The organism is Serratia sp. CoH_134_PS_4 (assembly GCF_058190535.1).
In genome coordinates, this window is the sequence record NZ_JBXWKI010000003.1 from 170,411 (window position 1) to 285,753 (window position 115,343).

77 protein-coding genes, 1 tRNA gene and 3 pseudogenes (2 of these 81 running past the window's edge) are annotated in these 115,343 nt (G+C 52.1%); 40 read left to right on the plus strand and 41 right to left on the minus strand.

Annotated elements, in window-relative coordinates:
* Positions 1–327: the 5' end (the start) of an arginine deiminase gene (arcA, locus tag AC2FCQ_RS07795; protein ID WP_209634502.1), read on the minus strand. The gene continues 894 nt to the left of window position 1, outside the view; 327 of the gene's 1,221 nt are visible here — the first part of the coding sequence; its start codon is at positions 325–327; its stop codon lies beyond the left edge, outside the window.
* Positions 328–929: 602 nt separating this feature from the next.
* Positions 930–1,949, minus strand: a complete 1,020-nt coding sequence (gene argF / locus AC2FCQ_RS07800) for an ornithine carbamoyltransferase (protein WP_209634503.1) — start codon at positions 1,947–1,949, stop codon at positions 930–932.
* A 163-nt stretch (positions 1,950–2,112) separates the two neighbouring features.
* On the opposite strand from argF, the gene rraB reads away from it, so the two are divergent.
* On the plus strand, positions 2,113–2,541 hold the full coding sequence (gene rraB / locus AC2FCQ_RS07805) for a ribonuclease E inhibitor RraB (protein ID WP_209634505.1): 429 nt from the start codon (positions 2,113–2,115) through the stop codon (positions 2,539–2,541).
* A gap of 55 nt (positions 2,542–2,596) precedes the next feature.
* A complete protein-coding gene (gene miaE, locus AC2FCQ_RS07810; protein WP_209634507.1) occupies positions 2,597–3,361 on the plus strand; it encodes a tRNA isopentenyl-2-thiomethyl-A-37 hydroxylase MiaE in 765 nt (254 codons plus the stop codon).
* 24 nt (positions 3,362–3,385) lie between these two features.
* On the opposite strand, the gene AC2FCQ_RS07815 is transcribed toward miaE, so the two are convergent.
* Positions 3,386–4,993 (minus strand): GMC family oxidoreductase, encoded by a 1,608-nt coding sequence (locus AC2FCQ_RS07815; RefSeq protein ID WP_490307989.1) that lies wholly within the window; start codon positions 4,991–4,993, stop codon positions 3,386–3,388.
* Positions 4,994–5,345: 352 nt separating this feature from the next.
* Between AC2FCQ_RS07815 and AC2FCQ_RS07820 the strand changes: the two genes are divergently transcribed.
* The gene (locus AC2FCQ_RS07820) at positions 5,346–6,350 is read left to right on the plus strand and encodes an acyltransferase family protein (RefSeq protein ID WP_490307990.1); all 1,005 of its coding nucleotides are present in this window, start codon (positions 5,346–5,348) and stop codon (positions 6,348–6,350) included.
* 47 nt (positions 6,351–6,397) lie between these two features.
* On the opposite strand, the gene AC2FCQ_RS07825 is transcribed toward AC2FCQ_RS07820, so the two are convergent.
* The 4 genes from AC2FCQ_RS07825 to pepA form a co-directional block, all read right to left on the minus strand.
* Positions 6,398–6,901 (minus strand): GNAT family N-acetyltransferase, encoded by a 504-nt coding sequence (locus AC2FCQ_RS07825; RefSeq protein WP_265556199.1) that lies wholly within the window; start codon positions 6,899–6,901, stop codon positions 6,398–6,400.
* 316 nt (positions 6,902–7,217) lie between these two features.
* Positions 7,218–10,094, minus strand: a complete 2,877-nt coding sequence (locus AC2FCQ_RS07830; RefSeq protein ID WP_265556197.1) for a valine--tRNA ligase — start codon at positions 10,092–10,094, stop codon at positions 7,218–7,220.
* Between the two features lie 13 nt (positions 10,095–10,107).
* Complete coding sequence (locus AC2FCQ_RS07835) at positions 10,108–10,560, minus strand: DNA polymerase III subunit chi (protein ID WP_209635274.1); 453 nt, start codon at positions 10,558–10,560, stop codon at positions 10,108–10,110.
* A gap of 195 nt (positions 10,561–10,755) precedes the next feature.
* The gene (gene pepA / locus AC2FCQ_RS07840; RefSeq protein ID WP_037424420.1) at positions 10,756–12,267 is read right to left on the minus strand and encodes a leucyl aminopeptidase; all 1,512 of its coding nucleotides are present in this window, start codon (positions 12,265–12,267) and stop codon (positions 10,756–10,758) included.
* Between the two features lie 280 nt (positions 12,268–12,547).
* Here pepA and lptF point away from each other — a divergent pair, with 280 nt between their 5' ends.
* From lptF to AC2FCQ_RS07860, 4 genes and pseudogenes are all read left to right on the plus strand, one after another.
* Complete coding sequence (gene lptF, locus AC2FCQ_RS07845) at positions 12,548–13,642, plus strand: LPS export ABC transporter permease LptF (protein WP_209634519.1); 1,095 nt, start codon at positions 12,548–12,550, stop codon at positions 13,640–13,642.
* Entirely contained in the window at positions 13,642–14,712 is a 1,071-nt protein-coding gene (gene lptG / locus AC2FCQ_RS07850; RefSeq protein ID WP_209634521.1) for an LPS export ABC transporter permease LptG, read from the plus strand. The genes lptF and lptG overlap by 1 nt, the downstream gene beginning before the upstream one ends.
* 390 nt (positions 14,713–15,102) lie before the next feature.
* Positions 15,103–15,187, plus strand: a tRNA-Leu gene (locus AC2FCQ_RS07855).
* A gap of 204 nt (positions 15,188–15,391) precedes the next feature.
* Positions 15,392–16,654, plus strand: a pseudogene (locus tag AC2FCQ_RS07860) (tyrosine-type recombinase/integrase).
* A gap of 90 nt (positions 16,655–16,744) precedes the next feature.
* On the opposite strand, the gene zorE reads toward AC2FCQ_RS07860, so the two are convergent.
* The 3 genes from zorE to zorA2 are packed head-to-tail and all read right to left on the minus strand — an operon-like array spanning position 16,745 to position 20,208.
* Positions 16,745–17,836, minus strand: a complete 1,092-nt coding sequence (zorE, locus tag AC2FCQ_RS07865; protein WP_209634528.1) for a type II Zorya anti-phage system protein ZorE — start codon at positions 17,834–17,836, stop codon at positions 16,745–16,747.
* A 5-nt stretch (positions 17,837–17,841) separates the two neighbouring features.
* Positions 17,842–18,549 (minus strand): type II Zorya anti-phage system protein ZorB2, encoded by a 708-nt coding sequence (gene zorB2, locus AC2FCQ_RS07870; protein ID WP_209634530.1) that lies wholly within the window; start codon positions 18,547–18,549, stop codon positions 17,842–17,844.
* Between the two features lie 6 nt (positions 18,550–18,555).
* Complete coding sequence (gene zorA2, locus AC2FCQ_RS07875; RefSeq protein WP_209634532.1) at positions 18,556–20,208, minus strand: type II Zorya anti-phage system protein ZorA2; 1,653 nt, start codon at positions 20,206–20,208, stop codon at positions 18,556–18,558.
* Between the two features lie 227 nt (positions 20,209–20,435).
* Here zorA2 and AC2FCQ_RS07880 point away from each other — a divergent pair.
* The 10 genes and pseudogenes from AC2FCQ_RS07880 to AC2FCQ_RS07925 all read left to right on the plus strand — a co-directional run bounded on the left by AC2FCQ_RS07880 (position 20,436) and on the right by AC2FCQ_RS07925 (position 53,779).
* Positions 20,436–21,358, plus strand: a pseudogene (locus tag AC2FCQ_RS07880) (IS5 family transposase).
* Positions 21,359–21,487: 129 nt separating this feature from the next.
* Positions 21,488–24,847 (plus strand): STY4851/ECs_5259 family protein, encoded by a 3,360-nt coding sequence (locus tag AC2FCQ_RS07885; RefSeq protein ID WP_490307991.1) that lies wholly within the window; start codon positions 21,488–21,490, stop codon positions 24,845–24,847.
* Complete coding sequence (locus AC2FCQ_RS07890) at positions 24,847–31,176, plus strand: DEAD/DEAH box helicase (protein ID WP_490307992.1); 6,330 nt, start codon at positions 24,847–24,849, stop codon at positions 31,174–31,176. The genes AC2FCQ_RS07885 and AC2FCQ_RS07890 overlap by 1 nt, the downstream gene beginning before the upstream one ends.
* A 223-nt stretch (positions 31,177–31,399) precedes the next feature.
* Positions 31,400–34,264, plus strand: a complete 2,865-nt coding sequence (locus AC2FCQ_RS07895) for a DEAD/DEAH box helicase (protein WP_490307993.1) — start codon at positions 31,400–31,402, stop codon at positions 34,262–34,264.
* 2 nt (positions 34,265–34,266) lie between these two features.
* Entirely contained in the window at positions 34,267–39,198 is a 4,932-nt protein-coding gene (locus AC2FCQ_RS07900; protein WP_490307994.1) for a DNA methyltransferase family protein, read from the plus strand.
* On the plus strand, positions 39,198–45,545 hold the full coding sequence (locus AC2FCQ_RS07905) for a DEAD/DEAH box helicase (RefSeq protein ID WP_490307995.1): 6,348 nt from the start codon (positions 39,198–39,200) through the stop codon (positions 45,543–45,545). The genes AC2FCQ_RS07900 and AC2FCQ_RS07905 overlap by 1 nt, the downstream gene beginning before the upstream one ends.
* Entirely contained in the window at positions 45,542–47,665 is a 2,124-nt protein-coding gene (locus AC2FCQ_RS07910; RefSeq protein WP_490307996.1) for a UvrD-helicase domain-containing protein, read from the plus strand. Before AC2FCQ_RS07905 ends, AC2FCQ_RS07910 begins: the two co-directional genes overlap by 4 nt.
* Positions 47,666–47,845: 180 nt before the next feature.
* Positions 47,846–49,234, plus strand: a complete 1,389-nt coding sequence (locus tag AC2FCQ_RS07915) for a hypothetical protein (RefSeq protein ID WP_209634551.1) — start codon at positions 47,846–47,848, stop codon at positions 49,232–49,234.
* Positions 49,231–51,132: a phospholipase D-like domain-containing protein gene (locus AC2FCQ_RS07920; protein ID WP_209634554.1), complete on the plus strand. Its 1,902-nt coding sequence runs from the start codon at positions 49,231–49,233 to the stop codon at positions 51,130–51,132. Before AC2FCQ_RS07915 ends, AC2FCQ_RS07920 begins: the two co-directional genes overlap by 4 nt.
* Positions 51,122–53,779 (plus strand): DEAD/DEAH box helicase, encoded by a 2,658-nt coding sequence (locus tag AC2FCQ_RS07925; protein ID WP_209634557.1) that lies wholly within the window; start codon positions 51,122–51,124, stop codon positions 53,777–53,779. Before AC2FCQ_RS07920 ends, AC2FCQ_RS07925 begins: the two co-directional genes overlap by 11 nt.
* A gap of 149 nt (positions 53,780–53,928) precedes the next feature.
* Here the strand turns inward: AC2FCQ_RS07925 and AC2FCQ_RS07930 are convergent.
* The 5 genes and pseudogenes from AC2FCQ_RS07930 to AC2FCQ_RS07950 all read right to left on the minus strand — a co-directional run bounded on the left by AC2FCQ_RS07930 (position 53,929) and on the right by AC2FCQ_RS07950 (position 60,838).
* Positions 53,929–56,447, minus strand: a pseudogene (locus AC2FCQ_RS07930) (hypothetical protein).
* Positions 56,448–56,486: 39 nt separating this feature from the next.
* Positions 56,487–57,938, minus strand: coding sequence for a hypothetical protein (locus AC2FCQ_RS07935; RefSeq protein ID WP_490307997.1), 1,452 nt, complete (start codon positions 57,936–57,938; stop codon positions 56,487–56,489).
* Positions 57,938–58,783, minus strand: coding sequence for a hypothetical protein (locus tag AC2FCQ_RS07940; protein ID WP_050946000.1), 846 nt, complete (start codon positions 58,781–58,783; stop codon positions 57,938–57,940). The genes AC2FCQ_RS07935 and AC2FCQ_RS07940 overlap by 1 nt, the downstream gene beginning before the upstream one ends.
* 3 nt (positions 58,784–58,786) lie before the next feature.
* Positions 58,787–59,695, minus strand: a complete 909-nt coding sequence (locus AC2FCQ_RS07945) for a helix-turn-helix transcriptional regulator (protein WP_209634677.1) — start codon at positions 59,693–59,695, stop codon at positions 58,787–58,789.
* A gap of 171 nt (positions 59,696–59,866) precedes the next feature.
* Complete coding sequence (locus tag AC2FCQ_RS07950; RefSeq protein WP_209634679.1) at positions 59,867–60,838, minus strand: phosphoethanolamine transferase; 972 nt, start codon at positions 60,836–60,838, stop codon at positions 59,867–59,869.
* Positions 60,839–61,170: 332 nt separating this feature from the next.
* On the opposite strand from AC2FCQ_RS07950, the gene AC2FCQ_RS07955 reads away from it, so the two are divergent.
* The gene (locus AC2FCQ_RS07955; protein WP_012005022.1) at positions 61,171–61,806 is read left to right on the plus strand and encodes a carbonic anhydrase; all 636 of its coding nucleotides are present in this window, start codon (positions 61,171–61,173) and stop codon (positions 61,804–61,806) included.
* A 224-nt stretch (positions 61,807–62,030) separates the two neighbouring features.
* Here AC2FCQ_RS07955 and AC2FCQ_RS07960 read toward each other — a convergent pair whose 3' ends face one another.
* The 4 genes from AC2FCQ_RS07960 to ascF form a co-directional block, all read right to left on the minus strand.
* The gene (locus tag AC2FCQ_RS07960) at positions 62,031–63,149 is read right to left on the minus strand and encodes an HNH endonuclease (protein WP_209634682.1); all 1,119 of its coding nucleotides are present in this window, start codon (positions 63,147–63,149) and stop codon (positions 62,031–62,033) included.
* A gap of 254 nt (positions 63,150–63,403) precedes the next feature.
* Positions 63,404–63,736, minus strand: a complete 333-nt coding sequence (locus AC2FCQ_RS07965; protein ID WP_245209815.1) for a hypothetical protein — start codon at positions 63,734–63,736, stop codon at positions 63,404–63,406.
* A 345-nt stretch (positions 63,737–64,081) separates the two neighbouring features.
* Complete coding sequence (locus AC2FCQ_RS07970) at positions 64,082–65,512, minus strand: 6-phospho-beta-glucosidase (protein WP_490307998.1); 1,431 nt, start codon at positions 65,510–65,512, stop codon at positions 64,082–64,084.
* A gap of 223 nt (positions 65,513–65,735) precedes the next feature.
* Positions 65,736–67,181, minus strand: a complete 1,446-nt coding sequence (gene ascF / locus AC2FCQ_RS07975) for a PTS cellobiose/arbutin/salicin transporter subunit IIBC (protein ID WP_490307999.1) — start codon at positions 67,179–67,181, stop codon at positions 65,736–65,738.
* Positions 67,182–67,466: 285 nt separating this feature from the next.
* Between ascF and AC2FCQ_RS07980 the strand changes: the two genes are divergently transcribed.
* Positions 67,467–68,489, plus strand: a complete 1,023-nt coding sequence (locus tag AC2FCQ_RS07980) for a LacI family DNA-binding transcriptional regulator (RefSeq protein ID WP_490308000.1) — start codon at positions 67,467–67,469, stop codon at positions 68,487–68,489.
* A 50-nt stretch (positions 68,490–68,539) separates the two neighbouring features.
* Here the strand turns inward: AC2FCQ_RS07980 and yjiA are convergent, their stop codons facing one another.
* From yjiA to AC2FCQ_RS08035, 11 genes are all read right to left on the minus strand, one after another.
* On the minus strand, positions 68,540–69,502 hold the full coding sequence (yjiA, locus tag AC2FCQ_RS07985; RefSeq protein WP_490308001.1) for a GTPase: 963 nt from the start codon (positions 69,500–69,502) through the stop codon (positions 68,540–68,542).
* Positions 69,503–69,517: 15 nt separating this feature from the next.
* Positions 69,518–69,721, minus strand: coding sequence for a YbdD/YjiX family protein (locus AC2FCQ_RS07990; RefSeq protein WP_004953088.1), 204 nt, complete (start codon positions 69,719–69,721; stop codon positions 69,518–69,520).
* 265 nt (positions 69,722–69,986) lie between these two features.
* The gene (locus tag AC2FCQ_RS07995; RefSeq protein ID WP_490308002.1) at positions 69,987–72,167 is read right to left on the minus strand and encodes a carbon starvation CstA family protein; all 2,181 of its coding nucleotides are present in this window, start codon (positions 72,165–72,167) and stop codon (positions 69,987–69,989) included.
* Positions 72,168–72,547: 380 nt separating this feature from the next.
* Entirely contained in the window at positions 72,548–73,432 is an 885-nt protein-coding gene (locus tag AC2FCQ_RS08000; RefSeq protein WP_490308003.1) for a LysR family transcriptional regulator, read from the minus strand.
* Positions 73,433–73,491: 59 nt separating this feature from the next.
* On the minus strand, positions 73,492–74,184 hold the full coding sequence (locus AC2FCQ_RS08005; protein ID WP_209634702.1) for an MgtC/SapB family protein: 693 nt from the start codon (positions 74,182–74,184) through the stop codon (positions 73,492–73,494).
* A 113-nt stretch (positions 74,185–74,297) separates the two neighbouring features.
* Positions 74,298–75,080, minus strand: a complete 783-nt coding sequence (locus AC2FCQ_RS08010) for an ABC transporter ATP-binding protein (RefSeq protein ID WP_490308004.1) — start codon at positions 75,078–75,080, stop codon at positions 74,298–74,300.
* A gap of 676 nt (positions 75,081–75,756) precedes the next feature.
* Positions 75,757–76,548 carry an ABC transporter ATP-binding protein gene (locus AC2FCQ_RS08015; protein ID WP_490308005.1) on the minus strand — a complete coding sequence of 264 codons (792 nt, stop codon included), beginning with the start codon at positions 76,546–76,548 and terminating at the stop codon, positions 75,757–75,759.
* Positions 76,549–76,559: 11 nt separating this feature from the next.
* Complete coding sequence (locus tag AC2FCQ_RS08020) at positions 76,560–78,281, minus strand: ABC transporter permease (RefSeq protein WP_490308006.1); 1,722 nt, start codon at positions 78,279–78,281, stop codon at positions 76,560–76,562.
* 530 nt (positions 78,282–78,811) lie between these two features.
* Positions 78,812–79,522: a trehalose-6-phosphate synthase gene (locus AC2FCQ_RS08025; RefSeq protein ID WP_209634729.1), complete on the minus strand. Its 711-nt coding sequence runs from the start codon at positions 79,520–79,522 to the stop codon at positions 78,812–78,814.
* A gap of 14 nt (positions 79,523–79,536) precedes the next feature.
* Complete coding sequence (locus AC2FCQ_RS08030) at positions 79,537–80,076, minus strand: GNAT family N-acetyltransferase (protein WP_490308007.1); 540 nt, start codon at positions 80,074–80,076, stop codon at positions 79,537–79,539.
* 91 nt (positions 80,077–80,167) lie between these two features.
* Positions 80,168–81,547, minus strand: coding sequence for a glutamine synthetase family protein (locus AC2FCQ_RS08035; protein ID WP_490308008.1), 1,380 nt, complete (start codon positions 81,545–81,547; stop codon positions 80,168–80,170).
* Positions 81,548–81,805: 258 nt separating this feature from the next.
* Between AC2FCQ_RS08035 and AC2FCQ_RS08040 the strand changes: the two genes are divergently transcribed.
* The 3 genes from AC2FCQ_RS08040 to AC2FCQ_RS08050 all read left to right on the plus strand — a co-directional run bounded on the left by AC2FCQ_RS08040 (position 81,806) and on the right by AC2FCQ_RS08050 (position 82,875).
* Complete coding sequence (locus tag AC2FCQ_RS08040) at positions 81,806–82,120, plus strand: hypothetical protein (protein ID WP_490308009.1); 315 nt, start codon at positions 81,806–81,808, stop codon at positions 82,118–82,120.
* Positions 82,121–82,221: 101 nt separating this feature from the next.
* Positions 82,222–82,572: a type II toxin-antitoxin system RelE/ParE family toxin gene (locus tag AC2FCQ_RS08045; RefSeq protein ID WP_404760365.1), complete on the plus strand. Its 351-nt coding sequence runs from the start codon at positions 82,222–82,224 to the stop codon at positions 82,570–82,572.
* Positions 82,573–82,575: 3 nt separating this feature from the next.
* Complete coding sequence (locus AC2FCQ_RS08050) at positions 82,576–82,875, plus strand: helix-turn-helix domain-containing protein (RefSeq protein ID WP_490308010.1); 300 nt, start codon at positions 82,576–82,578, stop codon at positions 82,873–82,875.
* A gap of 34 nt (positions 82,876–82,909) precedes the next feature.
* On the opposite strand, the gene yncE is transcribed toward AC2FCQ_RS08050, so the two are convergent.
* Positions 82,910–83,986, minus strand: coding sequence for a 7-bladed beta-propeller protein YncE (gene yncE / locus AC2FCQ_RS08055; protein WP_490308011.1), 1,077 nt, complete (start codon positions 83,984–83,986; stop codon positions 82,910–82,912).
* Positions 83,987–84,252: 266 nt separating this feature from the next.
* On the minus strand, positions 84,253–85,071 hold the full coding sequence (locus AC2FCQ_RS08060; protein ID WP_265555849.1) for an AraC family transcriptional regulator: 819 nt from the start codon (positions 85,069–85,071) through the stop codon (positions 84,253–84,255).
* A 116-nt stretch (positions 85,072–85,187) separates the two neighbouring features.
* Here AC2FCQ_RS08060 and AC2FCQ_RS08065 point away from each other — a divergent pair, with 116 nt between their 5' ends.
* From AC2FCQ_RS08065 to AC2FCQ_RS08100, 8 genes are all read left to right on the plus strand, one after another.
* Entirely contained in the window at positions 85,188–85,574 is a 387-nt protein-coding gene (locus AC2FCQ_RS08065) for a hypothetical protein (protein WP_209634747.1), read from the plus strand.
* 17 nt (positions 85,575–85,591) lie between these two features.
* Positions 85,592–86,470 carry a helix-turn-helix domain-containing protein gene (locus tag AC2FCQ_RS08070; RefSeq protein WP_209634749.1) on the plus strand — a complete coding sequence of 293 codons (879 nt, stop codon included), beginning with the start codon at positions 85,592–85,594 and terminating at the stop codon, positions 86,468–86,470.
* A gap of 297 nt (positions 86,471–86,767) precedes the next feature.
* Complete coding sequence (locus tag AC2FCQ_RS08075; RefSeq protein WP_209634751.1) at positions 86,768–87,688, plus strand: L,D-transpeptidase family protein; 921 nt, start codon at positions 86,768–86,770, stop codon at positions 87,686–87,688.
* Positions 87,689–88,020: 332 nt separating this feature from the next.
* Positions 88,021–88,428: an ExbD/TolR family protein gene (locus AC2FCQ_RS08080; protein ID WP_209634754.1), complete on the plus strand. Its 408-nt coding sequence runs from the start codon at positions 88,021–88,023 to the stop codon at positions 88,426–88,428.
* A 1-nt stretch (position 88,429) separates the two neighbouring features.
* Positions 88,430–89,170: a TonB N-terminal domain-containing protein gene (locus tag AC2FCQ_RS08085; protein ID WP_490308012.1), complete on the plus strand. Its 741-nt coding sequence runs from the start codon at positions 88,430–88,432 to the stop codon at positions 89,168–89,170.
* A gap of 39 nt (positions 89,171–89,209) precedes the next feature.
* Complete coding sequence (locus AC2FCQ_RS08090) at positions 89,210–91,456, plus strand: TonB-dependent receptor family protein (protein ID WP_209634759.1); 2,247 nt, start codon at positions 89,210–89,212, stop codon at positions 91,454–91,456.
* Positions 91,457–91,533: 77 nt separating this feature from the next.
* Positions 91,534–92,184 carry a MotA/TolQ/ExbB proton channel family protein gene (locus tag AC2FCQ_RS08095; protein ID WP_209634762.1) on the plus strand — a complete coding sequence of 217 codons (651 nt, stop codon included), beginning with the start codon at positions 91,534–91,536 and terminating at the stop codon, positions 92,182–92,184.
* Positions 92,177–93,427: a phospholipase D-like domain-containing protein gene (locus tag AC2FCQ_RS08100; RefSeq protein WP_490308013.1), complete on the plus strand. Its 1,251-nt coding sequence runs from the start codon at positions 92,177–92,179 to the stop codon at positions 93,425–93,427. Before AC2FCQ_RS08095 ends, AC2FCQ_RS08100 begins: the two co-directional genes overlap by 8 nt.
* Positions 93,428–93,529: 102 nt before the next feature.
* On the opposite strand, the gene AC2FCQ_RS08105 is transcribed toward AC2FCQ_RS08100, so the two are convergent.
* The 4 genes from AC2FCQ_RS08105 to aptA all read right to left on the minus strand — a co-directional run bounded on the left by AC2FCQ_RS08105 (position 93,530) and on the right by aptA (position 99,044).
* On the minus strand, positions 93,530–94,639 hold the full coding sequence (locus AC2FCQ_RS08105) for a DmpA family aminopeptidase (protein WP_490308014.1): 1,110 nt from the start codon (positions 94,637–94,639) through the stop codon (positions 93,530–93,532).
* A gap of 2 nt (positions 94,640–94,641) precedes the next feature.
* On the minus strand, positions 94,642–96,018 hold the full coding sequence (locus AC2FCQ_RS08110; protein ID WP_490308015.1) for an APC family permease: 1,377 nt from the start codon (positions 96,016–96,018) through the stop codon (positions 94,642–94,644).
* 164 nt (positions 96,019–96,182) lie between these two features.
* Positions 96,183–97,691, minus strand: a complete 1,509-nt coding sequence (locus AC2FCQ_RS08115) for a CoA-acylating methylmalonate-semialdehyde dehydrogenase (RefSeq protein ID WP_490308016.1) — start codon at positions 97,689–97,691, stop codon at positions 96,183–96,185.
* Positions 97,692–97,703: 12 nt separating this feature from the next.
* The gene (gene aptA / locus AC2FCQ_RS08120; RefSeq protein ID WP_490308017.1) at positions 97,704–99,044 is read right to left on the minus strand and encodes an omega-aminotransferase AptA; all 1,341 of its coding nucleotides are present in this window, start codon (positions 99,042–99,044) and stop codon (positions 97,704–97,706) included.
* A 133-nt stretch (positions 99,045–99,177) separates the two neighbouring features.
* Here aptA and AC2FCQ_RS08125 point away from each other — a divergent pair, with 133 nt between their 5' ends.
* A complete protein-coding gene (locus AC2FCQ_RS08125; RefSeq protein ID WP_209634781.1) occupies positions 99,178–100,107 on the plus strand; it encodes a LysR family transcriptional regulator in 930 nt (309 codons plus the stop codon).
* 133 nt (positions 100,108–100,240) lie between these two features.
* Here AC2FCQ_RS08125 and AC2FCQ_RS08130 read toward each other — a convergent pair whose 3' ends face one another.
* The gene (locus tag AC2FCQ_RS08130) at positions 100,241–101,368 is read right to left on the minus strand and encodes an iron-containing alcohol dehydrogenase (protein ID WP_490308018.1); all 1,128 of its coding nucleotides are present in this window, start codon (positions 101,366–101,368) and stop codon (positions 100,241–100,243) included.
* Between the two features lie 265 nt (positions 101,369–101,633).
* Between AC2FCQ_RS08130 and AC2FCQ_RS08135 the strand changes: the two genes are divergently transcribed.
* The 3 genes from AC2FCQ_RS08135 to AC2FCQ_RS08145 all read left to right on the plus strand — a co-directional run bounded on the left by AC2FCQ_RS08135 (position 101,634) and on the right by AC2FCQ_RS08145 (position 104,182).
* On the plus strand, positions 101,634–102,392 hold the full coding sequence (locus tag AC2FCQ_RS08135; protein ID WP_265555841.1) for a helix-turn-helix transcriptional regulator: 759 nt from the start codon (positions 101,634–101,636) through the stop codon (positions 102,390–102,392).
* Between the two features lie 101 nt (positions 102,393–102,493).
* Positions 102,494–103,795 carry an NAD(P)/FAD-dependent oxidoreductase gene (locus AC2FCQ_RS08140; protein ID WP_209634791.1) on the plus strand — a complete coding sequence of 434 codons (1,302 nt, stop codon included), beginning with the start codon at positions 102,494–102,496 and terminating at the stop codon, positions 103,793–103,795.
* Between the two features lie 21 nt (positions 103,796–103,816).
* The gene (locus tag AC2FCQ_RS08145) at positions 103,817–104,182 is read left to right on the plus strand and encodes a cupin domain-containing protein (protein WP_209634794.1); all 366 of its coding nucleotides are present in this window, start codon (positions 103,817–103,819) and stop codon (positions 104,180–104,182) included.
* A gap of 41 nt (positions 104,183–104,223) precedes the next feature.
* Here AC2FCQ_RS08145 and AC2FCQ_RS08150 read toward each other — a convergent pair whose 3' ends face one another.
* From AC2FCQ_RS08150 to AC2FCQ_RS08165, 4 genes are all read right to left on the minus strand, one after another.
* Positions 104,224–105,030, minus strand: a complete 807-nt coding sequence (locus AC2FCQ_RS08150) for an alpha/beta hydrolase (RefSeq protein WP_490308019.1) — start codon at positions 105,028–105,030, stop codon at positions 104,224–104,226.
* A 98-nt stretch (positions 105,031–105,128) separates the two neighbouring features.
* Positions 105,129–106,241, minus strand: coding sequence for a class II histone deacetylase (locus AC2FCQ_RS08155; protein ID WP_490308020.1), 1,113 nt, complete (start codon positions 106,239–106,241; stop codon positions 105,129–105,131).
* A gap of 13 nt (positions 106,242–106,254) precedes the next feature.
* On the minus strand, positions 106,255–107,427 hold the full coding sequence (locus AC2FCQ_RS08160; RefSeq protein WP_490308021.1) for an MFS transporter: 1,173 nt from the start codon (positions 107,425–107,427) through the stop codon (positions 106,255–106,257).
* A 145-nt stretch (positions 107,428–107,572) separates the two neighbouring features.
* Positions 107,573–108,220: a LuxR family transcriptional regulator gene (locus AC2FCQ_RS08165; protein WP_209634805.1), complete on the minus strand. Its 648-nt coding sequence runs from the start codon at positions 108,218–108,220 to the stop codon at positions 107,573–107,575.
* Between the two features lie 567 nt (positions 108,221–108,787).
* On the opposite strand from AC2FCQ_RS08165, the gene AC2FCQ_RS08170 reads away from it, so the two are divergent.
* From AC2FCQ_RS08170 to AC2FCQ_RS08195, 6 genes are all read left to right on the plus strand, one after another.
* Positions 108,788–110,500: an arylsulfatase gene (locus tag AC2FCQ_RS08170; RefSeq protein WP_209635289.1), complete on the plus strand. Its 1,713-nt coding sequence runs from the start codon at positions 108,788–108,790 to the stop codon at positions 110,498–110,500.
* Positions 110,497–111,681: an anaerobic sulfatase maturase gene (locus tag AC2FCQ_RS08175; RefSeq protein ID WP_490308022.1), complete on the plus strand. Its 1,185-nt coding sequence runs from the start codon at positions 110,497–110,499 to the stop codon at positions 111,679–111,681. Before AC2FCQ_RS08170 ends, AC2FCQ_RS08175 begins: the two co-directional genes overlap by 4 nt.
* Before the next feature lie 132 nt (positions 111,682–111,813).
* Positions 111,814–113,307: an APC family permease gene (locus AC2FCQ_RS08180; protein WP_490308023.1), complete on the plus strand. Its 1,494-nt coding sequence runs from the start codon at positions 111,814–111,816 to the stop codon at positions 113,305–113,307.
* Positions 113,282–113,869, plus strand: coding sequence for a DUF3156 family protein (locus tag AC2FCQ_RS08185; RefSeq protein ID WP_490308024.1), 588 nt, complete (start codon positions 113,282–113,284; stop codon positions 113,867–113,869). Before AC2FCQ_RS08180 ends, AC2FCQ_RS08185 begins: the two co-directional genes overlap by 26 nt.
* Complete coding sequence (locus AC2FCQ_RS08190) at positions 113,862–114,644, plus strand: SDR family NAD(P)-dependent oxidoreductase (RefSeq protein ID WP_209634816.1); 783 nt, start codon at positions 113,862–113,864, stop codon at positions 114,642–114,644. Before AC2FCQ_RS08185 ends, AC2FCQ_RS08190 begins: the two co-directional genes overlap by 8 nt.
* Positions 114,645–114,654: 10 nt before the next feature.
* Positions 114,655–115,343: the 5' portion of a MoaF C-terminal domain-containing protein gene (locus AC2FCQ_RS08195; protein WP_490308025.1), read on the plus strand. Its footprint extends 109 nt past the window's final position; the window shows 689 of its 798 coding nt (coding positions 1–689); its start codon is at positions 114,655–114,657; the stop codon falls past the right edge of the window.

A 115,343-nucleotide genomic window follows, 5' to 3' on the forward strand; every position in this document is an offset into this window, starting at 1 on the left:
ATCGCCCAGCCAGCCGCGAATATCGGCGGCAAGCGACGGCCCCAGGCGGAAGTCAGAGACCTGCGCCGACAGCAACCACTGCTTGGCGGCGGGAATGCTCATGGTTTCGGTCAGCAGATCGGTCAGCAGTAAGACCTCAACATTCTGTGCACGTAATGTTTGCGCAAATATATCGTGTTCCGCGCCAGCGCGTTCGACGGACAATACGTCGTCGAATAATAACTCCTGACAGTTTGATGGGGTTAATCGCTTTAAACTTAAATTAGGTCGGTGAAGCATAACGCTGCGCAGTTGGCCTATTTCAGAACCTACATAATTCTTATCCATGTCATTTCCTATTATCAGATTTAGGTAACATCGAACAAAACGAAATAAAGAGTTATTTCATTTATTGAGAATGGGTGCCGTTCCGTTGCCGCTGATAATAAACATTGCCTTAGGTTGTTTTGTGATAAATGTCACATTGAGAAGGCGAAGTGAATGAAAAGGATTATCAATTGATTAACGTCATTGTTTTATTGGAAATTTCATTTACCAAAATGCATTAATACCCATTTGTCGCGTTAATTATCCATGGGGAAGTCAGGGTGCCTTAGAGGCGACTTGCTTAATATGTTGTAATTATTGAATTTTATCTTCCGACTGGCGTAGTTATGCATTTTCAGGTTATTAATATTCTGATGCGGGCACATTATTTTGAATTTTTATTCCTGTCGGTAAAAGAGGATGGTTTTTTATTTTGTGATGCGGGTGGCTTCTATTTTATTCCAAGAGAATAAACAAAGCATTAGTGGAGGGCATTGGCTTAATGAGGGCGATATTATGTACGTCAGGTGCATAAAAATCTGCGATACCCCCAGAGAGGGCGGAATAGTTAATCGGTTGGGCGTGGGGTGACGAGAAAGCCACCCCACTGATGAGGGTAATGGTTAAAACGTTTCGCTTAAGGTGGCGACCATCACCGCTTTGATGGTGTGCAGACGGTTCTCGGCCTGATCGAACACCACGCTGTGCGCTGATTCGAAGACTTCATCGGTGACTTCCATGCCGCCGTGCAGCCCGTATTGTTCTGCCATCTGTTTGCCGAGGGTGGTTTGGTCGTCGTGAAATGCCGGCAGACAGTGCAGGAATTTGACGTGCGGGTTGCCGGTCAGTTTCACCATCGCCATGTTGACCTGATACGGCTTGAGCAGTGCGATACGTTCCTGCCAGGTTTCTTTCGGCTCACCCATCGACACCCATACGTCGGTATAAAGGAAATCCGCGTCTTTAACCCCTTCGGCGATGTCTTCAGTCAGGGTGATCTTGGCACCGGTCTTTTGCGCTAACGCCTGGCACTCTGCCACCAGGTCGGCCTGTGGCCAACAGGCCTTTGGTGCCACCAGGCGCAGATCCATGCCCGCCAATGCTGCAGCTTCCAGCAGGGTATTGCCCATATTGTTGCGGGTATCGCCCAGGTAGGCGAACTTCACCTCATTGAGTGATTTGCCCGGCAGGTGTTCTTGCACCGTGAGCAGATCCGCCAATAGCTGAGTGGGGTGGAACTCATTGGTCAGCCCGTTCCACACCGGTACGCCGGCATGATTCGCCAGGGTTTCCACCAGGTGCTGACCGTAACCGCGGTATTGAATACCGTCGTACATGCGGCCCAGCACGCGGGCGGTGTCTTTCATCGATTCTTTGTGGCCGATCTGGCTGCCGCTGGGGCCGAGATAGGTGACCTGAGCGCCCTGATCGAAAGCGGCAACTTCGAAAGAGCATCGTGTGCGGGTCGAGTCTTTTTCGAAGATGAGCGCGATGTTTTTACCCTGCAAGTGGCGAGTTTCCTTGCCTTGCTTTTTGGCCTGCTTCAAGTCGGCCGACAGCTGCAACAGCATCTGCAGTTCCGCCGGGGTGAAATCCATTAACCTCAGGAAGTGACGTTTGTAGAACGGGTTTATGCTACTCATTGCCGTATATCCTTATCGCTTAAATTGAATTTAAATTCAATTTATATGTATGAATATTCAATTTCAACCCCGAGATAGAAATCTTTCACGTTTATCGTGGAAGCAATGCCAGCGGTGTGTGAAAATAGAAGGAATACAGGCCATTTGACTTGAGGATATAGGCATGGCAAACCGCGAACAGCTAGAAGAACAACGTGAAGAGACCCGCCTGATCATCGAAGAACTGCTGGAAGACGGCAGTGATCCAGAGGCGCTCTACACTATCGAACACCACCTTTCTGCTGAAAAGTTTGAAGTGCTGGAGAAAGCCGCTGTCGAAGCCTTCAAACTGGGCTACGAAGTGACCGACGCCGAAGAGCTGGAAGTGGAAGACGGTACCCTGGTGATGTGCTGTGACGTGATCAGCGAAATCGGCCTGAACGCCGAACTGATCGACACTCAGGTAGAACAACTGGTGGCGCTGGCAGCACGTTGCGGCGTTAACTACGACGGTTGGGGCACCTACTTTGAAGATCCCAACGGCGAAGAAGGCGACGACGACGAAGAAGAAGGTGACTTCATCGACGAAGACGACGACGGTAAACGCCACTAATCAATTCTGCTCTGGGGGCCGGTATGTGCCAGCCCCTCTTTCTTCGTTGAAGCCTATGAAATACCAATCCCTGTTAGCCCCCATTTTACACTTCCTGCATTGCGAAACCCCGGACGCCTGGATTGATGCCGCACGCCGCCCGGAAAACCTGCCGCTGCTGCTGACTGACCATATGGTGTGTGAGCTGAAAGCGGCGCAGACCGGCATGTGGTTGATCCGCCGCTACGTGGCTGACAAGGAGAGCGGCGACGCGCTGTTGGCATTGCTCAGGCCTTATGAGGCGTTTCTGCATGAGGCGCAGGGCGTGCCGGAAGCCTTGTTCCAGCAGAATAACTTCACCCGTAAGATCCTGCCAAAAAACGGATCGGCCTATGGCCAGGATCTGGCGGACAAGATGGTGTTGTTGATCAAAGAAGAGTTACACCACTTCTCACAGGTGTTGGAGATCATGCTGGCGCGGCAGATCCCGTACAAGAAGATCACCGCCAGCCGCTATGCCAAAGGCATGATCCGTGAGATCCGGACCCACGATCCTGCTACGCTGATCGACAAACTGATTTGTGGTGCATATATCGAAGCGCGTTCCTGCGAGCGTTTTGCCCGGCTGGCACCGCATCTGGACGACGAATTAAACCGCTTCTATGTTTCGCTGCTGCGCTCCGAGGCGCGCCACTATCAGGATTACCTGACGTTGGCCGAGCAAATTGCCGGTGGCGATATCAGTGAACGGGTTGCTCACTTTGGCCGTATTGAAGCCGAGCTGATCCAAACGCCGGACAGCGAATTCCGTTTCCACAGCGGCGTACCGGCCATCGCCTGATAACCGGGCCGCCGTGATGGGTTTTTATTCCGGTGCGCCCAGCAGTAAATCCACCGCTTTTTCTGCCAACATAATGGTCGGTGCATTGGTATTGCCGCTGGTCACCTGCGGCATTACCGAACAGTCGATCACGCGCAGTCGTTCAAAACCATGTACCCGCAGGTGTAAATCAGTTACCGAATCCTGCGGGGATTGCCCCATGCGGCAGCTGCCCACCGGGTGGTACACCGTTTTGCAGAAGTTGCGCACAAACTCTTCCAACTGTCTTTCGTCGTTCAACCACGCCGGCTGCGGCATCAGCAGATCTTTGATCAGCGGCTTGAGGGCTGCCGTTTGCAGGAAACTCAGGCCAAATTTCACTGCGCGCACGCTGCCGGCCAGGTCTTCCGGGTGCCCGAGGTAGTTGGCATGCAGCTTCACCGGATCGCGCGGGTCGCGGCTGCGCAGCAGAACTTCGCCGCGTGCTTTGGGTTGCAGGTAGCCGACTTTCAGCGTGAAGCCGTGGATATTGGGCAGCGGCTCGCCGGGCACGTCGTCCCAGCTGTCGAGCATCGGCAAAAAGTGGATCTGCACGTCCGGTCGGCCGTCGCCCTGGCTGTCGGTGAAGGCTGCGCCTTCCAGCACGTTGGAGCTCAGGACGCCGCTGCGGAAGGCCAGCCATTCGGTGCCGTGGCGCAACGCTTGCAGGCCGCGATCGGCGCCGTACAGGCTGATGGGGTCGCGGGTACTGACGTTGATCGACATGTGCAGGTGATCGTGGAAGTTCTTGCCCACCGGCAGATCCGCGCGCGGTTCGATGCCCAACTGCTGCAGATGTTCGCGTGGCCCAATGCCGGACAGCATCAGGATCTTCGGCGATCCGACTGCGCCAGCGCTGAGGATCACTTCTTTCGTCGCATGCGCGGTGACTTCTGCGCCGCCATTTTGGCTATACACCACCCCGGTGGCGACGTTGTTGTCGAACACCACGCGGTGTACCAGCGCATTGAGCTTCACGACCAAGCGTTGCTCGTTGCGTACCGCTTTCAAGTAGGTACGTGCTGTGCTGGCGCGTTCGCCGTTGTGGGTGGTGGTTTGGTAGAAGCCGACGCCGTGCTGGCTGTCGCCGTTGAAATCGTTGCGATAGGGCAGGTCCAGCTCTTGGCCCGCGCGGATAAACGCCATGCTGAGCGGGTGACGGTAGCGGTTCTCGCTGACCGGCAGCAGCCCTCCGCCCCCGTGATAGGCATCGGACAGGCTTTCGTTGGCCTCGGCGCGTTTAAAGTAGGGCAATACGTCTTGGTATCCCCAGCCAACGCAGCCGTAGTGTTCGACCCATTCGTCATAATCTTGCCGCTGACCGCGGATGTAGATCATGCCGTTGACCGAACTGCTGCCGCCCAACACTTTGCCCTGGGCGATTTGCATACGCCGGTTGTTGGCATGTGGCTCCGGTTCGGTCTCATACGGCCAGCTCTTTTTGGCGATAATCTTCGCGACGCCAGCCGGCATCTTGATGAATAAATTATTGTCGTCGCCACCGGCCTCCAGCAGTAGCACCCGCGCTTGAGTACGGCGGATTAACTGTGCTGCCAGTACGCAGCCGGCAGAACCAGCGCCGACAATGATGTAATCAAAAGCGTTTTCCGACATGACTGCTCCCTGTGCGATTGCGGCATTAGCCTGTTCTGGCAGAGTAGCGCAAGCGGGCGGCAGGTCAATTTGCAATCGTTAATTTGTTAATGAATATCACATAAAATGTTTTTAACATTAATCATCTTACTGATTTATATGGGTAATAAATAAATTACTTATATTAATAATTTTGTTGGTTTACCGGATAACGCGATGCGCGTGGGAAAAAATACGCTGTTATAAATATTCGGTGCATTGTTTCTAAACGGAATATTAAATATGAGACTTATCCGATTAGGAAAGAGGATGCCAGCGCAAAAATGCTGCTATATGATGAATCACTCTATGGTTGGATAAGATATTAAGAAATATGGACATTTCGATTAATAAGTCTAATTATTTAAAAGGGATTGCCATCATTTTGATGTTGGTCCATCACTTGTTTGCCTACCCTCTCCGAATTAGCCCGGATATCCCCGTCTATCATATTGTTAACAGTGTCGACATTGAGATGTATCTTGGCCTGTTCGGTAAGATTTGCGTGTCGATGTTCCTGTTTTTATCCGGTTACGGATTCTCGCTTAAAAAAGAAGTCACGTTTAAATATAGTTGGGGAAAGCTGAAAAACTTATATATCAGCTACTGGATAGTGTTTTTTATCTTTGTGCCGATTGGCCTTTTTTTCTTTCCTGGCGAAAGATATTCCCACTCACTGTCGCTGTTTTTCGAAAACCTGATTGGCTTAAAATCCACGTATAACAGCGAGTGGTGGTTCTTCAAACTTTACGTTTTGTATGTGCTTTCTCTGCCGCTGTTGTCGCGGCTAAATACCTACCCGCTATTGGGGCTGCTGGTACTGGCGGCGGTGTGCGGCAAGGGGCTGCAATATGTCGCCTGGGCACCGGAGGTGTTAATCGAATATTGTACCTGGCTGTTGCCTTTCGGCTTTGGCATGGTGTTTGGCCGCAGCAAGCAGATGCCGGCGAACTCGTGGCTGGCGAAGCTGGTTTTCACCCTGAGCCGCACCCATCCGCTGATCCTGCTGATGGTGACGGTGGCGGTGTTTATCGTTGCCCATAATCCAGGGCTGCTGTTGGTGACGCCATTGTTTATTATCGCGCTGATGAACACCACAGACGGCCTGGGCAGCACGGTGAACCGGGTCGTGGGCGAGCTGGGCAAGCATTCGATGTACATGTGGCTGACCCACAGCTTCTACTGCTATTACTTCGCCCAAAAGCTGATTTTTGCGCCGCGCTATACGCCGCTGATTTTGCTGTTGTTGATTGTGGTGTCGTACCTGACGAGTGTGGTACTCAGCCGTATTGAAGTGGCAGTGAAGGGCAGGAAGACGCAGAGGGTGGGAGCCCAGTAGGGGCGCTGCATGCTGCGCCCGTGATTACCACGGGCGCAGAAGCAACACTATAGCGTCTTCAGCATGGTGACTTCGCAGTCGACGTGACCGGTCGTGCCCATGGCGTGGTCAATGTGCTCAAAGCCCAGATGCTCGTACAGGCCAATGGCCTGCGTCAGGCTGGCGGTGGTTTCTAAATAACAACAGCGGAAGCCCTGTTGACGGGCGAACTCCAGTGCTTGCAGCGCCAGGCGTTTTGCCAGGCCCTGGCCGCGTAACAGCGGCAGGAAATACATTTTCTGTAATTCGCAAATATCGTCTTCACCGCCTTGCAGTGGCGCAACACCGCCGCCGCCGGCAATCCGGCCATCGACTTCTATCACCCAATACGCGCTGCGTGGCAGGCTGTAGAGCTGATATAAGACGTCCAGATTGGGATCGGAAACGGTATAGCCTTTGTCCGCTGTCAGACCGTGCTCGGCGGAGACTTCGCGAATGACATTAGCAATAGCGGCATTGTCGTCAGCCGTTATTGGGCGCACCAGAAGACGTACTGGGGTTGCTGTTGTCATGTTTACACTCGCCATTAAAGGGAACCACATTCGTTTTTATCGCAACACAAAACGCGCTGGGGTTATTTTCCAGCGGCGTCCATGCAGCATTAATATACCCGTCATCTTTCAAGTTGCAGCGTTGTTACCTGCACTCGCTCACCCCAGTTACTTACTCGAGTAAGCGCCTGGGGATGAGCGAGCTGGGCGCCTAGCTGCAACTTGAAAGCTATAGGGTAAAACTTGTAATAACATCTTAAGCGGGCCGGATGCAATGGCGATAAAAAAACAGCGGGGAAATCCCCGCTGTTTTCAGCTGTTGCAGCGAACCGACAGATTACAGCGCGGCGATAGTCGCCTGCTGTTCCTGCAGCTTCACTTTGCCTTCTTTGCAGGCGGCCAGACGTTCGCGTTCTTTGGCGACGACGGCTTCTGGCGCACGTGCCACAAAGCCTTCATTAGACAGCTTGCCTTCGATTGACGCGATTTCTGCATCCAGCTTGCCCATCTCTTTCGACAGACGCGCAATCTCGGCGTCTTTATCGATAAAGCCCGCCATTGGAATCAACAGCTCGGCACCGTCAACCAACTTGGTGACGGATAACGGACCTTTGTCACCGGCAGGCAGCAGAGTGATAGACGACAGACGCGCCAGGCGCTCGATAAAGCTCTGGTTTTCCTGCACGCGGCGCTGCGCGTCGGCGTTGCAGTTGCGCAGCAGCACGTCCAGCATTTTACTCGGCGCAATGTTCATCTCGGCACGGATATTACGTACCGCGGTGATCGCCTGCTTGATCCACTCCAGGTCGTTCAACGCCTGTGCGTCTTCCAACGCGGCGTCGTACTCTGGGAAGGGTTGCAGCATGATGGTGTCTGCTGTTTCGCCGGTCAGGGTCTTCACGCGCTGCCAGATGGTTTCGGTAATGAACGGGATCACCGGGTGTGCCAGGCGCAACAGGGCTTCCAGCACGGTGATCAGCGTGTGGCGGGTGCCGCGTTGTTCCGCTTCGCTGCCGTTGCTGACAACCGGTTTGGTCAGCTCCAGGTACCAGTCACAGAACTGGTTCCAGGTGAATTCGTACAGGATGTTGGCGGCCAGGTCGAAGCGGTAAGTGTCCAGCGCTTCGCGGTATGCCTTCACCGTGCGGTTGAATTCGGCCAGGATCCAGCGGTCCGCCAGCGACAGCACTTTCTCGCCACCGTTGAAACCACAGTCTTGGCCTTCTGCGTTCATCAGCACAAAGCGGCTGGCGTTCCACAGCTTGTTACAGAAGTTGCGGTAGCCTTCCAGGCGCTTCATGTCCCAGTTAATGTCACGGCCGGTTGAAGCCAGTGCCGCCAGGGTGAAGCGCAGGGCGTCAGTGCCGTGCGGTTCGATCCCGTTCGGGAACTGCTTTTCAGTGCGCTTACGGATTTTTTCCGCCAGCTGCGGCTGCATCATGTTACCGGTACGTTTTTCCAGCAGGTCTTCCAGCGAGATACCGTCAACCATGTCCAGCGGGTCGATCACGTTACCTTTCGACTTGGACATTTTCTGCCCTTCGTCGTCGCGGATCAGGCCGGTCATGTAGACCGTCTTGAACGGAACCTGCGGCTTGCCGTTTTCGTCCTTCATGAAGTGCATGGTCAGCATGATCATGCGCGCAATCCAGAAGAAGATGATGTCGAAGCCGCTGACCATCACGCTGGTTGGGTGGAAGGTTTTCAGCGCGTCGGTTTGCTCTGGCCAGCCCAGGGTGGAGAAGGTCCACAGGCCGGAAGAGAACCAGGTGTCCAGCACGTCTTCGTCCTGGTTCAGCACCACGTCAGGGCCCAGGTTGTTCTCGCTGCGCACTTCTTCTTCGCTGCGGCCAACGTAGACTTTGCCGTTCACGTCGTACCAGGCTGGGATACGGTGACCCCACCACAGCTGACGAGAGATACACCAGTCCTGAATGTCGCGCATCCAGCTGAAGTACATGTTTTCGTATTGCTTAGGCACGAACTGGATCTCGCCTTGCTCAACCGCTTCAACCGCGACTTTCGCCAGCGGGGCGGTACGCACGTACCATTGGTCGGTCAGCATGGGTTCGATCACCACGCCGCCGCGGTCGCCGTAAGGCACCGTCAGGTCGTGCGGTTTGATCTCATCCAGTAAACCAAGCTCTTCAAAGGCGGCTACCACGGCTTTACGCGCAGCGAAGCGCTCCAGGCCACGGAACTGGGCCGGGATTTCGTTGCAGTAATCGGTGCAGATTTCGCCGAGGGTATTAAACACTTCTGCTTCCTGACGGATATCGCCGTCGAAAGTCAGGATGTTGATCATTGTCAGGCCGTGACGCTTACCGACTTCGTAGTCGTTAAAGTCATGCGCCGGGGTGATCTTCACGCAGCCGGTGCCTTTTTCCATATCGGCATGTTCGTCACCGACGATGCGGATGCGGCGGCCAACCAGCGGCAGAATAACCTCTTTGCCGATCAAATCTTTGTAGCGCGGATCTTCCGGGTTTACGGCCACGCCGGTATCACCGAGCACGGTTTCCGGACGGGTGGTGGCGACCACCAGGTAATCTTTACCTTCGGCGGTTTTGGCGCCGTCGGCCAGCGGGTAGCGCAGGTGCCACATGGAGCCTTTGGATTCGCGGTTTTCCACTTCCAGATCGGAGATGGCGGTGCGCAGTTTCGGATCCCAGTTCACCAGGCGTTTGCCACGGTAGATCAGATCTTCTTTGTGCAGGCGAACAAACACTTCGCGAACGGCGTTGGACAGGCCTTCGTCCATGGTGAAGCGCTCGCGTTCCCAGTCCACGGAGTTGCCCAGACGACGCATCTGACGGGTAATGGTGCCGCCGGATTCTGCTTTCCACTGCCAGATTTTGTCGATGAACGCGTCGCGGCCATAGTCATGGCGAGTTTTGTTTTCTTCTGCGGCGATCTTGCGCTCAACCACCATCTGGGTGGCGATACCGGCATGGTCGGTACCTGCCTGCCACAGGGTGTTTTTACCCTGCATGCGTTGGTAGCGGATCATGGTGTCCATGATGGTCTGCTGGAATGCGTGGCCCATGTGCAGGCTGCCGGTGACGTTCGGCGGCGGGATCATGATGCAGAAGCTTTCCTGGCTGGTATCACCATTTGGCTTGAAGTAACCCTGGTTTTCCCAGTGATCGTACAGCTTCTGTTCGATCTCTTTCGGGTCGTATGCGGTATCGAGATGACTGTTTGTCTTTTCCATTTTATATCGTTGTTCAGTGAGTTGGCGGCGTGGCCGTGGTCAAATGGAAGCCGACGCTGCGATAAGCTTTATATCGGTCGCGCGCCAACTGTTTCAGGGTGTCTTCGTAAGGGACGAAGTCTACCACTTCATGGAAAGCAGTAGCAAAATCTGCAAACTGCGGCAGCAGGGCGATCAGCAGATCGCGCGGCGAGTTACCGCGTTTACCGGGCCAGCATAGCTCGACCGGCGCACCGTAGTGCGGGCCTTCACCGGCCAGATTGTGTGGCACAAATTGGTGCGGATCGCGCTGCCACAGCGCTTCGTCCAACCGTTGGGCTTGTTCCTGGCTTTCGCAGGCGATCAACACCCGCTTGCCGGAGCGCCAACGTTCAGCGGCAACGGCGCAGGCCACGGCCTCATGCGCGCTGAGCGCACCTGCGGGTTCCGCGTGTTCGAGTAAATAAAACGTCGCCTGCTTGCTCATGAGTTCATTGCCGTTAGAAAAAATTAGGGGCGCAACTTGTGCGCCCTTCGCTTTGTTACCGTGATTATATACCCAATAGGTTTCAAGTTGCAGCCAGGCGGCAAGTTCGTTCATCCTCAGGAACTGACATACAGTCAGTGACTGGGGGGAACAAACGCAGCCAACAACGCTGCGGCTTGAAAGATGAAGGGTATTTTAATCGTCGCCGTTCAGGCCTGCACGGTTGAGTAAGAACTGTGACAGCAGCGCGACCGGACGACCGGTAGCCCCTTTGGCCTTGCCGGAACGCCATGCGGTGCCGGCGATATCCAGGTGCGCCCAGCTGTACTTGCGGGTAAAGCGCGACAGGAAGCAGGCTGCGGTGATAGCCCCGCCCGGACGGCCACCAATGTTCGCCATATCGGCAAAGTTGGAGTCCAGTTGCTCGTAGTACTCGTCGGACATCGGCAAGCGCCACGCGCGGTCGCCGGCCTGTTCGGACGCGCCGATCAGTTCGTGCGCCAGCGGGTTATGGTTCGACATCAGGCCCGTGATGTGGTGGCCCAGCGCGATCACGCAGGCACCGGTCAGGGTGGCAACGTCAATCACCAGCTCTGGGTCGAAACGCTCGACGTAGGTCAGGGTGTCGCACAGCACCAGGCGGCCTTCGGCGTCGGTGTTCAGCACCTCGACGGTCTGGCCGGACATGGTGGTCAGCACGTCGCCCGGACGATAAGCGCTGCCGCCCGGCATGTTTTCACAGCCGGCCAACACGCCGATCACGTTCAGCGGCAGGTTCAGTTCCGCCACCACACGCATCACGCCGTACACGGTGGCTGCGCCACACATGTCGTACTTCATCTCGTCCATGCCATCGGCAGGTTTGATCGAGATGCCGCCGGCATCGAAGGTCAACCCTTTACCCACCAGCACGATCGGCTTAGCGTCCGGGTTCGGATTGCCCTTATATTCCATCACCGACATCAATGACTCGTTGCGCGAACCTGCGCCAACCGCCAGATAGGCGTTCATCCCCAGCTCTTTCATCTGCTGTTCGCCGATGACGCGGGTGGTGATGTTGGTGCTGAACGCGTCCGCCAGTTGGCGAGCCTGCGAAGCCAGATAACCGGCGTTACAGATGTTCGGCGGCATATTGCCGAGATCTTTCGCGGCTTTGATGCCGGAAGACACCGCCAGACCGTGCTGGATCGCACGTTCACCGCTGGTGAGTTCACGACGGGTCGGCACGTTGAACACCATTTTACGCAGTGGACGACGTGGCTCCACTTTGTTGCTTTTCAGCTGATCGAAGGTGTAGAGCGTTTCTTTAGCGGTTTCTACCGCCTGACGCACCTTCCAGTAAGTGTTACGGCCTTTCACGTGCAGCTCGGTCAGGAAGCAGACCGCTTCCATGGAGCCGGTATCGTTAAGGGTATTGATGGTTTTTTGAATCACCTGTTTGTATTGGCGTTCATCGAGCTCGCGCTCTTTGCCACAGCCAATCAACAGGATGCGTTCGGAGAGAATGTTAGGTACATGGTGCAGCAGTAACGTCTGCCCGACTTTACCTTCCAGTTCGCCACGGCGCAGCAAAGCGCTGATATAACCATCACTGATTTTGTCGAGTTGTTCTGCGATAGGGGACAAGCGGCGCGGTTCGAAAACGCCGACTACAATACAGGCACTGCGCTGTTTTTCCGGGCTACCGCTTTTTACACTGAACTCCATGCACTCTCCTGAATCTTAAAGACAAAGGCGGACGCTACGGCTAGAATGACGCACTCCGTAACGATCTCCGGCCGTCGAGTTAACTAACTATGTTAACCTGAACGGCGTAAATTGCTCTGTTTTGGCGACTATAAGTAAGTTCCTATAGGACACCCAAATGCTAGATGTTGTAATACTATTTTAGCTGTGTCTGTTGCCATATGATGAGAATAAATGGCGGATTAGCGATGAAACTATCGATTTTCCTGCAAAAAGACAAGTTTTCACAGGCGTAATAAGCGTGATCATCATAAGATATCTGGTACGGGAAACGCTAAAGAGCCAAATCGCAATCTTGTTCATCCTGCTTCTGATCTTCTTTTGTCAGAACTTAGTCAGGGTGTTAGGCGATGCGGTGGACGGCGATGTCCCGACAAATTTAGTTCTTTCTTTGCTCGCATTGGGTGTGCCGAAGATGGCGCAGCTAATCCTGCCATTAAGCCTGTTTCTTGGCTTATTGATGACGCTTGGGCGGCTGTATACCGATAGCGAAATCACCGTGATGCATGCCTGCGGGCTGGGTAAACGTACCCTGATCATCGCGGCAATGGTGCTGGCACTCTTCACCTCCGTGATTGCGGCGGCCAACGTGTTCTGGGTTGGGCCCTGGGCCTCGCGCTATCAGGACGTAGTGGTGTCCGAAGCCAAAGCTAACCCGAGCATTGCCGGGCTGGCAGAAGGGCAGTTCAAGACGTCCCAAGACGGTAACGCGGTGCTGTTTATCGGCAACGTTAAAGGCAGCACCTTCAACAATGTGTTCCTGGCGCAACTGCGGCCGAACGGCAACCAACGCCCATCCGTGGTGGTGGCTGAACACGGCCAGATCAACCAGTTGAAGGACGGATCGCAGGTGGTGACGCTGGATAAAGGCACCCGCTTTGAAGGCACCGCGATGCTGCGTGACTTCCGCATTACCGATTTCAACGACTATAAGGCGGTGGTCGGCCACCGTGCGGTCGCCGTGGACGGTAACCAGGCCGAACAGATGTCGATGAAGACGCTGCTGGAGTCTGACGATCCGGACGCACGCGCCGAGTTCCATTGGCGCCTGACGCTGGTGGTGTCTGTGGTGCTGATGGCCTTGCTGGTCGTGCCGCTCAGCGTGGTGAACCCACGACAGGGCCGCGTGCTGAGCATGCTGCCGGCGATCCTGCTGTATTTGATATTCTTCCTGCTGCAGACTTCGCTGCGTTCTAACGCCGGTAAAGGCAAGCTGGACCCGATGCTGTGGCTTTGGCTGGTCAACGCCGTGTACTTTGCGATCGCGCTGGCGCTGAACCTGTGGGATACCGTGCCGATGCGTAAGCTGCGTGCACGCCTGAGAGGAGCGGCCTGATGTTTGGTGTTTTAGACCGGTATATCGGTAAGACGATTTTCAACACCATCATCATGACGCTGTTCATGCTGGTGTCGCTTTCCGGCATCATCAAGTTTGTCGATCAGCTGCGCAGAGTGGGCCAGGGTGACTATACGGCGCTGGGCGCCGGGATGTTTACCCTGCTCAGCGTGCCGAAGGACATCGAGATCTTCTTCCCGATGGCGGCCTTGCTGGGCGCACTGCTTGGGCTGGGGCAACTGGCGACGCGCAGTGAACTGGTGGTGATGCAGGCATCTGGTTTTACCCGCATGCAGATTGCCGGTTCGGTGATGAAAACCGCGATCCCCCTGGTGCTGTTGACCATGGCGATTGGCGAGTGGGTTGCCCCGCAGGGCGACCAGATGGCGCGTAACTACCGTGCGCAGCAGATGTACGGCGGTTCGCTGCTTTCCACCAAGAGCGGCCTGTGGGCGAAGGACGGCAACGACTTTATCTACATCGAACGCGTAGCGGGCGAGAAAGAGCTTTCCGGCGTGAACATCTACCACTTCAACGACCAGCGCAGGCTGGAGACGGTGCGCTATGCCGCCACCGCCAGTTTTGAAGACGGCGTGTGGAAGCTTTCGCAGGTGGATACGTCCGACCTGACCAACGAAAAGCAGGTTACCGGCACCCAAACGCTGACCGGCGAATGGAAAACCAACCTGACCCCGGACAAACTGGGCGTGGTGGCGCTGGACCCAACATCGCTTTCTATCAGTGGCCTGCACAACTATGTGAAGTACCTGAAACAGAGCGGCCAGGAAGCCAACCGCTACCAGCTGAACATGTGGAGCAAGGTGTTCTCGCCGCTTTCCGTTGCGGTGATGATGCTAATGGCACTGTCGTTCATCTTCGGGCCGCTGCGCAGCGTACCGATGGGCGTGCGCGTGGTGACCGGTATCAGCTTCGGCTTCTTGTTCTACGTGCTGGACCAGATATTCGGCCCGCTGAGCTTGGTATACAACATGCCGCCGGTACTGGGCGCGCTGCTGCCAAGCATGCTGTTCTTGTTGATCAGCGTGTATATGCTGCTAAAACGCAAGTAGCGACGCGACAGACGATGTAAAAAGGCGTGGCCATGCGGTTACGCCTTTTTTGTTTCTGGTGCTTCTTGGACGCGCTGCTGCTGATATCGCTACGCACAGGTGCAAATTATCGTCGATGTCATCCGTAGGGGCGCAGCACGCTGCGCCCGTGCTGTTATCGCAGGTATTACCAATGTCATTTGTAGGGGCGCTGCACGCTGCGCCCGTGCTGTTTACCGCAGGTATCGCCGATATTATTCGTAGAGACACTGCTTATTTCGCCCACAAAACGGGCTTAATATAAGCATGTCGGCGTTTTTTTCAGCACTTAACTCATTGAACAACGGATAAGTGTTGCGTGCGGATCGCTGAAAGGTATAATGCACACGTTTTCCGCATACTACTTGCAGTGCCGAAGTGGCGAAATCGGTAGACGCAGTTGATTCAAAATCAACCGTAGAGATACGTGCCGGTTCGAGTCCGGCCTTCGGCACCATTAGTACAGCGCGAACAAGAAGCCACCGAAAGGTGGTTTTTTTGTGCCTGCGATTCAGTATGGATTTCCCCTTCCCACTAAATTAACTCTCTCAAGGTTAACCGACTTCAACGTACATCTACCAACAGATGTTGGTACAGATGTTGGTACAGATGATGGTATTTCCGGTTCGATAGTGCTTGTACCAACAGGGAGGGGATAAGCATGGCTCTAACAGATATCAAAGTCAGAACAGCCAAGCCAACGGATAAACAATACAAGCTGACCGATGGCAACGGTATGCATCTTCTCGTCCACCCCAATGGTTCAAGATACTGGCGTCTGCAGTACCGCTTCGGCGGGAAGCAAAAGATGCTGGCTTTAGGCGTATATCCTGATGTGTCTCTTGCAGATGCCAGAGCGCGTCGTGATGATGCTCGGAAGCTTTTGGCAAACGGCATCGATCCGGGAGACAAAAAGAAAAATGATAAGGTTGAATAGGAAGAAGCGCGTACTTTTGAGCAGATTGCTGTCGAGTGGCATGTCACAAATAAAAAGTGGTCGGAAGAACATAGCCGACGTGTGCTGAAAATCCTGGAGGACAATCTCTTTCCTGTCATTGGCAAACGTAATATTGCCGAACTAAAAACGCGATACCTGTTAGCCCCTATTAAAGCTGTAGAACTTTCGGGGAGGCTAGAAGTGGCCTCCCGGCTACAACAGCGAACTACTGCAATTATGCGTTATGCCATTCAGAGCGGTTCGCTTGACTACAATCCCGCGCAGGAGATGGTCGGTGCCGTTGCTTCATGTAACCGACAGCATCGACCGGCGCTAGAGTTGAAGCGTACTCCCGAACTGCTTCAGCGCATTGGCAGCTATACAGGCAGGACACTGACTCGCCTTGCTGTTGAGCTAACTCTCTTGGTCTTTATCCGCTCAAGTGAACTGCGTTTTGCTCGTTGGTCCGAGATCGATTTTGAAACACCTATGTGGACGATTCCAGCCGAGCGAGAAGCTATCGAAGGGGTAAAGCATTCACAGCGTGGCTCAAAAATGCGTACACCTCATCTGGTGCCACTTTCCCGACAGGTATTAAATATTCTGGAGCAGATAAAGACGTTCAGCGGTGATCATGAACTGATCTTTATTGGCGATCATAACCCTCGTAAACCTATGAGTGAAAACACGGTTAACAAATCTTTACGGGTGATGGGATATGACACACAGGTAGAAGTCTGCGGCCACGGTTTCAGGACCATGGCGTGTAGTTCGTTGATTGAATCGGGATTGTGGTCGAGGGATGCAGTGGAACGGCAAATGAGCCATATGGAGCGTAACTCTGTGCGAGCGGCTTATATCCATAAGGCTGAGCATTTGGATGAGCGTAGGTTGATGCTGCAGTGGTGGGCTGATTTTCTCGATGCAAATCGGAAAAGCGTTATCTCGCCTTTTGACTATGCGAAGATTAAAAACTCCCTGTCATAAAGAAAGAGTGCATCGATAAAACTTACTTTGCACAAAAGAAAACTATGGAGACCTGAGTGGATATCAGGTCTCTTTCAAATTTTTACCGAATTAAAATATAACCCCAGATTGTATCTGTTTAACGAGTTCACCAACTGTGAATATTTCCCAACCTTCTACTTGTATTTCGGTTAAATTCACTGCAATTTTTAATGTGGGCCATGCTGCTTCTACAGTTGCAATAATCTCATGTGCAGAGTTCTGTAAGTCTAATCCTGGTACCGGAGGTTGATATCCTTTGTGCTGCATAATGTTAATATCACCGTGAACAGATGGATCAGTTAGCTCATAAATATCTTTCCAAGAATCACCCTTTAATAACCCCTGCTGAGATCGCAAGCGTTGAATAATTGCCATTTCAGCTTGAGTGACAAATATTCCTTCGTGGAGAGGTTGCTTGCGATGGCAATCCTTGCAAAGAACATGCAAGTTTTCTGCTGAATTATCGTATTTAACACCATTTTTATGATGAACATCGCAGAGCTGGCGTGAGGATATTAAATTAACTCCGCAATCATTACATTTATAAGCTGCCTGTTCACGAACAGAACGAGAAATATCTTTCCAATTATCTACATAACCACTGTTTGCTTTATCATGAATACCTTTTGGCATATGACGGAAGCAAGTACTGTAGTGAGAGAAGAAGTTATTCAATGAGAACGATTTAAATACTACTCTTTTTTGTAGTTTATCAATACTACCTTTGTAATTAAGGCGCTCAAGGCAATTCATGCAAACTCTTAAGTCAGCATCTTGACTGCGGCCTAAACCGTCATCAATTTCAAATAAACCGTCAACACGGTTTGTTGCATGGTAGCGCTCAAAACGATTTTTCTGTCGCATTTCGTCAAGTGTTCGACACCAAGCAATATGAAAACGTTTCCCTTTCTCACCATCTTCAATCGCCGCATCATAGCGCCCGGTATGATCACGGATATATAAAAGGACTTGACGACCCTGGTAGGAAATTAAGCCACTGCCAGGGTCAAGGTCGGCAATACTGACTTCTTTACCAGCAGATAATTCAATATCAATTGGGTCGAAGACAACAGGTGCTTCAGCAAGGGAAAATTTAGCACCAGAAGGAAGCATTTTTTTTCCTAACGCAATCAACTCAGAAAAATCAATAGTTAACTTCATTCTGACTATTCCTGAATAATACGACGAATTTGCAATTCTGCATTTGTAATAACTTTAAACGTAACCCGCCGTGAGCGATTTGGATCTTCTTTTTCTGCTGCATCAAGAATTGGATGTGAAGATGAGTATCCCACTGCAGCAAATTTACTTTTTACCCATTTTTGATGAGTTTCTGATTCTTTTAAACTGTATACGTATTGTAAAACTGCGCGAGTTCTTCCTTGAGATAATTCCATATTATTAAAATAGGCCACATCTTGGTTAGCAGCGCCCGTCCAGTCAGTACTGGTATGCCCTTCTATACGTACTTCAGTGATATGTTGCTTATACTTGTCTAACACTCTCAAATAACGAGGAAAGAAATCGTTAAGAATTTCTTTAAACTTTGGTTTTAATTCTGAACTACCCAATCCAAAAAGAACATCTGGTGATTTAAATCTTACTTCAAGAGTTTGTTTATCGATTTCAGCATCCCAGGAAGGTAGATCTTTTGAAAACTCGATTTCCAAAGCATTATAAAGCTGTTGCTGTGCCTGTTCGTAGGCAACAGCAACTTCTTTTATTTTTTCTTTTTCAATACGAACATAATGCATATAAGCAATAGAAATAAACATAAACACCATCATCAGACCTGCCATCAGGTCTGACATGGAAACCCAGTGTTCATTATCCTGGGTGCTTTTTGGGGCTTGCTTACCAATAATCTTATCCATTAATTGTTACCCACGATTCTGTCTAGAGTTAATTAATGGTTGTAATTGGCCAAGAACACTTTGATATTCTTTTATCAATTGATCATAGTTTGTGACAAAACCTTTGCTAATTGCCAGTAGCGCATTACCTAGCGACTGCATTTCCCTATTCATTTCACGCTCAGTAGCTTGTTCAAAAGCATGTAGCTGTTCATTAATGGAACTACCAAAACGCTCCACTGATTCTTTGACCTGTGAATTTAAACCTGCACTTGCTTTGTCAAATGTTGACTGGATGGTTCCAAACATATTATCTGCATTATTAGATAACTGTTGATTAAACTTATCACCGGTTTTACTGAAGAGGTCAATAACACTGGCTGTGTTTTGTTCCATATTACGGTGAAGATCTTTAGAATGTGATTCAAGAGACTTCAAGAACTCATCACCACTCTGTTTCATTTCAGTAATGGTTTCACTCAATGTTGATGTTAAAGTCTCAGAAGAGTTGCTTACATCATGTGCCATTGATGCAAATGCTTGCTGAGTCTGAGTAACCGACTGTCTGAAACCTTCTGAACCTTCATCCAGAGCAATGCGCATGGCATTTGCATTGGTAAGTAGTTCCTCTCCTGTTTGCCCCAGGGAGGTGCTGACACTCAAAGCGCCCGCTTTAAGCAATTCACCTACTTCATCCAGTTTTTCATGGATAGCCGGAATCGCATCGGTTGCTTTATCACGTAATAAAACAAAAGCATCAAGGTGCAGAGATAACTCGCTTATTTGATGTTGGTTAACCTGCAAAACATCGCGTAATTCAGCCATTGCAAGTGGTATCTCTTTGCACTCCTCCCAGATACCAGCAACTGCACCACGAGTTTCAACTAATGACTCGACACTTTGTTGGTACTGTGCGCCCATTTGTTCGACTTGGGTTTTATAGTTCTCCTGCCAATCGACAAGTTTTTTTACCGAAGCATCAAGTGCTTTAAAGTTCTCACCGAATTGCTCCGTCAAATTATTATTAAAATCAATAATAACTTGTCTCAGTGCATCAATTATTTGTTCAGTCGCACCCTTAGCCATTAAATCTGCAAATTGTTGAAGTTGCTCCCATAGTTTATTACTAAATTCGTTATGATGAGATAGTTGGGTGCGAGATGTATCATTTATTTCATTTCGTAATAATTTTATCTGTGCAACCAACGAACCCTCTTCGCTACCACTCATTCCCGATACTAACTTTTCCAAAAATTGGTTTTGCTCTTTCAGTTCATGGTGAATATGATCTGGAGTGATAAGCTCTGGTTCATTAACTGCCGATTTATTTCTTTTATTCGCAAAGAAAAATGCATCAAGTGCATTAAATGCAATAGCGAAAAACATTCCGACAATACTTGTGATGAATGCAGTTTTTAATCCACCAAGTAGTACTGGGATGCTAGTATCAATACTTTCCGTATTAAAATTTAGTAGCCCAATAATTATGCCGATAAAGGTGCCTAATATACCCAATGCTCCCATTAATGTTGGAGCATACTCCCTAAACTTGCTATGTATATTTTTATAATCACACCACCAGGCAAAGGCGAAAATTAAAATAACGGCCCAAATAAAAATATTAGTAACAAGCATTGAATCAACAGAGTGAAACAAATGTTCAAAAAGCTGGGCTAACATGACGATTCCTGTGTTACGTAATTGTAATTTTTAAGCTTAGCGGCAGGCACAATGGAAAAAATCTTTCAAAGTGCTGCGGACAAACCTGATTTTTGTGATCATTGTAGCAAAAATAATCTAATAATAAATGACATCAATCAGTCGTGAAGGGGCTTTGTTGAATAAATCGAACTTTTGGCCGTAGTCAGGATCAGATCACCACATTCCCGATCATGTAGCGGTATCACGTGGCAAAACAAACGTTCAAAATCATCAACTGGGCTGACTACAACAAGGCGCTCGTCAAACGGGGCTCACTGACATTCTGGCTTGATGAGTCGGCTATCCAGGCCTGGTATGACGAGCCAGACACGTCTTCACGTGGTCGTCCGCAACGTTATTCTGAGCTCGCTATTTCTACCGTACTGATGCTCAAACGCGTTTTTCGCCTCACGCTACGCGCCGCGCAGGGATTTATTGACTCCATTTTACCCTGATGAAGCTCCCGCTCAGGTGCCCGGATTACTCCTGCGTCAGCAGACGGGCTAAATCCGTCAATATTCCGTTCAAAACCCCCACGCGCGGCGAAACAGCCCATCTTGTTATCGACTCCACCGGATTAAAAGTCTTCGGTGAGGGCGAATGGAAGGTGAAAAAACACGGCCAGGAAAAACGCCGCGTGTGGCGTAAACTGCACCTGGCGGTGGACGCCGGAACGCATGAGGTTATCTGCGCTGACCTTTCCCTGAACAATGTGACGGATGCAGAGGCATTCCCGGGCCTGATCCGTCAGACGCACAGGAAAATCAGGGTCGCCTGCGCCGACGGGGCTTATGACACAAAAAGGTGCTACAACGAGCTGAGGCGCAAGAAAATTAAGGCATTAATCCCGCCGCGGACGAGGGCCGGTTACTGGCCGGCGGAGTATGCCGACAGAAATCAGGCGGTGGCCAGGCAGAGGATTACCGGGAGCAATGCTTACTGGAAATGGCACACGGCTTATAACCGGCGGTCGGTGGCTGAAACGGCAATGTACCGGGTCAAACAGCTGTTTGGTGGGCATCTGACGCTGCGGGATTATGATGCGCAGGTTGGAGAAGCTATGGCCATGATCCGTGCCTTGAACAAAATGACGCGCGCAGGGATGCCAGAAAGCGTGCGGATTGCCTGATGAGGTCAGTGACGGGAGGCGCTTTTATCTAAATCCGAATTATTCAACAAAGCCTCTTGAAGGTGGTTATCCATTGAGCTTTTCATTCATGGTAGTAATGTGTGAAGAAATCTGATTCCGTACAAAAGGATGCTTGTGAAGACGTTAACTAATCCCCTTCTGCTGTGGCTTAAAGAATTTCTCAAAAAACGTAAGCTGGCACTAACAGATGGTAGAGCTCTCTATGCCTATCGATGTGACGATGTCGAATTCGCTAAACTGGCTCAGACTCTTAGCAGTCATATCCCTCGGACCTATCCCAAAACGGTCTTTATTTCTTACAGCGATGCTTTGTTCTGTCTTTATGCAGCCGAATTTATTCGTCGGAATCACACTGCTGGCCATCCCAAATGGGATGCTATTTTACAGTCCATAAACTGGCAAATTCCATATCAGCATCGCCAGAAGCTTGTCAGTGAAGGTATACGCTACTGGAAAAGAGAAGTGAGGAGTCTGGGGCAAGCTTCAGGCTACTTACATACACTGGCCTGCGAAGGTGGATTGCCAGTGCGTATGATAGAAAACGAGAGTGGTTATTTAATAAACTACTTTAGGCGGATTTATCAGGGGTTGAGAGGGTCACAAGGTAATGTCTCAGCAGTTAAGATTGCGGAAGACTTGAGTGACACTATTCCTGGTACAATGCAAAACGAGCTTGTCTATGAAGTAGCGGGTGAATTTTGTTGGACGCTTTCTAAACTTCTTAACGAAAGTGGTCATCAGGGGGGAGATCCTATTGCCTCACTACGCAAGACATTGCCAAACTGGCATCACCAACTACCTCTCGTTCTCCTGGAAGAAAATGCAGCAGAAATAGTTAGGCGTTTACTTTCACAAACATCAGAAACCCGAGTCGCTTCTGGCATCTTAGTAGAAAGAATGTGGATCGATGTCGATGACAGTTGGTTCTGTGATGCGCGATTCCGTTTTCCTGGGATGCTACGTAATGAACAGCTTAAAGCCTTATTTGAATGTGAAATACAACAAGATCAATCGCGACTGATTATTTCCGCACAATGGATAAATGGTGGGGCACGTCTGGCAATGCTAAGCCGTCATGAACACCAAGATTGGCGGGTTGAATTGTTGCCAGCTGCGACACAAAAAATCTCAGGCATGGAAGCGTTGGGAGAAATATCATTAATGTTGTTTGATGGGCCAGCGCTCATAGGCAAAGGCATCCCGAAAGGAGGATACGAACTGGCAGAAGATCTCCCTTGGGTTTTTGAAGCTATGAACGAGAGCGAGTCACAGCTGAAATTATTCGGAATGGGTTCTGTTAGTTCTGTGCAAGCCGCTCTATTTATCTCATTGCCAGCAAATAGCAATCTGGATATCAGTGGTGAGGGAGACTTCGATATTCCACGACTTTTGACGAATAGTGCACGTAGTCTCACGAAAGTCAGTGGTGTTTTTAGCGTTATTTTGCAAGATGGTGCCATCTGTACTATTCGTACTCGGCAGATATCTGATTCATCCACTGAATATTTTATTAAACCATCAGAGGTCGATCTTGTTAAGTCGGATTATCCTGTTCATCGAGCCTGGCCTAAAATTGCCTGGAAAAAAGACCTTCAGCATGGGATTGTTCCCGAGCCGGAACTTTATTGGCGTTCAATACGTTCAGGGAATATGACATGGTCCTCAGTCTCAACTTCAATACCTAAAGGGCAAATTGAAGTACGGCATGTGGTTAATAATGAAGTGTTATTCAGTGGTCGGATGGTTGTTCTACCAGCAGATTTTGATATTAAAATTGTTCCCGACTCAGCCCAAAAAGGAATTATTACTCTTTCCGGGATTGCTGAAACGCGGGTAGAACGTTACATAAATAATGAAAATTATTTATTAAAAACTGACTATCTGGCTCAAGAGTGCATAGTTCCTTTCGATGGTAGTGTTTCCAAAAATATCACAATGGACCTGCGTGTTACCTGGCGGGATGGTTGTAACCTTAAGCTATTATTACCCTCTCCAGTGGCCGGTGGTCGATTTGTTAATCAAGAAGGTGAGACATTTTCTGAAGGTATTGCATCAGTAGACCATTTACATGGGGTGAGTGCTGATTTACTTACAATATCCCCAGCAGGGAAAGGTTTTCTAAACGTTGAGTTAAAAGATGAGAATCCACTTTCTAAAGATCTTCATTTTTTATCTATGGATATTCCATTATTTACTGGGCGAAATGAAAACTTACAACAAATTTCTCTATATGAGAAATATAATCTCTTAAAATCACTTCTAGCGTGCTCATGGGCGAAATATAGCTCATTACATCTTGATTTCTACGCTGAAAAATTAGGAAAAGTCGGTTCAACGCTAAACATAAAACGATATGATGGTAAGTTTATTGAACGAGATGATCGTCTACATATTGATGTTCAGGACGCAATTAGCTTTCCACAAGATCGAGCTAGTGAAATAATTGTACAAGCAGTTTCACTTACAGATCCTGCTTCATGCGTTATGACCTTACCGAAAGATGCATTAGGTTATGATTTTTCGTCAAAGAGTGATAGCAGTGGACCTTGGTTAATAATTGGCAAGCTAGATAACTATATTCGGGTTGAACCATTATTAAGATGGAGCGATATATTACCCGTACACGATGAATTGTTAATAAAATCACTTTGTGAGCCGGAGCAGTCAAAACGTAAGAGTGAGATAAACTCACTGCTCTCCGAAGTAAAAAACAATCCATTACAGCAGTCTGCTTATTCAATAGTCGAGTATTTAAAAAAATATAAAAGCTCTGATGACTTACCTCTGCATGTGCACGATTTGTTTAATAAACTATCCAAGGACCCACTGGCTTTAATTCAGCTCTTAATCACATCCTGTTTGTCTGGTGATAGTGAGCTTATTTACGACATGCAAAATGAATTGCCATTCTCATGGGGTTGGATTCCATTCGAACATTGGAGAAAATCTTTTCATGATTGTTATGTTTCTCTTGCAACTCAATTTGGTGATGAAGCGCTGGCGTTAAATGTATTACAGCCATTTGTTGTATTTATTAGTAATAGAGCAGCGATTGACCGTCGATTCGCAGCGATTGCCAATATGCTTCAAATGAATTTTAAATTATCACAATCAGCCTGTGTCGGAATTACATCTGTTGATCGTGAGCAGTTTAATGAAGCAAAACAGATGCTGTTACGTACTCCGGATAGTTTTGGCCGTGTTGGAACCTTTACCAAGGAACAATGGTTAACTGCTATCTCGCCTGACCTGAAATCTATATTTAAAAAGTTTTGGATCGAAGACAGTTACCAACAAAAATTTGAGAAACTATTTAATTTGATGTTGGTCGCCGCGTTGTTATCTCATAAAGATAATAATGTAATGCACCAGCTTTCTTCACTATTCGAAATACACTATCAACAAGCCCCGCAACAGTTGGGGATCATTTATCAGTATTATTTTGAGCAAGCAGGAGTTTGTCATTGATGAAAGTCCAGCAACTACATTATGCGCCGCTTTTAAATCAACTTCATCAGCGTGCAGTGCGTTCGGTGGTGAGCCAACTGGCATTGCGTAGCAAATCGCTGACTGAGTATCTGGAATCTCAGTACTTCAGAGCACCAGGGCTACAAGGTTCTCTGCTTGCCGATCCCGTATTTGAAAGTACTTTTGGTTGGATGCCTGCCAGTGAAACAATGGATGGGCTTCGAGACAAGCTCATATCTAACCATTTGGTTAATGCACTCAGTCATGCACCAGTGCCCTTTTCCCACCAGCTAACAGCCTGGCGTACTATTCTTGAAGATAAACAGTCCTTATTAGTGAGCAGTGGTACTGGGTCAGGAAAAACAGAATGTTTCATGGTCCCTGTACTGGAAGATCTGATTCGTCAGCAAGAGGCTCATAGGCAGCCACTGATAGGTACTCAGGCTATTTTTTTGTATCCTCTTAATGCCCTAATCAACAGCCAACAGGAACGGTTACGTGACTGGACCAAAGGGTTTAAAGGAAAAATTCGTTTTGCGCTTTATAACGGTGAAACGAAACACACGAAATATGAGGTTCAGGAAGAGCAGAAAAAAGTTCCAGAACAAGCTTTGAGTAGAGAGGAAATATACGAGTCCCCACCTTCTATTATGGTAACGAATACCACCATGCTGGAATATATGCTTATTCGACGTAAAGATGCTCCTATCGTTGATAAATCACAGGGGATGTTGAAATATATCGTTCTTGATGAGGCGCATAGCTATATTGGTTCCCAGGCGGCAGAGCTGGCATTATTACTGCGCCGTGTCATGCAGGCCTTTAATGTCGGTCCAGGGACTGATAATCCTGTTCAGGTCATTGCAACATCGGCCACGATTGGTGAAGATTCAGTCGAGGGCAATCAAGAATTGGCAAAATTTGTCGCTGATTTGGCCGGTGTGACTGAGCGGAATGTAAAAGTAGTACGTGGTTACCGTCAGATCCCACCTATATCTGATACGCATATTCGAGCTGAATTTCCATTGTCATTAACTTCACTTAATAATCTTACCCCGAAAGAACTTTATCAGCAGCTTTGTCAGTACCGAGTGACACAAGAACTACGGCGAGCCTTAACTCAGCAAAAGAACCCAGCAGTGCGTTTAAGTGAATTACTGGCGATTGCTCGGCATATTTGGCCTGAAATTTCCAACAGGGAATTATTGCAATTACTTGATCTGATGGCTAAAGCACGTGCAGATACATCAGATAATTCGCTGGCTTTTACCCCTTTACGTATGCACGGGTTTATTCGAACTCTGGCTGGGCTATGGGCGTGTTCAAATCGGCAATGTGCCCATAAATCTCATGAATTACAGAATAAGGATTGGTCATTTGGACAAATTTGGTCTGAGCAACGCCTGTTTTGTGATTGTGGTGCACCAGTCTTCGAAGTACTCCGTTGTTCCGGCTGTGGCACAGCTTATTTATCGGCAAAGGAAGAATTAAAAAACGATGGCACTACATGGTTGTCTGCACAACCAACTGTTGCCGATGAAGACGAGTTTGCTCTTGAAGTAGACTTATATCGTGATGATGAAGATGAAGACAGCGAAGAGAGCGGTCACCAGTTTGATCGTCTTTTAGCTGAAACCGGTGAGAAAACATTTGTCTCACTCGAAGAGAACAGCCAAGGGAAAATAGTCAGTAATTCCGCAGTTGGTTATGAAGTGAATTTGCAGAGACCGGAAAACCGTGATGCAGGGAAATCGACGTTTTTTACTTGTATTTGCTGTGGTGATGCTGAGCGGAAAAATAACCCTTTATTTCGCCCACTGCGTTTGGGGGCACCTTTCTTTCTAAGTGACATCATTCCAACGTTACTTGAATTCTCCCCATTACCAAAAAACCTGGAAGAACAGCAAGGGCCTTTCAATGGTCGTCGGTTACTGACTTTTACCGATTCCCGTCAGGGTACGGCACGAATTTCTGCACGCTTACAGCAAGATGCAGATAAATCAACCCTAAGAACCCTTTGCTATCAAGAGTTAGCGAACATAACAGAGCATTCTGCTGGTTTGAGCGATGAGCAGAAAGAATTGCTCAAACCTTATATTGCCCAATTTTCTGTAGTTCCAATATTTAAGAGTGCAGTCGAGGCTTTAAGTAAGGCGATAGCCTCACATGAAGTGTTAAGCCCAAATGAAATTCTCGCTTTGAATACCATTGCGGCAGCCATCAGTTCACAAAGCGAAGCACATGCTCAGGCAATGGAAGTGTTACTTTCTGGTTCGGGTGGTCAGAAGGTTAAATCTGTTTCCTGGCAAACATTGGTCGAGCAGCTATCCGGTAGTGTAGATCTGGCTGACCGAATGCGAGGTAGTTTCAAAGAAATCTCTGGGCTTGATTTAACCAAACATCAGTTTGCCGATTTTTGTCTGTACAGTGAATTTGGACGCCGTCCTAAAAATGCATGGACGTTAGAAAATTTGGGTCTCGTTGCTATTCATTATCCTTTTATTGATAACGTGAATCGTTGTCCTCAGGATTGGAAAAGCCTTCTGCCAGATCCTGATAAGCAACTTGCCGAATGGCGTAATCTACTGAAAATTACCCTTGATTTCTTTATTCGCGAAAACAGTGCTGTCTTTTACGAAAATGAACAATATCCCCGTTGGATGGGGGCACGTTTCCCAGTAAAAATGCTGCAAGGGCCGGATAAAAAATATAAAGAACAGAAGCGTGATCAACTTTGGCCCCAAATTCGGGATCGCCATTACAATCGGGTTATTAAGTTACTGGTGGCTGTATTCCCAGCTATTCAGCCAGATCAAACTTACTGGAAAGATTTAGTTAACAATTTAATGAAAGAGGCCTGGGATGCCATCAGGCCAAATCTACGTCAATTTGAGTCGGGTTATCAATTTGATATTAAAGAACAAGCTTATTTTTATAGCCCAAAAGAGATCTGGCGTTGTCCTTATACCCGGCGCGCACTTGATGTAACTCTGTTAGGTCACTCACCTTATTTACCTGGAAGCGAAGGCATTGCTCCTGAGAAAGCCGTATTGGTTGAGATGCCGGAATTGCCAATGCGTCACTGGCGGTTATCTGGTGGCGGTGAGTTGCCTAGAGATGAGCGGTTGCAATGGTTGGAAAATGATCCGCAAATCAAGAGTGCTCGTCGTGAAGGTGTGTGGTCTACCCGAAGTGACAGGCTGGCACTGAAAGATGGCTGGTATCGTCTGGAAGAGCATTCGGCGCAGCGTACACCACAACAAAACCAGTTTAACGAAAAACAGTTTAAGACAGGGAAAGTGAACGTGTTGAATTGTTCTACCACTATGGAAATGGGAGTAGATATTGGCGGCATGAGCCTGGTCGCGATGAACAATGTCCCCCCTGCTCCTGCTAACTATTTGCAGCGTGCTGGCCGTGCCGGGCGTAGAGGGGAAACGGCTTCAGCAGCAATCACCTTATGCAAAAATACTGCTCATGGTATGGAAGTCTTCAAGGACCCTCTCTGGCCGTTTAATACAAGTTCCAAGGCACCACAGGTACGCTTTGAGAGCGACAGCATTGTTCAACGGCATGTTAATGCGTTGGTGCTCGGTCTGTTTTTAAGAGCAGAAGTGCCGGATGCGACGAAGCTGAGTTGTAAATGGTTTTTTGAGGGGGAAGATAGCCAGTGCCAGCGTTTCTTGAATTGGATGGATGGTCAATCAGAAGCATTGGCTAACAAGCTGAAGCGGCTGGTTCAGGGAACGATATTAACGTCTCTGACTGCTTCCCAGCTACTTTCCCGTACCAATACAATGATGAAGAAAGCGGAGCTTCACTGGCGTAATCAACTCGCTATTTTGCTGCAAAATATTGAATCTTTGAAAGCAGACAATATTGCCTGGGAAGAGACCCCTGCCGGTAAAGCAATTGCCTATCAATTACGTGATTATCGTAGCGCATATCTTTTTTCAAAACTGATCAGTGAAGCTTTTCTTCCTGGACACGGTTTCCCTGTGGGGGTGGTTAACTTTAACTTCCTGACAGCTGATGAACTTGAAAAGCGTAAAGCTTTAAAAGCCAGTCAATTGGATCAGAAAGAGGGGACAGAGAACTTTTCACGTAGTCTCGAGAAACTGCCAAGTCGTGATTTGCCTACAGCATTGCGTGAATATGCACCGGGTGCTGATGTGGTTTTAGGCGGAAAAGTCTACCGGTCCGCAGGAATTATGCTCGGTAAAGTATTGGGGAGTGGGCAGGAGCTAAAAGGCGACCATCATATTCCGTGGTTCTGGCACTGCCGCCAATGTGGCGCGGGGTCTACCAGCGCAACATATCCTGCAGGTTGTAGCCATTGTGGTGCAGAAAAATCACTACTTACTGTGAGGCGATATTTGCAACCGATTGGTTTTGCAACCGATATCCGCTATCAGGCCCATAACGATGTGTCTATGCCCGCACAATTGCCTTATCAGGACCCTCGGGTGTTGGTACCTTCAGCTGTATGGGTTTCTCTGCCAGATACATCACTGGGGCGTTACCGTTTCAGTAATAGTGGTGAGTTATTCCATTTCAGCGATGGTGAGTTCGGTAAAGGCTATGCCATTTGCTTGTCTTGTGGTCGCACTGAGTCACAAACGGAAGCTGAACGCACACCGACAGCACTCAAAAATCCTGCACTAGAAAATACGCATCTTCTGTTACGTGGCGGCAGTAATGATCGGCAGGGCAGCAGCAAGCTATGCCATGGTCATGTTCATAAAGATTTGTGGTTAGGTTACAGCAGCCGTACAGACATGGTTGAACTGCAGCTTAATGACGAAAACGGTTTGCTGATTACTGATGATGTTGCTGCACGTTCCCTGGCTGTCGCATTACGTGAAGGATTGGCGCATAAATTAGGTATTGAAAATACCGAGCTGGGCATCACTACACAGCAATCCCGCGACAGTAACAATGCTTATGGATACTCCATTTTTATCTATGACAATAACGCTGGTGGTGCGGGTTATGCGGTTCAACTAATTGACCTCTGGGGCGAAGTCTTTAACTACGCAAAAAAATTACTGGATTGCTCATGCGATAAATTCTGTCATCACTGCTTACTCAGTTACGACAGCCAGCACTATGTCAGTAAGTTGGATCGTCATCGTCCCTTACCATTGCTCACCAGCACGCGTTTGCAGATGCTAAAACTAGCACCGGAATATCAATTCTTCGGGGAGAGCAGCCGAGTTGAAACTATCCCCCTGATGCTGCGTTTATCGCAGAGTATCAGTTCAGGGCGTTACGGTGCTCTCTCATTGGTGATATCCGGAGTGACAGAAGAGTGGGATTTTGCACAGTGGCCACTATTGAAGGATGCATTGCGGTTTGCATCCTCGGGAGGCAAGGTCGAGCTGTTAATCACCACTGTATTAGCTGAGTTACCTGAGAAAATACGCCATCAGTTGTCGGCATTGTCAGGTATGCCGGGTAATACATTATGCATCCGCCCTATCACTGAGAGCCAACTTACCCAGGGTAAAGGTTACTGGCTGGCGCAAATTGTTGGTGATGATCATTGCCTACAGTGGGCTGCAGGCATTGATGCCATTACCACCCCTGGTGAAAGCTGGGGACAGAGCGCAACGAGTCCTGTTGTATCTTGTCCGGTGCATGTTGCTAAGGTGCTTCCTGGAGATGCGTTCTCCCCGGAAGAACTGTTACCTGAGTTGCCTGCAGGAGTTGTTCGAATCAATTTATCGCACCAACTGGATGGCTCGCTGGAAGGCTTTGGGTCACGTTTCTGGGCACTTATAAGTAATCAGCACCCATTCTGGAAGCGTGCTTTCGCCGAAAAACGTGAAATAGCTCAGGTACAATATAGCGATCGTTATGTGAATAGTCCTTTCACTGCACGTCTGCTGGCCGAACTTTTGACTGAATTGGTCGAACAAGGAATGGCAGAACGAGCGGCACTCTCGATATCGGTGAAAAAACTCGACTACAGTTCGCGTCAACATGACTCGTTATTTAACGCATGGCTCAATGAGCAAGACCGGGAACAGGTGGTGAGGACATTGCTGGAGGAAGGGTATCTTGGCCCTGCCTGGTCCGGGAATATTTCATGGTTTATTGGTGATAACCGAACGACTGACCATGGCCGTGAGTTAACCGTATCATTTAAAGATGGCAGCACAGGTTATCTATTGCTGGATATGGGACTTGGCTACTGGCGTTGCCAGGGGGATTCATTCTTTGACTTCGAAGAACATCCATCTCGGCAAGTCGAAATAGTCGCTTCCAGTAGGGCAAGACTTATCGCTCCGGATAATGGTCTGCGAAGCTACATTATTGTCGGGTAATTGAACGCCCCCTGCCTGTTCAGGGCAGGGGGTTGACGAAGCGCACTATTCTCATGTCTCTGGTTAATAAATAAACTAAATTATTGCGAGATATCTCCCATTAAGCCATCACATTAATCAGTCATCGTGATACTCTTTAACTCCCTCTTTTTTATCGCAGTATGCCGTGCTGGTGCCGATAAACCACCGATTTGCATTGCTGCTACAACAGACAGAAAAACCGATGAACGAACAAAATTATGCACCCGGGATGCGGGTAGTCATTCGTGACGCAGAGTGGCGTATTCGTCGCGCGGACAACAGTGGTGATGGTGGTCACTTGCTTATTTGTGACGGCATTTCTGAACTGGTACGCGGTAAAGAAGGGTTGTTTCTAACAGGATTGGAAGAAAATATAGAAATACTGGATCCTGCAAAAACTAAGCTGGTAGAGGACGACTCAGCCAACTATCAGGCATCACAACTTTATATCGAAAGCCAGCTTCGCCAGCGAGTGCCGACGGATAGTCTGGTTCACTTTGGTCATAACGCGGCGATGGATTCGATGCCTTTCCAGCTTGATCCAACGCGGATGGCGCTGGCACAGCCACGCCAGAGAATTTTGATTGCCGATGCGGTAGGGTTGGGTAAAACGCTCGAAGCGGGCATTCTGGTTTCCGAGTTAATCCGCCGTGGCCGTGGTAAACGTATTCTGGTGCTGGCGGTTAAATCGATGCTGACCCAGTTTCAGAAAGAGTTCTGGAGTCGTTTTGCCATTCCTTTAACCCGTCTGGACTCTGCTGGTCTGCAAAAAGTACGCAACCGTATCCCCACGAACCACAACCCGTTTCACTATTTTGATAAAACGATTATTTCCATCGATACCCTGAAACAAGACATCGAATACCGTCACCATCTGGAAAACGCCTGGTGGGACATTATCGTTATTGATGAAGCCCATAACGTCGCCGAGCGTGGCAGCAGTTCATTACGTAGCAAACTGGCGAAATTGTTGGCCGGGCGAAGCGATACGTTAATTATGCTCTCTGCGACCCCTCACGATGGGAAAGCTGAAAGTTTTGCCAGCCTGATGAATATGCTTGATCCCACGGCTATCGCTAATCCAAAAGAGTATGAATACACCGATTTCGCGGATAAAAATTTGGTTGTGCGCCGCTTCAAGAAAGACGTGAAAGACCAAATGGCTGGCGAATTCCCTGAGCGTGAAATCAAGGAACTTCAACGAGAAGCGACATCCGCAGAAGAAGAGGTTTACCGCCGTCTTCTGGAAAGTAAATTCCGCGATGACGACGATGAAGATACTTCAGCAAACAAAGGTCGTTTGTTCAAAATCACGCTGGAGAAAGCGCTATTCTCAAGCCCTATGGCTTGTGCCAGCGTCGTCGCGAATCGTTTGAAACGCCTGGAAAGTCGCAAAGAGGTTAATAGCCAGAGCCAAATTAATGAACTGCACTCTTTGTTATTGGCGTTGAATAATGTTGATGCCAGTCAGTTCAGCAAATACCAGCTATTGCTAGAAACCATCCGCAACGATCTCAAATGGAAAGCGAATAATACTGACGACCGTCTGGTGATCTTTACCGAGAGCATAAAAACGCTGGAATTCTTGCACCAGCAACTGCTTGCTGATCTCAAAATCAAACCAGAGCAAGTCGCAACATTACGTGGAGACCAGTGTGATACCGTGCTGATGGAAACTGTTGAAGCCTTCGGTAAGCAACAGTCACCATTGCGTTTGCTGATATGCTCTGATGTGGCATCGGAAGGTATCAACTTGCACCACCTGAGTCACAAAATGGTTCACTTCGATATTCCCTGGTCATTGATGGTATTCCAGCAACGTAACGGGCGTATTGACCGCTACGGACAAAAGCACGTTCCACAAATTCGTTACCTGCTAACTGAAGCAAACGAACCGCAAATCAATGGCGATATGCGCGTTCTGCAAGTGCTGATCAACAAAGATGAGCAAGCGCAGAAAAATATCGGTGACAGTTCAGAATTCACGGGCAAGTTTACCCAGGAAGAGGAAGAAGAGCAGGTCGCAGACCACATGATGCAAGGTAGTGATAACGGCGCTGACCTTTTCGAGCAACTGCTGAACAGTAACGTCGGTGAAGGCGCTGAACACGATTTATTCAGCGAATTGAGTAACGTGGTTTCCAATGACACTCAGTCATTAACAGCTACGGATACCAGCCTCTTCGCTGATGAACAAACCTACTGTGAAAAAGCTCTGGGTTATCTGAAGGCCAGTGGTCAACGTATTCAATACGAAACCTTGCCTGAGAACACTCTGTCGCTGGTGGCCCCGGAAGAGTTACGCCGACGCTTTAATCAGCTTCCGCCAGAAATCACCCCGGAAAATGGCCAGCTTTACCTAAGCCAGGATAAAAAAGTCATCACTGATTCCATTATCCGTTCCCGTGGGGAGCAACACGCCTGGCCAGATATTCATTATCTCTGGCAAATCAATCCGGTGGTGCAGTGGTTAGATGACAAAATGCAGTCTGCCTTTGGTCGCCATCAAGCACCCGTGATTCGCCTGCCACATGTATTTTCGCCAGATGAAGACCATTTTATTCTCTCGGGTTTGTTCCCGAATCGCAAATCCCATCCGATGGTCAATTCATGGCTGGTGGTGAGTTTTAATCTTGACCAGCTAACCGGGAGTTTGCCGTTTGCTGAATTCCTGGCAAACAACCCGCAGCTTGGCAAAAAGCTGACCAATGCTGGTGGCGAGCAACGCAACCATCAGCGCCAGCAGCAGCTACTGGAAAAAGCGATAGATCATGCTCGCGATGTTTTTGCGCATGATCGTCAGGCGTTTGAAGACAAAATTAACCAACAGTTAAATGAACATCTGGAAAAACTAGAGAAACTCAAAGGGCGTCAGATAAGCCAGCTGGAAATGGATTTTGCTGAAAATAAACAGCAAGAGTCAGTTAAACAGAGCCGTAAAGAGCAGCGCCAACGTGAAATTGAACACAACTTTAACAGCTATATCGAATGGATTGAGGACACGATGACTACCGAAAAAGAACCGTGCATTCAGGTCATTGCTGTTATCACCGGAGCGGAGGGTTAATCATGGCGCTGGTCGGTATTAATAACGAAAACGAATTTTACTCTAACCATTATTTGGGCGAAGTATTTACCAGCGATATCCGCGAAGCTCTGGAACCGTGGAACGAACAGGAAAATGCCGCTCGCGAAGTTGAACGTGCTGCCAGAGAAAAAGGCGAAGAGTTTACGCCGGGCTACCGGGCACCCTGGAATCAGCTCAATAACCTGGCGACAGCTTTTTTCCGCCAGTTAGCTGAACAGGAAAAACAGCGCCAGATCCCGCAACGTCTGACGGATCAACGCAGCCGCTGGCAGCCACTGATGCAGGCTTTGGGCTATGAACTCAACCCGCAAACTCAGGTGCTGGAGGACGGTTCTCCTCTTCCTGTACTGGCGCGTTATAACAGCTTGGATGGCAGCCCGTGGTTATGGATCGTTGAAGCCCACGATGTGGAAGAGGGCACTCTCGATCCCCTGGCGTTATCCTTGCTGAAGGCTCAGTTCCCGTCTGATGTAGATAAAAAGCACCGTGATAATCTGCGTAAAAATGCCCGTGGTGAATACCGTTCCTGGCAGGATCTGATTTCGACAGAAGCCTTCACTCAGCCAGAACCACCGCGTTTTGTCTTGCTGCTCGGCAACCGCCAGTTGTTGCTGCTTGACCGCACCAAGTGGGCGCAAAACCGCCTGCTGCGTTTTGATTTTGAAGAAATTTTAAGCCGCCGTGAAACGGAAACGCTGAAAGCCACGGCGGTATTACTGCACAAAGATTCGCTCATGCCTGGCAGCGGCGTGCCTTATCTCGATTCATTGGATGACAATTCCCACAAACATGCGTTTGGTGTGTCCGAAGATCTGAAATATGCGCTGCGTGAAAGTATCGAACTACTCGGCAACGAAGCGATGCGCTACCTCATCGAACGCGGGCTGGCGAACTATACGGGTAACCGTGCCGTTAACCCGGAAGATCTCAGCCGCGAATGCCTGCGCTATATGTACCGCCTGCTGTTTCTGTTCTATATCGAAGCTCGCCCGGAACTGGGTTATGCGCCAATGCAGGCGCGGACTTATCTGCAAGGCTACAGCCTGGAAACGCTGCGCGATCTGGAAATGATCCCGCTTACCAGCGAAGAGGACAGAAATGGCCGCTACCTGCATGACAGCCTGAATATGCTGTTTAAGCTGGTGCGTGAGGGTTACAAAGGCGGTGAGAAGATCCAGAGCGATTGGATCAGCGGTGAACAGATCAGCGTACATAGCAATCAGTTCAAGATCCCTCGTCTTGAAAGTCATCTTTTTGCGGCAGAAAACACGCCTTATTTGAACCGTGTCGTGTTCCGTAACGAAACGCTGCAACAGGTTATTCAGGCGATGTCCCTTAGCCGTCCAGGTAAAGGGCGCTTTGCGCGTCGCGGGCGTATTTCTTATCGCCAGTTAGGGATTAACCAGTTAGGTGCGGTGTATGAAGCGCTGCTCTCCTATCGTGGTTTTTTTGCCAGTCACGATCTCTATGAAGTGAAAAAAGCCGGGGAAGAGTTTAACGAGCTGGAAACCGGCTACTTCGTTAGTGAGGATGAGATCAAGAAATACCATGAGGACGAAAAGGCCTACGAGAAAGATGGCAGCCTGCGTATTCACCGTCGGGGTAGCTTTATCTACCGCATGGCCGGGCGTGACCGAGAGAAATCGGCGTCTTACTACACTCCGGAAGTGTTGACTCGCTCATTGGTAAAATACGCGCTCAAAGAACTGTTTAAAGAGCAAATTGATCCGATGACCGATCTGCATGCCAAAGCCGATGCGGTTTTAAAACTCACCGTTTGCGAACCCGCAATGGGAAGTGCTGCGTTCCTTAACGAAGCCATCAACCAGTTAGCAGAAGCTTATCTGTTCCATAAACAGCAGGCGGAAGGGCGACGTATTCCACAGGATCAGTACACCCAGGAATTACAACGGGTGAAAATGTACATCGCAGATAACAACGTCTTCGGTGTGGACTTAAACCCGGTGGCAGTGGAACTGGCAGAAGTCTCCCTGTGGTTGAACGCCATTAGCGGTGACACCTTTGTGCCATGGTTTGGCTATCAGTTGCACTGCGGTAACTCGCTGGTAGGCACCCGTCGTCAGGTATTCAATAAGAGCGAACTGACCTACAAAAAAGCCAAAGACCCGAGCTGGTTAAACAGCGAACCTGCTGAACTGGCAATGAATACGCCGCGTGAGGAAAAACAGGTTTTCCACTTCCTGCTGCCAGATAGCGGCATGGCAAACTACAGCGATAAAACGGTTAAGCAGCGTTACCCGGACGATTACAAACTGCTCGATGCCTGGCGTAAAGCGTTTACCGCAAGCTTTGAGCCTCATGAAATTAATGACCTGCAGCGTATCAGCAGCAAAGTAGAAGCGTTGTGGAACGCGTATCGTCAGCAGCTTAAAGCCGAGCGCGAAGCCACCGCCGATGGTTATGCCGTCTGGCCATTGCCAGCCGATGCGCAATTGCACTCCAGCATGCGCAGCAAGGACGAGACGTTCAGCAAACGTCACCAGGACAATAGCGACTATCAAAAACTACGTTGGGTAATGGACTATTGGTGTGCGCTGTGGTTCTGGCCGATTGATAAAGCCAATGAACTGCCGGATCGCAGTGACTGGCTGTTTGATCTGGAGATCCTGCTCGACGGTATTGTGGTGACGGAAGAAGTCACGACTGCCGAATCAAACACCATGGCCAGTTTGTTTTACGAAGAGGAAAGCATCCGGGAAGAAGAATCGTTATTCTCCGGCGCGGGTCGCCTGAAAACCGATGTGTTGTTCCGCCATTTACCGCGCCTGAAAGTGGTTGATGCTTTGCGTAAACAGCACCGCTTCTTCCACTGGGATCTAGAATTCAGCGATCTGTTTGCCGAACGTGGCGGTTTTGACCTGATGCTCGGTAACCCGCCGTGGCTGAAGGTGGAATGGCAGGAAGCGGGCGTGCTGGGTGATTTCGAACCAGAATTTGTGCTGCGTAAATTGAGTGCGTCGAAACTGGTAACGCTACGCGAACAAACCTTTAGTCAAATCCCTGCGCTGGAAGATGCCTGGCGCAGTGAGTATGAAGGCTGTGAAGGGATGCAGAACTTCCTTAATGCGCAGCAGAACTACCCGGTGCTGCGTGGTGTGCAGACCAACCTGTATAAATGTTTCTTGCCGCAGGCGTGGCGTTTGGGAGCAAAAAGCGGAGTGGCAGGCTTTCTGCATCCTGAAGGGATATATGACGATCCGAAAGGTGGGCAGTTACGCGCGGCGGTGTATCCGAGGCTAAGAGCGCATTTTCAATTTATTAACGAAACGAAATTATTCTCTGAAGTCCATAACCAGACATTATTTAGCATTAATATCTACGGGCCATTTTGCATTTGCCCTGTATTCGCGCATGTCTCTAATTTGTTTATTCCCCAAACAATTGATGCAAGTTTTGGACACAATGGCGAAGGCATTGTCCCTGGTATCAAAGAAGAAAGTGAAATTGATGGAAAAGTAAAGGTTAAGTGGAACTTCCAGGGGCATAAGGAACGGGTCCTAAACATTGATCAAAAGCAATTAGATCTTTTCTCTCGTCTCTATGATTCAGCTGGAACTCCTGCATTAGAAGCTCGCCTGCCTGCTTTACATGCAACACAACTTGTTGCAGTACTTGAGAAGTTTGCTGATCAACCGAAGCGTTTGGGAGATTTGCAGGGTGAGTATCTGTCACTGGAAATGTGGCATGAAACTAATCAGCAAAAAGATGAAACTATTGAACGACAAACACAGTTCCCGAAAGATACCTCGCAATGGATTCTGTCGGGCCCGCACTTTTTTGTTGGCAATCCATTCTACAATACGCCAAAAACAGTCTGTGATACGAATAAAGCATATGACAATCTCGATCTGTTGACTCTGCCAGACGATTACCTGCCGCGTACCAACTACATTCCTGTATGTGATGCGCAGGAATACGCCAAACGCACGCCGCGAGTGGCTTGGACAGAGGAGGGTGAAGATGAGCCGAGAAAGGTGACGGATTATTATCGCTATGTGGCTAGAAAAATGCTGAGTCAATCTGGCGAAAGAACATTAATTCCTACATTACTCCCGCCTTCAATTGCCCATATTGACGGTTGCTTCTCCGCAGTCTTTAAGAGTATTAGTAGTTTGGTGTTATTTACAACAAGTTCATTATCTGTCGCGTTTGATTTTTGGGTAAAAAGCACAGGAAAATCAAATTTCAGAGATGAATTATTAAAATTAATGCCAATAATCTCGTCTTGTAATCGTGATGAATTACTTGGGCGCGGATTAACATTAATGTCCGTAAGTAATTATTTCAGTGACCTCTGGTTATCTTGCTTTACGCCACATTTCAGTACCCAACATTGGAGCCGCAATCTCCCGCAGCTTCCACAGGATTTCTTCACCAATCTGACTCCTGAATGGCAGCGCAACTGTGCGTTACGTACTGATTACTCCCGCCGTCAGGCGCTGGTTGAAATCGATGTGCTTATCGCTCAGGCGCTAGGGTTGACACTCGAAGAGTTGCTGACTATCTACCGCGTACAATTCCCGGTGATGCGTCAGTACGAAGCCGACACCTGGTACGATCAAATAGGGCGAATTATCTTTACGCCAAGTAAAGGTTTAGTCGGTGTTGGCCTGCCGCGTACCGCCCGTAAAGCCGATCTGAAGAATGGTTTTAGATTCTCTGTGGATAGCCCGGACTGGAAGGGCGGAGATGGCGAGGAATTGGCTATTGGCTGGGATGATGTTAGACACCTGCAAACCGGCACTGTCAGCGTGACTTTTGATGACTACACCCGCAGCGATGAAGGCGAGCGCCGCACCGTGACCTGGCAGGCACCGTTTATCAAACCAGACCGCGAAGACGACTATAAAGTCGCCTGGGCATTCTTTGAAAATGATAAGGAGAGCATCTGATGCTGCCTTCCGTTGTCAGTCGGCAGGTTGCCGACAGCGTAGCCGAGTTTTTACGTGCGGCATTTCCGCTTAATAGCCCGCTCTTCAATGGCGAAGAGAACGATAACATTAATATGCTGGAGCAGTTTCTGCGCCAGCCAGAAGCGTTATTGAAAGGGCCGTATCTCTCCGCTCAGCTGCCGTTCCGTAAAAGTTTATTGCCGCTGGATTTCTTCCCAAATCTGTCGCTGCCATTCCCACCGCACGCCCACCAGGCCCAGGCTTTTGAACGGTTAGGCCGTGCTGAGCCTCAGCCCACATTAGTGGCAACCGGCACGGGTTCCGGTAAGACAGAATGCTTTATGTTCCCGCTGCTTAACTACTGTGCAGGAACACCGGGTGCCGGGGTGAAAGCGATAGTCATTTACCCGATGAACGCCTTGGCAACCGATCAGGCCAGCCGCTTTGCTCAAACTATCAGTGGCGACCCACGCCTGCACGGTAAAGTCACCGTAGGCTTGTTTGTGGGTGATAGCGAAGAACACCCAAGCAAAAAAATGTCTGCCGATAAGGTGATTACCTGCAAACATACGCTGCGCGACAGCCCGCCAGATATCCTGCTGACAAACTATAAAATGCTCGATTACCTGCTGATGCGCCCCGGCGACCAAAAGCTATGGCGGCACAATAAGCCCGGGATGTTGCGCTATCTGGTGGTGGATGAGCTGCATACTTTTGATGGTGCTCAGGGTTCCGATTTGGCCTGTCTGGTGCGCCGCCTTAAATACCATGTCGGTGTAGATAACGGACGTTTTGCTTGTGTTGGTACTTCGGCGACCGTCGGAGATGAACTGGGGCAATTGCTGGATTACGCACAAACTATTTTTGATCAGCCGTTTACCGATGCAGCCGTGATCCGCGAAGATCGTTATAGCGCAGCCGAGTACCTGCAAGGTTTTGAAATAACTCACAGCCAGTATCCCGCGCCAGAAGATAAAACGGCGCTTGAACCTCATCGTTATGCCACGCCAGTTGACTATCTAAACGGGCAGATTCCTCTTTGGTTCCCGGAAAATACATTGCGTCTTCCTGAGAATCTGGAAGACGATAACGGGCGTGAAAAACGCGTAGCGCTCGGTGAAATGTTACGTCGCCACAGTGTGTTGCATGTGTTACTGCGTGATTTACAGGGCGGTATTCTTTCCGAACAGCAGTGCCTTCAAAACCTACAGGTCATGCTTGCTGAAAGCGCGGAGCACGCTGCTCTGGTGTTGCAAAGTATTCTGGCGTTGATTGCTCAGGCAAGGCTGGAAGTGCCGGAAAACCCAGGCGACAATCAGCAGCGCATTGCGGGAGGCAAACCACGCCCGGTCTTACCCTTTGTACAACTGCGTTCACAATTATGGTTACGTGAAATGCGCCGCCTGGTGGCCAGCGTTTCAAAAACACCGCAACTGGTTTTTGCCGATGACCTGACTGTTGAAGACCGAGAACATCACCTGCCGGTCATCCACTGCCGTGACTGCCATGCCACTGGTTGGGTGAGTATGCGCCACGGACAAAATGTGCAGCTGGAAACCGATCTTGATGGGATTTATCGCCAGTTCTTTGAAAAGGGCCGCTCGATTGTGCTGGCCTTCCCGGATAAGAATGAAAAAGCCGTTAGCGGTATGCATCAAAAATTATGCCCGGCTTGCCTGAAGCTTAATAAGCAATCCAACGTGCAGTGTGGGCACTGTGGGTATAGCGAAATGGTGCGGGTACTGATCCCTGACATGCTCAAAGAGCGCAAAGACCAGCTTGAGTTCGCCAACGAATGCCCTTACTGCAACAGCAAAAATGGTATCTCGATCCTCGGTTCCCGTGCGGCCAGCTTATCGGCGGTGATGATCCACCAGCTCTATGGCAGTAAGTTTAACGAACATAAAAAGCTGATCACTTTTTCAGACTCCGTACAAGACGCAGCCCACCGCGCCAGTTTCTTTACTGCCCGTACGTGGCCACTAATGGTGCGTGGGCAGATTGCCCGTTTACTTAATGCGGGTAAAACCTTACGGCTTGACGAATTCGCTCAGAAAGTTTGCCAGCAAACACGTGAGTCCTCGACCGATGACGCACATTTTGTGGCGAATTTCATCGCGCCAAATATGCAGTGGCTAAACGATTATCAGACGTTAAAAATCGAAGGCCAACTTACTGAAAACTCGGATCTGCCGGAGTTGGTTCGGCTACGTCTCGACTGGGAGGTGTGGAGCGAGTTTACCCTTCGTGCCAGCATCGGACGAACGTTAGAGACCACGGGTTTTGCTGCTACCGGCGTGGATACTGAACGGCTTAACCCAGTAATTAAAGCGCTACATCAGCAGCTTTGTGAAGAGTTGGGTGACCTGATGAACGGTGTGACGGTTGAACAAGTCACACATCTGGCTTTAGGGATTTTGTGGTATCAGCGCCATGCTGGTGCGGTGATGCATCCGGCATTTGAAAGTTATCGGCGGGATGGCACGACCTTTATGATGACGCAAAAAGAGCGTACATCACGCTACATGCCATCTATCGGCCCGAAAACGCGTAAACCTGTTTACGCCTCATTTGAAAAAATCACCGGCTTTCACCGTCTTATCGGATCTAAAGACAACCCAAGCTGGTATCAGCGTTGGTTAACGCGCTCATTAAACAGCGGCGATAATATTTTCATCAGTAGTACTTCGGAAACGATATTGCGGCTGCTTTATACGGCGCTGCAACGTGCAGGAATGGTGACATCTTTCGATACCAAAGGTCGTGAAGCCTGGGGGGTGAGTACTTCGGCACTGGTCGTCAGCCGCGATGTCACCCAGCTCAACTGCACGTGCTGCCGGGAAGTTGTTCGCGCGCCATCCGAACAGGCGTGGCTTTGGGAAAATGCTCCTTGTATGTCACTGCGCTGTGATGAAGGTCGCTACCAGATTACTGATAGCAAGCCGACGCTGCGTTGGGACAATATGGATATTGCTCGTGTCATGGGAGCTGAGCATACCGGCTTACTTACCCGTGAAGATCGCGAGGCGACGGAAAAATCGTTCTATCGCGGCACTAAGCCCTGGAACATCAATTTATTATCAGCGACGCCTACACTGGAGATGGGGATCGATGTTGGCGATCTTTCTTCGGTTCTACTTTGTTCCGTACCCCCGGCTCAGGCTAACTATTTACAGCGTATCGGGCGTGCCGGTCGTAAAGACGGGAATGCATTAAACATTACTGTTGCCGAAGGGAATCCGCACGACCAGTTCTTCTTTGAAGAACCACTGGAAATGATGCAGGGACAGGTTCAGGCTCCAGGTGTATTTCTCAATGCAGTGGCGATTCTCGAACGACAACTCGCCGCGTTTTGCCTGGATAACTGGGTAAAAACGGGTGTGCCGGAATCCGCAATCAGTAAAAACGTGAAGCAGATGCTCGATGAATTGGATACTGGCCGTAAGGGCGGTTTCCCATACAATTTCCTGCGCTATGTGCAGGAACATCGTGTGGCGATTGCTGAACGTTTTGCCGGGATTTTCCCGCAACTGGAAGCTGATACCCTGCTGCAACTGACCCATTACCTCACCGGTGAGCAAGATTATCGTTCGCTTGAACAAAGAATAGATACTGCACTGGCGCAATTACTCGAAGATCGCAAATCATTGCGTGCACGTATTGATAAGTTGAAATACAGCATCGAGAAGTTGAAAGCTGCGCCTCAGGATCAAAATTACGAAGCTGATTTGCGTGAACTGACTTCTGAGCGTTCAGCATTGCAGTCACTGATTCGTCAAATAAACGACAAGCAGACCCTGAACTTCCTCACTGATGAAGGCTTGCTGCCGAACTATGCTTTCCCGGAAGCCGGTGTGACTTTACGTTCTGTTTTGTGGAGGCGTAAAGAAGGGGGGCAAGAACGTGAATTCCAGAATACAACCTACGAGTATGAACGCCCTGCCGCCACAGCGCTGGCTGAGCTAGCCCCCTTGAATAACTTTTATGCTGGTGGGCATAAAGTAGAGATCGAACAAATCGATCTTAACGTCTCGAAGCCTGAAAACTGGCGGATATGTAGCCACTGCAACTACAGCGAAAATATCGATCAAACGGGTGACCAGCATAAGTACTGTCCAAAATGTGGCACGCCTGTTTGGGCTGATGCAGGGCAGAAAACGACCTTACTGAAATTGCGTCAGGTCTATGCTCGTGCCAGTGCACGCGATAGCCAAATCAGCGATGATAGTGATAGCCGCGAACCGACTTTCTTCCAGCGGCAGTTACTGGTGAGTTATGAACCTCAGGATGTCACGGCGGCCTATGCCATTGACGAAGGCGAAGTCCCGTTTGGCTTTGAGTTCTTGAGTAAAGTGACTCTGCGCGATATTAACTTCGGCAAGATGGCTGATGATGCCAGCGAGTTGATGATTGCGGGTGACAAAAAGCGACGTACTGGTTTCCAGGTTTGCCTGAGCTGTGGAATGGTTAAACGCCCGCGTAACAATGATCCGCGGCGAGATCATGATCTGAGCTGTAAATACCGCAGCGAGCCAGAAAAAGCGAAGTTTGAAGATTATCTTTATCTTTATCGCCAACTTGAGTCTGAAGCACTGCGTATATTACTGCCTGTAACCAGTTATAGTAATGATCGTATTGTTGAGTCGTCACTTGCTGCTGCCATCCAGCTTGGGTTGAAACATTACTTCAAGGGGAATGTTGATCACCTGAAGGGGGTTGTGTATCGCGAACCTGAAAACGAGGGTGAATCGTGGCGCCAATATCTGGTTATCTACGATACGGTGCCGGGAGGAACGGGCTCTCTAAAAGAATTGATGAGAACGCCAGACAACCTGCTGAAATTGTTGCAGCAGGCCTATCAGGCATTAGTGGAATGTAGCTGTAATCACGATACCAGTAAAGATGGCTGCTACCGCTGTGTGTACGCCTATCGTGATCGTGGGCGCATGAAGTTTGTTTCACGTGACCAGTCGCGCGTACTCTTGGCGCAAATTCTTAAAGCCAGCGATAAAATTCGCCAAATTAAAACCATCAATAGTATTTCGCTCGACGCGATGATGGGGTCTGAGCTTGAGAAGCGATTTATCAGCTGCTTACAGGAGCAAAAAAGCCTGGTTGTTAGCCGCAGCTACGCGCACCAAAGCGCAGGCTGGGTTATCAACACCCGAGCGGAGTCTTCGTCCAGTTGGCATTTAAAAGCACAGGTAGATTTAGGGGTTAAAGAGGGGGTGGGTATTCCATCACGCCCTGATTTTGTTCTTTACCCTATTGCACAACCAGCAGATATAAAGCCAGTCGCGATTTTCCTTGATGGTTATGCATTCCATAAAGACTGTGTGTCTGACGACGTACAAAAACGTCAAGCAATTAAAGATAGTGGTCATTATCATGTCTGGACTATCGGTTGGCGTGACCTTAATGAGGCTGGGTGTAAGCATCTGCAGGATGTACTTGGTCTTGGGCATAATCCGGCAATGAAACAGCCTACGATTTATAACCGATTCCATGATGTCAATTTCGTTACCTTACATACTTCCGTTCAGGACAGGAACAGCTTCGATTTGTTACTTGATTATCTGGCAGAGCCTGAGCAAAAAACGACGTTTTGGAAACAGCTGGCTGCCGCACATGCCTGGGTATGGCTGGATGTTAAGCGCTCACAAGAGCCTAGCGTTCAGCAAAAATATGCTTATGAAATGCAGGAAAATGCCTCACCAGTACGCCAGAAGCAAATTTTACCCGACGAACCTTTTGTTTTTGGCGGGCTTCTGGACAGTTGCTGTTCATCTCAACAATTTATTGAGTTGGCATCAGTACTGCTTCAGAGCTATCTCAAGATCACGCCAACTGCTGATCAGCTGTGTGAGGCATTACGACTACATCTCTGTTTTGATGACCGCCATTCAGAGGATAGCGGTTATGAAGCTGGATTTTATGGTTTCTGGCGCTTGGTGAACCTGCTGCAATTTTTGCCTGATATGTCGTTTACCAGTCGTAAAGCAATACACCAGCCACAAGAAAAATTAGTAGTTGTGCCGATAGAAGCAGCTCAAGAAGTGCAGTCAGATGCTAGTTGGGCAGAAATTATTGAGTTTGAATTACTCACCAGTGAAGAAATTGCTTTGCTTCAGGCTCATGACCTTGGAGCACCTGTTCCTGGCTACGCCTTACAAAACGATCTGGGTGAGATTATTGCAGAAGCCGATCTTGCCTGGCCTGAACGGAAACAGGTCATCATTTTCGAAGATGAGAACTTCGCTTCTCATTTCACAACAAATGGCTGGCAGGTCGCTTTAGGCCCAATCAGCGAAGAAACCTTACAACATCTGTCAGGAGGTGATAAATGACGGTTCAGTCGCCAAAAGTGGCACTTTCTGATGGCTTTTTGGGGGCATTTGCTCGTATCCCAAAAGCGCAGCAGAAGAAAGTTCAGGAGTTTATTTCTAAGTTTCGCCAGGATCCCACCAGTAATGGGCTGAACTACGAAAAGATTCACGATGCTCGAAGTGCCAATGTTCATTCGGTACGCATTGATCAAACTTACCGCGGTATCGTGCTTAAACCAGAACAAGGCGCGATATATATGCTGATGTGGGTGGACAAGCATGACGAAGCCTATGAATGGGCGCGCCGTCATGACTGTTCGATTCACCCATTAACTGGGGCGATTCAGGTTATTGATATTAGTTATATCAAGGCTGTGCCTGAACCTGTTGCACCTGATAAATCTAAGCTGTTTGCTGCATATTCAGCCGATCAGATCCTGGCACTAGGTGTTCCTCCTGTATTTATCGATCAGGTTATGGTTCTTACGGATGTCGATGGGCTTAACCAGCTTGAAAACGTTATGCCTGCAGAGGCCTGGGAGCCACTTCATTGGTTGTCTGAAGGATTGGATTACCAAGAGGTTCTGGAAGAGTTTAACGACCGCAAAGATGTGCCTATCGATACTAACGACTTCATCGAAGCTATTGAACGCAGTAAGCGTCGATTCCATGTAGTGGAAAATGAGCAAGAACTGCTCCAAATGCTTAATGCACCACTAGAAAAGTGGCGAATCTTTTTGCATCCCAGCCAGCGTAAGTTGGTAGAAAATCCTGCGACCGGACCTGTTCGTGTCTTGGGTGGCGCTGGTACAGGGAAAACCGTAGTTGCTATGCATCGTGCAAGATGGCTTGCTCAACGTTTGGGTGATCAACCTGGCAAGAAAATTCTGTTTACGACTTTTACTCGTAACCTTGCTGCAGATATTCGCGCCAATTTACAGCGTCTTTGTTCTCGTGAAGAAATGGCTCGCATCGAAGTTATTAATATTGATGCCTGGATGAGTGAACAACTTAAACGCCATGGTTATGATTTCCGTGTAGTTTATGAAAGCGATGAAGGTCGACGTAAATGCTGGAGTTATGCCTTGCAGCAAGCCCCAGCAGAGCTCGGTTTATCTGATAATTTTTACGCGGAAGAATGGGCTCGGGTAGTGCAACCCAATGCGGTCTACAGTCGTGAAGACTACCTTAAAGTTAGTCGCCTAGGGCGAGGAACGGCATTGTCGCGTATTCAGCGAGCCAAAATATGGCCTGTATTTGAAGAGTTTCGTTCCCAAATGGCACGCGCAAAATTGCGTGAAATGGGGGATGCGATGCATGAAGCGATTGTCCTGTTTAAAGAAAAACAGGTTCAGTTACCTTATAGCAGCATTGTGGTCGATGAAGCCCAGGATATTGGTGCTCCGGCCTTTACTCTAATTCGTAGTCTGGTACCTGAGTCACCTAATGATCTGTTTATTGTCGGTGATGGGCATCAGAGGATCTATCGCAATAAGGTTGTCCTGGGGCAATGTGGCATTAATGTCCGTGGTCGCCGAAGTAAGAAACTAAAAATTAACTACCGTACAACCGAAGAAACTCGTCGGTTTGCCGTTGGGTTGTTGACTGGAGTTAAGGTAGATAACCTGGATGGTGAAGCAGATGCCAGCAATGATTATCTGTCATTGCTGCATGGTGATTTACCAACCATAACGCATGCTACCGATTTTAAAGAAGAAGCAGGCACCATCGTTAAACAGATTCAGGCGTTACTGGCTAATAATGTGCGTTCCCAGGATATTTGTATAACGGCCCGTACCAAGCACGCCTATGACCGTTATGCTTCTGCGTTAGATGATGCTGGAATTGAAACTTATTCTTTAGGCCAGGACAGCGGTGATACTGATCAACGTTCTGGGGTGCGTATGGCAACGATGCATCGCATCAAAGGACTTGAGTTCCAGTATGTCTTCCTTGCCGGGATTAACGATGGTGTTGTACCTGAGGTGAAAGCAATAACTTCAGATGATCCTGTAGAGAAACGTGATGCGTTGTTCAATGAACGAGCATTGCTTCACGTGGCAGCAACACGTGCAGTAAAAGGATTATTTGTTTCATCATACGGTAAACCTAGTTTCTTACTGGAGCCTGAAAGCGAGTAACGCAACCAGATAACCAGAAGCTACAGCTTCTGGTTATCTGCATTTTAGCCCTAATCAATATCGGCCACTGATTTGCTGATTTGGTAAGGATTAGGAAATCAAGTGGCACATGGAAGGGCTTTCGCAGTGCACAAATTGCGTGTTGTTAGCCCTGTGGGCATAAAGGACTGACGCAACGAAATGTACATAGAAAAATTTCTGACTGAATACGATGACTCGCTAACAGGTGAATTGAATGTTGATCCGCTTGGGCAATTAGTCATCTGGTCGTCCTGGGGACAGGACATTTTTCATAGCCGTATTACTTCTATCGCAAATGATGTGCGGCAATACACGCTGAATCTGATGCATCACAGCGTACTGCGCCAGCTGCTGGCAGATGACAAGCAGCAAACTGCTGGCGCGATGAAAAGCCTCTATCATAAAAAGCAGGCGCGCGAGTTCAGAGCAGCCTGTCTGATCCATCTTGAAAATATCTATATCTACTCCATGCTGGCGGCTGAAAAAAGGGGCGTCACGCTCACCGGTGTGCAGGGTATTAATAAAGCCAGGCCAAGATGGAATGCCGCAGACAAAAATCCTCCGTTACATTTTGGTCATGAGAAGGGCAGTGAGCTGCTGACCAATCAGATTGCGCTTGGCACCAATGGGCGCTACAAATCGCCAATGATGAATATGCAGTTTTTCACTACTGATTACCGCTACGATCTGCCGGGTAATAAGCCTGTGTGGCAGGCTGCAGAGGCATTTATCCAGCATGTGCCAGAGCTGAATAAATTACGTGAAGCGGCTCTGACCCACTTGCAGTCACTAATGCAGGTATCACATAAGCGCGATCTCAGCCCGGTTTACGAAGACATTCCTGCCAGCCTTAAAAAGGCTTATGTGACGGCATTCCGCGACCCCAAAATGGTGGGTGATTACTCCCGTGAATTCTGGCTGCAAAGAACAGGTTTGGATAAACACGCGGCTGGGGCGATTTATCTGGTACTTGAGCAGGAACGTGAACGTTCGGACGAACCGGAGCTCACAGTCGCTGAGGTTTTCAAACGAGCCGTACAACAGGCTAAAAGCGTGCCTGAAATGAATGAAAACGATCTTATGGCGTTACAGAATATCTGCCAGGCTGAGCCGTTTTTGTCGTTGATCGATCTGATGTTTTCTGGTCTACGCCGACAGGGTAGTCAAACACTGGCAGAGTTCCGTCAATTCTGGCAGTCGCGCGGTCTCACGGAACTACATCTGCCTCAAATGGCGGCTCAGCTTCAACAAAATGGTGCACTACTTTCCTCCCTTTCCGGAACTCCCGCTAGACGTTTTCAGCAGTTATTAACGCTGGCCAGCGAGACATTGCTGGAAGAACAGGTACGGGGTCTGCTGGCCTATCATCACAAGCTAATGGAAGCTCGAGGACAATTTCCGTGGCTAATGCTGGAAGGCGACGAGATTGTGTTGCAAGTGCCGCTGTATTCGCTTCGTGAAGAACGCCGGAATAGCGACTGGGTAAACCGTTACTATTTGCCACAGTTCAGGCACATGCTGAATGGCTTATGGGGAAGCGCGGCATGAAACTGCTAGAAACTTTTAAAAAGCAGATTGCTGAAATGGGCGATCTAAAGCGCGTTTGGCTTACCACCTTTAATCTGGATATCTCTTTTGTTGAGACTTGGGTGCTACCTGCTGTACTGGGAATGGATGTGCCTGCGAGTCGTATGGACTATGAAGGCCTGCAACGAGCGCTGGACGAGAGCGGCATTGATTTCCGCATTTATTGCGATCCGCACATGATGGCGAAAGATAAGCCGAAAAGAACCTCGATAGCGGTGTATCCAGTTTCGGTGCGTAGGCTGGCTCAAGGCGAAGACTCTTATCTGGACAAGGATCGCGGTCTGTTTCACCCGAAAGTGTTTTATCTCGAAGATCACAACAGAAAGATTATTGTGGGGGCGGGCAGTGCCAACCTTACGCTGAGTGGATGGGGGCGAAATCAGGAAGCAGCAGTTTTTCGTTGCGTTGCCAGTAATACCCAGTACCAACAGGTAAAACAGTTTTTTACCTCTATCGACAACAGTTTGAATAAAGAAGCGTTCTTCCCCATACGCCGTAAGTTTCTTGGCGATGATCATGGCTGGTCATTTATTCACAGTCTGGCTGGCGCCACGCTGCTGGATACCCTGAAACAGGGTGTTGAGTTGAAAACGCTGAGCGTCTGGTCACCTTATCTTGCTGCGGATCTGGCAGGTTTTATTGGCAGGTTAGGGCCGGAATTACGCGTAGAATTAGTTCCTGACTTGGTCGAAGGAAACTATATACGCACTCGCTGGAGTGAAAGTATTCAGGAGCTAATAACAAGTAAAGCGCTGACCCTTCACGACTCGCCTGCTCCCAAAGACGATCGTGCGTTGATGACCCATGCCAAGCTCTGGCTGGCGAAAAGCAGCAAAAGCACGCAACTGGCAGTGGGGTCCTGGAATTTCACTTCTCCCGGTTGCAGCAGCCTCATGGAGAAAAACTGGAATGTAGAAGCGGGAATTGTGCATCCGGTCTCTCGTAACATCACGATTTGCGGCAAAGAATGGGATGATGTTAATGAGGAGGATTTCGCCAGTGAAGTATTGTTGAAGGAAGAGGTGCTGGAGCTGGGCGAACTCCCTCCTTTCGATCTCACCGTTATTTTTGACTGGACCCGCTGCGAATATCAGATTGTCGGGCAATGGTTCAGTGGCAAGCCAGAGTCGGGTTACCACTTGATACTGCCGGGTATCAATGGGTCGAATGAACTGGTATGGAAAGCTAATGGTCAAGTTCTGAAGTCACCACAGCAATTGGCAGTATTGAAGAGCGATGCCGTGTTGGATAACCCTTTTTATACCCTGCGTAGAGCAGGAAAAACAGACTGGCAGGGTATGATCGTCGAAACTGGTACTGAACACCGGCGCGCGCTGAGCTTTACATCGCTCGATGAGCTGCTTAACAGTTATCTGAGTTCTGCAGATCCCGGTTTGAGCGATCGCCTTATGCTGCGGGGCGTTGGGGCGCAAGACGAAGTGCAAAGTGAGGTAGAGGCAGAAATCATTAGATTAGAAGTCACCAGCTATTTCCGCCTGTTTCAGGCCATCCAACAGCGTCGCAACTGGCTGGTAGAGGTGGAAGATGGCACCCTGCTTTATCGTCGTCTGTTCAGCGAACCTGGCTGTCTGCAGGAACTGGCAGAAATAGCCAGAGAGCGGGTGAAGCAACCAACCCATCCGGTATTTAACTGGTTCCTGGCGCAGGAAGTTAATAGTCTGGCAGCTCTGGCAATAAAGCGTGTTAAAAGTATCCGACGCAAACAGGGGGCTGAAGCCATATTTGTCGCAGCGCACTTGTGGGAGTCTCTACAGGTTGCCATTCCACCTCTAACTAGCGATGCCGCTAGCCTGCGTTATCTCGCTGCCATCAGGGAAGACTGTAGTTATGGCGAATAAGTTAAAACAGATCATTACCCCGGTTGAGGTTTCAGCCGTGATGAATTTCGATGCGACTGATATGCACTGGCAGTATCAATCCGGTGCGTCCAGCATGGCGGCGAAGCAGGCTGAGGGTGTGGCTGGATTGTGGAATTTGCTGAGTAAACAACGACTGGCGCTTCTCGCCGATGAAGTCGGCATGGGCAAGACCTATCAGGCGATGGGTATAATGCTGCTGTTATGGGAGGCAAAACCCGATGCGCGCATTCTGGTGATGGCACCTAACAGGACGCTCTGCGACAACTGGGAAAAGGAATTCGGCACCTTCACCCAGAAGCACTACCGGGCAGCGAATAATGCGTTTACCTCAGCAGAGGGGAAGGAAAAATATGCTCCGCAAATTCAAGGCAGGCTGGCAGATCTGGCGGAAGCTGTGGAGAAAAAGGCACACCATTTCTACCTCACTACCATCCACTCATTAAGCGGCCTGGTGCCCCAGTCTGAAAAAGAAGATGCTCTGAACGCTGCAGAAGCCTATGGCGCGTCGTATCGTCAGCAGATTAAGCAAGCTCTGGGAAAAGGAGGCTTTGACTTAATTATCATTGATGAGGCGCACTACTTTCGTAACCGAAGCGGCTCACAGCGCGCTGCTGCCGCTCAGGCCTTCTTTGGTGATGCGCAGGATCGGCTGGGTAGCAACGTACTACTGTTGACGGGAACCCCCAATCACTCATCACCGCGAAATATTTATGACATTTTTAGCTACTTCAGTGACTTGCCAAAGCGGTACGCAGTGGATGATGTCAGCGCTCTGATGAATGATTTTGCCATCCGTCGCCTGCGAAAAATGCAGGGCAGGGAGGGCAGTCACAGCAAATATGAGTATCGTCATGAGCGCGCCAGCGTTTCCAACTTTACTGACCGGCTGGATGCAGAGCTGTTCTTTGCTCTTTATCAGAAACAACTGGTTGTCCAGCTGGATAAAGAGAAAAAGTCGGGTGGCGGCAGACGTATGCTCTATGGCTATCTTGAAGGGTTTGAATCAACGGGTAGCACAGCCAGTGAGCGGGACAATGGTGGCGATGAAGAAGAACAAACCCATAACGACTTCAACCAAGCCCCGGATTCTTCTCTGCTCAACAGGCTTACCCGGCAGTTTAACGATATCTATCAACGCTTTCCGGATCACCCGAAATACGATGCGCTGGTGGATGCCTGCGTTACCAGCGATCCATTCGAGCAGTTGCAGCCGCTACACAGCAGAAAGCATCTGGTCTTTGTGCGCCGCATTCCGTCGGTGCGCGAAATTACCCAGCGCATCAACGCCCGTTATGACGAAATGATGGCTAAGCGGTTGATGGATGTCTGGCATCTACCCGCTGATGCACGGGAAAAATGGCGAGAATCGGGTTGGTCGCGGGAAACCTTCGTTGATCTTTTATCGGGAAAATCCAGCGGGGAGCCGGATCTGGAAGAGCATATGCAAGAAGATAGCGCGGCAGATGAACCCGAAGCAGATAATGAGCTGAAGCTTTCCAGTAAAATAGCGGAGTTGTTTGTAACGAAGAAAACCGGCCTGCGCCGCACTGACTGTGCCAACGTCAGTTTGCGTTTCCGCCGCCCGGACAGTCTTTTCTCTCTGTTTCTGGAACCTGCACTGGACGGCACAACTGGTACCTATCGTTATCATTACCGAAAAGAGTCTGGTGAACGTCAGCGCGACAGCTATGGTGATGCCGCGCGCGATGCCCGGTGGTCGCAAACCCCATTAGCGGCGGGGATTGAATATACCAAGGCATTACCTACCGCTTGGGGACTGATGTTCAATGAGCTCCCGCAACCGGCAAAAGAGCAACTGATAAAATGGCTCGACCAGCCTAACGGCATGGCAATCATTGAAAACTTTGCCAACTATCTGCGCACTGGTTACCTGTTTGCCAGCCCGGTGATGATTGAGCTCTATTGCTGGTTTACTGAGTTCAGGCGTGAACCTCAAAAGAGCGAAGTTCAGCAGCGCTATGAGCATTTTGTTGAGTGGGTGACCCCCAAGCTGAAGAGATCGCTGATGCAGCGTTACTTTGTGGCTGCTATCGAAACTTTCGAAACACTATGCGTGAAAATTGTTGGTCAGAAGCTGGATAGTAATCAGTACAGCTGGCGCGAGTTTACCAGCCTGAACAGCCCTGGCTGGTACGCTAGCGGGCAATCCCACAACCGTGAACGCTTGATTCGCGGATTTAACTCGCCCTTCTTCCCGAATGTCTTGGTAGCGACTTCAGTATTGCAGGAAGGTGTGAACCTCCATCTTCAATGTCATCAGGTGCACCATTACGGCATTGCCTGGACGCCTGGTGATAATGAACAGCGGAATGGGAGAGTTGACCGCCTCTTTGGCCGTATCAATACCATGCTCAAGGTCCAGGGAGAAGCCGAGATGATAATAAATTATCCTTACCTTGAAGGTTCATTTGACCAGGATCAGTTGGCATCATTTATTCGCCATAAACATAGTGTTGAAGAGAAGCTTGACAGTTGTGAACCCCAGGATTTCGATAGTGCAATTGATCTGCAGGAGGACACTCAGGATTGGCAACGATGGCTACGACAGCCTTGTAAGGACAAGGATAAAGAAGATCCTTATCCAGCAAGGTTTGATCTGCAGTGATTTACTCTAGGTGATTACCACACATGCGGTAATCACCCTCGTATATCAACGGATTATCAAAGAAGGGGGCCAGTGTGTAGTGGCTGGAGCCACTACACACTGGCCGAGCCGCTATATTGTCTTAAAAATTTGTCCCTATATTATTTCGGTCATGCAGCAGCAGAAATCGGCGCTGCCGTCTCCAGTTGATCAACTATCTCGCTAATTTGCGCATGGCCATAGGTTAGAATCGGCCTTTGCTTAACCACACTGACTACCAGCGGCTTGATCAACATATTGGCTGTCGCACGGCCTTGCTCTTTAGCAGCGAAGATGATCTCCAGCGTTTTTTGGTCGATCACAGTTGCCAGATTCGCGTTAAGGTTTGCAAGTTCATGCTCTGTAAGCATGAGGTTTGTCACAAGCCATGTTACTTGCTCCTGAATGAGCGTCAGCACTTTAACCCGATCGTCTTCAACCAGAGCACCAGCAATTTTTCTGGAAATAGCTGTGGCAATTATCCCACCTAGTAAGCCGCCTGCTGCGCGCCCAGCTAAAGCGCCAAACGGACCTAATGGGCTAAGCATTACTCCGCCAGCAATGGAACCAATAGCTCCTCCTGCCACGCTGGAAGAGGTTACAGCCAGATTTTTTATAAACTGAGCTCCAGAAATATGACCACGTATCATCTTGATCATATCCGGTCCAGTGGTCACGGCGACCAACGCAAAAGAGGTTACAAGAGTACCACGCATCATTTTATTCAAAGAGTTCAGGTTATTGGCTCCGACTCCCTGCTGAAGCGCATTCCTTACAGTTGGGCTGGCTGCCGCGAAATCAATATTTTTAAGCAACCCCTGAACGGCGCCAATGCGGTGTAACTGCTGAACCGTCACATAAACTGTCAGCGTACGGGCAAAGGTTTTCCCTGCCTGAATCGCAGCTATTTGTAGCGCGGCCTTACGATCACCGGTATTGAGATAGAAAATAGAAGCCGTCAGGCCAAAGCTGATCCCGCCTGCAGCAAGGCTGACAATAGACCCTTCTGCAAGATCGTAAGTAATGGATTCGAATGTGCCAAACTTAGTAATATTCTGGGCTTGGGTATAGGTAAGATGGCCCTGACGCACCAGTTTTGTCGCTTCAACAGGATCGTTAACCCCTGGCACTTTGCCATCGCGAATTTTGTTCTGCATAGTTTCAAGTGCTTTTGCATACTGGTCTTTAGGCACTTCAAGCTGCATCGGTGTGCCGTTACTGTCATAGTAACGATACTGACCATTCTGCCCATCAAAACCCGCCCCTACGCTGCGCGCTGCAGTCGCACAATACTTTGTTTGGATCTCAGTACCATTAACCAGCCTATCTGCTCCATTTTTTGCATTGTCGTCACCGAGAATATGTGAGTCTTTCAGACGTGCTTTGTCGACCAGATGATTTCCTCGTTCAGCTGCAAAACCATGCCCTTGTCCACCCGTAGCAAACATTTTTTCATTGGTATTCCAGACTTCTGGCAACGTCATGAGTATCAGGCCATTCATCGCTGCGCTGGAAATAAACTCAGCCTGTGGTCTCTCATGGATTTCCAGACATAGTTTTTCAGTTTCCCGACAGACATCAGAGCAATACCATTCATGGTTTACGTGCTCAGTACCATTCACACTTCTAATATCACTCAAACCGCATGATGTGCAGGTACAAAGTTCATCTACATAGTGGAATGAGACAAATTTTCGTCCGTCTGAAAACGAATAATAACTCCCACAATCGAGATAACGATTCAGGAGATCATCGTTTGCAGCGGAAGGTAAATTTAGTCGATTGGCGAAAAGGCTTTTCAGCTCATCGGAAGAGTGAGTTAGCTTGCTGTTTAATCGTTCATTGAATTCAGCCATTTTTGTTTCATACCAGGCATCATTCAATAACCAGTTTTCGCCCGCCAATTCTTGTTCACGCGTATCGCCCTGCAAAATATATTGCGAGACCAGCTTCAGATAAATACTTTCGATTAATTCTGCTGAGAGGTTACTTCCTTGTTTTAGCTCTGCCAGCCATCCTCGGCTATTGATTGCTTTTTGTTCCTTCAATCCTTCGTTGATAGCAATCGCTAATTTCTTGAGTTCCTGAATCTGATTTGCCGCATAGAACTGCGTCAGCAAGGCTGCTATCCAGTAAAGCAAACCAGCCCACCACATTAGCGAAGATGAGATATTGTATTGCCATGCGATAAATGGAGTTGCAGCAGAACAGGTCATCAAAAAATAAGAAGTATAGAAACAGCAATAATACTCATTAATTTTCCTGGCAATGTCGGCTGATGTAAGCCCATTTCTCAGAATTGCTCTGGTTTGCACGGGCAGCGCTAGCAGGCCTCCAGCAAATGCGGCAGTTAAAATGAACTTCATTGAGTCAAAGGTATGGGCTTCATAGGCGATATGTTTGCCGTCAAGCCCCCACATAAAGCTAATGATCATGCCAGAAATGACCAGTGGAACACCCAACGACCAGCGTAGGCGAAGCGCAAAGATATGTGCTCCACAATATAACCTGCTAATAGCGGTGGTCCTGCTACAATCAGTACCCCTAGACCTAATACCACACCCAGAATATTGAGCGATGCCCGAAATAACGTTTTAATAATAACAAACCCTATAACCAGAAGAATTAATACACCAATTATCTGTAGCATTATTATTTTTATCCTTTTTTTAACCGTTTCATCCCGGCATCACGCCATCATAAAGGCGTCCAAATCATCCGCATTTTTAATGATTTTGTTTTTCTCTACTCCATAGGCCTGAGCAAGTGTAATGCTCGCCTCGAGTAATTTACGGTTATTTTCAACATTGAAAGCTGCTGCTGTCAGTTCACCTAATGCCGTGAATTCGGACAAGATGCGCTTGAGTGCCTGCCGCTCAATGTCATTCAAGCGAAGAGTAAAATGGTCCATTCTGGCTTGCAGAGCCTGGCGGGCTTTGCTGTCCAAATTTTTGGCTACGGTGACCATGAACTTCCCGGAGATAGAGCCAATCACTGCTCCCAGCACAGGAACAGGGATTAACGCTTGGCCTGCAATGGCCATTGCACCAACAATGGCGGACTCGGCACAAACAATGAGCCCGAGCTCGGTAAACTCATCAAGATCTATTTCACCCTGCTGGTAAGATAAGGCAAGGCTTCCAACCCCCTTGGCGGCGGTGACAAGTGCGCTGGCGAATGGTGCTCCCATCGAGGCATAGTTGGTAAGGGTATAAATCGCTCCAGCGGATACACCTCCAATGGCTGCACCTTTTAGCGTATCCAGCCCCACGTCCTGCCAGTCTTGTGTATCGAACTCACCACAAAAAATATTTTTACCGTCACGGTACTTGCGGTATATCCCCGTTCCGAGAGCAAAAGCGCCCCCGAAAGCTGCCCCCATAACTGTCGCCCGCATCGCTTCGTTCAGCGAAGGCTGGTGATCCTCGATAATTTCAGCTTTTTTAGTCTCGTTCTGCTTACCTAATTCCTGATCATGCTTATCAAGTGTTTCGTCGATTTTCCCCCATTGAACGTCTTTGTAATCGGAAACACCTGGGCGCACGACATCGGCAAATGGTCGCCCCGTCGCGCTTTCAATATCGGCAACTTTATCCTTAATAGCCTGTAATGTTTTTTCGCTCAATCCCTCTACCGGCTTCCCGTCAATGACGTCCTGGATGGTCTGCCAGGTATCTTTCGGGATATGGTAAAACGGCTCACCCTTTGTGAAGTCGGGATAGGTTTCCATGTGCTTCAGGACATGCGTTAGATTGTTATTAATGCCGTTTATAAATTTTGACTGTACTTCAATACCATCAATCTTGTAGTCCGCAGGGGCGGTGCGACCCACCCCGTTAAATGTTGCACCTAAAGCCGACTCATCAACCAATCCTTTATCGATCGCCTGGCGTGCATTGCGCACGCCCACCTCAAGTTGTTCAGCAATCTCACCGTGCTTGGTACTCATCGAACCCAGAATGTTATTAGGTGACGCAATAAAATCACGCACCTTCTGCATCTGTTCGTCAGCGAAAGAAAAGGCGCTATCCTGCTGCGCCAACTTAAGCCATTCATCTTTGATGCGGGCCTGATTGAGGGCATCAACCGCACTGCCGATAACCTGATCGCCGACCGCATCATGACTATTTAAACTGTTCATTACTGGATTTTCTTGTTGATCAATTTTGATAACGCATTGATATGGTTAATCAACGCCCCTAGCTGATCTTTCTGATGCGCATTGAACTGGCTATAGTCTCGCGGCGCGGTCTTTTCCAGTGCATCGACGATGCTTTCAGTGCCATGATAATGCTCTGACGTTAACACCTTCAGTTCCTGAGCTCCGCGTTCCATCACTCTCAATTCGCTGGTTTTGGCGCGAACCTGACGATCTTCGCGCTGAGCTTCGTCAATGATTTTTCCATTCTTACGACGAGCCAGTAAGGTGCCACCTGCAATGCCTACTGCGCCAATTCCCCAACCGACTGGACCTGCTAACGCCAGCAATGCGCCTCCTGCAGACATGCCTCCACCACCCGCTGCAAGCGCACCACCACCAAGCCATGCCAGTGCAGCATTCGTTGCCGCCGCGCCGCTTAAAGTTGCAATGGCTGTCCCGGTCGAGGCCGTACCAAAAGTCGTAGCAATGGCCAGTGCTGCCGTAGGGGCAAATGCTGCGACTCCCGCTCCGACAGCAACCCCTGCGGCAGCGGTCCCTTTACCAACGTGTGATGTTCGGTATTCTTCTTCCAGTTTTTCGACGACGTTATCGAACTCAGCAATTTCCGCTTTCAGTTCGCTCCAGGATTTATCAAATTCTTTGGGTTTATTCGCCAGTCGGTTTACAAAGCTTTCACCACGAGTAATCAAATTTTTACTGCACTTTTGGCGCAGCAAAAAGAGCGCAGTGATCTCCTCCTGAGTATCTTTTGCCTGTGCTTCATATTGGTTAGTTGCTCGGGTGAGACTGGCTAATGCTTCTTTTCTTTCTGAACCGCGTAGCATGATTTACTCCTGTTGCATGTCGTCAAAAATAGCCATGCCGTATTTTGTTTCCATTTCAGCCATCTGTTGATTGAGCTTCTGCTGAAAACGATGTTGCAGGCTAATAGGGGAAATAATAATGAGATTGGGTAACCAGTATCGTAATAGAGGGAAGAGCTGGTTTTCGTGCGCCATTTCGGTTTGCACAATCAAATCACCGTTTGATTCTTGTCGTATTAATTTCTGCGCAGGTAATAAGTTGCGGCGCTGAAAGTAGTAGCTAACCTCGGCTGCGATTTTGACGTGTACCGTCTGCTTATTCAGAGAAAACCAGACATCATCTTCTTCAGCAAAGTACTGAGTTATATACAGCTCTGGCGTAAAATGTACGGGAGTAAGATTCAGCCAGCGAATTTTACTGAGCTGATAACCCTTCACATTTCCTCTATCCACAGCACCGAGATACCAGACACCTTTTATGTTAATGAGCTTATAAGGGGCAACGGTACGGAGTTTGTCTTTATAGTGAAATTCGCAAATGTTGTTTTCGCGAATCGCTTTATCAAACAGACTAAAGTTATTCTCAAGTACTCTCTGAGCCTCAGGATCACTCGGTAGAGAACGGATACTTAACGACGTTAAATCAGGCTGGGAGAAGAGTTTTTTTGCGGGAAATAACGCTTCCATACCTAAAATACGGACGAGGTTTTGTAGTTCTTTTAGTGATTGAGGTTTGGCATAAGCAGGTGCCAGTCTGTAAATACCATCGCCATTATGGATAATACGATCGCCCAAACGGTTAAGATCCCGATACAAGGTGCGTTCGCTGATTTTGAATTCGTTCATCAACTTTTGGCGAGACACAAAACCGTATTGATAAAGTTCTGAGATAATGACGGTTATTCTCTGTACCATGACTTCATGCCCGCTCATAAGTCTTCCCTTGATAGCTTTTCCCTGATGGTAATCTTACTTACTGACAGGTTATGTCAGTAAGTGACAGAAAAATGGAGAGCCTCCTCTTTCTATATTGGCACAAAAACAGTTTTTCTTAAAAATTTCATGCATCAATGTTGCACCCGATGCAACCCGGTAAACATGAGACTAATTGCTCTCTGCGGACAATCCATCATAATTGACAAATTGTCCTTTAAAATTAATGACCTGATTGGAAGGTGTGTAGTCCACATCGGAGAGCGACTCATCGCAACGGGCAATCGACGGGTCGCTAATTTTCATCCATTCTGAAAATGTTTCCAGAAAACGTAAGCCGCTGTGTTGTACCGGGATGATAACTCTTTCTGTTTGATTTCTGTCGACGGTGAAAAATGGCACGTCGTAATTCTCGCGGGTTTTATCTCCGTGCGTTAAGTAAGCATTTGCCTTGTCTTTGTTGATGTATGACAGTCCGTGATCCGAAAAATACATCATGGACCAGTCGCCGCCGTGATGCTCTGCCATGTCATGGATCTGTCCCAGCAGCTTGTCAGTCATAGCGATGGATTTGATATAGCATGATATTTCTTTGGCACCCGCATCGATATCATACTGATCTCGTGTTCTCATACAGGCCTGCGGATGTGACCCCATCAGGTGCAGTACGATGAATTTTTTTCCATCGCCCTGTTTCAGTGCGGTTTTAAGTTGCGGCAACAACTGATCATCCGGGGAATACGTCCTGTCATCAGAGCTGGCTGATTTAGTAAAATAAGGATGGTCTGCAGTTTCTCCTATTAATGCCACGGGTGAGTCAAAATGACCTTTCCTGCCCTGATTTGAAATCCACCAGGTTTCAAATCCGGCGCGTGAAGCGAGCGTAACGATATTGTTATTCAGTTCGGTCACATTGCCCTGACTACGGGCCGGTGTGTTGGTCAGGGAAAGCATGGTAGACGGCCCGGCAGAGATATAATGGGTAAACAGCGTGGCTGGGGTATTATCAAGCCATGGCGTGTTGAGATACTTTCCCCCGAAGGCATGCAGATAATCGCGGCGTACGCTTTCCCCGATAACCAGAATGTAGGTTTTATGCTGACCCTGTAAAGAGACTGGCTTCCAGACACTGCCCGTGGTCATGATTCTGGCGAAGTACTGATTGTTGTCACGTACTACTAGGTAAGACGTATAGATGTCATGAACAAAGCGTACCTCGGGTAATCCACTGCTGAGCAGCCGTCCCTGTCTGAGTGGGGACCAGAACGCAGAAGCAACGAAGAATATCACCAGAAAACTGTAGATGCTCCGCGTGACGGAGGCGTTTTTCCATCAACGGATTGCCGGATCTCGTCATTGCCACTTTTGCAGGCCGTTGTGCAGTTGCTTCTTGTTCATTTCCGCCAAAGAGATGCTGGACTAACCGGGAGTGATGATTATCATGTTATCGATACTACCGATCCAGAGAGCGTGTTATGCAACATATCATTGAAGGTTTCCTCAGCTTCCAGAAAGAGATTTTCCCTCAGCGTAAGGAACTCTTCCGCAGCCTTGCCTCCAGCCAGAACCCTAAAGCGCTTTTTATTTCGTGTTCTGACAGCCGCCTGGTGCCCGAGCTTGTGACTCAGCAAGATCCGGGGCAGCTTTTCGTTATCCGTAACGCAGGCAACATCGTTCCTTCCTTTGGCCCGGAACCGGGCGGGGTGTCGGCGACCATCGAATACGCGGTAGTGGCACTGGGCGTCACGGATATCGTGATTTGCGGGCACTCGAACTGCGGCGCCATGAAGGCGATAGCCTCTTGTCAGTGCCTTGACCCGATGCCTGCTGTAGCCCACTGGCTGCACTACGCGGACGCGGCCAAAGCGGTGGTAGAGAAGAAAACCTGGGATAACGAAATCGACAAAGTTAATGCTATGGTCGAAGAGAACGTCATCGCCCAGCTAAATAACATTAAGACTCACCCGTCCGTTGCCGTGGGCCTGCGCAACAACGGCCTGCGCTTGCACGGCTGGGTTTACGACATCGAAAGTGGCGAGATCCGCACGCTGGATAAAAATACGAAGAATTTCGTGTCACTGGCGGATAACCCCGCCGTTCATTTCGAATAACGTGATACCTGGTCTTGGCTATGAAATTGAATCCACGCTTCGGCGTGGATTTTTTATGGGGTAGTTACTTGCTCCCCGTTGATTAGCACACCTCGATCTTAATAATGTTTTCATTAGCAAAGCGCGGGCAGAGGATGATGTGGGGAACAGATGATCCTTTTCTAGACCCCTCTCTTTAAACACCATCCTCGAACACTTCTACTCAAATAGTTTTTAAACAATGGCTATTTAAAATTCGCTTCTTTCAGCTCCAACTTCACCATTAAAGTCTGGTTCAGCGCTTTTCCATCAGCACCACTGTGGATCCGGCGGTGGCAGGTAGGGCAGATGGCGCCAACCCACTGCGGGTGATCGGGGCCTTCATCGGCGAGGCGTTTTGTGTGGTGAGGTTCTAGATAAGGATCGCCATTCTTTTTCTGGAACGGTGCGGGTTGCTCGCAGGATTCACAGATGCCATTGGCGCGTTGAAGTACGTATTTTTTCACGTCTTCGCTGCGTTCGAACCAAGATTGTTTGCTATCGCTCTCTTTGCGCCGGCTCGTCATCATGGATGATTTTATGGCCTTGGCGCGTAGCTGCTCGAGCGTTTCTTTCTTTTGGTCTACTTCTGATGTAGTGGTGTCATTGTCTACGTCTTGAGCAGAAGATACTCGGAATAAATTAAAAACTATCCCTTGCCTCATGTTTTTTTCGGTATCTAGACATTGGGTGTAATTCCATGAATCGCACTCAAACAATCCAATAAATTTTACGCCCGTACGTTTTTTATTATATTCAAATAAAAGTATATCCCTACCATTATCTTTATGGTCTCGGATATGTTTATTACCGTTGGTAAACGCCATGTCACCTTTCTGCCCCTCTCCCGTGTAGGAGAAGTGGTCGTCGTTAGACCATCCGTCTTTGTACCCATGCGTTTCGCCAGCCTCGCCGGTGAAAATGAAGATCACGGGGAATTCTTTAGGTGTCGATATTCCGCCTTGCTCTTGCCCGCCGTAGAGGTCGTGGAGGTCTTTACGTTTGTAAAGTTCACCTTTCTCTAATTTCTCCAGAGGATGCGGTGTTTCAATTACCTCGAAGCCAAGTTTTTTAAATGCTTGGATGACCGTTTCTAGATTAACACTGAATTTTACTTTATCTGATGGTTCACCAATTTGGAGAATATAAGCTGCGGTGGCTATCCCATTAATGTCGTACAGGGATTTATTATAACGGACCTTGTGTGTTCTTATTTTTTCAATTTTATTTTTCTTAAGGAAATCATCATAACCTTGGTTGTTATATTCTTCGATAGCTTTTAAAACAGCCTCTTTCGAAGATAACATTGCGATCTTTATAGCCAAAACATTCCCCTCATTGCAGAACGGATTCTGATCAATGCGTTTGCGTACTGCCAGCGGCCATGCATCGTTATCCAGCAGTTAACTCATCGATTTATCGAATGCGTTAACTATGCCAGGCCGTGGGGAAAATGCCTACCTTCGTGAATGTGTTTATCGTGATGTGTCAGTCAGATCTATGAGATTTATCGGAGTGATAAGAACGGTACAAAACTAATACCGTTCTTATTATTTGTTTTGGCTTTTATTTTAACTTATCAGCTCTGGCACTCCATCTCGCGCAGTGCACGGCCATAGAGGTTGCACAATGCCGGTACTAAGTGAGCCGTTGCGTTGAGGTAGTGATTTAGCTGTTCCCACTGGGTGTCGTCGGGCTGCGGGTTCTTTTGCATGAGGTCGCCTAACAGCATCAGGCCGTGGCAGAGCCCTTCGGCCTGTTCGGCGGAGAGGGCGGCAAGGTCTAAGAGTTGTGTTGCGTCTAAGGTGCTGAGATCGAGCTGATTGAACAATTCGCGATAGAGGGTAAGGGTGCTTGGCGCTGTTTCAGATGTGTTCGTTGAGGAGGTGTTTTCCATATCGGTCATTTCCATTGGGGGGAGAAATACCGCTACCAGAAGAGACGCTAAACTCGGGGTGGTAGCTCGAGCGGTGTTAGCGTAACCGGCCCCAACGGATCCCGGCCTTCCCGGAGGAAGCACCACCCGAGCCACCATTGTTTGGGTGCGCATCGGCATGCCCGAATTTATACCATATTCGAACAGGGTTGGGGGATTCGGAACGCTAACTCCGGCTGCGGATTGTGCCGCAGCCGGGAGACTATAGCGCTGACAAAAAGGCGAAAAAATAGCCTGTACAGAATTACAGGGGCTTACTACTCAATCTGGAATGCGGCTCGCAACAATCGCCATTAGCGGCCCTTGCCGCCGCCAAATCCATCACCCCAAATCCGCCCCATTACTGGCAATCACCTTCTTGTACCACCAGAATGATTTCTTCCGAGTCCGCGCAAGGGTGCCGTTGCCGCTGTCGTCGCGATCGACGTAAACAAAGCCGTAGCGCTTGCTCATTTCCCCGGTCGATGCCGCCACCAGATCAATGCAGCCCCAGGTGGTGTAGCCGATCACCGGCACGCCGTCGGCGATGGCGTCGGCCATGGCGCGGATATGTTCCCGCAGGTAGCTGATGCGGTAATCGTCCTCAATCTCGCCTGCGGCATTGAACTCGTCGTGGGCGCCCAGGCCGTTTTCCACCAGGAACAGCGGCTTTTGGTAGCGGTCGTACATCATGTTCATGGTGATGCGCAAACCCAGCGGGTCGATGCCCCAGCCCCAGTCGCTGCGCGGGATATGCGGGTTGGTCAGGGATTTCACCACGTTGGCGGCGCTGCTGTTGTTATCGTTCATATCGGCAGAGGCGCAGCGCGAGGCGTAATAGCTGAAGGAGACGAAATCGACGGTGTTCTTCAGGATCTCGGCGTCGCCTTCCTCCATTACGATGCTCACGCCTTTCTCGCGGAACACCCGGGCAGAGTAAGCAGGGTAGGCACCGCGGGCCTGCACGTCGATAAAGAACAGGTTCTCGCGGTCTTTCTCCAGCGCGGCCCACACGTCTTCCGGCTTGCTGGACCAGGGGTAGAAATTGCCGCCGGCCAGCATGCAGCCCACCTGGTTAGCGGGGTTCACTTCATGCGCGATGCGCGTCGCCAGCGCACTGGCCACCAGTTCGTGGTGTATGGCCTGGTATTTTACTTGCTCGGGGTTCTCACCTGCTTCAAACACCAATCCTGCGCCGGAGAACGGGCTGTGCAGCACAATGTTGATCTCGTTGAAGGTGAGCCAATACTTCACCTGCCCGTCGAAGGCTTCAAAGCAGGTGCGGGCATAGCGGGTGAAAAATTCCACCATCTTGCGGCTGCGCCAGGAGCCGTATTCGGTCACCAGGTGCATCGGCACGTCGAAATGGCACAGGGTCACCAACGGCTCGATGCCGTATTTACGGCACTCTTCGAACAGGCTGCGGTAGAAGGCGATGCCTTCCGGGTTAGGCGTCAGCTCGTCGCCGTTCGGGTAAATCCGGCTCCAGGCGATGGAGGTGCGGAACACGGTGAAGCCCATCTCCGCCATCAGCGCAATGTCGTCGCGGTAGCGATGGTAAAAATCAATGGCGTCGTGGCTGGGGTAAAACTCGTCTTCGCGCAGGCTAAAGCGCTTCTCCAGGCCCAGCTTCACCGGCATGCGGTTGGGGCCATGCGGGATCATGTCAACCGTGGTCAGCCCTTTGCCGCCCTCGCGATAACCCCCCTCAGACTGGTTGGCGGCCAGGGCGCCGCCCCATAAGAACCCTTGCGGGAATGTTGAATCAGACATGTAATCCTCAATTACCCGTCATACTTGAAGCTGCCTCTGTGTTGGCTGCGTTACAAGACCCATCCGTGGCTCTTGCCCCTTCGGGGCCGCTGCAAGCAGCGTTCAAATCTGTTCCTGACAGATTTGTCGCACACCCCAGTCACTTAGTTGACTAAGCTCCTGGGGATGTACGGCCTTGCCGCCGTGATGCAACTCCAATTATTTAGGGTATAAAAATAGTGCGTTAATGGACAACGTTAGCGGTATTTACCGCAGGCGCAGTGGCCGCCGTTGGCGAGGCTTCGCTTTCCGGGATGTCTTCGAAGCCCAACAGCAGCGTGAGCACGAACGACAGCACCACAGAAAGCACCATCACACCGCCGACCCAGACAATGCTCATCGGGTTCGTCGGGTCGAAGAACTGCACGCTGGTGAACAGGCCGGGCGACGCCATCGAATGGCTGGCTAGCCCGCCGATACCGGCGACGGCACCGCAGACAAAGCCGCTGATCAGGCTGGCGATCAGCGGGCGTTTAAGCCGCACCGCCACGCCGTACAGCGCCGGTTCGGAAATGCCCGCCACAATGGCGGAGGCGGCCGCGGCCAAGGCGGTCTGGCGCAGTTCGCGGTTCTTGGTTTTGAACGCCACCGCTAGCGAAGAACCGCCGAGCGACAGGTTGGCGCCAATCTCTGACGGCATCACCATGCCCTCTTTGCCGGTTTCGGCGATGGTCTGAATAATGGTCGGGGTGAAGACGCGGTGCATGCCGGTCATCACCAGCAGCGGCCAGATCGCCCCCATAATGGCGACAGAAAGCCAGCCCAAATAGCCGTGCACGGTGTACACCAGCGCCGAAATACCGCTGCCGATCCAGATGCCCAGCGGGCCAATCAACACAATCGCGATCGGCGCGGCGATCAGCACAATCAGCATCGGCTTAAGGAAGTTTTTGGTCACCGCCGGGGTGATGCGGTCTACCCAGCGCTCGATGTACGACAAAATCCAGGTCATCACCAGCGCGGGGATCACCGTGTAGGTGTATTTCACCGCCGTCACCGGAATATAGGCGAACTCCACCGCCTGGCCCTGCGCCGCCTTGGCCATCAGATCGATAAAGTTGGGGTGCAGCAGTACACCGGCAATGGCGATCGCCAGCGACATGTTGGTTTTGAACTTCAGCGCCGCAGAGGCCGCCACCATCACCGGCAGGAAGAAGAACGCGCCGTCGCCAATCACGTTCAGTATCACCAGCGTCGACGAGCCTTTGTCGAACACCCCGGCCATATCCAGCATCATTGCCAGTAGCTTCACCATCGAACCGCCGATAATGGCGGGGATCAGCGGCGACATGGTGCCGACCAGCGCGTCGAGAATGCCGGCGCCGATGCCTTTCAGGGTGATTTTGCGCTTTGCCGGCACGGCGGCGGGGGCGTTGCCCGGCAGGCCGAGCGCCAACACCGCTTGATAGGCTTTTGACACCTCGTTACCGATGATCACCTGGCACTGCTCGCCGCTGTGCACCACGCCCATCACGCCGCTAATCGCTTTGAGCTTTGGCGTGTCGATCAGAGCCTTGTCTTTCACCACGAATCGCAAGCGGGTCATGCAGTGCGTAACGGCGTCGATGTTGCTGAGACCGCCCAACGCATTTACGATGGCGGGTGAGATCTCTGCGTAGTTCTTCGGCATAAGGTTGTCGTCTCTTCAGATATGAATTCGGATTGCCCAAAGGCTCACTTTTACTGCCTGGGCGATCCGCCGTTCCATCTCAATGAAACGCCCACAAGAAACCGGTTTCACAAAATCATGCTGATCTGTTTTTGATCTGGCAATAATTATGATTTTTGGGTTTTTCGTTTCGTGAACCTGGTCACTTTAAGGCCGAAGGGGACGGCAGCGGCAGGCGTGAAAAGATTTCAAACGGGGGGCGTCTTGGGTAGACTGCGCTGAACCCTGGATTTTGACGGCGCAGAGATGGCAACAATACTTGAGGTGGCTAAAAGGGCGGGCGTGTCGAAAGCGACGGTGTCCCGCGTGCTGTCCGGCAGCGGCTATGTCGGCCCGGAAAAGCGCGAACAGGTAGAGAAAGCCATTGCCGAGACCGGCTATCGGCCCAACCTGCTGGCGCGCAATCTCGCCACCAAAACCACCCAGACCATCGGGCTGGTGGTCACCAACACGCTGTACAGCGGCAACTACTTCAGCGAGCTGATGTTTCAGTCGGCGCGCATCATGGAAGAGCACAGGCGCCAACTGATCCTGGCGGACGGCAAGCACACCGCCGAAGAGGAAAAGGCCGCCATTCAATTCCTGCTGGATCTGCGCTGTGACGGCGTGATCATCTACCCGCGCTTTCTGTCGATTGCGGAGATGGACGCGATCATTTCCCAGCATAAACAGCCGATTCTGGTCATCAATCGCCGGTTAAGGCTGAACGACAGCTACTGCATCTTCAGCGATCAGCACGCCACCAGCGCGACGGCGGTCAGGCACCTGATCGAACAGGGGCACCGCGATATTGCCTTTATCACCGGTTCGCTGGATTCACCCACCGGGCTGGAGCGGCTTTCCGGCTATAAGTCCGCACTGGCGGAACATGGTATTGGGGTGAATGCCGGGCTGATTGTCGAAGGCAAGTGGAACGCGCAAAGCGGCATGGCGGCGGTCGATGCGCTGCTGGCTAGCGGCTACACGTTCAGCGCCATTGTTGCCAGCAACGACGAGATGGCCATCGGCGCGATTAAGCGCTTAACCGAATGCCAAATCCCGGTGCCGTCCGCCGTGTCGGTGATAGGTTTTGATGACATCCCGCTGGCGCCTTATACCATTCCCTCGCTCTCCAGCATGAAAATGCCGGTGACCGACATGATCAAGGAAACCATCAACCGCCTGGTGTCGATGCTGGACGGTGGCGAGCTGAGCAAACGCCCGGCCTTCCCGGCGAGCCTGATCCTGCGGGATTCGGTAGCGGCGGGGCCGTATTTTCAGAAGGGGTAAGGGGCAGAAAAGGGCTGCGCGGGCAAAGGCGCAGCCTGATGAACTTAAGGTTATGTCAGGTCGGCAAACCGCTGGCGGATCGTCTCCTCCGGCAAATCCACACCGATAAACACCAGGGTGCTGCGGCGCTCTTCCTCTGGCAGCCACTCGCGGTCCCAGTCGGCGTTATACAGCCGTTGCACGCCCTGGAACAGTAGGCGGCGCGGCTCGTCCTTGATCGACAAAATCCCCTTATAACGCAGCAGGCTGTCGGCGTATTCCAGCAGCAGGCCCTCCATCACTTCGGATATCTGCATCAGTTCCAGCGGTTGCTCGTGGTACACCACAATCGACGTAATGTTGTTCTGCGACTGCGGGATGCGGCGGAACAGCGGGGCAGGCGGCGTCAGGGTCAGCTTGTCGTTCAGCACAAAGCCTTCGATGTCGAACAATACGCCAAGATCGATATCGCCGTGCGTCACTTTATACACCGGTGCGCGGGCATTCATCTGCTGTAGGCGTTGTATCAGCGCTTCGCAGTCCGGTGCCACGTCGGTTTTGGTCAGCAGAATGCGGTCGGCGTAGCCTACCTGTGCCTGCGCGATGCTGAACTGGCTGAGTTGTTGATCGGCGTGTGCGGCGTCCACCAGGGTGATGATGCCGTCCAGCAGGAAGCGTTCGCAGAGGATCTCGTGCGAGAAAAAGGTCTGGGTGATCGGGCCGGGATCGGCCATGCCGGTGCATTCGATGATCAGCCGGTCGAACGCCAGCTGGCCGCTGTCTACGCCGTCCAGCAAGTCGAGCAGTGCGTCTGCCAGCTCGTTGGATTTGCTGCAGCAGATGCAGCCGTTGCTCAGGGTGGTGATGCGGCTGGCGCGGTCGCCAATCAAGGCGTTGTCGATCGGCACTTCGCCGAACTCGTTTTCAATCACGGCAATCTTGTAGCCGTGTTCGGCGTTCAGAATATGGCGGAGCAGGGTGGTTTTACCGGCACCCAAAAAGCCGGTCAGAATGGTGACTGCGATGGGTTTCATTGCGGATCCTTTTAACTAACAACAGCGCATACCGCCTTTACCGTCCCCACCGTAGCGGGCCTGCTGGCGTTCGCGGAAAAACTCTTTATAGGTCATCACCGGCTTGTCCGGGTGGTTGTCTTTCATATGCTGGACGTAGGTATCGTAGTCAGGCACGCCGACCAACATGCGCGCCGCCTGCCCGAGATATTTACCCGCCTGGCCGAGATTACCGAACATAAACCTTCTCCCAAAAATTACCCTGCATACCCTTCGTCTTTCGAACCGCAGCGGTGTTGGCTTCATTCACGAACCCCAGTCACTTACTTGAGTAAGCTCCTGGGGATTAATGAGCCTCATCCCTGAGGCTCACCCTTTGGGCCAGCGCAAACGCTGTTCAAATCGGTTCCCTACCGATTTGTCGCTCATTTGCCGCCTTGCTGCGGCTCGAAATCCATTGGGTACTACTTAACTTTCATTATGCAGGGTATCCGTTAAATCACCATTAATGCTGTGGTGAAACTTTGACGTCCCCCTCAGTTACGCCGTTGGAAGGCGCTTCTTCAGGCACCGGCACGTACGGCGTTTCCTGGTCGCTGCGGTTCGGGTTTTTGTGCGCCGCCATGGCGGTTTTCACCCCGTAGAAGATGATGCTGTATACCACCAGCAGGAACAGAATGCTCAGCCCGGCGTTGGTGTAGTTGTTCACCACGATATGGTTCATGTTGGCGACCTGCTGGGCGGTCAACTCGGCACCGCCTTCGGCGATTTTGCGCTTGTACTCACCGGCCTGGAAGAAGAAACCTTCCAGCTGCGGGTTGTCGCTGAACAGCTTCAGGCCCAGCGCGTAGGTGGTACAAATCAGCAGCCACACCGCCGGTAGCACGGTGACCCAGATGTATTGGGTGCGCTTCATCTTAATCAATACTACGGTGCCCAGCACCAAGGCGACGGCAGCCAACATCTGGTTGGAGATGCCGAACAGCGGCCACAGGCTCTTCACGCCGCCGAGCGGATCGACCACCCCTTGATACAGCAGGTAACCCCACAGGCCGACGCAGCCCGCGGTGCCGACAATCCCGGCCACCAGTGAGTCGGTTTTTTTCAGGAATGGCGCAAAGTTGCCCAGCAAGTCCTGCAGCATAAAGCGGCCGGAACGGGTACCTGCATCCAGTGCGGTCAGAATGAACAGCGCTTCAAACAGAATACCGAAGTGGTACCAGAAGCCCATGTTGGCACCAGGGATGATCTGGTGGAACACGTGGGCGATACCTACTGCCAGCGTTGGCGCGCCACCGGCGCGGTTCAGTATGGAAGGTTCGCCAATGTCTTTGGCGGTCTGCAGGATCTGTTCCGGGCTGATGACAAAGCCCCAGGAACTGACGGTCGCTGCCGCATGGGCACTCACATCACGCAGTGACGCCATGATCATCGGCGCATCTTCGGTCCCCAAACGGTGCAGGTCTGGCATGGTGATGCCCAGTGCTGCCGGTGGGGTGTTCATGGCGAAGTACAGGCCAGGTTCGATGATGGAAGCGGCAACCAGTGCCATGATGGCAACGAAGGATTCCATCAGCATCGCGCCGTAACCGATAAAGCGTGCGTCTTTCTCATTGGCCAACAGCTTTGGCGTGGTGCCGGAGGCGATCAGCGCATGGAAGCCGGACACGGCGCCACAGGCGATGGTAATGAACAAGAACGGGAACACCGAGCCTTTCCACACCGGGCCAGTGCCGTCGATAAACTGGGTCACCGCCGGCATTTTCAGCTCAGGGTTGAGGATCACGATGCCAATCGCCAGCCCGACGATCACGCCAATTTTCAGGAAGGTCGCCAGATAGTCGCGCGGTGCCAGGATCAGCCATACCGGCAGCAGGGCGGAAACGAACGCATAACCAATCAGCGTAAAGGTGATGGTGGTGTCTTTAAAGGTCAGCGCCGGGCCCCAGTACGGGTCATGGGCGATGACGCCGCCGAACCAGATGGATGCCACCAGCAGCACGATACCAATGACCGACACTTCACCCACCCGACCCGGGCGCAGGAAGCGCATATAGACGCCCATAAACAGGGCAATTGGCACGGTGGCGCAGACGGTGAACACGCCCCATGGGCTTTCCGCCAGCGCTTTCACCACGATCAGGGCCAGCACCGCCAGGATGATGATCATAATCAGGAAGCAGCCAAACAGCGCGATGGTGCCCGGCACCGGGCCCATTTCCTTTTTGATGATCTCACCGAGCGATGCGCCGTTGCGGCGTGAGGAGATGAACAGCACCATAAAGTCCTGCACCGCCCCCGCCAGCACCACGCCACCCAGCAGCCATAGCGTGCCGGGCAGGTAGCCGACCTGCGCAGCGAGCACCGGGCCGACCAGCGGGCCGGCACCGGCAATGGCGGCGAAGTGGTGGCCGAACAGCACGTTCTTGTTGGTCGGGACGTAGTTCAGGCCGTCGTTGTTGACCACGGCCGGCGTCGCACGGAAGGCGTCCAGCTTCATCACCTTGGTGGCGATGTACAGGCTGTAATAACGGTATGCCACCAGATACACCGCCACCGAAGCGACGATGATCCACAAGGCGCTGATGTGTTCGCCGCGGCGCAGTGCCACTACGCCCAGGCAGGACGCGCCGAGTATCCCCAGCAGCATCCAGGGTATGTGTTTTAAAATCCCCTCTCGGTTCATAGAGATGTCCTTAGTTAAAATCTGCAAAAAAATGAGTGAGTTAATCCGCTTATAAGATGTTTCAGGCACGCGGCCTGGGTGCGGATAACGGTCGGGTATGAACTCTAAATAATTCGAGTGGCATCGAGGCGGCAAGGGAGTGAGGCCCGATGAGCTTACATAAGTAAGTGTTTCGGGTGAGCAATCGTAGCCAACAATGATGCAACTTGAAGTATGACGAGTTTAGGAACAGCTCATCATTGCGGGTTGGGACTGGGGAAGACATGCGAATTTCAGTCAGCGGTGCTATAGGGGCGGTAAGCGGTCAAAAAACAGGGGTGAGCGGTTGGGCGCCACCGACGACAACGAGATGAACACGGAGCGTCAGTGGGCTGAGTCTTTCAGGCGGGTTGTATGGCCTGCAGGATATCGATGAATGCGGTACTGAGTGGGGACATTACCGGCTCATTGCGGGTGAAGATATAAAATTGTGCACTGATGTCGATCTCTTCCGCGGGCATCTTTTTCAGGTTCAACTGTGGCGCATATTGCGCGACAACCCGGTCGCTTAGCAGTGCAAAATAGCCCTGTTGTTTGACCAGACACCAGGTAGCCAAAAAGGAATCGGTCTCCACGATGTTCCCGTTCGGTGTGTACTGGCTGGCGATGTCCTTAATGGTGGCGTGGCCTACTGAACATGAACGCGGTACCACCCATTTGGCTTCGGCTAGCGGTAGCGTGGCCGTCGCTTTATCCCCGTTTTGATAGAGGGAGAAATGCTCGCGGGTGAGCGCCTGCATGGCCAAGTCTGCGCAGGTCGTGTTGTTGCTCAGGCTGCATAGCACCAAATCCAGCTCGCTGTTTCTGAGTTTAGCAATCAGCCCCTCTGGCGAGTCTTCAACCAGGGTCACTCTGGTGTGAGGATAGCGTTGGTTAAAGCTGTCGAGCGCCTCCCCGAGGTAACACAATAAGGGGTCAATGCTCATACCCAACCGCAGGTATTTCTCCCCCGAGCTGCTCATTCCCCGCAGTTCATCAATCGCATTTCTCAGTTGATTAGTGACCCGATCTATCTTTTGATAGAAGACCTCTCCAACCGCAGTCAGGCGTACGCCGCGGTTACTGCGCTCCAGCAGGCGAGAGCCAATGTTCGCTTCCAGTTCTTTGATTATACGGCTAAGTGTAGGCTGTGAAATGCCCAGTTTTTTTGACGTTTCAAGTAAACTTCCACAGGAAACAATTTCTTTGAAAATAGTCAGATGAGAAAATTTCGGCATATTCTTCATGGTAAATCTCTCTATTCGGAGAATAAGGCATGGCAAGGAGGAAAAGACCCTGTCCTGCGTTAACCGGAGCCGGCGATGCGGCTGTAGTAGGCCTGTTTCATCATGCTGTCGCCCAGCAATTTATTGATGGTCCGGTCTAGCACCAGGGTGGTGACGGAAGCAGGCATCAGCGTGGCGGTAATTTCTACGTCGTCATCACCGAAGGGCTCAATATCCAGATGCGAGATGAAGCAACTTTCTGCCTGTAGCACCTTTTTGAATTTGGCCAAGGCATCGCGCTGTTCGTGTTCGAAGGCGATCACGCAGATTTGGTAGGTGGACTCACCGTTAACGTCGTTGAACGGCTGCTTATTCACCATATTGACGATAGGGCGCAACAAGGTATTGGCTGCCAATACATACAGGGTGGCAGCCAGCGCATCGCCATACAGGGCGCAGCCGGCACAGGCACCGACCGCGGCGGAACCCCACAGTGTAGCTGCGGTATTCAAACCTCGGATATTCATTCCTTCTTTCATGATTGCCCCGGCGCCGAGAAAGCCAACGCCAGAAACCACATAGGAAATAACCCGTACCGCGCCGCCGCTGCCGTCAATCGTCATAGCCAGATGTACGAAGATTGCCGCGCTGGTTGCCACCAGGGTATTGGTGCGCAACCCTGCGGTGCGCTGGCGGAATTGCCTTTCGTAGCCAATGACGGCACCTAACCCGGACGCAGTAAACAGCGTCAGTAATGTATGAATGAAATGCATGATAAATACTCAATGTATTATCCGCTTATCATGAACCACCCATCGGGGGGTAATTCTTGATAAACAGGTAGTTAATACGGCAGGCAGGACACCTGCCAAGCCGCGGTTACCGGTTAATGTGCGCTGGCGATTTGCTGGCTGAGTGCCTCACTGATTTCCTCTGTCAGTGCTTGCATTCCTTGGCGGGTTCTCTCTTCGCGACGTAACCTGATGTGGTAATAGCCTTTAAGGGGGCCGGGTTCAGATCCTAACAGGACAATGCGATCCGACATCATCACCGCCTCCTCTACGCTGTGAGTTACCAACACAATAGAGCGGGTTTTTATTTGCCGAGTCATCCAGATCCGCAGCAGATCGCGACGCAGATTTTCGCCGGTAAAAATATCCAGCGAAGAAAAGGGCTCATCCAACAGTAGCAACATGGGTTCTACCGCCAGCGCACGGGCAAAACCCACACGTTGGCGCATACCGCCGGAAAGTTCTCGTGGGTAAGCGTCGCGATAGGGGGTCAGGCCGACCAGATCCAACATTTTCAGGGTCTGGGTTTCGATCACTTGCTGCGGGAGATCCTGAGCCTGCAGGCCGAAAGCGATATTTTGGTCAACGGTCAGCCAAGGGAAAATGGCAAAGGTCTGGAATACCATATTGATCTGTGGATTAGGCCCCGAAACCTTTTTTTCTCCGATCATGACGGTGCCTAAATCTGGCTTGATGAGACCGGAAATAATGCGCAACAGGGTAGATTTTCCCGAACCGGACTTGCCCAATATACTGACGATTTCATTATCGTAAATCTTAAAGTTTATTTCACTCAAGACTAAATGACTTTTCTTTCCGGCAAGCTGAAAACTCTTGCTGACGTTATTGAGCGTTAGCAGACTTTTTCTATTGATCATGAAATACCCTTTTTAATCTATTAAAAAGTATGTGCATAGAATATTGCCCGCAAATGGGGTGTGAACATGAATGCCATAATTGCAGGCGAAAACATGCCGGACCGCTTGTCGGACTGTTAATAAAAAAGGCGTTTTATGGGGTGCTGACAGGGCATAAGCATCCTGCAGAGCCAGGAAAGCTTAAGCAAAAAACCGAAGGGAAAAGCGAAAAGGGGGTGTAACGGACTCACATCCTGACACTTTCAGGACGCAATATGATGACTATTGCTCCTGGTCCTTCAGTAAATTCAACAAACCATTAAACAACGAACCGTCGCCGTCCATATAATTTCCTCGTTATTTTTCATGGGAGGATAATAACCGTAATAGCGTGCATTGTTCAACGGTGCGAAGTCGTTTTGTCTAATCAAAATGTAATTTAATATTAATGCATGAGAGGGAACCTGTTTTGTTTAAACGGGATGTAAACCAGATTGGTTCATAAATGAATATTGCCATCAATTATTTGAAATATAAACCGTAGGTAAACGGAATTGGAAATAATAATGGCAGCGTTATTCAGGATTATTATGGGGAACCGATTTGATGTGTTCCCCCTCATGCTTGTTTACGAGTAATTGCAAAGCCTCAGCGTGGGTACATCATCCCATCCTGAGCCAGTGATAAACATGGCGGATTACGATGACGCTTGCGATACCGCGATTTTTTTATACAGGCAGTCCGTAATCTCTTCAGTAATAAGACGCATATTTTGCCGATTGCGCTGTGGGGGCGGGACAGTGATGGTGAATTGATCGGCTATTTGTCGACGGGATGCATCCAGGATGATCACCCGGTTGGACATCATCACCGCTTCTTCAACGTCATGCGTCACCATCACCATGGCGCGAGTGCTGATTCTTTTTGCTATCCACAGCGCCATGAGATCCTGACGCAGTTTAAGCGCGGTAAAAATGTCGAGAGAAGAGAAGGGCTCATCCAGCAACAATACTTTGGGCTCCACGGCCAACGCCCGGGCAAAGCCGACGCGTTGGCGCATACCGCCGGACAGTTCACGTGGCTTGGCTTGTTCATAGCCTGTCAGGCCAATTAACTTCAACAGTCCTCCGATTTTTTCAGCGATCGCTTGTGGGGGCAAACTCTGTGCCAGTAGGCCAAAAGCGATGTTGTCGTAAACGGTTAGCCAGGGATAAAGTGCATATGATTGAAATACCATACTGATACTTTCATCCGGGCCTTTGAGAGGGACGTTTTCCAGGCTGACTGTTCCACTGTCGGGGAAGAGTAACCCGGCCAATATGCGCAGCAGGGTGGATTTCCCCGAGCCGGACTGGCCCAGGATAGTGACAAACTCTCCCTCATGAACGGTCAGGTTAACCTTCTTCAACACGGTTTTTGGCCGGCCATTTTCACCGATGAAGGTTTTAGTCACCTGCGTAGCTTGGAGAATAACGTTTTGAGTTTCCATGTCTTACCTCATCAATCGTATTTGAATTTGGTTTCTGCCAGTCGGTACAGTGGCTGCCAGACGAAAATGATGCACAGCGCGACGAGCGCGATCATGGCGGTACAACCCAATGCGGATTCTGGGTTTTTGCCTGCATCAGTCACCACAGAAATGAATGCGCCCAAACCGGTCGTACTGAGGGTGGTGCTACCCCACTGAATCACCTCAGCAGCAATCGCACTGTTCCAGGCCCCACCGGCGGCGGAAATGATGCCTGTTACGATGTAGGGGAAAATCGCCGGCAGCATGTAATAACGCCACCAGTTGACGTTTCGTAGGCGAAAGGTTTTGCTGACTTCGGTAATCTGCGTAGGGATGGCCGATACGCCAGCTATTACGTTAAATAGCACGTACCACTGTGTGCCCAACATGATCATGGGAATGGCCCACCAGCCGAGATCCTGATGATAAATAGCGATGAAGGCAGCGATCAGCGGATAGAAAATATTGGGCGGGATGGCCGCCAGGATCTGGATGATCGGTTGAAAGAACTTCACCCGTCGTGGATTCATGCCAATCCACACCCCCAGCGGTGTGAAAATGACGATGCTTAACAGCATGGCCGTCACGACGCGGGCCGTGGTCAACAGCATCCACTCTGGCAGCATGCTGAAATACTGTTTAGGGAAGTATTCCCACAGTTGATAGCCAAACCAAACGCAAGCCATCACCACCGCGAGATACCAGAGACTGCGCCACAGCCAATTGCCTTTGGCGACAATACGAAACAGATGATGTAAACCCAGCGCGTACCAAACCCGCGGTAATTTGAACAGCCAGAGATCTGCCAGCACACGCAGCGTCCCGCTGAATGCCGCTCCGACATAAGAGAAAGTCAGGCAGTTGTAAAACCATGAGCCGCCTTCCGCCCGAGTGGAGGTGACGTCTTCGTATTTGAAGCGTGAGGTATAACGTACCAGCGGACGGAAAATCAGTTGATCCAATACGACAATGTTGGCAGCCAAGGCGATCACTGCAAACAAGATGGCCTGAATGTTCTGTTGCGCCAGCGCCTCGGCGATATAGGAACCTACGCCGGGCAATGCAATAGAACGATCGCCAACCGGGATCGCTTCAGACGCGACCAAGGCAAACCAAGCGGCGGATTGCGAGACCATGGCATTCCATAGCAGTCCTGGGACCGAATAAATAAACTCCAGTCGCCAGAAGCGCTGCCATGGGTTGTAATTAAAGCTGCGTGCGGCCTCATCCAACTCATGCGGAATGATGCGTAATGTCTGATACAGCGTTAACATCATGTTCCAGGCCTGGCCGGTGAATACCGCAAAGATGGCGGTACATTCCAATCCCATTACGCTGTGCGGATAGAGATTGAGGAAATACACCGTGGTGAAGGTTAAGAAACCCACCAGGGGGACTGACTCCATAAAGTTGACGAAGGGCAGGATCACCCGGCGGAGGGGGACATAGCGGGCTGCCAGTACCGCAAAGACGATAGAAAACAGTAATGACCAGGCCATGCCGATGATAAAACGCATGCTGGTTCTCAGCGAATAATAAAAAAGGTTCCAGGCATCAAGACTCATTGCCGGGGTATTCTTCTCATTAAATCCACTGTGCATATCACCCCAGGCTCGGATGAAGAAGGCTATAAATAACATCCCGATGGCGATGACGATAATGTCGTTTAAATAATACTTCTTAAAAATAGATATACCCTGGTTATTTTGCATAATGCAGACCCTTTATTTTCCCAAAAATCCGGTTTTTGACATGGTGAATACGCCATTGCTGGGAGAGAAAGACGGCTGTAGCCATTTTTATTGTGTTTTTTTAATCGTGGACGATCCGCTTTTGGGACGTTTGATGGGCAATTTATCAGTTTTAAATCATTGGCATAGCAGGATGCCATCGATGAAAAACCGAGTGTCTGCCGCATTCTGCTTCTTTCAGAATGCAGCGTAGAGGGCATTACTGAAAGATACTCAATAGCGTTAGGCTGACATTAAATATGTCATCGTCCATTGGCCCTCCCTTGATGGAAAAATACAGGGAGAGGGTAAGGTTTTTAGTTAATGGAAATCAATTGAGTGTCGTGTATTTTTATAATATATATGTAACAGGATGAAAATTCATTTTATAACGGATGTATTCATTAATTAAATATAAGTGACGGGTATACCGCTGATATTCATCTCAGCGGTATATACGCAGAATGGAAGGCGGCTTTCACGAAAAGTCAGTACGCCGCGGAAGGCAAAGATTAATAGAGTTTTCGGGTGTTAATCCCGGCCGGGAAGATGCCTGCAGTGAAGATGTGCCCGTTAACCTGCCACTGGTCATCGGGCAGCATTTCTACCGGATAGTCGTTGGCCAGATAATTGAGGAAGTTGTTGCGATCGTCGAGTGCCTGAAAGCCGATCAGATCGTAGAAAAGCAGCGACTCGATTAAACCGTGATGCTCGGGGATCTGCCTGAGCAACGTCGCCGACGGGAAGGGTAAATGGAAGAAAAATGCGCAGGGGTTCAGCAACCCCTGTTCTTTCAGCGCCTGGCCGCAGGGCAGCAGTTGGTAATCATCAATGCAGATGATGTCGTTTGGGCACACATATTCGCAGGCTATATCGGCGAAATGCTGGTTGAGTTGTCGGTACGCGCAGTAGTTCTCCGGCGTGAAATGCGCTTTCTCCGGGCGGTTGTGGAACACCGGCCACAGGCCATCGTGATAGTAGCCCTGATAGTGAAAGTGAAACTCCTCGGTAGACAGCGGAAAGGTCACCTGTTCATAGCCGCTGCGGTGCTGATAGCTGATCGGGCGGCGCGTTGCTGCGCCAAAATTTTGCACGTCGCCGTTCCAGCCCAGCCACAACCCTTGACTGTCATCACTGGTGGTGTCAGGCGATAAGGCCTGGGTGGCGCAGGCCAGATCCTTGCTGTCACACTGTTTATTCGAGATCAAAACCAAACGAGACATGGTGCGTTCCTTGTTTAGTGTACGGACGGGGCGGTGTGAAGCGTGCCGGGTTGCTGATAGATATCAGGCCGGGGAATCGTCCACACCCGGTCCGGCTGGTTGACAGGCTCAAGACCCGCCCGGGCATACAGCCAAGGCGCCTGGCTGGTATAGAGCATGATGCGGCGCAATCCGGCCATCAGCGGGTGATCCAGGCAGCTTTGCACCAGCCACAAGCCCAGCCCATTGCCGCGGTATTCGGCGGTGATGAACACATCGCTCAGGTAGGCGAAGGTGGCGTGGTCTGTGATCAATCGGGCAAAGCCGAGCTGACGGTTTTTGCGGTACAGGCCAAAACACAGGCTGTGGCGAAGGGCGTTTTCCAGCGTAGTGCGGTCGATATCCTGCGCCCAATGTGAATGGCTGAGAAAACGATGAATAAAATCCATGTCCAGCCGCTGGCGATCGGTGCTGATATGAAAAGCGCCTTTATGCCAGATAAATACGTGCCCATGATCTAACACGATGGGTTGATCGGTATTTTCAGCCAATGCTGAATATTGCTGATATTTCATGGTGGTCCTCTTTCCCGGTACACGTCGTGTTTAAGCCGACGGCATGGTGGTTCATTGGGAGTGTCCCGGCTAACGTGGGCGCAGCATGCCGTTAAAGCATCCAGCTCACTTCCGCTGCGGTGACCTGCCCTTCAAAGCGGCGCAGTTCTGCGGTCTTGCAGGTGTGCCACAGCGCAGTAAATGCCGGACCAAGGCTGTCGCGCAGCCCCGGACATTGTTGGAATAGGGTCAACGCTTCCTGCTGGCTGAGCGGCAGCACTGCCGCGTCGTCATTTTCATAACCGTTGCCACAGGCTGGCGGGGGCAGTGGCAGCGTATGTTCCAGCCCGTACAGCATGCCGCTCAGCATTACCGCTACCGCCAGATAAGGGTTGGCGTCGGCACCGGCAAGCCGGTATTCGATGCGTTGGTTGGCACTGTCGGCACAGGGCAGGCGCAATGCTACCGTGCGGTTGTTGTGCCCCCAGGAGGCTCGCAGTGGTACATGCATGCCCGGACGGAAACGACGAAACGCGTTGATGTTTGGCGCGAGTATCGCCATTGAAGCCGGCATTAGCGTCAGCATCCCGGCTATCACCTGCGTCATGGTGGTACTCAGCGCGCCCGGCGCGCTGGCCAGCAGATTGTTGCCCTGTTCGTCTTGCAGGCTGATATGAAAATGCAAACCGCTGCCCGCTGCCTGCGCACAGGGTTTTGCCATAAAGCAGGCGTGCTGGTGGTGTTTCTCTGCTATCTGGCGGGTGAGGCGCTTCAACGCCAGCACCTGGTCGCAGGCTTCCAGCACTCGTGCGCTGTGGTGCAGGTTCAGCTCATATTGGCCGGAGGCCGCCTCGGCGACGATGCCGGTTAGCGGCAGCGCTTGTAATCGGGCCTGATGTTCGATGTCATTGAGCAGCGCATGGTGGCGCTCTGGTGCATCGACAGAAAAACTCTGCGTTGGGCACTGGCTGGCGGCGGCAGGCTGTTGCAGCGGGTCATGCAGATAAAACTCCAACTCTGCCGCGACCACAGGGTAATACCCCTTGGCCTGCAGACGTTTGAGTACCTGTTGCAGCACCACGCGCGGTTCCAGTTCGCAGGCGTCGCCGTCGGTATTTTTCATGGTTAGCAGCAGTTGTGCGTGGTGCTGCGGATCGCGGGCACAGGGCCGTAGCGTGCCGGGCACCGGCAGGCACAGCCGGTCGGGTTCCCCCACTTGTTGGCCCAGCCCGCTTTCTTCAATCACCTGGCCAGCAAGATCCATGGCGTAGATCGACAGCGGGAAATAACAGCCCTTATCCAGCGCGAACAATTCGGCGACCGGCAGCCGCTTGCCACGGAATTGGCCGTTCAGATCGTTAAGATAAATATCGACGTGTTCGGTATCTGGATAACGCTGTAAATACTGCTCGACGTCTTTGCGGAATGAACGCGCCTGCGAGGCAGGTATTTCCGCCAGCAACGGGTTAAAGCCAATAATATTAGAATACATGGTGGCCCCCGGATTTAATAAAAACAGCGGGGGAAATCATCATCAGGGCAGGGGATAAACACATGAGGCATCCGTCTCGTGAGGCCATATCGGCGATGTAATGATGTTATCCGTGCCCCTGAAAACAGTCTGTAAAAACGCCGTAACGTTATTTATGTCTGGAATAAAAAAGCTGTAAATAATCGGCTTGGGTCTGATGGCTGAATAATAAATGGCTGCATATACTGCGGGTGACCCCCTTATTCAGGAGAGATATCCATGTTCAGAGTCTTTATTGTGTTTGTCGCCGCCATTACGGCCTTCAACGCGGCAGCGTCGTCCGAAGCCGCCTGGGCCAGCGGCGACAAAGCATTGCAAACGGCCTGCCTGAAGGCCAGTGGGTTAAAAGGCGCCAAAGCCGCCGGCAACATTATTCATTACGGCGACGACGTCGGTTACTCCGCACTGCTGATCACGGGCCGATACCCGCAGCCGTTTATGCATAACAAAGCGGGCAAAGCGCTGTGCCTTTACCAACGTGCAACCAAAAAAGCGGTGGTTCAGGAAGCTGACGAGCTGCTGGGTAAGGTGTAGCAATTTGGCTATCAATGGCTAAAAATTCAGCAATGGCGTTGTGTTTATAGGTTATAGTCTATATCTTTTTTATAGACCGTAGTCTATAAAAAGGGAATGCCATGTGGACGGTAATAACAACGGAAGCGTTTGATCGATGGTTTACATCGCAAGATGAACCCGCGCAAGAGAAGGTTCTTGCTGCACTGGTGATGCTCGAACGGAGTGGCCCCAATCTATCACGTCCGTTTGTCGACTCGCTGAAGGGGTCACTGTATCCCAATATGAAAGAGTTGCGGATTCAGCATCGGGGGCGGCCAATTCGTGCTTTCTTTGCATTTGATCCGAAACGTAAGGCTATCGTTTTGTGTGCGGGCGACAAGACAGGCAATGAGAAACGGTTTTACAAAGTCATGCTACCTATTGCAGATGCGCAATTTACCCAGCATTTGAATCTTAATTTTGAGGAGTAACCAATGGGTACATTAAAAGACATGCTAGCTTCGCGTACCCCAGAGAGCAGGCAACGGATTGAGGAAATGGCAGAAGAGATGCTGCTGGAGACGCGTTTGTACGAGTTGCGTGAAACGTTGAATATTTCGCAGCAGATGTTGGCGAATAGTCTTGGTATCTCACAACCCTCCGTCGCGGCGATCGAGCAGCGTGGTAATGAGCTGAAGATTTCCACCTTAAAACGTTATGTAGAAGCCATGGGGGGGACGTTGCGACTGGATATCGAACTGCCAGATGGCAAGCATGTTGGGTTTAGGGTTTAACCTATAAAAAGGGCGCCTGGGCGCCCTGATGTTTTTATTTCAACGCAATACGGATCACGTCGTCCGGTGCGGACGCTTCTTTCTCGCGGCTGGAAGCTTGCTTAACGCTGACGTACAACGTTTGGCCATCCGGTGACAGCGCCAGGCTGTTCGGGTGGGTTGGCGTTTTGATGGTTTGCAGCAGCTTGTAGCTCTTGGCGTCGATCACGCTGACTTCACCGGCCTGCCGATGGGTCACGTAGACTTCATTACGTGCCGGGTTGAACAGCACGGCCAGGGATTCCGGCACGTCGATTTTGCTCAGAACGTTGCCGTCGCGGGTATCGACAACCAATACCTGTGCCTGCTTGGAATCGGTGATAAAGGCACGGTGGCTGGCTGGATCCAGGCTGATGTTCAGGAAGAAGTGCTCTTTGGACTCATCGAGCTTCTTGCGACTGACAATTTTGTTGGTTTTGGTGTCGATGGTCACCAGTTCGCCGTCGGCGTTGGTCACATACAGGCGGTTTGTGGCAGCGTCCAGCGCCAGGCCGGTACCGTATTTACCGGTTTCGGTGATGGTGGTGCGCAGCGTCAGGTCTTTACTGTCCACCACCCATACCACGCTGGATTCACCCAGCCCGGTGATGTACAGGGTATCGGTGGTGGCATCAGCGACCAGCTCACGTGGCGCCAGCGGTTTTACCGTCTCGGAGCGTTTACGCGCATCCAGCACCAGGCGGCCTTTCACTTCACCGGTTTTGCCGTCGATGGCGGTCACCGAGTTATTGACGGTGTTGCCGAAGAACAGCGTATCGGTTTTGCTGTTAATGGCTGCGCCGAACGGCTTGATATCGTTGTGAATAATCTGGGTGATGTCCAGCGTCTGCGGATCCAAACGATACACAACGCCGCCTTTATCCAGCTTACGGCTTTGCGACGTGGCCAGATACAGCGCGTTCTCGCCCTGGCTGTACACCATTTCATAGGCGCCTTTGCCGACGGGTTTGCGCAGCAGTTCTGGCTCACCCTGCGCGAACAGCGGGGCGGAGAACAGCATTGAAGTGAGAAGCATCAGTGGGAAAGCTGTACGTCCGCCGAAACGACGGTTGCGAGTTGTTGCAGAGTTCATAACCTCTCCATGGAGTTAAAAAGCCTATCGTCACAGGGCCGTTGCTCTGGGACCAAGAAAGCTCATCATCGAATTGAAGGTAAAGTCCTGCCGGTCGCGTCGTGGCGCACCGGGTCTTTTATGTTTGCGAATAGTAATCATTATTTATTGAGAATGGGAGTTATTTCAATCTGGAGTTGAGTGAAAATCACAGTGTGGAGGGCCGGAGGGGGTTGCTGGCAAGGGCCCGACTGCCTCGGGCACCTCAATTGCCATACTGCTGCGTATTACATGACGATCCCGGCGCCCTGTGCCCGATCGGCCGCGTTTTTCTCTGCCAAATAACGCGCCGGTGGCTTGCCAACCGCTTTGCGGAACATGGTGACAAAACCGCTGGCGCTTTCGTAGCCCAGATCCAGCGCCACCCGTTGTACGCTGTCGCCCTGGGTCAGCCGTTGTAGCGCCAGCACCACGTGCAGTTGTCGCCGCCAGTGGCCAAAGCTCATGCCCATTTGCTGTTGCAAAGTGCGGTTGAGCGAACGTTCGCTCATACCGATACGCTGCGCCCATTGGCCGAGGGTTGCCTTGTCCGCCGGGTTGGCCAGCAGGCGCTCCGTTAACTGGCGAATGCGCGCGTCGTTGGAAACCGGCAGGTGCAGGTTCTCAACCGGTGCTTTGACGAGCTGATCCAACAACACGCTGGCTAATCGTCCTTCCGGGCCCTGTTGGTCGTACAACTGTTCGAACCCGCTAGCCTGGAACAGCAGTTCACGCAGCAGTGGGGACACCGCCAGCGTACAGCAGTGGGTTGGCAATCCTGCGATAGCATCCTGATCGACAAACAGGCAGTAGCATTCGCTGGCACTGGCCCCCTGGGCGTTATGCAGCACATTGCTGGGCATCCATAGCGCACACTGTGGTGGTACCAGCCACAGGCCGTTTTCCACCTCGCAACGGATCATGCCGCGCACCGTATAAATCAGCTGTGCCTTGCGGTGCCGGTGATGGGTGATCTCCCAATCTTTGCCAATGGTGGAGCCCTGCACGGCAAAAATGGCGCGCGGGACCTGATCGATATCGAAACGCGGTTCGGTGATAAAGGTCATGAGAATAATTCTCAATTTGGCGGAATTGAAAAACATTATGTCCTGATTGTGCAATGTGGTCTAGCACCCCGGTCGATAAAGTAAGCGCTCGTTTTAGCACTCTCAGGAGACACGCCATGTCATTAGACTCCGCCACCTTCCCGCTGGTGTGGATGCGTCAGCCAACGGCAGGACAACCGCACGACACCGCTGCCGAGTTTGCCGAGTTCAGCCGCTTATTGCAGCGCGAGCAGCCCTTCGTGCTGTTGTGCGACCGGCGTATGGATCAGAACGACGAGCACGATCGTGATGAGCGCACCCAAATCGCACTCTGGAAGCGCGATCACCGTGAGGCGCTGGCACGCTGGGTGAAAGGCATGGTGCTGATTGAACCGGACGACGTGCGGCGGAAGGCTGCGGAAGAATTTGTCGATTTCGCCAGCCGTTTCTGGGGCTACCCGGTACAGGTGGTTGCCAGCGAGCATCTGGCTCATGAATTGGCGCAACGTTTGCTGACGCAATGACGCAATAAGGGGGGGCGATGTATCAACAACAGGTTATTACGGCACTGCTTGCCTGGATCGAGCAAAACCTTGAGCAGCCATTGTCACTGGACGACATTGCCACTAAGTCAGGCTATTCCAAATGGCACCTGCAACGGTTATTTAAAGCGTTAACCGGCGAGATCCTGGGGACTTACGCCCGGCGCAGGAGGCTGACCGCCGCCGCACGTGAACTGCGGCTGACCAGCCACGGCGTGGCCTTTATCGCCGACAAGTATCAGTTTGATTCCCAGCAGACCTTCACCCGCTGTTTCAAAAAGCAGTTTGGCATGCCACCGGCCTGTTATCGTCGCAGTGCGGACTGGTCAGGGCAGGGGATGCAGCCTCCACTGCGGCCGATGGATGCGCCGTTGCCGCAGGCGGAGATCATTACGTTACCGGCGATGCAATTGATTGGCTGTACTCAGCACCGCAGTTGTACGTTGGGGCAGCTGCTGCATTCGAAAAACGCGCTGCGTCAGCACGCCTGGCGTCAGATGATGCCGAAGGAAGCCGAAACCTCAACAGTGGTATACGGCCTTACCAGCCTGGAGGCCGACAGCCGACAGCGCGGCGGGCAACGGATGGCTTATACTCTGGCGCTGGCGGACGAGCGAGCCGAGGGCGAAAGGGTACTGATCGAGCAGGGCGACTACGCCAGCTTTACTTATCAGGGGCAAGTTGAAGAGTTACAAAACTTTGTCGCCCGCCTGTATGACACCGCGATCCCCATGATGAAAGCGATACGGCGGCCAGGACAGGATATCGAGCGGTTTTATTCCATGCCGAGCGGCATTTGTAACGCAGATGGCGCGGCGATCCGCTGCGAATATCTGATTCCTATTCGTCGTATCTCACCGCCAGCCGCCGCACTTTAGCGGCGGTTTTCACACAAATGCCCCTTCGTGCTGCACCAGGTTACAAAAAAGTTCGATATTGCGCCGGTAATGTTTCACACTTAGGTTGATGTGCACATATAATGCGCATCCGGTCATATACCCTATGCCTTTCAAACTGCAGCGTTGTTGGCTGTGTGCGTACAGCTCGTCCACTTACCTGAGTAAGCGTCCGAGCATTCGCGCATTTGCCGCTGGGCCGCAACCAGAATTTCTTTGGGTACAGAGGGCCGAGTTAACCTATATCTATAATTGCCAGTGGCCACAACCAACACGAAGATGAAAATGAGCATTCGCGCGTTACTAACCCTGTTTACGGCACTGGTGGTATTCAGCCAAGCTGCCTTCGCCGTTGTCTATCCTTTGCCTGCCAAAGACAGTCGTCTGGTGGGTGAAAACATCCAAATCACCGTACCGGAAGACAGCAAGTTGCCGCTGGAGAGCTTTGCCGCTCAATACCAGATGGGCCTGAGCAACATGCTGGAAGCCAACCCAGGTGTGGATCCCTTCCTGCCGAAGGCCGGCAGTACACTGACTATTCCACAACAGTTGATCCTGCCGGACGCACCGCGTGAAGGCATCATCATCAACAGCGCAGAGATGCGTCTGTACTACTACCCGAAAGGCACCAACACGGTGATCGTGCTGCCGATTGGTATCGGCCAACTGGGTAAAGACACCCCGTTGAACTGGACTACCACGGTGCAGCGTAAGAAAGACGGCCCAACCTGGACGCCAACTGCCAAGATGCGCGCAGAATATGCCGCGGATGGCGAGATCCTGCCTGCGGTATTCCCTGCCGGCCCGGACAACCCAATGGGCCTGTATGCGCTGTACGTCGGTCGTCTGTATGCGATCCACGGCACCAACGCCAACTTCGGTATCGGTCTGCGCGTGAGCCACGGCTGTGTGCGTCTGCGTGCTGATGACATCAAGTTCCTGTTCGAAAACGTGCCGGTCGGTACGCGCGTGCAGTTCATCAATGAGCCGATCAAAGCCAGCGTTGAACCGGACGGTTCCCGTTACATTGAAGTGCATAACCCACTTTCTGCTAACGAAGAACAGCTGAAGTCGAAAGACCCTGTGCCGTTGACCATCTCTGCGCCTGTGGGCAAAGTGATGATGGATCCTGCGGTTAACCAGAGCGCAGTGGATGCGGCGATCAAAGCCCGTTCCGGTATGCCGGTTAAAGTGAACTGATTGATTGAATCGCTGTGAGAAAGGCGCCCTCGGGCGTCTTTTTTTTGGCTTAAAAACGCTTCTGGGGAGACAATACGGCCGGAGGCCATGCGGTAAATTGTCATAATAATCACAACCCATCCACCTTGGTCATTGCGTTCAGAAATGGCCACTTCGTTATTATTCCATTAAAAATCATCGCTGATTAATACGTTATATAACCCCTCTGACCCATTCCCGGTTGAAAGAATTCTCTCAAAATATGTGTGCTGTGAAAATAAGATCACACAAGCGTAACAAAAGGTAAACATAGGCTCTCTATATTGGCTGCTTTGCTTTTGGGAGGGAGTGCCATGCGTAACTGGAACGAGCCGAAAAAGAACAAGGCGCACATCGAATTGATCCCGATGATCGACGTGATGATGTTTTTGCTGGTGTTTTTTGTGTTGATTAGCCTGAACGTGATCCCGGCCCTTGGGCTGAAGACCCAACTGCCGTCCGCCGGCAGTGCGCAGCAATTGAAACCGCAGAAGAAGGCGATCATCACGTTGGGCGCAGAGGATCAATTGCAGCTCGACGGCCAACCGGTCGCACTGAGCGCGCTGGTCAGCACGCTGAAGCAACAGCAGCAGGAAAACCAGACCACCACCATTATCGTCAACAGTGACAAAGGCGTGGCGGTGGAACGGCTGGTGGCGGTGATGGATAACCTGCGTCAGGGCGGCTTCTACTCCGTCTCTATCGCCACACGGAAGCTGTGACATGTATCTGCTTTATCGTTCACGTCACCTTTTCAGCTGGTTGCCGGCGCTGATCGTCGCGGGCTGTGTGCTGTTCGCCAGCCAGCAGGCGGCACTGAAAATTCAGCCGCGCTATGACGAAACTGCCATGGAGCTGGCCTTGGTCGAGCCGGAGCCTCAGACACAGCCGGAACCCCCGGTGGAAACGCCGCCGCAACCCGACCCCCCGCCGCCAGAGCCGGAACCTATTCCTGAACCGGTCGTGCCGGCCCCAGAGCCGATTATCGAGGCTAAGCCGGTGCCAAAACCGCAGCCGAAACCGAAACCGGTGAAAGAAAAAGCCAAACCGGTGGAGAAGGCCAAACCTGTCGCAGCACCTGCCGCGCCAAGAGCATTCGTCAGCAAACCGGCGGCAGTACCCGCTCCGGCCGCCCCGGCCGCGCCAAAGGTGAACACCCAGGCGATCGAAAACGGGTATCTGCAGGCACTACGCCACGAACTGGAACAGCGTAAGCGCTACCCCAGCGGACGGCAGGCCTCTCTCGAACGGCCTCAAGGCAACGTAGAGGTGTGGCTGGAGGTTGATCGCAGCGGCCGAGTGCTCTCGTCCGGCATCACGAATAAGGCCTCCAGCATGCTGCTCAACCGTGCGGCGCTGAGCAGCCTGCAAAGCATCAGCCAGGTGAAGCCGTTTCCAAGCGACGCTTTCAACGGGCAAACAACAAAACGATTTTCAGCCACGTTCAATTATCAGGCGCCTTGACGCCTGGCATAACAGTTTGATCTTTATGGGATGGAAACAATGAAATCTTTTAATCGTTCTGGGATTTATCTGGCAGTGATGTCGGCGATGTTGCCGGGCGCGGTGCTGGCGGCGGACTCGACCGACGTCGGTACCATCAGTGTAAAAGGGCAGTCGCTGGGCGGTGGCATGATGGTGCAGGACGACAGCGCCAAGTCACGTTCCACCGTCACCAAAGAAGCCATGGATAAAATGCCGGCGGCGGCCAACGCCATCGACAAATTGAAATATACCCCCGGCTTGAACGTCAACAGTAACGACGCCAGCGGCCTGAGCGGCGTCGATTACACCATGCGGGGCATGAACTCCGATCAAATCGGTCTGTCGATGGACGGTATCCCGATCAACGACTCCGGTAACTATGCGGTGTACCCGAACTTGCTGGGCGATTCGGAGAACCTGGAAGAGATATTCGTTACTCAGGGGTCCTCAGAAGTTGATGGCCCGCATATCGGCTCCAGCGGCGGCAACATCGGGATGGTGACGCGCCGTCCGTCGAAGGACTTTGGCGGCTTTGTCAAACAGACGCTGGGCAGCAACAACCTGAGCAAAACCTTTGCGCGTCTGGAGACCGGCGAGTACAACGGCTTCAGCAACTGGCTCTCTTACTCGCACACCGAAGCGAAAAAGTGGCGCGGTGAAGGGCGCAACTATTCCGACAAATTTGAGATGAGTTCGCTGTACGAAGACGGCAACGGCAACAGCAGCAACTTGGTGATGAAGTACAACCGCCAGAATAACATCAACTACAACACCCTGAGCAAGGCGCAGTTTGACAAGGACGGCCGCTATGCCAACGACTACTCTGCCACTCCGGAGTACAACAGTAAGGGCCAGTTGAACAAGTACTACAAACTCAACCGTAACCCGTTTGATACCTTCACCCTGTCGTTCACCCAGAAACTGCAACTGCGTGACAACCTGGCGTTGACGGTACAACCTTATTACTACTGGGGTAACGGCGGCAGCTTCAACGGGCAAACCGCTTCCGTGCTGTCCAACACCTCAGATAAGGCCGGCCAGTACGATCTCAGCAATCTGAAATCCAACACCTATTACCGCCCGTCATGGACCCAGACCTGGCGCCCGGGTATCACCACCAAGCTGAAGTGGGACATCAACGATCAGCACAGCCTGGATATCGGCTACTGGTATGAACGTGCGCGTCAGTCACAGACCCAACCCTTTATCGGCATCAAGGACGACGGCAACCCGGAGCAAATTTCGGGTAAACCGGGCGGTTCCGATCAGGTGAAGGATGCCAACGGCAAAACCGTGCAGGGGCGTAACCAGTACACCATCACGCCGGCACAGAAAGTGTGGCTGCAGGATACCTGGTTTGCTACGCCGGACTTGACCTTCGTCGGCGGGCTGGCCTATCAGTACGTTGAACGCAATGGGGACAATAAAGGCAGCCTGTATAACGTGCCGGAAAAGCGCGATGCCAGATACCATGAATTCCTGCCGAACTTCAGCGCCAGCTACAAACTGAACCCGGAAAACCAGGTGTTCTATAACCTGACGCGTAACATGCGTACCCCGCCAAACTACGTGTTGTACAACGTGGGGGATTCGATCAGCACCAAGCCGGAACTGAGCTGGAACCATGAGTTGGGCTGGCGTTTCGAGCGGCAAGACATGTTGATGAGTGCCACGTTGTTCTACATGCGCTACAGCGATCGCCAGATCTCTACCACCAACCCGGCGGGCGACTACGAGATGATGAACATCGGCAACGTAGAGAACAAAGGGCTGGAGCTGGAGTGGAGCGGCCAATTGCCGCATAACTTCAACTACTACACCTCTTACACCTACACCGAGTCCAAGCAGAAGAGCGACATTGTCAGCAACGGCGGTCTGCCGCTGCCAACCAGCGGCAAAGAGGTGCCGAACGTACCGAAGAACCTGCTTAACATGACGCTGGGTTATGACGACGGTTTGTACTACAGCAGCGTCAGTGGCAAATACGTCGGTTCCTTCTATGGCGACCTGACCAATGACGAGAAGATCGGCGGCCGCACGGTATTCGATCTGGCTGCGGGCGTGCATCTGCCGGTGGACAAAAAGATCGTCAAGAGCGCGGCATTGCGCTTTGGTATCAGCAACTTGTTCGACAAGGAGTACCTGACGTCGGTGCGTACCACCACCTTTAACGCAGCGCCTTATGGCGGTGTGAGGGCCAGCACGCCGTACTACAACGTCGGGGAAGAACGTACCTTCAGCGTCTCGCTGGAAGCCACCTTTTAACTAATTAAACGTCATGTCCTTCAGGTTGTGGCCGACAAGGCCGCAGCGTGAAGGACGATGAGCATGAGGACTGAGCGATGAATGCCAACCTGTTACACGACATTATTTTCTACGTGATGTATGCCGCACTGGCGATTGCGCTGGTGATCATTGTCGAGCGTGCGCTGTATTTCGCTTACACCCAACGTCAGGCGCGTCGGCTGGAGCAGGCGCTGACGCTGGACGTGCGTCGCACCGCCGATTTGCCGGATGAACTGACCCAACGCAACAGCCTGCCGCTGGCGGTGATTTCACCGGTGTTGGAGCAAAAGCACCGTGCCGGCGACCGCGAGGCGATCGGCGATCTGATCGACGCGCAGTACCTGTTGAGTAAACCGCTGATGGCGCGTGGCCTGTGGCTGCTGGAAACCATCGTGACGGCCGCACCGTTGTTGGGGCTGTTGGGCACGGTCATGGGGATTATCGAAACCTTTAAGGCGCTGGCTGCCTCTGGCGTGTCTGAGCCGAGCCTGGTTTCTGCCGGCATGGGCACCGCGTTGTATGCGACCGGGCTGGGTATCGCCATCGCGCTGCTGTGCCTGGTCGGGAACAACTATCTGCAAAGCCGCATGGAACGGATAAACGAACTGTTGAAAGTGCTGTTGATCCGCGCCGGTGCGCCGACCAGCCGCCCGGAAAACGGCAGCCGTGAGCAATGGGTTGACAGTGAGGCACCACGCTATGCCTAATGGCCGTCAACCACGGCGGCCGCTGGGCCGCCTTTACACTGCGTTATGGGGTAGCTGTCTGTTGATGTTGAGCCAGAGTGCGGCGGCACGTTTTGAGATCCCCGGCTACGAGCTGGTGTATACCGCGCCGGTAGAAACTGCGTTGCAGGCAGATGACCTGCGCAACACTGCGCAAGTGTGGCAGCAGATGTTTGATGCGGCGAAAACCCGTATCGATCTGGGCCAGTTCTACGTGGCGAATGAACAGGGATCGTTGTTGGACGGTGTATTACAGCACCTGAAAGCCGCGGGCGAACGCGGGGTGAAAATCCGTTTTCTGATGGAAGAGAAGGGCATTCGCATTTCCACCCCTGAGACGCTGGAGCAGCTTAAGGCGATCCCGAACCTGGAACTGCGCATTATGCCTTATCAGCGCCTGAGCGGCGGTATTTTGCATGCTAAATACCTGCTGGTGGACGGTGAACAGGCATTTGTCGGCAGCCAAAACTTTGACTGGCGGGCGCTGGCGCATATCCACGAAACGGGATTGCGCATCAGCGATGCCGGGGTTGTTGGGCAAATCCAGGCGATCTTCGAGCAGGACTGGCAAGCACAGGCCTTGTTGGCCGCGGATAAACCGGTGCCGCCACTGCCGTACCAGCCCAATGCCGACACGCCGCAGGGCAACTATTTGGTTGCCAGCCCACGCGCTTACAATCCGGCTGGCGTGATTGACTCGCAGGTTGAGCTGCCGCGCCTGTTGGCGACCGCCAAGCAGCAGGTTCGGGTGCAGGTGATGGATTATGCGCCGCTGTCCTATGGCCCGGAGCGCAGCCGGCCTTACTATGCCGTGATCGACAACGCCCTGCGCAGCGCCGCTGCACGCGGCGTGAAGATCGAGCTGATGGTCGCCAACTGGAACACCAAAAAGCCGGATATTGCCTGGCTGAAAAGTTTGTCAGTGGTGCCGAATGTGCAGATAAAGATCGTCACGATCCCCCCGGCAAGCAGCGGGTTCATTCCGTTTGCACGGGTGATCCACAGCAAGATCATGACCATCGATGGCGAAACGGCGTGGATCGGCACCAGCAACTGGACCGGCGGTTATTTGGATAACTCGCGTAATCTGGAACTGGTGTTGCACAACCCGCTGATGAGCCAGCGCGTGGATAAGCTCTACAGCCAGCTGTGGAACAGCGTTTACGCCGAACCGCTTAAGCTGGATTACGACTACCCGGCGCCTAAACCGGGCGGCGAGTCCTGAGATTGCCGACCGGCTCACGTCGTGTTAAATCGGGTCGACCAGGGTAGACCCGATTTAACGCTTTGATTCTGCCATAGGGCGCAGTATGCAGCGCCTCTGGCCTTATTTCCGCCAGCCGCTTTCTTCCAATGCCGTCAGCAATTGCTCCGCGCTCAACCCTTCTGCCCGGTGGCCATTGCCCGAAACGGTATTGGCCGCCAGCAGGGCGTTGATAATCGCTTCTTCCACCGCCTCCGCCGCTGCCTCAAACAACTCAGAAATGTAATCGTTATTGACCATGCGCAGTGGGGTGGTGAATGCCCCTTTGTTGGCGTAGTCGGCAGGCGGCAATCCGTCGTTGCCCGTGGCGAAAGCGATAAAGATATCGCCGCTGGAGTCTTCGGTACCGCCGCCGGTGCGGGCAATGCCGATGCTGGCACGCTGGGCCAGTCGTGTACATTGGTGCGGCAACAACGGCGCATCGGTCGCGAGCGTAACAACGATCGATCCCATGCCGGGATGTGGCAGTTGCGGCGTGAATGGCGAGTGAATGTGCCCAAGATGGCGACCCACCGGGAATCCGCCCACTAGCAGCGACGCGCGTTTGCCGTGGTTGGCCTGCACGATGGCACCCACCGTCCACCCCCCGCGATCGGCGGGCAGGCGACGGGATGCCGTACCGCTTCCCCCTTTGAACTCATGACAAATCATGCCGCTGCCGCCACCGACCGCACCTTCCTGAGGTAACCCGCTGTGCGCCGCTTGCAGTGCCTGCCGTACGTGCTCCGGCTTGACGTGAAATCCGTTAATGTCGTTGAGCAGGCCGTCGAAGGTTTCCATCACTACCGGCATATTCCAGTACACCGCATTGTCGCCGGCGGGCAGGGCTTCGCGTTCCAGGGCAATCAGGCTGTCACGCACTACCCCGACGCTGTGGGTATTGGTGAAGGCAATTGGGCTGGTGAGCAGACCGGCTTCGCGGATCCATTCCAGCCCCGTGGCGTCACCGTTGCCGTTGAGGACATGCACACCGGCAAAGCAGGGGGATTGCCGGGCCTGGCCGGCACGGGGTTCAATCACCGTAACGCCGGTGCGCACGCTGCGGCCGTCGGCCAGATCGGCGTGGATGCTGGCGTGGCCAACGCGGACGCCGGGCACATCGGTAATGGCGTTCAGCGGGCCGGCAACGCCGTGGCCGATCTTAATGCCCAAATCCTGAGCGCGCTGCGACATGGTTATTCTCCTTCAATTGAGGGTTCTACGAGCGGGACGGTTTGACGGGTGTGCATGTAACTCAGCACCAGGCCAAAACAGAGGATACCGGCAATGATAATAAAGTCTTTCAGGCTGCTGGCGATCAAAATTGTCCACAGCACGTACAGGCAGCCAAGCAGTGCAATCACTACCGGCAATGGCCACAGTGGCATTAGGTACGGGTGATGGAAATGCACCCGGCGGCGGCTGATCAGCGCGGCGATGGCCATGATGATGTACACCAGCAACAGCAGGATCACGGTAAAGGAGGTCAGATCGCCGAGGTTGGAGCAAAAGGCCAGTAGCGCGGAGGGAATGCCGAACAGCAGGGTGGCGATCCACGGGGTACCAAAACGCGGGTGGATCTTTTTCAGTGCCCGGTTTATCTGCGGTAGCCAGAAACCGTCACGCCCACTGGAGAACATCATCCGGCTGAACTGTGCCACGATGGCGATGATGGCGTTAAACACGGAGAGGTAAATTGCCCCGCTGGCCACCCGCGCCAGCGTCGGCCCGCCCAACTGGCTGACCACGTAGCCGACGGGATCCGCCTGTTTGGCCATTTCAACCAAAGACGGTGCGCCGATCAACAGCGCGGTGAAGGGCAGCAATTCGACCAGCACCACGATGACCAGCGTTAACATGATGGCGGTCGCCATCGGTTTGCCCTGTTCACGCATGTCCTCTGCCATGTATACCGCCGCGCCATAGCCGTTGTAGGAAAACAGCGCGACGCCGACCATGGTGACGATCAACGGCACGGAGACCGGCGACAGCCCCCCTTCGGGGTTGAGTATCACCGGTGCGGTGAGTATGTCTGCGCTTTGGTGCGGATTGCTGAATCCCAGCCAGGCGATTAAGCCCAACACCGCGATCTCGACCACCAGAAAGGTGCCGGTCAGCAGGGCATTGGCCTTGATATTGAAAATGGCGCAGGCACCGCCGATCAGGATGGTGATCATACCTGCCGTAGAGGCGTCAAATTGCGTGCCCAGTGCGGTATTTAAATAGGGCACCGCGCCAGTGGCCAGCACTGCCGGGACAAACAGCGCGGCGCTGAGGATAAACAGGTAAGTTTGGAGCCCACATAGGGTGCCGAACAGCCGCTTGATGATGCTGTATTCGCCGCCTGCGCTGGGGTGCGCTGCGCCCAGCTCGGCGTAGCACAATGCAATGGTGGCGGCGATAAAGGCGGCGATCAGGAATGAAATAAAGGCACCGCTGCCGGCGCTGGCAATCGCCAGTGGGGCAATGACAAAGATAGAGCTGGCCGGTGTGACGCCGGAGGCAGTGATCATCACCACGTCGAGGACGCTGAGATTGCCTTTGAATTTATGTTCTGGTGTGGGCTCTTTCATTCAATACCCCATGAACAACGCGTAAGTGAGTGATGTTGCGGGCGGCGATTCATACGGTAGATCATTGCGATGGCATGTCGTCGCCCGGGCCTGATTAAATGGAACGCGTGGAAAAAGAGGGCGAATGTCTTCGCCCCTGTAACATATTTATTTCTATAGTGAATTTACCCTTGCCCGGACGGGAAGCTGAAGCTGGCATATTGGGCGTCATGGGACGAAGGCCAGCGCTGGGTAATGGTTTTGCGCTTGGTGTAAAACCTGACGGCATCCGGGCCGTAAGCGTGTAAGTCGCCAAACAGTGAACGTTTCCAGCCCCCAAATGAGTGGTACGCCACCGGTACCGGCAGTGCAACGTTGATCCCCACCATGCCGACCTGAATATGGCTGGAGAAGTAACGCACCGCCTCGCCGTCACGGGTGAACAGACAGGTGCCGTTACCGTATTCATGGGCGTCAATCATTGCCATCGCGTCTTTCAATGAGCTGACCCGCACAACGCCTAACACGGGGCCGAAGATCTCTTCCTGATAAATCCGCATCCCCGGTTGCACGTGGTCAAACAGCGTTGGGCCGAGGAAATACCCCTGGCTCAATTGCCCGTCGTCGCCTTGTACCTTCAGTTCACGGCCGTCGACCACCAGACGGGCGCCTTCCTCAACACCCTGATCGATGTAGCTTTTTACCTTTTGAAAATGTTGCTGGGTAACCAAAGGCCCCATATCGTTGCGGTTATCATTACCCGCGCCAATTCGCATGTTGGCCATTTGCTGTTGCAAGCCGGCGATCAGGGCGTCGGCGGTATCATCCCCCACCGCGACAACCAGCGGGATTGCCATGCAACGTTGCCCACAGGAGCCGAATGCCGCGCCCATCAGTGCGCTGACGCTACCGGCGATGTCAGCATCCGGCAACACTACAGCGTGGTTTTTCGCGCCGCCCAACGCCTGTACCCGCTTATTCTGGCCACAGCCGGTGTGATAGATGTGTTCAGCCACGGGCGTGGAGCCGACAAAGCTCACCGCCTTAACGCGTGGATCGTGCAGCAGAGTGTCTACGGCTTCGCGGTCGCCGTTGACCAGATTCAGTACGCCGGGGGGTAAGCCGGCCTCCGATGCCAGTTGAGCGATATACAGCGTGGAGGAAGGCACGCGTTCTGACGGCTTCAATACAAAGGTGTTGCCGCATACCACGGCCATTGGCCACATCCACAAGGGGACCATCGCCGGGAAGTTAAAGGGGGTGATACCGGCCACCACACCCAGCGGCTGAAACTCACTCCAGCTGTCGATACCCGGTCCGGCGTCCTTGCTGTGTTCGCCTTTTAGCAGTTCCGGTGCATAGCTGGCGTACTCAATATTTTCGATCCCGCGTTGGAGTTCACCCATGGCGTCGCTGAGGACTTTGCCGTGTTCGGTGGTAATCAGTTGGCAGATGTGATCGGCGTGCTGTTCCAGCAGCGCTTTAAGACGAATCATGATCCTGGCACGCTTCAACGGCGGGGTATCTCGCCAGGCTGGATAGGCCCGTTCGGCGGCGTCTATGGCACTTTCCACGGTGGCGCGGTCAGCCAGCAAGACCGTCTGATGTGACAGCCCGGTCGCCGGATCGAAGACCGGTTGGCTGCGAGTACCGCCAGTGGCGGACTGGCCGTTGATCCAATGTGCAATTGGCATGGTATTCGTTCCTTATTCGGTGGCGTTGATGGCGTCGCCCAAGGCGTTGATTAACGAATCAATCTGCGCTTCGCTGCTGATAAACGGCGGTGCCAGTTGCAGGGTGTCGCCGCCGTAGCGGACATAAAACCCACTTTCCCAACAGCGCATCGCCACTTCATACGGCCTGCGTGCCGCTTCGCCCGGTCGTGCCGCCAGCGTGATGCCCGCCGCCAGGCCAAAATTGCGAATGTCGGTAACGTGGCGGCAGCTTTGCAATCCGTGCACGGCCTGCTCAAAATACGGCGTCAGCGCCTGAACCCGCTCAATCATCTGCTCGCGCTCAATGATATCCAGCGTCGCCAACCCGACGGCACAGCTAACCGGGTGGGCGGAATAGGTGTAGCCGTGCGGGAATTCGAGCAAATACTCGGGGTCATCGGTGGCCATAAAGGCCTGATAAATCTCTGGGCGAACCACGACTGCGCCCATGGGTTGCGCACCGTTGGTCACCTGTTTGGCGATATTCATCATATCTGGCGTGACACCGAAGGCTTCAGCGCCGGTCAAGGCGCCGCAACGACCGAAGGCGGTGATCACTTCGTCAAAGATCAGCAGAATATTGTGTTGGGTGCAGATCTCACGGATACGTTGCAGATAGCCGACCGGGGGGACAATAACGCCAGCGGAACCGGAAAAGGGTTCGATAATGACGGCAGCGATGGTCGACGCATCACGCAGCGCGATGATCCGGTTCAGTTCTTCTGCCAGATCGGCACCTTGCGCAGGCATCCCGCGCGAAAAGGCGTTTTCCGCCAGCAAGGTATGCGGCAGGTGGTCTGCCTCGGCACTGGTGCCAAAGGCTTTGCGGTTACCGGCAATCCCGCCCACGGCAATCCCGCCAAAGTTGACGCCGTGATAGCCTTTTTCGCGGCCGATAAAGCAGGTTTTTCCTGCCTGACCTTTGGCTCGCCAATAGGCCCGCGCCATTTTTAATGACGTGTCTGCCGCTTCGGAGCCGGAGCCGGTGAAAAAGACATAATCCAGCCCGGCCGGTGTCATGGCTTTAATTTTATTCGCCAACTCGAATGATAAGGTATGGCCGAATTGGAATGCCGGGGAGTAATCCAGTTGGGAAAGTTGTTTATAGGCCGCGTCGGCTATTTCCTGACGGCCATGACCTAATCCGCAGCACCATAACCCGGATAAACCGTCAAAGATTTTACGCCCATCCTGGCTGGTATAATAAACGCCTTCAGCGTGGCTGATGATTCGCGGGTTGGCTTTAAAATTACGGTTACCGGTAAACGGCATCCAATGTGCTTCTAACCATTCACGTTCGGGCTTATTTTCAGGGTGATTTAAATCAGCCATTTTTCCCTCCGGGGGGAGAATAGGTAGGTTTATTAAATTATCTGACGTGTTAATGAATTGTTGCTTGAAATTGACTATGTTCTGCTTCTTCACTAATGTGAATAATCATATATCGAAACTTACTTAAGGTTTTATGCAAGTAAAAAAGCGCGCACTTTTGGGGCAGTTAGCGGATATGGATTTACGGTTGTTGCGAGTGTTTAAGGCCGTGGTTGACTGCGGCGGCATGAGTGCGGCTGAGCTGGAACTGAATATCAGCCTGTCGACCATCAGCAAGCATATCAAGGATCTGGAGCAGCGTTTGGGGCTGACGCTCTGCCATCGCGGGCGTGAGGGGTTTGCAGTCACTGACGAAGGGCTGTTGATTTATCAAGAAACCATCAATCTCTTGGCGGCGACCGAAGCTTTCCGCCGTGGGGTGGATGATGTGCACCAGCGTTTGGGGGGGCAACTGCATGTGGCGATATTTGATCACACCGTCAGTAATCCTCAGGCACACATCGGCCGGGCGATTGCGTTATTTAGCGAGCAGGCACCGGACGTGTCTTTGCAAATGTATGTGGAACCAATAAATACCATTGAGCGTGGCGTTATTGATGGCCAATTCCAGGTGGGTATTATTCCCATGCACCGTAGTGCAGAAAGTTTATCTTATAGTTCGTTATTTAATGAGAGGATGTTCTTATATTGTGGTGCGCAGCATGAATTATTTTCCGTTAATCATGAAACGCTGAATTGGGATCTGTTGCACCATTATGCCTTTGCCGGTTTAGGCTACCACTCACCGAATATGGAACTGAGCCTGCAACAGCATTTGCAGCGTAAAGCGACCGGATTTGCTCAGGAGTCGATCGCGACGTTGATCCTTTCCGGCAAGTACGTCGGTTTTCTTCCCGACCACTATGCGGCATTTTTTGTCGCGCAGAATATGATGCGGGCGATCAAACCGTCGCTGTTCTGTTACCACTGTGAGTATTCCAGCGTATTACGGCGTTCACCCAGCCCGCAACGGGTCGTGAAGCTGTTCCACGAGTGCCTGCTGGCGGCTCATGGAACAGCTTGATGTTACTGATCTTTCTTCTTGCTGAAAATTTTGAGCAGCACACCGACCAGTATGCCAATCGCGATGCCGGTGAAAATCCAGCTGATGATACCCATTTCCGATCCCCCGCTATTACGTTGATCTCATTCTATAATCATTCGACGCGGAATGCGCCTTCGATCATCAGCTGACGCTGCGGCGCACTGTAGTCGATCAGCGCGTTCTTGCTGTTGGATTTAGCCAGCGTCACGGCCAGTTCGTCGGCGGACAGGGGCAGATCGTCCTGCCAAAACGTGGCGATGGCGTTGCGGGTAATGAAGTCGATCAGGTAGCGTTCCGGGCTGTCATGTTGTTCGGGGAACAGGCGAGTGGCGAGGTCGGCCATCAGTGCCCGCTGCTGCGGTTGTTCACTTTGAGCCAGCAGCTCGAGGAAAGGCAGCAGCAGACGGCCGCAGACCTGTCCGTGGTGATAATCGCGCAATGCGCCAATCTCACCTGCAATACCGTGGATCACACCCAGCCCCGCGGCACTCAGCGTCAGCCCACCTAAGTAGGACGCCTGCATGATGTCCTCACGTGCCTGATCGCTGCGGTTGAGCCTGGGCCAGGCTTGCAGGAAGTGGCGGATACCGGTCAATGACATCTCTCGCGTCATGGCATTGGCGGTTTTGGACAGGTAGGCCTCGAACAAATGGGTGAAGGCATCGATGGCGCAGTAAGCCAGGACCTTATCCGGCGCACCCTGCAGCAGTTGTGGGTCCAGAATAGCGGTATGAGGGACAAAATTGTTATGCCGCAGCGAGGCTTTCACCTTACTGAACTGGGTATCTGTGATGACCGCATTCTGGGTGACTTCGCTGCCGGTACCGGCCGTGGTCGGGATGGCAATCAGCGGCAAGGTGGCCCCACTGATTTTAGTGTCGCCGACTTTTTCCATATAGCGCAGGGTTGGCAGTGGGTGCTCAACCAGGGCGGCAAAGGCCTTGGCGGCATCCAGCACGCTACCGCCGCCGATCGCCACCACCCGCTGAGCCTTGCCGCGCCAGCGCGCTACCCAGGCGTCAATCTCGTGCGGTGACGCCTCGTGGCTGACGATTTCAGTGCCAATAAGCAGCGGCGTCAACGTGTCCGCCAGCGAAGAATACACCGCGCCTTTGAGAAATGAGCGGCAGCTAAACAGTAGCGTCGGCTGCGGTTCTGCGTTCAGTAGCGGGATCAGTTGGCTGATACTGCCGTGGCCGAACCAGGTATGGCGGTTGGCGATCGTCAGGCTGGTTGTCATAGTCTCTCCTTGGCGCACGAAAACCACAGCATAAGCCAGCCTCAGCGGCCGAACCACTGCTTTTCACTGCCTGAATGACATTCCATTAATATGTTAACCCAGCATGATTGTGGCAGGGCGCAATAATCTCGCGAAGGTGTGATTTGTTTAACATGTAAACAATTCAGGGATTGCATTTGGCGCCATTGAGTGTTTTTTATAACAAGCAGGCCAGGATGAAGCCGGAGCACAGTGATTGTTAATTTATTAATGATGGCGGGCAGAGATGACTATTCAGGTCGAACGATTATCAGCGGTGATCGACGCGGTGGCGACCCCAGGCTTTTATCCTGGCTTGTTGGCCTGGCTGGAAGGCTTTTTCGCTTTTGATAATGCCATTGTCTACGCCTTTGAACGCGGCCAGGCGCCGCGCTGCCTGATAAAAACCGAGAAGGAAAATAGCGACGCGGTTAACCAACTTTACCAACAGGGCGCCTACCTCCAGGATCCGTTTTATCAGGCGCTGAACGGCGGCGCTGGGGGCGACGTGCTAACGCTGCGCCAGCTCGCGCCTTGCGGTTTCTACCATACTGATTATTACCGTAATTTTTACCGCAAGACCGGCTGGCATGACGAAGCTGGCGTGCTGTTGCCCCTGACGGCGGAACGCGGGCTGGGGGTGTTCTTCGGGTCGGCGCGTCAATCGGTCGGGGTACGCTCCCCCCAACTGGCGGATTTACGCGATGCGCTGACGCTATTGAAAAGCGTCGCTCGTCTGCATGGGGAAGTGATTGCCGCCCCCGCTACGCCGGAAAAGGTAATGGACAAGGCCGTGCAGGCGCGTTATCTGCTGACGCCCCGCGAACGCGAGATTGTGGATCTGATCCTTGAGGGTTGCGGCTCACAGCAGATTGCTGACCGGTTGTTCATCAGCGTGGGCACGGTGAAAAATCACCGCAAGAACATCTACAGCAAGCTGAATATCGGCTCACAGGCTGAACTGTTCAGCTTGCTGTTAGCCACCCCGCTGCGACGCAGTGCCTGAGTGTTAATTATTTGTTGCGAATGTCCCTAAGGGGATATGGTGGCCGCCGGGTCGCTTGCCGATAATCCGATGATAGAGCCAAGGTCATCGGGAGTGCGGCAGTGAATAATAATATCGAATCCTTAACCTACTACGCGGCAACCAAAAAGTACGATCTGCGCTTCCCGACGTTGGAAGAAGATCTGGACGTTGACGTCGTCATCATCGGTGGCGGCTTCTCCGGCATTAATACTGCCCTGGAGCTGGCGGAGCGGGGCATCACCAATATCGCCATTCTCGAAGGACGTCATCTGGGCTACGGTGGCACCGGCCGCAACGGTGGGCAGGTGATGGCGGGGATCGGCCATGACCTGGAAAAGATCAAACGCCACGTCGGTCCTGCCGGGCTGGAAACCATCTTTAAAATCAGCAACCTCGGTGCTGGGATTATTCGCGAACGCATCAAAAAATACCAAATCGACGCCGATTTTTGCTTTGGCTACGGCTACCTCGGCAGCAACGCGCGCCAGGAGAAAACCCTGCGCAGCTGGCTGAAGGAATTTAAAGCGGTATCGCCTGACGAAGAGATCGAACTTTATACCGGTGCGGAAGTGAAGCAGGTGGTGGGATCGGACGCTTATACCTGCGCGTTGAAACACATGGGCGGCGGGCATGTGCATTCACTTAACCTGCTGCTGGGCGAGGCCAAAGCGCTGAGCGACTACGGTGTGAAAATTTTCGAGAACAGCAGCGTGCTGGGCGTGGAGTACGGTTCGCGCATTAAGGTACGCACCGCCATGGGATCGGTACGCGCCAATAAGATGCTGTGGGCCTGCAACGGTTTTCTCAACGGCATGGAGCCGTTCATCTACAACAAAACCATCAATACCTATGCTTTCCAATTGGCGACCGAACCGCTCCCTGACGCGTTGATCCGGCAGATCAGCCCGATCCGCGGCGCCTACAGCGATATTCGCCCGGTGATCGACTACTACCGGGTGACCAATGAAAACCGGCTGCTGTTCGGCAGTGCGACCCGGTTGATCGAATACATTCCGGCAGATCTCAAAGCCTGGAACCGTAATCTGATGTTGAAGGTGTTCCCCTATCTGCATGACGTCAAAATCGACCTGGCCTGGGGCGGCCCGCTGTGCTGTAGCGCCAACCTGTTCCCGCAGATTGGTACCTTGCCACAGCACGATAACGTGTTCTACGTACAGGGTTACTCCGGCTTTGGCGTCACGCCGAGTCATATCGTCTGCAAGGTGCTGGCGGAGGGCATGAGCGAAGGATCGGATCGTTACGATCTGATGAGTTCGATTCCGCACGTCAATATCTTCGGCAAGGACAAACTGCGGCGGGTGATGACCACTGCCGGCAAAGTTTGGCACCAGACATCCGGCTACTGGAAAGGCCGCCGTTAATTCTTATGAGAGGAGAAAGACATGAAACCATTACTGCTTAAGCAACCGCTGCCTGAATTGCTGGAAATTGGCAGCGTCAGCAACCTGGGTGCCAAGGTGATCGCCGGGGAGCCGAACGTGGGCGTCGCGACTATTTTCGGTGAGCCAACCGATAACCTGAACTGCGGCATTTTTAGCTGTACGCGCGGCACCTTCGTGATGGAATACCCGTTCGCCGAACATGCCACCGTATGGGAAGGCACGGCCACGCTGACTGATGAGAACACCGGTAAATCTGTGCAGTACCAGGCTGGTGACTCGTGGTTTGTCGAGAAGGGCACGCCGGTTCGCTGGGAAATCACCTCCGATCGTTTTGTAAAACACTATCTGGCCATTGTCGAAGGCTGATCCTATTGTAATCCCCTCTCCTGCAGGAGAGGGGAAACCGCTTATCCCAGCACCCGCTCAATAAAACTGCCGATCCGCCTCAGGATCTGATCTTTGTTGGTTTCGTTAAAGCTCTCATGACGCCCACCTGGGTTCACCATAGATTCAAAATCGTTGCCCTTCAGCATGTTGATGGCGGTTTGCGACTGTGCCATGAGCACCAGCCGGTCGTCATCACCGTGTATCCATAACGTGGGCAAGGCACCAAAGCCCGGCCCGGCGTTGATTTTGGCCAGCATTTGCTGCATACCATGCAGCGTCGGGCGTTTGAATGGGCCGTGCCACACCAGCGGGTCGGCCTGGTAGGCAACGCCGACGGCCGGATCGCGCGACAGCGTCGCGGTATCAAGTGGCGTGTCCGGGATCTTCGGTAAATTCAGCAGATCGGAAATCTGGGTTCTTTCGCCAATCAACGGGCCGGAAAGCACCAGCGCACGCACGTTATCACCATAGCGTTGAACGTAGCGGGTGGCGATCATGCCGCCCATGGAATGGCCAATAATCACCAGGGGTACCCCCGGATGCTGTTGCTGGAAATGTGCCGCCACGTGGTGAACGTCGTCGACGACGGCGTCATAATCTTCAATTAATACGCGCTCACCCTGCGACAAACCGTGGCCAATGTGGTCGGGGCCAAAGACTCGCGCACCTTGCGCCTCCAGCGTGCGCGCGACGTACTGATAGCGACCGAGATGCTCACCGTAACCGTGTACCAACAGCGCCAGAAAGCGCGGCCGGTCATGGCCCCAATCATGTACCGCGATATCGCCCTGGACACCTTTGATAAAGGTAATTTTCTGTTCAGACATATTATTTTTCTCATCGGTAGGGATAAACGGAAACCCTATTGAGCGTAGCGGCAAAGCGAGGAATTGGTAGGGGCGCAAGATGCTGCGCCCCGAGGCGATTAGCGAATGAACTGCTGTGCCAGGCGATCGATAGCCTGGCGCTGGAAGTGGTTGAAGGCTTCACGTGGCTGCTGTTGTTGGATAAAGGCCAGCAGAGGATCCTGTACCTCGGTACGGATACCGCTGAGCTCTTCCATCACCGCCAGGCCGCAGAAGGGGACGTAGGATTCGGCATAACCGCCCTCATGTACCATCACCAATTTGCCACCGCACAGGCGATCGGCGGCATCCTGCACCAACGCCGTCATGTGACGGAAACTGTCGCTGTGCAGCTGCATACGCGCCAGCGGATCGAGGGCATTAGCATCGTAACCGCAGGCGACAATGATCATTTCTGGTTGGAATTGTTCCAGTGCCGGAATGACAATTTGGCGCATGGCATGCAGATAACCGTCGTCACCGGCCCCGGCCAGCAACGGAATATTGATGTTATAGCCTTCGCCCGCACCGGCCCCGCGATCCTGCTCACCGGAGTATCCTGCAGGGAAGCAACCATCCTGGTGCAGCGACAGCGTTAACACGTCGTCCCGCTGCCAGTAGATATGCTGGGTACCATTGCCGTGATGAACGTCCCAGTCGAGCACCGCCACCTTGCCCAGACCGTATTTCGCTTTGGCACGTTCTATGGCTATGGGGATATTGGCCAAAAAGCAAAAGCCCATCGACTGATCCGGCAGACAGTGGTGGCCCGGTGGGCGTGACAGTGCGTAGGCGTTGTCCAGATCGCCCTGCAGCACCGCCTCGACTGCCGCGCAGGCTAGCCCGGCGGACAACTTGGCGATCTCGTAACTGCCGGGGCCGAGCGGCGCCTCCTCACCCAGCATGCCGCCGCCGTTGTCGCTTAACTGTTTGAAGCGTTGTAAATAGTGGGCCGGATGAATGCGCAGCAGGTCTTCATCCGACGCCAGTTCCGCACTCAGCAGGGTGAGCTGGCGCGACAGACCTGACACGTCCATCAGGTTTTTCATGCGCCGTTTGGTTTCCGGCGATTCGGCATGGCCCGCCCCCGAGGGGGGTTGTACCCAACCGCCGACCGGTAGCGTGGTGGCGTGCAGGCCGGTGCTGTGCCAGAAACAGCGTTCATCAAACAAGAAACCGGTTTTTCTTTTCACCTTTTTACTCCTGTTAAACGGCGCGGCGAACGCGCTGTGAAGCCAACAAAATCAACAGCAGCGACAGCAGCGCACTGCCCAGTGCGCCGACCAACAGTGCGTCGAAGCCGCCGAAAGATTCGATCAGATAACCGGCCAGCGTTGGGCCTATCGCCATACCACCGCCAATCACCAGATTGATGTTGTTCATGAGTTTGCCGTTGTTATCCAGGCCGGCAACGCGGGCCAAAATAAACGGCAGTACAAAGGTCCAGGTGAACTTGAACAGCACGGCGGCCGCAGCAAAACGCAGCAATAGGGGTTCCCTGAACAACAGCCCAATACCGGCGATCAACAACGCGTAGCCCAGCCAAATCAGTACATTGCCGCTACGGCGCGCACTGATTAACGCGGCACCGCCGGCACCGACGATGCCAAACAGCGTGGCGGCGGCCAGTACCTGACCGCTGTTGACCGGCGAAAGCCCGGCAGCGGCGGCGATGCTGCCGATAAAGGTCCAGACTGCGCTCAGGCTGATATAAAAGGTCAGCACGGACAGTACGGCGAAGGCTTTACGGATCCAGGGAATCGCTGCGGATTGGGTTGTGGTTTGCGCCGGGTGAAACCCGCTGGGGAAGGCGCGGATCAGTGGCAGGCAACACAGCATGATGGCTGCCAGGATCAGATAAACCGCCATCAGGCCAACATGGGCGAACAGCGGCGGCAGTACCAGCAGCCCGACGGTTCCCAGTACCAGTTGGCCCAGCACCCACAGGGCGTAGACTCGGCTGGGGTTGGCGGTGCCGGCGGCGCAGGTGATACACAGGATCATCAGCGTACCGCCCGCCAACGAAGCGACAAAGCGTAGCCCCAATAACAGGCTAAAATCACTGACCAGCGCTGAGGCCAGATTCCCGGCAATAAATACGGCTGCCGCCAGCGCCGCGATCTGGCGCCAGTTAACGCGCCCAATCCACCACCAGGCGGGCAGCGTCGCCAGGCTCATTGCGCCCAGTTCGGTGGAAAACAAATGCCCGATTTGTGCCGGGGTGAGGTGCCATTGGCTGGCCAATTGCGCCGCTACCGCTGGGGCTGTCATCAGGATGCCCGGCGCAATGGCGGCAAAGATAATAATGGCAGTCAACAGCCGTGGCGGGCAGGGGAGAGCCGCCCCGGCAGCGGGCACAGAAACGGAATCACTGGACATAATAATTATCCCCGCAGGTTAAGTCTGAATCAGATATAGCCGCGATGCCGGATTTTAGGCAGGCGGGCACTGCGCCAAGGATGGCGAATAATTAACGCGTTGTATGACCAACGCTATAACTCCTTGCTATGACTCGATTTATTTATTAGCCGTGGGCAATAAAGCTGCTGGCGACTAATTCGGTACGATTTACCACGTCGGTTTTGGCAAATATATTCCGCATGTGGGTTTTCACGGTTGAAAGTGAAATGCCTAATTTCAGCGCAATGCGTTTATTGCTGGCTCCTTCGCGTACCATATTCACGATTTCTTGCTCTTTGGCCGTCAGTAATTGGGCTTCCCCCTCGGGCAGCAGATCGCGGGTCGCCAGTTCGATCAACGGCATGACCGCCCGCAAGCGACCACGCTCCAATTCAGTAAAGGGGGTATCGCGGATCAGCGACACGCCAGCGACGATGCGTTTACGTTGCCGGATAAAAATCTCGGTCATGTCGCGCATGTCATTGGGTAGCATAAAATCATGATAATAATGACGATTATTGGCTATCGCCATCGGGCTCATCCCGACCATATTGATATCCTGATGGTGGAAATTGGCCGGTTTGAGCGGATCGATCTGCTGAAAATGGTTCAAATACTGCTGGTGGGTTTTATCGGAAATGCCATGCAAAATATAGTGATCTGGCCGCAGATCGGAATTCACTAAATAAAATACCCCAGCGGACACCGGGATCAGGTGCGCGATGGTGGCCAGGCAGCTAGTGATAAAGGCATCAGGTGGTGCAGTGTGCATGATTCATTTCCTCCCTTTACCCGTCGTCTTTAAACCGCAGCGTGATGAGCGGCAACGTTAAATTCACTGGGTATGTCATTCTGGTACTGGGACGGTACGCGCATCTGTATACAATATGAACGATACAAGCATAGTTGTAGCAATTTCGCAACACAATAAAAACATATTAACAACGTGAGCCTGATTGCAATAAAATACATAAATAACAAGATGCCACTTGGCTCCTCATCCTTGCCTGCACTCGATTTCTAGCCTGTTTCATTAATACATTAATGAAATATTTATGACGTTTTGCCGCTGAATTTACAGCGGTTTTCGCGCTTTCCGTGGCGCGGACAGTTTTGCGTTCTGCGTGCTACATCTCGGCTTCTTCGTTGCGGCGCCTCGTTCTTAAGAACGATAGCCAGGCTTTTCTATTGCTTCCTACACTGCAAAAAACCGCTCTGGCTATGCCTTGAAGATAACGGCAGCCGGCGGCAAAAGGATAAGACGAAAAAACTATGACCTTTCTCGGGCTGAGGCGTTTGGTTGTTCAACCCGAATGACAATGCAGGGGATGAGGTGATGATGAAGAAGAAAACGCTGGCGGTGGCGCTGGGTAGCGCATTGTCGGGGATAGCACATGCGGCAGACGCCGAACGCCCCAACGTGCTGATCATTCTGGTGGATGATATGGGCTATTCCGACATCAGCCCGTTCGGCAGTGAGATCCCCACGCCCAACCTGCAGGCGCTGGCCGAGCGAGGGGTGCGCATGAGCCAGTATTATACTTCGCCGATGTCTGCCCCGGCGCGATCGATGCTGATGACGGGCAACACCAACCAACAGGCCGGCATGGGTGGCATGTGGTGGTACGAAAGTACGGCGGCGCAGCCGGGTTACGAAATGCGCCTGACCGACCGGGTGACCACGATGCCTGAACGTTTCCGGGACGCTGGCTATGCCACCATGATGGCGGGTAAATGGCACCTGGGCTATGCCGAGGGGGCGAAACCGACCGATCGCGGTTTCGAACGCGCTTTTGCTTTTATGGGGGGCGGTACCAGCCATTTCGACGATGCAAAACCGCTGGGCACGGTCGAAGCCTTCCATACTTTCTACACCCTGAACGGCAAGCGCGTCTCGCTGCCACAGGATTTCTATTCCAGCAAGGCCTACGCTACCCAAATGGCGCAGTGGATCAGCGATACGCCGAAGGATAAGCCTATCTTCGCCTACCTGGCTTTCACCGCACCGCACGATCCCTTGCAGGCACCGGACGACTGGATCGCAAAATTTGACGGCAAGTATGATGCTGGTTACCAGCAGGCCTATCAGCAACGCATTCAGCGGCTGAAGGCATTGGGGATCATTTCTGATAACACGCCCATGCCGACGTTGGCGCTCGATAAAGCCTGGCAGGACATGACGCCGGAGCAACAGAAATACGCGGCAAAAACCATGCAGGTGTATGCGGCGATGATCGCCTATATGGACGATCAGGTCGGTGGGGTGCTAAGGACGCTAAAACAGACCGGGCGTGATAAAAACACGGTGATCATTTTTGCCACCGACAATGGCGCTAACCCGGCCAGCGGCTTTTACTACGGATCTAAGCCGGAGTATTGGCAGCAGTTTGATAACAGTTACGCCAATATTGGCCGCAAAGGGTCCTTTATCTCTTACGGCCCACACTGGGCTAACGTCAGCAATGCGCCGTACGCTAACTACCATAAAACCACCAGCGCGCAGGGGGGGATCAATACTGATTTCATCATCTCTGCGCCGCAGTTAAAAGGCCGGGGCGGCATCGATAAAACGCCCATGGCGGTGTATGACATCGCACCGACGCTGTACGACTACGCCGGTATTGATGCCCGTAAGCAACTGAAGGGAAAACCGACGTTGCCGATGGTTGGCGTCAGCTTCAAGCGGTATTTCAGCGGCGATGCCGACAGCGTGCCGCGCTCAACCTACGGCGTTGAGCTGCACAATCAGGCCGCCTACGTGGATGGCATCTGGAAGCTGCGACGGCTGGTGAAAGCCGGGCCGACGGCGCAAATGGCACCCTGGGGGCTGTTCAATCTGCAGGACGATCCCCTCGAAACACAGGATGTGGCTGCCGCCAACCCCGAGCGGGTTAAGCAGCTGAGTAAGGAATACCAGGAGTACGCTGACAAAGGCATGGTGATAGAAGCCAAAGGCGAAGCGATTGATTACCTTGGGGTGGACGGCAAAACCGGCAACTATATTGGCCTCGATCCCATTACCCATAAGCCCTTGCCGCAGGCGGCAGAATGAACCTGACTCAGCTGCGCGCGCAGCAGATCCCGGTTGCCGTCGAACCGCGTGCCGCGGTGCCTTTCCATCTGTTGGTCAAACCTATCGGGGCTGGTTGTAATCTGGCCTGCAACTATTGCTATTACCCGCAGCGACAGGGCGAGCGACCGCAAAAAATGGACGACGGGCTGCTGGAGGATTTTATCCGTCGCTATATCGCCGCCCAGCCGCGCTACAGCCGCGAGATCAACTTTGTTTGGCAGGGGGGCGAGCCGTTGCTGGCAGGTATCGGTTTTTACAAGCGAGCGCTGGCGCTGCAACAAAAATATGCGCCACCGGGCGTTAGGATCAGCAACAGTCTTCAGACCAACGGCACGTTGCTGAACGCCGCCTGGTGCCGGTGGTTCAAACAGCATGATTTCATTATTGGCGTCAGCCTTGACGGCGACCGGCAGATCCAGGACGCACACCGTCCGGATAAGCGGGGTGGCAGTAGCTATGACGATGCGCTGCGCGGTATTGCGCTGCTGCATCAGCATCACATCGCGTTCAACCTGCTGGTGGTGGTGCATGACGGTGTGGTGGATCGAGCGCAGGCGATGTACGACCATTTTGTTGCGCTCGGTGCACGTTACCTGCAATTTCAGCCCCTGATGCTGGAAGGCGACGCCCCGGATGCCGGCTACGGATTGAGCGCCGCCAACTGGGGGCGCTTTATGCTAGCGATTTACCGTCGCTGGCGCGCACAGGGGCATTGGGGCAAGGTGTTTGTGATGAACATCGAACATGTTTACGCGCAGTACTTCACCCAGGTCAGCCCCAGCTGCGTGCATGCCGAACGCTGCGGCGGCAATTTGGTGATGGAGCCGGATGGTCGGCTCTACGCCTGCGATCATCTGATGGACGCGCAGCATTATCTGGGGCATTTCGATCAACATACGCCCTTCGCGGACGCGGTATCGGCGGCAACGGCCATGGACTTCGGCAGGGTCAAAAGCCTGCGCCGCGAATGCCAGAGCTGCAGCGTGAAAACTGTCTGCCAGGGCGGCTGCCCGGCGCACATCGGTGCGGATCGCTATAACCGGCTGTGTGCGGGCTATTACGCCTTCTTTTCTGCGCTGCTTGAGCCGCTGCGTGCTTACCCGCGTAGCCCCCAGGGCGCCATGCAATGGCGCAGTGCTGTGAGCGGCAGCACAGCTTGAGCCCCTCTCGTCCTTTAGGACGATAGTCAGCATTTTCGATTCCTCTCTATAGTGATATTGCCGCCACTGGCGACGTAAAACCTGCAAATGCACCATCAGGGCAAAACGATAAAACTATAAGAGGAAATAACCATGAACCTGTCGTCGCGGCTTCACGCCCACCTTGAGCGGGGTAAGGTCGGATTCCCCACCACGCTGGCCAGCTCGGTCGGGGTGATTATGGCCAGTCCGGTGATCCTCACTGTCACCAGTGGTTTTGGTATCGGCGGCGACACCTTCGCGCTGGCGATGCTGATCGCTTTTATTATGATGCAGGCCCAGCTCACCACGTTCTCCGAGGCGGCGGCGATATTGCCGACGTCCGGCTCGGTATACGACTATATCGCCTGTGGCATGGGGCGCTTTTTTGCCATCACCGGCGCGCTGTCAGCCTACCTGATCGTGCATATCTTTGCCGGTACTGCAGAAACCATTCTGTCCGGCATTATGGCGCTGGTGAATTTTGAACACCTTAACACCCTGATGGAAACCCATAATGCGTCCTGGATGGTGGGGGTTGGGTTGGTGATTGTGTTCGGGTTGCTTAACGCATTCGGTATTGAGGCGTTCGGCAAAGCGGAAATCGTGCTGACCTTCGCGATGTGGAGCACGCTGGTGATCTTTGGCATTGCCGGGCTGCTGTCGCCGCATGCGGTTCCTCTGGAAGGCTGGTTTGGCAGCACGTTGAGCCTAAGCGATCCGTTCGCGGTATTTAGCCTGATTGGCATGGCGATGTTCATGTTCGTCGGCTGTGAGTTGGTCACGCCGATGGCGCCGGAGATCAAACGTTCCGCCAGTGTGATCCCGCGTGCAATGTCGCTGGGGTTGTGCGGCGTGGCGGTTTGCATGGCGCTATACGGTGCGGCACTCAGTCATCAGGTGGAAAACGTGGTCGTGGATGCCGCCAATGGCGTTCACCTGCTGGATACGCCGATGGCGATCCCGGCCTTTGCTGGCCAGGTAATGGGGGAGTTCGGCAAATACTGGCTGGGCGTCGGGCTGTTGCTGGCCGGCGCGGCCACCATTAATACGCTGATGGCGGCGGTACCGCGCATTCTTTACGGCATGGCGCTGGACGGCGCACTGCCGCGTATCTTCGCCTATCTGCACCCGCGTTTTAAAACCCCGGTGGTGGGGATTGTGGTGGCGGTGCTGATCCCCTGTATTCACGCCTTTGCCATTCAGGGCAATCTCGATCGCATTATCCCCTTGGTGCTGGCAGCGGTCTGCGCCTGGGGCGTGGCTTACCTGCTGGTGACCTGTTCGGTGGTGATCCTGCGTATTCGTCGTCCAGACTTGCCACGCGCATATAAATCGCCGTGGTTCCCGCTGCCACAAATCATTTCCAGTGTGGGCATCGTGCTGGCGATTATCTATATCACCCCGCCGGGTATGAACCCACGCGCCGTCTACATTCCTTTCAGCATCATGATTGGCCTGACTGCGGCCTATGCGCTGTTCTGGACCCTGTGCGTGCAGAAGGTTAACCCGTTCAAGCCCGTGCCGGTTGAACAGGTGCTGGAAACTGCCTTCGCGAAAGCAGAAAACGAGGAGGCGCAGTTTGATCGGCTTACTTCCCTCACTTAACCGCCTTTGGCAGCGCGCGCCAGCCGGCTATCAGCCTGGGGTAACCCTGAGCCGCCTGGCAAACAACCTGCAACCTTATGCCTGTGAGCGTCTGTCGCCCTGTTTGCTGCGCCTGACCTTGCCGCAGGGGCCGGTGATCGACATCAGCGAACAGGTTAGCGCGTTGTTTATGGCGCATATCGTCAGCCACCGTTTTCTGTTGCAGGGTGATTGCACGCTGAAGGCGCCGCTGACGCTACGTATCACCGCAGGGGGTTGGCTACGTCGACGCGGCGTGGTGTACCGCACCCGCCGAGAAGATGCCGTGGCGCAACAGGTGATTGCTGCCCTGCAGCGTTATCCGCAAATAGGTCAAACGCTGGAACAGCTTGATTTTCGTCGTATTCAACTGACGGCGGTCGCTGGCCGTTGGCGGTTGGAGATCGAGCATTTTGCCGCTTCGGAAGTGGTCAGCCGGTTGCCGGCAGGTCGCCGCTATCTGCGGCTGGAGCCGGAACAGCGGCGGCTGCTGTTGAGCAGTTTGCTGATGATCGGCCAATTGATGGAGAAACTGGATGAGTAGAGTCGTAGTGATTACCGGTGGTGGCACCGGTGTTGGCGCCGCCTGTGCCCGATTGCTGGCGGGCAACGGCGACCGCGTGTTCATCATCGGCCGTCGTCGTGAACCCCTGATGGCGCTGGCAGACGACATTGGCGCACAGGCTTTAGTGGGCGACGCGTCCAGCGGGGACTGTTGGAAAACCGTGCTGCTGCCGGCCATTTTGCAGCAGGCTGGGCGCATCGACTGCCTGATAGGAAGCGCGGGCGGCATGGGGTTGGGGCGCATTACCGAGATGAGCGATGACCACTGGCGCCACGCGCTGGACAGCAATCTCAATAGTGCGTTTGCCAGCGCCCGTGCTTGCCTGCCGGAGCTGGTTAAAACCGGCGGTAATCTGTTGTTTGTCGCGTCTATCGCCTCGCTGGCCGCCGGGCCGGAGGTCTGCGGCTATGTCACCGCCAAACACGCGTTGATCGGGCTGATGCGATCCATCGCCCGCGATTATGGCCCACAAGGCGTGCGTGCCAATGCCGTCTGCCCGGGGTGGGTCACGACACCGATGGCGGATGAAGAAATGCAGCCGTTGATGGCAGCGCACCAACTTACGCTGGAACAGGCCTACCAGCATGTCTGCCGTGACGTGCCGCTGCGCCGCCCGGCCAGCGCCGAAGAAATTGCCGGCATCTGTCGTTTTCTCTGTTCGGCGGAAGCGTCAATCATTACCGGCGCGGCACTTGTGGCGGACGGCGGTTCAACCATTGTTGACGTACCGACATTGGCTTTCACTTCTCTTTAAGGAGCATCAAATGAGTTCAGAAGCGGTATTTATTCAGGTTGGCGCGTTGGCGGAAGGTTTTGCCCCACACAGCAATACGCTGGAGCAACAGCACGGACTGAGCGGCAGCACGCTGGTATTGCGCTTTACCGACGGGGAAATGCTGAGCTGTCATTTTGTGGACGAGCAGACGCTGAGCTGGGGCGAGTACCGGGGCATTGCTTATCGGGCTACCAGCATTCGTCCCGGCATTTTGTTTATCGATTGTCTCGATCCCGCACAGGATAACGCCAGTATCACGCTGGTGTGCGATCGCAACCAGGGCAATTTCACTGCGGTGTACGGCCAGTTGCCGAGTGAGGAGCAAACCCGTCTGGATGCCTTCAGCCGCGTTGAGCAGGGGCTGCCGTTAACGGCGGTCAACGTCGAGTTCCAATTTGGTACCTTGGATGATGCCAAGGTTACACCGCCGCATTTCACCGACGAGTTGATCGGTATGCGCAATATGTACACCTATAGCCCGACAGAACGTTACGAACATATCTACCTGAACGACAATTTCTACGCCTGGCAGTGTCTGGACGGTGTGGAGAAAGGGTTGGCGGATGTCGATCGCTGCCACTACGTGAAAGTAGCTGAAAAACTCTACTTGTTCGTCTGGCGCGAGAAAATCGTACCAACGTTAGGGGTGGTAATGATCGATCTGCAAGGGATGCGAAC

Coding starts and splice junctions, on each gene's coding strand:
- AC2FCQ_RS07885 (WP_490307991.1), top strand. CDS start 21,488: ATGCTTGTGAAGACGTTAACTAATCCCCTTCTGCTGTGGCTTAAAGAA.
- AC2FCQ_RS08175 (WP_490308022.1), top strand. CDS start 110,497: ATGAACCTGACTCAGCTGCGCGCGCAGCAGATCCCGGTTGCCGTCGAA.
- AC2FCQ_RS07825 (WP_265556199.1), bottom strand. CDS start 6,901: ATGACAACAGCAACCCCAGTACGTCTTCTGGTGCGCCCAATAACGGCT.
- AC2FCQ_RS08070 (WP_209634749.1), top strand. CDS start 85,592: ATGTATCAACAACAGGTTATTACGGCACTGCTTGCCTGGATCGAGCAA.
- AC2FCQ_RS08045 (WP_404760365.1), top strand. CDS start 82,222: ATGTGGACGGTAATAACAACGGAAGCGTTTGATCGATGGTTTACATCG.
- AC2FCQ_RS07815 (WP_490307989.1), bottom strand. CDS start 4,993: ATGTCGGAAAACGCTTTTGATTACATCATTGTCGGCGCTGGTTCTGCC.
- AC2FCQ_RS08080 (WP_209634754.1), top strand. CDS start 88,021: ATGCGTAACTGGAACGAGCCGAAAAAGAACAAGGCGCACATCGAATTG.
- AC2FCQ_RS08065 (WP_209634747.1), top strand. CDS start 85,188: ATGTCATTAGACTCCGCCACCTTCCCGCTGGTGTGGATGCGTCAGCCA.
- AC2FCQ_RS08075 (WP_209634751.1), top strand. CDS start 86,768: ATGAAAATGAGCATTCGCGCGTTACTAACCCTGTTTACGGCACTGGTG.
- AC2FCQ_RS08040 (WP_490308009.1), top strand. CDS start 81,806: ATGTTCAGAGTCTTTATTGTGTTTGTCGCCGCCATTACGGCCTTCAAC.
- AC2FCQ_RS07915 (WP_209634551.1), top strand. CDS start 47,846: ATGTACATAGAAAAATTTCTGACTGAATACGATGACTCGCTAACAGGT.
- pepA (WP_037424420.1), bottom strand. CDS start 12,267: ATGGAGTTCAGTGTAAAAAGCGGTAGCCCGGAAAAACAGCGCAGTGCC.
- AC2FCQ_RS08035 (WP_490308008.1), bottom strand. CDS start 81,547: ATGTATTCTAATATTATTGGCTTTAACCCGTTGCTGGCGGAAATACCT.
- AC2FCQ_RS08005 (WP_209634702.1), bottom strand. CDS start 74,184: ATGCATTTCATTCATACATTACTGACGCTGTTTACTGCGTCCGGGTTA.
- AC2FCQ_RS08000 (WP_490308003.1), bottom strand. CDS start 73,432: ATGAAGAATATGCCGAAATTTTCTCATCTGACTATTTTCAAAGAAATT.
- AC2FCQ_RS08010 (WP_490308004.1), bottom strand. CDS start 75,080: ATGATCAATAGAAAAAGTCTGCTAACGCTCAATAACGTCAGCAAGAGT.
- AC2FCQ_RS07945 (WP_209634677.1), bottom strand. CDS start 59,695: ATGAGCGGGCATGAAGTCATGGTACAGAGAATAACCGTCATTATCTCA.
- AC2FCQ_RS07830 (WP_265556197.1), bottom strand. CDS start 10,094: ATGGAAAAGACAAACAGTCATCTCGATACCGCATACGACCCGAAAGAG.
- ascF (WP_490307999.1), bottom strand. CDS start 67,181: ATGCCGAAGAACTACGCAGAGATCTCACCCGCCATCGTAAATGCGTTG.
- AC2FCQ_RS07950 (WP_209634679.1), bottom strand. CDS start 60,838: ATGACCACGGGCAGTGTCTGGAAGCCAGTCTCTTTACAGGGTCAGCAT.
- AC2FCQ_RS08135 (WP_265555841.1), top strand. CDS start 101,634: ATGACTATTCAGGTCGAACGATTATCAGCGGTGATCGACGCGGTGGCG.
- zorE (WP_209634528.1), bottom strand. CDS start 17,836: ATGAAGTTAACTATTGATTTTTCTGAGTTGATTGCGTTAGGAAAAAAA.
- AC2FCQ_RS08020 (WP_490308006.1), bottom strand. CDS start 78,281: ATGCAAAATAACCAGGGTATATCTATTTTTAAGAAGTATTATTTAAAC.
- AC2FCQ_RS07965 (WP_245209815.1), bottom strand. CDS start 63,736: ATGGAAATGACCGATATGGAAAACACCTCCTCAACGAACACATCTGAA.
- AC2FCQ_RS08165 (WP_209634805.1), bottom strand. CDS start 108,220: ATGCACACTGCACCACCTGATGCCTTTATCACTAGCTGCCTGGCCACC.
- AC2FCQ_RS07910 (WP_490307996.1), top strand. CDS start 45,542: ATGACGGTTCAGTCGCCAAAAGTGGCACTTTCTGATGGCTTTTTGGGG.
- AC2FCQ_RS08105 (WP_490308014.1), bottom strand. CDS start 94,639: ATGTCGCAGCGCGCTCAGGATTTGGGCATTAAGATCGGCCACGGCGTT.
- AC2FCQ_RS08100 (WP_490308013.1), top strand. CDS start 92,177: ATGCCTAATGGCCGTCAACCACGGCGGCCGCTGGGCCGCCTTTACACT.
- AC2FCQ_RS07935 (WP_490307997.1), bottom strand. CDS start 57,938: ATGAACAGTTTAAATAGTCATGATGCGGTCGGCGATCAGGTTATCGGC.
- AC2FCQ_RS08095 (WP_209634762.1), top strand. CDS start 91,534: ATGAATGCCAACCTGTTACACGACATTATTTTCTACGTGATGTATGCC.
- AC2FCQ_RS07970 (WP_490307998.1), bottom strand. CDS start 65,512: ATGTCTGATTCAACATTCCCGCAAGGGTTCTTATGGGGCGGCGCCCTG.
- AC2FCQ_RS08030 (WP_490308007.1), bottom strand. CDS start 80,076: ATGAAATATCAGCAATATTCAGCATTGGCTGAAAATACCGATCAACCC.
- lptG (WP_209634521.1), top strand. CDS start 13,642: ATGTTTGGTGTTTTAGACCGGTATATCGGTAAGACGATTTTCAACACC.
- AC2FCQ_RS07955 (WP_012005022.1), top strand. CDS start 61,171: ATGCAACATATCATTGAAGGTTTCCTCAGCTTCCAGAAAGAGATTTTC.
- AC2FCQ_RS08015 (WP_490308005.1), bottom strand. CDS start 76,548: ATGGAAACTCAAAACGTTATTCTCCAAGCTACGCAGGTGACTAAAACC.
- AC2FCQ_RS07900 (WP_490307994.1), top strand. CDS start 34,267: ATGGCGCTGGTCGGTATTAATAACGAAAACGAATTTTACTCTAACCAT.
- AC2FCQ_RS08025 (WP_209634729.1), bottom strand. CDS start 79,522: ATGTCTCGTTTGGTTTTGATCTCGAATAAACAGTGTGACAGCAAGGAT.
- zorB2 (WP_209634530.1), bottom strand. CDS start 18,549: ATGGATAAGATTATTGGTAAGCAAGCCCCAAAAAGCACCCAGGATAAT.
- AC2FCQ_RS07980 (WP_490308000.1), top strand. CDS start 67,467: ATGGCAACAATACTTGAGGTGGCTAAAAGGGCGGGCGTGTCGAAAGCG.
- AC2FCQ_RS07990 (WP_004953088.1), bottom strand. CDS start 69,721: ATGTTCGGTAATCTCGGCCAGGCGGGTAAATATCTCGGGCAGGCGGCG.
- AC2FCQ_RS07905 (WP_490307995.1), top strand. CDS start 39,198: ATGCTGCCTTCCGTTGTCAGTCGGCAGGTTGCCGACAGCGTAGCCGAG.
- AC2FCQ_RS08180 (WP_490308023.1), top strand. CDS start 111,814: ATGAACCTGTCGTCGCGGCTTCACGCCCACCTTGAGCGGGGTAAGGTC.
- AC2FCQ_RS08125 (WP_209634781.1), top strand. CDS start 99,178: ATGCAAGTAAAAAAGCGCGCACTTTTGGGGCAGTTAGCGGATATGGAT.
- argF (WP_209634503.1), bottom strand. CDS start 1,949: ATGAGTAGCATAAACCCGTTCTACAAACGTCACTTCCTGAGGTTAATG.
- AC2FCQ_RS08110 (WP_490308015.1), bottom strand. CDS start 96,018: ATGAAAGAGCCCACACCAGAACATAAATTCAAAGGCAATCTCAGCGTC.
- yjiA (WP_490308001.1), bottom strand. CDS start 69,502: ATGAAACCCATCGCAGTCACCATTCTGACCGGCTTTTTGGGTGCCGGT.
- AC2FCQ_RS08115 (WP_490308016.1), bottom strand. CDS start 97,691: ATGCCAATTGCACATTGGATCAACGGCCAGTCCGCCACTGGCGGTACT.
- AC2FCQ_RS07940 (WP_050946000.1), bottom strand. CDS start 58,783: ATGCTACGCGGTTCAGAAAGAAAAGAAGCATTAGCCAGTCTCACCCGA.
- AC2FCQ_RS08050 (WP_490308010.1), top strand. CDS start 82,576: ATGGGTACATTAAAAGACATGCTAGCTTCGCGTACCCCAGAGAGCAGG.
- AC2FCQ_RS08170 (WP_209635289.1), top strand. CDS start 108,788: ATGAAGAAGAAAACGCTGGCGGTGGCGCTGGGTAGCGCATTGTCGGGG.
- AC2FCQ_RS07925 (WP_209634557.1), top strand. CDS start 51,122: ATGGCGAATAAGTTAAAACAGATCATTACCCCGGTTGAGGTTTCAGCC.
- rraB (WP_209634505.1), top strand. CDS start 2,113: ATGGCAAACCGCGAACAGCTAGAAGAACAACGTGAAGAGACCCGCCTG.
- AC2FCQ_RS08130 (WP_490308018.1), bottom strand. CDS start 101,368: ATGACAACCAGCCTGACGATCGCCAACCGCCATACCTGGTTCGGCCAC.
- AC2FCQ_RS07895 (WP_490307993.1), top strand. CDS start 31,400: ATGAACGAACAAAATTATGCACCCGGGATGCGGGTAGTCATTCGTGAC.
- AC2FCQ_RS08085 (WP_490308012.1), top strand. CDS start 88,430: ATGTATCTGCTTTATCGTTCACGTCACCTTTTCAGCTGGTTGCCGGCG.
- AC2FCQ_RS07890 (WP_490307992.1), top strand. CDS start 24,847: ATGAAAGTCCAGCAACTACATTATGCGCCGCTTTTAAATCAACTTCAT.
- AC2FCQ_RS07820 (WP_490307990.1), top strand. CDS start 5,346: ATGGACATTTCGATTAATAAGTCTAATTATTTAAAAGGGATTGCCATC.
- miaE (WP_209634507.1), top strand. CDS start 2,597: ATGAAATACCAATCCCTGTTAGCCCCCATTTTACACTTCCTGCATTGC.
- AC2FCQ_RS08090 (WP_209634759.1), top strand. CDS start 89,210: ATGAAATCTTTTAATCGTTCTGGGATTTATCTGGCAGTGATGTCGGCG.
- aptA (WP_490308017.1), bottom strand. CDS start 99,044: ATGGCTGATTTAAATCACCCTGAAAATAAGCCCGAACGTGAATGGTTA.
- AC2FCQ_RS08060 (WP_265555849.1), bottom strand. CDS start 85,071: ATGACCTTTATCACCGAACCGCGTTTCGATATCGATCAGGTCCCGCGC.
- AC2FCQ_RS07835 (WP_209635274.1), bottom strand. CDS start 10,560: ATGAGCAAGCAGGCGACGTTTTATTTACTCGAACACGCGGAACCCGCA.
- AC2FCQ_RS08145 (WP_209634794.1), top strand. CDS start 103,817: ATGAAACCATTACTGCTTAAGCAACCGCTGCCTGAATTGCTGGAAATT.
- AC2FCQ_RS07995 (WP_490308002.1), bottom strand. CDS start 72,167: ATGAACCGAGAGGGGATTTTAAAACACATACCCTGGATGCTGCTGGGG.
- AC2FCQ_RS08160 (WP_490308021.1), bottom strand. CDS start 107,427: ATGTCCAGTGATTCCGTTTCTGTGCCCGCTGCCGGGGCGGCTCTCCCC.
- yncE (WP_490308011.1), bottom strand. CDS start 83,986: ATGAACTCTGCAACAACTCGCAACCGTCGTTTCGGCGGACGTACAGCT.
- zorA2 (WP_209634532.1), bottom strand. CDS start 20,208: ATGTTAGCCCAGCTTTTTGAACATTTGTTTCACTCTGTTGATTCAATG.
- AC2FCQ_RS08150 (WP_490308019.1), bottom strand. CDS start 105,030: ATGTCTGAACAGAAAATTACCTTTATCAAAGGTGTCCAGGGCGATATC.
- AC2FCQ_RS08190 (WP_209634816.1), top strand. CDS start 113,862: ATGAGTAGAGTCGTAGTGATTACCGGTGGTGGCACCGGTGTTGGCGCC.
- AC2FCQ_RS07920 (WP_209634554.1), top strand. CDS start 49,231: ATGAAACTGCTAGAAACTTTTAAAAAGCAGATTGCTGAAATGGGCGAT.